The organism is Pseudoalteromonas sp. MMG013, from assembly GCF_018100885.1.
In the GTDB taxonomy this organism is placed as follows: Bacteria; Pseudomonadota; Gammaproteobacteria; order Enterobacterales; family Alteromonadaceae; genus Pseudoalteromonas; species Pseudoalteromonas aurantia.
Genome location: NZ_JAGJEE010000005.1, coordinates 115344 through 230686, shown reverse-complemented (window position 1 = coordinate 230686; position 115343 = coordinate 115344). Strand labels below are relative to the sequence as shown.

Below are 115343 nucleotides of genomic sequence, written 5' to 3'. Positions count from 1 at the left end.
AACACTGAACAGTTCAACGCTTTGTTTATACAATACTTGAAACTTAAATCGGCCAAATTACCAGAGCCAAAACCTGAGCTGCAACACAATAGCGATGTTGACGGCTTCTATATTTTAGCACCTAATAATATGGCTGAATTTGCATTTATCGATAAGCTGTTTAATTTTATTTGGGTTACTGCTTCTGAACAACATATGGTGATCAACTCATTGCAAAGCTCGCCAATACGCTTAAGTTATATTGGTAATAATTTATATCAACAAGCAGGCAGAACCCAAGCATCACACGTTGTTTATGCTAAGAATGACGATGAGTTCTTCATGAGTAATGGCTTAAAAACATTTAAAAAAGTGCCTGTAACAACCCTTTTACCTTATTGGGTAAGCATGGTTGTTGGAATATTTGGGTTGCTATTGTTTATTATTATTGGCTGCGTAAAGCTTTTTATGTCACATCCGCTAAAAAGGACTCATCTGGCGTTTATCAATGTATTACTGTTTTCAATCCCCGTGTATTTTTACCTCAACCAATCGTTTTTAGAGTTTGGTATGCTCAATATTGCCAGTATGTCACTGATCGTTGTATCAACCATTCTACCCATCACGTTGGGCTATAGTATGTTTCATCAGTTTGCAAAAATTAGACAAAACCGCTGGGAAGTAATTGAATTAATTGCCATCATCAGTGCATTACAATTTTGCCTGATAGTTATTTGGTGGGAACAATATCCGCTAATATTTTGGCGCTAGGCAGCATATTGCGAGTAATGACAAATACTCACTCTAATCAATGTTGCAATGAGTCAACCATATCTCTTATATAGTATATACAAACGAAGCCCTCTGTTGATACTGGTAACGACCATTCTCAATTGAGGGCTTTGCTATAGAAGTAATCAATTTCTTAATTTCAAAAAATCATATTTATCTATCCATTACCCCAGCTCAAACGTGGTAATACCGTAGATTTTATGATGTGCTATGTCAGGTAGCCCGTGTTGATACATACGAGATGTCGCAAACACCACGTCCATATTCTCATTTAATGCCAACTCAATCGCAAGAGGGTTATTTTCCGGTACATCTAAAATAATAATCTCACCGATAATATCCTGCTGTAACGCACCCAATAACTGTGTGGCCACCGCTTTCGAATCTGCAAACAATGGCCCTACTTTATACCCCTCAACACATTGTCGCCTTACTGCATACCCTCGAACTTGGCCATTTTCGATAACGCAGAGTGACTTGCCATTTTTTTGTTGTAACCACCCTTTTAAAAACGTGTCTCGCTTGGCTGGAAAACATTGATTATCATAAGTAATAACGGCATCGATATGCTGCACCGTCACATCTTGGAGGGTTGACGATACATCGTGGGCAGTCGCATACTTTTGAAACCGTTTATTTTGATAATAAGGCTGATACCCCACACGCTGATATATTTCAACGTTTTCTAACACCCCATCAATGCCGATATTCCGCTTACCACAGTACGCTAGTCTATGTTTGGTTAGAGCTAACCCATACTCTTTTCCACGATGTTCTGGTGCGACGATATAAAGCCCACAAAAAGCAAAATGCGCGTCATATCTGACCGCACTGCCAACTGCAACAATGTCACCCGCAAGCTCTGCTACAAAAAAACCCTCAGGGTCTGCTTGGTAAAATAATGTCGCATCCTCAAGCCCGGGGTTCCACCCTTCTGTGCGGGCCCACTCTATGGCCACTTTTAGTTCATGCGGCAACATGGTACGAATGACTAACTTTGACATACCCCTATGTTCCTTCTATTTCTAATACCATCGGCGGTTACCATAAATTATACGCCGACTAAACACTGTCTGTATGCAACCAACGTTAAACAATTTAGTGGGCCTCTCATCACTGTTTAAATTACCTAAAAAGCAAACAAAACCATCCCGTATTATGGTATATTTCGCCCACTTTTAAAAACAGGATGTCAGAAATTACCGTGAAACAGAAATTACTCATACTAGCAGGATGCTTAGCACTGAGCGCATGTGGTGGCTCATCAAATAACGACTCATCAAGCATTACTTCATCAAATAATACGTCATCAAATGGCGGAACCAGCACTCCACAAGTTCCCGCTAATACCGCCCCAACGTTAAGCGGTATATTCACCATTGATGCAAAAGCAAAATCACAATACGATCTCGTGTTAAACGCACAAGATAAAGAGAATGATCCACTCTCTATCAGTATCGAAAACCAACCTGACTGGCTGTCGTATACCCTAGAAAATAACCAAGTAAAACTCAGCGTATCGCCAGACTTTTTAGATATCGAGACCCACACATACCCCATCAGTGTATCAGATGGCAAAGCCTCAACCTCTTATGAGCTTACTGTTAATGTCCTCGATAATCCCCAAGCATGGGCACCTATTGATATTTCCGCGGCAGAACTCGCGGGTGCATGGGAAGATAAACAACAAAATTTTGGTTTGATTTTCAACTAAAAAGAACAAGGAATACTGATTGAAAACGGTGAATTAAGTCGACTCGAATACCAGAATGACGCCCTAGATAAACTGTGGGTGTATGAACATGGGTGTATATCCGACTGTAACCTTAAACGCTTTACGGGGTTACAACTCATCGCAAAAACGAGCGATAAACTCTATATCACACTCACTAATAAACATAATGAAAATCAAGCCTACATGCTTCATAAATCTTCATCTGTTTTGAATGGAAAAAAATATGCGCACAACTTGTACCCTGATATCACTTTATATCCAAATAGAACTATTGAGTTAACCAGCCTTCCAACTGACGAACAGCGCCTTACTACATTGCACATTCGCTCACATTTACCTAAACACACTCTTTCTAGTCACTCTATTCATAAGCATTACACTTTACACTACCTAAAAGGGGTTTATGATAAAGCTTCAGGAGAATTTACGCCAAGCAAAGTGGTCATCCCATACTCATTCCGATTTTTCAGTAATAGCTCTGAATTCGACGAGTTACACTTTACTTTGAACTATGACAAAATACGCATAGTTGGAAAAATACAAAATCACCTTATTATTCAATCTGATTATTCCTATCAACTCGGTACACAATCGGAGTACATTAATTTTGACCCGAATAAATACCAAAATCTACCTGAATTCTTGCGTCCTAAATCTGACCTAATGGCTTATCCCCTTACTGAACTAACTGAGGTGACTACTCCGCTAGAAGTCGGCAAAACATACACTGGAAAAATGGCGCCACCTCAACTAAATTGGGCATTAGGAGAATACAAATATGTTGGCGCAATAGAGTTCAGTATTATTGACGACAGCACAGGGACCGTGTTGATAGAGACTGCAGGTAAGTCAGTCAAAGAGCTTCGTACGTTTACCTACTCACAAAATGGCGCGGAGCTCAGTGTTTCATTCGATGACAATAGCTATAAATACGCGCGATATTCCATGCCATCCGGTGAAACCTTTTTGGTTGCACAACTTGCCGATGAAACAAGTGGTAAAACATATGACAATATTGGATATCAACATTATGAGGTAGACAAAACCATCACTTCAGCTGATTATCTTGGAACTTACCGACATATGAACAACGTTTATGCTGGGAAGATGTCCATAAGCCCCAACAAAGCAACCTACTCTTATCAAGGTCCCTATGAAGAAGAGCACGGCGATGTTTTTAAAATTCAAGCTGACGGTAGTTATTCATTTCTTAGCCGCTCTGTATGCCATTCGATTGAAGCCTATGATTTTGATACATGTAATACATCGTTAACTGAAGGTAACCTTTTAACTTCAGCTAAAAATATGAAGCTTCTAAAGAGAGAAAATAATATTTATACTTTTAAGTACAGTCACAGTTTTTTATATAACGAGCAAGTGTATGTTCATGAAGTTATTTATGTTCTTAATAAACTAGACTAGTTTGTTCATAACTATGTGGCTACCTTTAAAATTTAGGTAGCCATTTTTGTACTAAAATACGTTGCACTAAATCCTTTGTACTAAAATACGCTGTGCTAATGCTTTTCATCACACGAGGGCTATAAAGCCCAATTGCTCATTCACATACCCTGCGACCATGAATCTCCAAATATGCACTTAACCTCATGACACACATGCCATTCAGTGCTTTGACTCTCTCCTCATACGATCAACATAAGCATCTATTGTGCTCTTAGGCACTCTTGAAAACCTATACCTTTCGGTTTATGGTTAAAAAACACACTTTTGATGTAACCGTATGCTGAAAAGGTAACTATGAAACACGGAGCGAGTAAGGCCAGAGTATTTAGAAGCATCGGCATCTCATTATGGTTTTTAGGGGTCATCTACGCCGTGATGTCTTCTTTGCTGGTTGGTATCGCGATGACAGGTGGCGCCCTAGAAGACCTGAGTTTTGACGCCATTATAAGTACGCTTGAAGGTTATATTGCACACATATACTCTTTAGCAAACAGCCTATTCGCTCACCACTTTTGGCAAAGTGCGCTAGCCTTGATAGCCGCGGGCTATGGATTACTTTCTGTCTATCTTGGGCGGATCACAACCAATACAGTTACCCATGATTATTTCATGCACCCAAACCTACTTAAGCTACCTTGGCGACGTATTGGCTATAGCGACCGCGTCTCTTATATTATGGCTGAGCTCTCACAATTGGCTTACATCCGCTTTAGTGTCATTGATAACGAAGTCCAAGGCTTAACAGCACAAATAAACGCGGTGTTCGATAGCCACTTTAGTGTCAACCCACACGCTCACAATGTAAAAGCCCCACTTGAAAGTTTAGTGACTCAAAAGGAGCACGCGCTTATTGTGGGCGAAACATTACTAAAATCATCGTTGAAAAAAGCAGGGTTTACCTTAGAAGGCACATTTGACGGTACTTTTCATAGCGCAGGTGATGAACACACGATGGATTTTGCGAGTCAGCCACTTGGGGTATCACACCAACTGAGTGCACAAGGGTTTGTGTGTAAATACACACCTGCAGTGGGTAACAGCGATAATGAAAAACCCTATATTGTTGTGGTATTTAGAGGTTCAGAAACCCGTCTCGAAGATTGGCTTACCAATATCTACGCAACGCCCTTATCGCAAGAACAACAAGTGAGTAACGCACATCAAAGTGTTGGCAACAACTTCAGCGTTCATAGTGGCTTTTTCTGCTCATTTATGAGCGTCAAAGCACAAATAATAAACATACTCGAAAAATCACAAGGCAAGCCCTATGATCCGCTCGCCAATGATGTAACCCCGGTATTTTTTACCGGCCACTCACTTGGTGGTGCTTTGGCCTGCATAGCAACCAGAGAGCTCGCACCAGATAGTAATGGCGCATGTTATACCTATGGCGCACCAAAAGCGGCTGACTACAATTACTTTAACGAGCTCAAAACGCCGATTTATCGGGTGGTTAACTGCTCTGATATTGTGCCTAGACTGCCATCAAATTACGTTTTAAGCCTATTTTCATTATTACCGAAAGCCATGCGACTATTGCTTGAATGGAAAGAGGGGCGCAATAACTCTGGGCCACAAATAACCTTACGCACCATAGAAGAAAAGCTCGATGTGCTGTCACTGTATCGCCACACAGGTGACTTGCGCTACCTCACTGACATACCAGCTAAAAGTGATGGTCACCAAGCTGAATTAATTCCAAACCCATCACTTCATGACCGCATGACTTGGTTTTTCAGGCATGCCTTGGTGAATGTCGGCATGCCCATTAAGTTTCATTCTATGCAACTATACCGGAAAAAGTTGACCGCCATTGCGCGTAAACGCAATTAACCACACGACACATAACTGTACGCAAGAGAATAATCATCTGACAAAATGTACAACGAAGCCTGGTAAATGGTGATTGATATTCATGTTCAACATCAATCACCAAACAACCAGCTCAGCATATTGCAACGGCGACCCCATCCATACTCTGGGCTCAAATGCGCATTAGTCGAGTGTGTGTTTCATGTGACGTACTACAGGTTCTGGTGCCCCATCAGTGGCTTTATCTTCTTCTTCAGGAAGTTTAATAGCAGGGAGCTGCTCATCAAGCGGAATATCTTCCACTCTACGTAACGTATTGACTTGAATATGCGGCCATAATGTCGTGCCACCACTTGACCCAAACATAAACTCAAAATCCACTATTTGCTCGTATTGCAGTTGATCAATCACCTTTATCTTGCCATCTTTGCCCTTAACTTCGATTTCTTCTAGCCACATACGGTGCCGCATTCTAGCAACTCGGCAATAGCGTTCTATCATCACATTATTCACCGTTGCCCCTTGTACTCCGGTGTCATGTTGCGAATCTAGCTCAATCAAGTCGAATCTTTTAAATTTCAAATTTTTATTAGCATCAGTTAACAGCAGGTTAGGTTGCACGGTATAGGGGTATTTGGCACCAAATTGATCATAATTAAAAATACGCTGAAAATAAGCGCGAGCACTATTAACCCCTCCGCCCTCTTGATCTTCTCGTGGGAGAGCGGTCCACTTAGGTTTTTCACGCGATCCTGCGATTAAATCTCGCGCTGGATCCATTCCCATCGTTGGCGATATGGATAAATACTGCTGTTCCCACAGCGCACCAATGTCTGGTGCTATGCCCTCATCACTGCTTTGCGCTACCTGACCGGTTAAATGAATTGTCGTGCCATGGGGGATCACCCCAGAGCGAGAAATTGAGTGTGGCGGTACGAACTGTGGCCCTAACTCCCCAGCTCCCATTACGGGCTCGGCGGCATCGGCTTTCACCGATTCAGCGCTCGACCTATGCTTAAACATAGTCGGAGGGTTTTGATAAGGGCTATCTTCTTGCCAAGGCATAGTGTTATCACCTAGCCATAAATACATGCCATTTTCAAAGTGCTGCAAAGCATTGTCATTATCGATGATCGCGGTTTCATATTTTAGCGCACCATTAAACTGCTCGTTAGATCCCCCGCGGTTACGAACCGGCGCGTTAACCCGTGTGAACTTGAGTTGTTCTCGGTACTGTTGAGATTTAAAGTGGAAAACACCGAAAATCGTTTCTGAAGAAGTCCCTGGTGAAGGCATGCAGGTTGTGTGTAGGCCACTTGGCCCATCTTTCCAATTCACCCATGTGCCATGCAGCTTTGATAATATTCCGAACTGAGGCCCAGACGGTTGATTTTCTTGCCACTCTTTATATGGTTTAACAGAAGATACTTGTGGTTCCTTAGACATTTTACTCTCCCTAACTTTACAGTATTGAGGGGTTATATGACCCAGCCAATGTCCTTGCACATTAAAACAACCCCCTAAGTGCTTGGCATAAAAAGCTGGTGACGGTATAAGTACTAAAAAAAGATAGGCCAAAAAGCACCTCAAACCAATTACAACGCATTACATCCATGCAAACTAACATGCATTCACTAACGAAATAGGGAGGTGATGTATCGTATGAGAACAGTATTGAATATGCGATAGGCTAGTGCACTTGCTAATCAGCCAGTTATAGCACCATATGCTTACAGTGACGCCCATACCTTATATAAAGATCAGGTAATAATGAAAGGTGAACAGCATAGAATGTCGCTCACCCTTCCCTTTTATTTATACCTTTAAAACTGCTCTAATATTTATTGCGATAAACAAAGCAACTCAAGGCATATTTACGCAAATTTCATAATACCAAAGGTCAGCATATGGATGTGATACTTCAGCCCCGAATGTAAATACATTCCCCTGAGTATCCGTTACAGAGTTCGTCCCGATTGGTACATCCCCTTTGTTTACACCATCCCACATAAACCGATTTGAGCCATAACTGGTATTATGATAAACGAATGTTTGCCCTGAAAAACCGACATCATTGCGACCTTGGTTGTCTCCTGAAAAAGCACATTGCGGGGCTAACATGTGATTCTCGGGAACAAAACTAAAGTTATCAAACGTTGCGTTATAGCTTGAAGACTGAGTCGTCCCCCAAGTTAAAAACTCAAATACATCCCCTGTTTCTACAGCAACACTGGCAACAGAACCAGAGGCACTTCCCGCTGTAGATAAGTCATACGCAGTACCATTTATTACGTACCTAATAACATCGCCATATTGGCCTGCAGAATGGAGCGTCATATCCCAATCAAAATTAATATGTCCTTTCTCAGGTATTGTAATAGCCGCCGTCACACCGCCACCACCAAAGTTCACTGATGCCGTTAATGCTGCGGCCGTCATATTGGTTGTAGCCACACCCGATATGTTCCAGTTAGCTGGCGCGAAGACATCAACAAACCCGTTGATTACGCCGTTATCAAACGTGCCGCATTTATAGTGATATCGAATAGTATTACCTGTGGGTCTTTCTAACTTTAAATAACTCAGTACTTTATTGTTTGGGCAGCTCACATTATGCCTGTCTAAGTAAATCGTATTGCCCCCGCCATCTGCATTTTCAGGCGTAAAATAATCTTGTACATCCGTTAAACTTTTACTACCACATTTATAGTGATATTGAACCGTATTACCCGTTGGTCTTTCTAAATGTAAATATTGCAGCCCTTTGTTTTCACAATTGACTGTATGTCGATCCAAATAAATGATATTGCCCGCACCATCACTATTTTCAGGCGTATATGTGCTAGCTCCAGCTATGTCACCTGTTTCAGTACACGTATATGCATACGCTATTTGCGTCGTTGATGGTCTAAACAAGCGCAATGAACTTATTACATTGTTTGCACAATCTAACGCATGTCTATCTAAGTAGATAAGGTTACCTTGTCCATCATCATTTGCTGGGGTTGACATTGGATAATTCGCAGCTTGCGCAAGCGATGAAAATACGGTTACTAACATCATCGCTACCAACAAAAAGACACCTTTTGCTTGATATAGTCTTGTCCTCAGTGCGTGATAGATACAGAGGTAATTACTATCAATATATGCTTTCATGTCGCTCTTCCTTTACATTAATATTAAGTAAAAGAATTACACAGCTTAGGAAATGTGCGATTACAGCGCATTACAAGTGCACTTATTTACACGCTCGATAGGGCGCTATTTTAATGCTCAGTGTACTCTTTGTGATTCAATTTTTCGATGACATTACCTGAACAATAAAAGCGTCTTTAATTTTCAAATGCAATGACTTAGCACGCCCAATCACTCTGGCAAAGCCGCTGTATGAACCACGTTAAAGCGTTACCTTCTTGCCCTTTATTCCAAGCAATATATAAGTCTTGATTTGGCCGAGGGATCGCACACTGTTTTTGTACCAAAGTGCCCTCTTTTAAATAAGGTTCAGCTAAATGCAGTGGTAAAAACCCCACACCAATTCCCTGTAATTGAGCCATTAACTTTGCACTCATGCTGTTCACTCGAATCACTTGTTTACTGTTAAACCAACCACTGTCTCTTGCTGGGAGTACTTGCGAACTATCTGCAACCACAATCGAGGGATATTGCCTTAAATGTTCAACATCAATCACCTCGCTGACACTGGCTAGTGGGTGATGTGATGCAACGGCAAACACAAAATGCACCTGTGATATTTTATGCGTATTAAACAACCCTTTTGGCAGCTCTCCTGATGCACCAATGACAATATCAGCCCGTTTACTGTGCAAAGCATCCCAACCGCCCCCTAAGGCTTCTTCGCTCAAAGTTACATCAACGCTTTGTGGTAGCTGAGTGAATTCAGCCAATAACTCAAACAAAATATCTGGAGGGATCACCGTATCACGTGCAATCCGTAATTGTCGCTCCCACCCTGATGCTAACTGAGCAACTGCATCTACCATCTCATTTGTCGCTTGCAATATATTCCGACCATGCGCCAAAACCAACTTTCCTGCAGGAGTGAGTACCGCTCTTTGTTTTGAACGATCAAACAGCGGTGTGCCCATATCGTCTTCCAGTTTTTTAATCGTGTAAGTTAGCGCCGAAGGCACTTTATAAAGAGACTGGGCTGCCGCCGCAAAGCTCCCTTTTTTATCAATCGCGTCAAGCGCTTTAAGTGCCTCAATAGTAATAGCCTGATACATAATCACCTTCTTACAAATCAACATTCAATTTTTTTGAACTAACAATTCAAAACATTTCGATTTTTAACTGACACTACCATATCTATACTGGCTTTAAACAGCAACTTGGTGAATAAATCATGCTGTACTCTTTATTTAAAAAAATTGAGGATAATAGAATGAAAACATTACTCAGAACGTTAACTGCATCTCACTCAAGTTATGCATCATTCGCACTTCGATTGCCTGTGGGCGTTATTTTTATGGCGCATGGCGGACAAAAGCTATTCGGATGGTTTGGTGGCTACGGGCTAGATGGAACCGCAGGGTTTATGGCATCAATAGGTCTTGCGCCGGGCTTACTAATGGCACTTTTGGCTGGCTGTAGTGAATTCGTCGGCGGGTTATTCATCTTACTTGGTTTATTAACTCGTCCTGCGGCATCTGTACTCGCTATCACAATGCTCGTTGCCATCTTTGCTGTGCACTTGACCCATGGTCTATTTATGAGCAATAACGGTTATGAGTTTGCGCTCGCGTTACTCGCTGCCAGTGCTTCTTTGGTTATTTCTGGTAGCGGTAAACTCGCTTTAGACAATCATTTGGCGAATCGATTCGCTTAAGTGCCTATATTTATTACGTATTGAGAGGCGAGATAACATGTTAAGTGTCAGAAAATCACAAGATAGAGGAAACGCAAACTTTGGCTGGCTCAATAGCAAACATACCTTTTCATTTGGAAACTATTACGATCCAAACCATATGGGTTTCTCAGCACTGCGGGTGATCAATGATGATATCGTTCACCCAGGTGCAGGGTTTGATTCCCACGGTCACCGCGATATGGAGATCATCAGCTATATACTCGAAGGCGCTATAGAGCACAAAGACAGTGCTGGCAATATTCAAACGTTATCAGCAGGAGAGTTTCAATTAATGTCGGCGGGAAAAGGGATATACCACAGCGAGTACAACGCTTCAAAAACCCAGCCATTACGTTTTTTACAAATTTGGATAGCGCCAAATGTAACAGGGGATACACCACGCTATCAACAAAAAAACTTTGGTCGTGCATATGGCTTAAGCACCATTGCAAGCCCATCAGGAGAAAACCACACCCTACAAATTAAGCAAACGGCAAAGCTACATCAGTTGATTGTTAAACCAACTGACAGCTTCGATTTTCAAAAAACAATGGGCAACAATATTTATGTGCATATCATCGCAGGCACGGTACGAATAAATCATACCATGCTCTGTGAAGGCGATGGCGCAAAAATCACGGATGAAAACACACTGACATTCCATAACCAAAGTAATCGCGATACAACCGCATTAATCTTTGAGTTGCTGTAATAAAAAGTTGATCAAATCAGAACAGGAAAGAGGACAATATTATGGGTTTATTAGTTGATGGCATTTGGCATAACCGCTGGTATGACACAAATACAAGTAAAGGAAAGTTTGAGCGTGAAGAAGCACAGTTACGTAATTGGGTTACCCATGATGGTGAAGCTGGGCCATCGGGTAAAAATGGCTTTAAAGCTGAATCTGGTAGGTATCACTTATATGTTTCTCTGGCGTGTCCGTGGGCGCATCGCACACTCATTTTTAGGGCCTTAAAAGGCTTAACAGCACATATTTCTGTGTCAGTCGTTAGTCCAGATATGTTAGAAAATGGCTGGACCTTTGACACCTCAAAAAACAGCAGTGGTGATGAGTTATTTAACTTTGATTATATGCATCAGGTTTATACACACCATGCAGCACATTACAGTGGCCGAGTCACAGTGCCTGTATTATGGGATAAAAAACAAAAATGTATTGTTAGTAATGAGTCATCTGAAATCATACGCATGTTTAATACCGCATTTAACGATATAACTAACAATACACTTGATTTCTACCCTGAATCAAAAAGAGCAGCCATTGATGAAATGAATAACTTGGTTTATCACAGCATAAATAATGGTGTCTATAAAACGGGCTTTGCCACCACCCAAGATGCTTACCAAGTTGCCTACCACAATTTGTTTTCAGCATTAGATAAGGTCGAAACACAATTATCTCAGCAGCGCTACTTAACAGGTGATACTATCACCGAGGCTGACTGGCGCTTATTTACAACACTGATTAGATTTGATGCCGTATATTTTGGCCACTTTAAATGTAATCTACGTCAACTGGAGCAGTATCCACACATTGCAAACTACATTCGTGCGTTATATCAATATCCAGGAGTTGCTGACACGGTCGATTTTCATCATATAAAACGTCACTATTATTTCAGTCACACCATGATAAACCCGACACAAATAGTCCCGCTAGGGCCTGATATTGATTATACCACTGAGCATAATCGGGTTTAAAAGGTATCCGATGTCATCGGTATTTTTATATAAACGAATATTATGGCGTATAACCGCGGTGATTAAATCATGGCCTAACATGCTATAAGTGGCACCTACAGCCCCATATCTACAAAGTAATTAGGGCGCTGCAGGCGCCTATATTCAGCGCCCTATAAATTAACCTCATTGAATTGTACGTAAGTGTGTTTACAAAACATTTTCTATTCCAAAACCCTTACCTTAACCTGAGGTTAATTAATCTGCTCGTCGGTGATTTTCCCGCATCATTTTATCACCCCAACACACCAGAGTATCAATAAACGCTTTGAGTTTTGCGGGTTGCCCTTTTCGACTGGGGTAGACCAAATAAATGACAGAGTCCGTCAACGCAACGTGAGGGGCAATTTGTACTAACTCACCCGATGCTAACTTATCTCGCACCATGGTAATTGGCATAATAGCGAAACCCAAATTAGCTTGCATCGACTGAACAATGGCTGCAATTGAGTTGACCGTGAAACGTGCCTGCAGTGTATGCCAGCGGCCATCAACATACACTTGGTTAAATGACGTATCACTGCGCTCACCGGCATAACTTGCAATATAAGGTTGCTCACGCAACTGCTTTATATTGGCTGCATTGCCAAATTTAGCCACATGCTCAGCTGACGCAACAAAAATACGTTGAGACTGATAAATTTTCCTATAAATTAAACTCGAATCATCCACTTCACTAAAACTGGCTCTAATAGCAAGATCAAAGCCCTCTTTAATAAGATCAACATTCTGGGCGCCTTGTTGCATTTCAAGCGTGACTTTCGGGTGCTCTGATAAAAAAGGCACAACCACCATCGCAGCCATAACATCGGCAAAATTCTGAGGCACCGCAACCCGTAAATGACCCACAGCTTGCTGCTGCATATCACTAATGAGTGCTTCACCCAGCTCAAGTTGGCGCATTGCCTGTTGGCAAAACTGTAAATACTGCGCTCCTTCATCGGTTAATTTCACCGAACGCGTGGTTCTTTGCAACAACTTAACCCCTAAGCGGGCCTCTAATTGACTCACTTTGTTACTGACTGTGGACTTTTCAATACCCAACGATTCCGCGGCTTGAGTAAAACTTTGCAATTGTGCCACTTGGCAAAAAATACGGATTTGGTTTAAATCATTGTTCATATATAAAAACAGTCTTTTAAATTTTAGCCTGATTATCTATATAACAATATCAATTAAACTATCAATCTTAAACCATTTATTTTAAATTGGAGATGAACAATGACTTCTTATAGTTGGTCTTATAAATTGCTGCATTGGTTATCCGCCGTGCTTATTATCCTCATGTGCTTTGCATTAGTCGGCTTTAACCCACAAATGAGTGACGCTGACCGCAGTGTCATGCTGATAGGGCACTCTAGCATAGGTACTTTCATCACCTTGTTAATAATGATACGCCTTTTCAAGCGTTTCATTTTAAAACATAAGCAGCCAAAGCATGAGCAACCACCAACATTCGTAACCATCGCACAACTCACCCATTATGCTTTATACGCACTCATGGTGTTAGTACCGCTTACAGGTTACATCACGGCCAACTTCCATCAGTTGCCAGTACAACTTTTTGCCAGCATTGCGCTTAATGGCAGTCATGACACAAACTTATTTAATACCGCGCGTTTCGTCCATGCTTCTTGTGTTAAAGCGCTAATCGCATTGGTAATTTTGCATATTGCTGGCGTGCTTAGACATAAGTTTATTCTAAAGGACAACACGCTTTACAAAATGAGGCCTTGGTTTGCGAACAAGTAAAGAACGCTAAGCGCTCTGAATACTCAGCATCTGTCCGCGTATGATGCATTGCAATCATACGCGGATAGAATAAAGATGCTCGCCTTAAGATGAATAGCCAAATATCGCATTGGCTTGAATTGTGTGGCATGTCTCATTGGCGTTTTCGTTAACCCAGCAAACCGTATGCTTTGCGGCGGTCCCTGCAATGTCTAACCAGTGTTCTTGCGTAATATCTTTTGCCTGTACTCCATTGAGCTTTGTAATTAAATCTCCAACGTTAATAGCTAAATTCGCTGTTGGTAAATCTGGCATCACATAACGTACAACAAACTCGCCACTGCGGATCTTTCGTAATTCCAAACCAATTAAGTTATATCTCACTACAATTGGACGCTTCTGTTCCAAATAAAGTGTATCAGTATGATAATCAATGGTCGTTACAAAGTTCTTAAAAATTGCACTGCCAATCACCCACAAATCATCTTCATCTACATTAGGTACTAAGTTGGTTTTAACGCTCGGGATTTTAATCTTGCCTAATTGCAGCTCAGGCATAGCAAAACGTGTATGTATCATCTGGCCCGATAAGCCAAAATCTGACGCGGTTACCGTGGGCCCGACTTCTATCTTATTATTTTCAACATATAGCGCACTTAATTTAACGTAATGCCTAGACCCTGTATCAATAATAAAAGGTTCCGTGACCTTATGCTCATCACCAAAATCAGCCTGAGCATTAACACTGATTTTGCTTAAAAACCGGTTAAACGGCAGTGCTTGCGCTTTTACTGGTGCGACATAAGGTGTTGCTGATGCTAAGATGGTTTCGGTTTCTCGGTCAAATGTCCACGCAAAATGTTGCATTAAATCATGACCAATGACCCCATCTACCACAGCTTCATCTGCACGTAGATAGTACTTACTTTTTATAATAGGCACATACGCAATATTCACATCTTGAAAGCTAAACGACCCAAAATCAATGTGATCAATATGGCTTTTATGGGCTGAAGTCGCCCCATCATCGCCCCAACCACCAACAGCTAAGTTATCACCCATTGTTAAGTTCAGTGACTTAACCTTTTCAGTACTATCCAAAATAGTAAAGCTTGCACCTGTATCGAGTAAAAAAAGTAACTCTTTGCCATTCACTTTGGCATAAACATGAGGTTTATTGCCGATGTAACGTACCTTAAGCGCCGCTTTGCTTTGATTACCTAACCATGTAGGTGTAATGCCATTATTGGCCCATTTCATACTAACCGTATTCATTACGTCGCACCCTATAAGCGGTATCAACATAATAACAATAGTGCATATATAAAAATTCCGTTTCATTGCGCTTGCCTTTAGCTAAGTTAAATTTCAACACGAAAAGTTCAGCTTAATTGAAATACAAACCACAAAGCAAAATACAAATGTAAGCAAACTTAATATTTGTAACAACCGCATTATGGTAAACGCAATGCATAACCCGCCTAAAAGTATCAGCTTGTCTTAGATGCGCTTTTAAAGGGGGCTTTCAGATGAACAAATAAAATATAGCGGCCAACGTGCTGTGTAGTTCCTTCTACACAAACAATCGATTTCATAACGCACTTTATGATTGTGTGAGTGGCAGCGTCAAACTAAAACAAGCACCGCTCAATGCGTTTTCACTGCCCTGAGCCTCTTCAACTAAGATATGGCCTCGATGCAATTGAGCAATAGAATGGGCAATAGCAAGCCCTAACCCACACCCTCCTGAATCACGAGAACGACTGGGATCGAGTCTGGTGAATGGCTCAAATATTCGCTCACTTTTCCCCGGTGGAATGCCAATTCCATCGTCTTCGATATAAATTTTAACCTCATAATGTAAACGCAAAATTGTAACGTTACACTGAGCATGAGCGAAACGACCCGCATTACGAAGTATATTCACCAGTAATCGTTTTAGTAGATTGCTGTCGGCATCAAGAGTGATATTTTTACCACTATTTACAAACGTCACATGGGGATAAAACCCTGAAACAACCGCAATGGCATCGTCAATCAGTTCTGAAAGGTTAGTGGGCGTAAAGTGCAATAAAGCACTGCCATCTTTAAGCTTCGCGTAATATAGTAACTCTTTCACTAAGTCATCTAAGCCCTGCAAAGACTTATGAATGGTTGCCGTCAGCTCGGCTTTTTCACTTGGTTGAGCATCCTCTAACATATCAAGTGCAAACTGCATCCTTGCCATAGGACTGCGAAACTCATGCGCCACTCCATGCAATAAATCTCGCTGTAAATTGATCCGCTCTAGGGTTTGTGCCTGTGTTAAATATAAGTGCTGCTCAATTTCATCAATCTCACTCGTCACATCATTTTTTGCGTTGAAGGTGATCGGTAAGCGTTGGATTTGAGTCGATATCTGAACATACTTATTATTAATTCTCCATACAGTCAGCAGTGCAATCAATAAATTCAACCCCGCGGCGATTAACCACAGTAACCAGTCTGCCAGTCGTGTTAACGTATTTTCAAATACAATGGGGCCTAATACTAAAAGTTCTTCGCCCGCTATTCGATAATAAATACTTGCCGTTTCAACATCAATAAAACTGGAATTTACAGCCGTTTCACTCAATTGCGCCATCAAATAAACATCTTGATTAAACTCTGACAGAGTAGCTGTATAAGCCTCTATATCGAATTGGTTGTTAAGTTTTAATATTGCAAGATTAATATCTGATGTGGAAGTCATGATCCCCTGAACTTGCCGATTACCCTCTATGAGGTACGCACCATATTGATCAAATATGATGTTATCTAATGCATATACCAAATGCGTCTGAGTCAAACTTGCAACGATGATATTAAGTAAGATCACACTTAACATACCAATCAGTATGTGCTTCATATTAAAGAGCAAGGAGATAGCCTTTATTTCTTATTGTTTTAATAATGGTTGGCTGTTTTGGATCATCGCCTAATTTCTTGCGTAACCGCGATACCCGTAAATCAATAGAGCGATCCATAGCATCGTACTCTAGTTTAAATATTTTTTGATGTAACGCATCTCGAGAAATAATAGTACCAGCACAGTCGGCTAATACGATAAGTAGGTCAAATTCAGCACTAGATAAAACCACATTCTGCTCATCAAAAGTAACGCGACGACTTCGTGCATCTATTTTAAGCCTTTGATCACAAAGTGATTTTAATTCTTGAGTAACATCATTAAGGTTAGACTGACGCCGTAATTGTGCTCTAATATGAGCCAGTAGTACGCGTGGTTTTAGTGGCTTACATAAATAGTCATCTGCGCCAACTTCTAACCCGGTTACTTCATCAATGTCATCCACAAGCGCGGTCAGCATAATAATTGGGCCGGTGAAACGTGGGCGAATCGTTTTGCAAATACTCAGTCCATCTGTCCCTGGCAGCATAAGATCTAAGATGATCAAATCAGGTAAGAGTAATTCAACGCGTTCAGCAGCTCGGTTACCATCATTAATAACATCAACATGGTAGCCATTTTGTGTTAAAAACTGACTAATTAGATTCGTTAATTCAGCATCGTCATCAATGATTAAAATTCTGTGCACGTACAAATACCCCAATTTATTTAATTGACTGCTGAGCATAAAGCTTACCACTGGATAAAAATAAAAACAGTGGGTAAATATCTCTTACCCACTTTAGGTTACTGACTTAAATAACAATAAGGATAGAGTGCCAAATTGTATTCTCGGGCAAATTGATATTGTACAAGTTGCTGCTTTCTATCATCATTCTCTTTTAACGTATCCTTACTCTCACTGTGATATTTAACGCCACACTGAGCCTTAATTTTCTGACTATCCAAATGCTCATACCCCGGAATAACCAGCCGTCGGGTGCGCATCGCAAGTAAGCGCGTGTCATCACGAGCTTTGGCCTGCTCAATGGCATCTGCCAAAACACGTTCAGCTGCAGTCGTGTTATGTAATGCTGTATCAGGCTGCATAGCACAGCCTGTCAACATGATTATATGTAGGGCACCTATGGCTCTAATCATATTTCACCTTATAGTAACGCGTTGAGACACTTAACAGCATGATAAATATCAACCACAAAGACACACTGCCTGACGACGATTTTTTCCCTTCATTCTTACCCGTTTCCGTCTTTTTAGCTGGGCTGACTGTCACTGCAAGAGTCGCTGTGGCAGTCCAACCTTGTTCATCACTCACCGTATAAATAATGTGTTCAGTACCCGAAAAGCCTTTTTCTGGTGTATAGCTTAACTTGTTACTTTTAATACTCACCGTCGCCTTGCCTTTATAATCGATTAACGTCAATTTAAGGCTATCATTATCAACATCTGTGTCATTGCTAAGTACATCAATAGCAGAGTCTTGCTGGTCATGCTCCAAAGTACGCACATCATCTTGCGCGATTGGAGCATCATTCACGGCCTGTACTGTCGCCTTAAGCATATATACATCACTCGTTAATTGACCTCGTGTCGCGGTCACAGCAATATTAAGCTCTCCATTAAAATCTTGTTTTGGCGTGATACTATTGTTGTTGATGGTATAGTTTTCACCTGATGATAATGTCAATTTATCAATTGTTTGCGCTGTCGCGAACTGTATATCTGAGACCTTAAGTGTCAAGTTGCTATCTTCATTGAACTGTAGCGGACTTTGTCCTGTTATGTGTGGTTTAACTGGGGATACCGGCCCTGGATTAATGGTAAAATCCCCTTGGTTGACAGCAAAAAAGATATTGTCACTACACTTTATTAACACACGCGCTTTGGCACTTTGTTGACCTTGTAGGCTTACTTCATATTGGCCATTATTCTCTACTTGATTTGCGAGTGTTATAGGAAAAGACAACCCTGAATCTAAAGAGAGTAAAATATCAACATGTGCACATGAGACCGGTGCTTTGTCTGAATTAGCCGTATGCCACTGTACAAGTTGCGTATTTGATTGCCATTTCGAACTGCCATCAGGTGAAAGTACGCTAAACCCCTTGTCACCACCGACCACGGAAATTTTGACGGCATCGTCACTTACTCCACCTTTACCATCTCGTACAATTAGGCGAAAGTCTAAATCACGGGTTGATGTAGCATATGCTTCTCCATAGCTGAGATTGCCAGACAAAATATCCACCATTTTTGGCAACGTGCGACTCGCTGACTTTATCGGGCTAAACGCTCTAAAAAGTGGTCGTTTACCATCATCTTCACTGTCTTGTACTTTACTTGATGATGTTGCGCCCAAATTAAACTGTTGCCATGAGTAAGACAATGTATCTGTATTCGCATCTGTGGCACTGCCAGTTAATGTAAACGGTGTACGGGCAGGAATCGTATAATCACGACCAGCATTGACTACTGGTTTGTTGTTAGTCAGCTCAGTGTGTTTACCACATGATTTCCCCTCTTTCATTCGACTAAATGCATTCATTTGATCCAATGAATGAATATGGAAAAAGGGGTCTGAATTTGCCTGTAAATTTTGTTCGTCACAAATTCCCGCATAGCCCATAATGGTTGACGCACTGCCCGGTTCATAGGCACTATTGTCGGCTCTATTTCCTCCGCCACAGGCACCTAACGAGCCATTAAATGTATGATCAGCCCCCAATTGATGCCCGACTTCATGGGCCACATAATCAATATGAAACGCATCATTGGTCGGCGTCTCACTCCCTGTTAGCCCCTCAGCTTTTAAATCAGTGCAAACGACCTCAAAACCAGCGAGCCCCCCGCCACCAGTACTCACTAAATGACCAATGTCATAACTATCCACGCCAACCGCTGTATTGATAACTTCTGTCAATTTATCAATGTCTTCATCTGTATTATTAAAGGGGTCATTACTGGCATCGAGATAAATCAATTTATCATTGTCTGCAATCAGTTCAAACGTCATCGCTAAGTCACGATGATAAACATCATTAAGGCGATTCACCATGGTGACGATAGCCGCGAGTGTTTTCTCTTTGGTCCCACCATGAAATGCAGCATATTCTCCCGTTGTGGCAAAAGCAATGCGATATACGATGCTGGTGTTTGGCAACTCAGCCGGATTAAGAAGCGTATTTTTCGCCTGATATTGCCCCGGTTTCTTGCGTGGCACCGCACGTGTCATATGCGCTGCATCACTTTGCGCCCCCGCTGCACGGTAACTTCTATAAAGCCTTGCATCTGTGCCTTTTACCGGATCAATATAGACCCGTTCATTCTGAAAATTAAACACCCCATAAAACCCATTCGGGCTCATGTCGAAACGCCCTGTATTAGCAGGGTTATCAACTTGTACACCGTGAAATGTTTGTATTTGCGGGTATTTTTGAGAGAGTTCAGGCGCCATAACAACTGAAGGGGTTAGTTTGAAAGTAACCAGCTTACCAGACGGCAACGGTACAGCTACTTCGGTTTGCCCCTCAACAGCCAATCGACTTAGCAAAGCTGACGTACTTAACTGATGAGTACTTTGTGTCTCGCTGGTAGGTGTATTTTTTGCTTTATTAATGGGTTGCCATAACGGGTCGGCATGAACAGTGAGGCCAATAAATTGTGCCGCAACAATGGCGACGAGAGATTTTTTTATTGCGATTTTCATTGCGAGTGTCCTGTTGTGAGAGTGTTTATGCTCATAAAACACTCTATCTGGTTCGCAACCTGTATAGGGTATCCGTTTGTGGTTGATTTGTATCAAAGTGGATACAAATCTATTTCTATAGGGTTATTATAAAATAAAGATTAATATGCGTACGTAATATTTATTTTTAGCTTAATTACCATTCTCAACTTCATTAATAAATTATATAAAATAAAAAACACTTCTTAATATTCACATCAAACTTAGAAAAAGAGCTAACATAAATTAAACAAAATAATGCAGAAAAACAAAACTATGCAAGTTAAAATTAAAAAGTTGAATATTAAATAAGATGGAAATATAATAAAAAAACACAAAAGGACTTTAAAATGAAAAAAATCTAGCTTTATCTAGCTTAATATTACTTTCCACACCTTCCGCCTATGCCAAATTAGATATGACTGCGACCCCTCATGACAACGCACCAATTGTAAGTGAAAGTGGTGGTCGCGTATATTTCTCTAGCTCAATTGGAAACAATGAAGGTACTGTAAAAAATATAAAGTATTATGATTATATAACTTTTCCTAATGGGAAGATTTTATCTCGCTCATCTCCTAAGAAAGTATCATTACTACCCAATGAGAATTTTGAAAAGTCTACCGGCTATATTACTGTTCCTGAAAATTTTGGGTTGGGTATATATAAATATGTTTTATCTGCTTACGACGAAGACTCGGGTGAAATCAGCAATACACAATTTAGTTTTGCCAAGCAATCTTCCATCCCTAAGCATAAGTCATGCAATGATATTTTGCGATCTGGAACCAGTATTGATGATGGCACATATATAATTGATGTTGATGGTCCTGAAGGCCCTGCATATGAAATATCTGTATATTGCGATATGACAACGAATGGAGGTGGTTGGACGCTCTTTGCAAATGACAGACTGGCCACGCCACTCAATCCAACTCACACCGTAAACTATGATAATGCAGGAGTATTAGAGGATATTTATTGGCAAGCATTAAAGTCGGGAAGATCTTCATTAATGGTTGAAGAATATCGTAGCTTTAACTCCTCCCCAAGATATCAAAGCTTTATAAGTATAAGCAAAATAAGGAGCTCGTTAGCTGAATCTTTGGAACCTAAAAACAGCGCAAGTGTAAACTTGTTTGGTACTTCTTACAATGATAATGCGGCATTAATTCTCTCTAACAGCTCAGCTTTAGGAACTCACTCTAAAATATTTACAGGTATAGTTCCAGGTATAACATTTGACAGGTCCTATTACCCTACCTCTTCATATGGAAGAACGATAAGCCATATGCGCGTTTATATTCGCTAAAAACCATTAATAAGGCTTCATGTTAATATTGAAGCCTCATCATAAAACCATTAAAACCTACAAACAAAAAAACAGGAAAAATAAATATAGAAAATAATAAAACCTAACAAATTATTCCCAGAACAAAAAACCAAACCATAGAATAAAGATGAAATTATAAATAAAAATCCCCACCCTTACTTATTTTTAGCCTCTTAACTCAATATCATATTTGCCGCCATAATGACCAACAACCCCGCGAAAATCTTCTTTATTGTCGGCACAGGTAAATGATTCGTTGCTTTTGCGCCAAGAGGCGCAGTAAACCAAGACGTACACACGATTCCCAATAAAGCCGGTAAATAAACAAATCCTGCAAAGCCATCTTCCAATGAGAAGTGTGTGCTACCAGAACTGATATAACCTATCGAACCAAACAATGCGATAACAATCCCGCACACAGACGCACAGCCAATGGCCTTTTTCATATCCAGAGAAAAGAAGGTCAATAAAGGGACTAACAATGCGCCACCACCAATACCGATCATGGCAGATAGCCCACCGGTAATCGTGGTAAAAATGGTTAACATCCCTTTATTTGGTATTTTCCGCGTTTTAGCTGTGTCTTTTTTAGTGCTGCTTACAAACATTTTTACCGCAATGAGTACCACACTGACAGCAAAAATGATGCGAACAGCTTGCTCTGGTAGCAGCGCAGCCATAAAACCGCTGATCAGCGCGCCTAGCGCAACACCTGTCATGATCCAAGGCGCTAAATCCCAAGGGACATTCCCATTTTTATGATGTGCTATTGCAGAAGAAGTCGAGGTAAACAATATCGATGCCAATGACGTCGCGATTGCAACGATAACCACTTGCTCCGGTGGTAAAACCGCTAAGTAGAGCAAAATACTGCTCAGTATTGGTACAATAACCAGCCCCCCACCAATACCTAGCAACCCAGCAAGAAAGCCAACCCCGCTCCCGAGTATGGCACAATACACAATCAACAATATTAATTCACTCATTCCATTCATCTCTAATTATAGTTCAAGGGCAATCACGCAACATGACTGTGCTCTTTAGCGGCAAACTCAGTATGAGGCTGGTATCACAATTTACGAAACATGCGGCCAATCATAAACCTTTTCGTAAACTATCAGATTATCATCATGAAAATGATTCAAGACATAAACACCTCGACCAACACCATGTAAGCCAACTATGGCGCTTAAGTTTTATCCTCAGCTCACCACATCCATTTTGAGTATATCAATATATCTAAGGCCCGATTTAACATTTGATTATGATAACTCTTGAATTTTATTAATGTTTCATATGAAAAAAACACAATATGGATATCTAGCCATCTAAACACCCAGACTTTTGGGTGGTATTTTAATGTTTTAACACTCAGTTTCATGCGTATTCTGGATGACCTTTTTCGATTTAGTTGCACCTTGAATATGACTCATGTTGTATCTGAAATTAAACCATTTTTCTTCATGCATCTAAGCACGTATAAATAGTGCCATGCTCTTAACGCAAAGCAAGACAACCGTTGATGCTCAATAAGGCACATACGCTAAATAGAACACACGGTTTAAATTACTCGCTGATTAAATCAGATTGGTAGATTGGAAAGCACGACAAGAGCAATCAACTAATTCAGGTTTTATCTCAAAAATTGGATACCAGATTATCATGAACAAAGAATTTACATTTACGATTAAGAGCATAAGTCTCGACGAAAATTATCATCCTTCAGACAATACACGTATTACCACCAACTTTGCTAACTTAGCGAGAGGCAGCCACCGTCAAGCAAATTTACGAAATGCATTAAAAATGATTGATAATAGTTTCAATGCCTTAGCTAACTGGGATAATATCAAAGGAGACCGTTACTCTGTTGAACTAGAAATCGTTTCAGTAAACATGGATATTGAAGGCGGAGGTGAAACTTTTCCGTCAATTGAAATACTGAAAACGCACATCATTGATCACAAAACCAATAAGCGTATTGAAGGCATTGTCGGCAATAACTTTTCTTCATATGTGCGCGATTACGATTTTAGTGTATTGTTACAACAACATAATAAAGATCAGCCTCAATTTAGCATTCCTGACAATTTCGGCGAGCTACACGGCAAACTTTTTCAGTACTTTGTGAATTCACAAGTGTATAAACAAAATTTCAAAAAACTGCCCGTGATATGCCTCAGTGTGTCTGATAACAAAATCTATCAGCGTACAGAAAATCAACACCCGATTTTAGGCGTTGAATACCTGCCAAATGAATCATCTCTGACTGAGCAATACTTCAAAAAAATGGGTTTGCAGGTGCGTTACTTCATGCCGCCAAACAGTGTCGCCCCTTTGGCTTTCTTTTTCTTTGGTGACTTGCTGAATGATTACACCACGCTTGAACTGATTAGCACCATCAGCACCATGGAAACGTTCCAGAAAATCTATCGACCTGAAATCTATAACGCCAATGCGGTCGCTGGTACGTCTTACAAACCCAACTTAAAGAATTTGGACCATTCACTCACTCAAATAATTTATGACCGAGAAGAGCGCAGCAGATTGGCAAGTGAGCAAGGTAAATTTACTGAAGAACATTTCATCAAACCACACCAAAATGTGCTTGAGCAATGGTCTGCCAACTATGTGTAATTAATATACATAGTTGATATATGAAATAAGTACATGCAGCAGTTACGTGGCAATACTCTTGAAAGTAGCCACGTTCTATCATCAATAAAATATACGGCATCATTTAACATGAAAACATTACTACCGACTTCAACTGCGGGCAGTTTACCTAAACCTTTGTGGCTTGCAGAACCTGAAACATTATGGTCTCCTTGGAAATTGCAAGACAACGAGCTCATTGTTGGCAAACAAGATGCTTTGCGATTGTCATTACAAGATCAACAACACGCTGGGATAGATATTGTCAGTGATGGCGAGCAAACCCGTCAGCACTTTGTGACAACCTTTATTGAGCACCTCAACGGCGTAGATTTCGAAAAACGTGAAACCGTTAAAATACGCGATCGCTACGATGCGAGTGTGCCAACCGTTGTTGGCCCTGTTAGCCGCCAAAAATCCGTTTTTGTTGAAGATGCCAAATTTTTACGTCAGCAAACCAAGCAACCCATCAAGTGGGCATTGCCTGGCCCGATGACCATGATAGACACCTTGTATGATGCCCATTATAAAAGTCGCGAAAAGCTGGCATGGGAATTTGCAAAAATACTCAACCAAGAAGCCAAAGAGTTGGAAGCTGCAGGTGTCGATATTATTCAATTTGATGAACCCGCATTTAACGTATTTTTTGATGAAGTCAATGAATGGGGCATTGCCACATTAGAGCGCGCCATCGAAGGGTTAAAATGCGAAACAGCCGTGCACATTTGTTACGGCTATGGCATTAAAGCCAATACAGACTGGAAAAAAACACTTGGGTCTGAATGGCGTCAATATGAAGAAGCGTTTCCAAAACTACAAAAATCAAATATCGATATTATTTCATTGGAGTGTCACAATTCTCATGTGCCTATGGACTTGCTTGAACTCATTCGTGGCAAGAAAGTGATGGTCGGTGCGATTGATGTGGCCAGTAATACGATTGAAACACCAGAGGAAGTCGCAGATACACTCAGAAAAGCCCTGCAGTTTGTCGATGCCGATAAACTCTACCCATGTACAAACTGTGGTATGGCCCCTCTGTCGCATACCGTCGCGAGAGGAAAGCTGAACGCGTTAAGTGCTGGTGCCGAGATCATCAGAAAAGAGTTATCGGCTTAACGATACAACTTAGCAATACAACTTAACTAACCTCAGGTTTGGATAAGGGTTTTGGCATAAAAATGTTTTGAAAGCAAATTTACGTACAATCCAATGATGATATTTTGTTCAATATCAAGGCGCTTTTATGTAGTAATAGCGGGCTATTACAAATGAAAGCAATGCCGAGAGTGAGAAAAATAGCTTTATTGGGCAAATTCGCTTATCCAGAGCTGAGGTTACTTAACCTCAGGTTTGGATAAGGGTTTTGGAATAGAAAATGTTTTGAAAACACACTTACGTACAATCCAATGATGATATTTTGTTCAATATCAAGGCGCTTTTATGCAGTAATAGCGGGCTATTACAAATGAAAGCAACGCCGAGAGTGAGAAAAATAGCTTTATTGGGCAAATTCGCTAATCCAGAGCTGAGGTTACCAAATACCGCTAAACCCTGTTTTATATGTATTTCTTCAACAGGCTCAACGTGAAAAGCATGCGTTGGGCCTTATCAAGGCCATATAGCCGTCGTTATTCTATACACGCTAATCTGAAAGCTCATTCCCACTTCATTTTCGGCCCGTCAATATCAATAGCATCACCAGTAGCTCTAGATTAAACAATGATATACGCACTGCTCTAATAAGGCTTTTTAGCACATTGATGCCTTTATCTTCCTAGATACTTGAGCCTATAATAAGCGAAATTTTTCAACACAATCATTTCAATAGCAATACCGGTTGCATACCTTAAAAACTTTCTCCAATCACCAAAAAACAACAATTTAGTATTCAACACCTCATAAAGCACAAGCTAGAAACCAGCAATTGACAAGAAAAGGGACGGATATTACATTATTTCAAAAATCAAAGAGGAACATCGTGCTTAAAATTATTTTACTCAGTACGTTAACGTCTTTTGTACAGTTCATTATTTTTACGTTTTTTGACTATCTGGATACAGATAATGTCGATCTTCTCTATTCACTTAATACAAATATCTTTAAAATAACGGTGTGGTTTTTCGTTACAATCTATGCCCTGCGCTGGGTCACTCTAAACAAGCAAGCACCGTTTGTTCATAGGCAAAGTGCTCATCGCTTTAAAGTCATGCACACTTTGCAAGTGGCTGTTATCACATTTTTATTGGTTGGCGTTACCAAATATGAGCACGAGTTTGGTCAAACGCTGGCCTTTTCTTCATGGTCAGACTTGTTCTTGTGGCTGAGCGTAGAACCCCTGCCATTCGTCATCTGTTACTCTATTGCCGCTTGGTATGGTGCAAATACGCTTATACAAAAAGATAAAACTAAAGAATAAATCGCATAGCTTACGTTCTTAAGGGTGCTCAAAGCGGTGATCATATTATAACTAGTCGCTTTAGCCTTCATTAAAAGGAAAGCTTTCACTAAAAACTAAAGTAAAAACAACGCAAGACTAAGTGATGATAGTGTACCCGCTGATTTGTAGTATGACATCATACCACACACATAAAATATCGCGCCGGTGCACGCTTTTATACAGTAGCACTCTCACTCACGTATATACTATGAGCATGACCTTTGACATAATTTTTATCGGTAAACCTCCATTTAAATTAATTACTGTTTAGTTAACGCCTTCAATAACGCCCCTCTCAGAAGTGCCTAGAATAAACCAAGCATCCCTTACACCTACAAAGAAAAATCTCAAATTAACAGTTACCCCCTTATTTTATTCGAGAGATTATGGAGATTAAGTCTTCCATCAATATCGGTTTTTATTTCAACACCAGTAAAAGAACGGTTAACCAGAGTACAGCCACCTTATTACCTATAAAATCAACTTATACTAGATTATCACTTCCTAGCCCAGTTACAAAAAATATAATAAAAAATTAAAAATCAACATTTAAAATGGGAAATATACTCTCTATATTTTCAGTTTATGCACATTACCTAATTCAAAGTAATATGCTTTTATAGATGAGTCAAACCGACATTTAATAAGGATTATTATATGAAACTTTCAAAAATAGCTTTATCTATTATTCCATTCGCTTTGCTAACTCAAGCAAATGCAACTGAACATAACTTGCAAGTTGCCGGCGAGGTTTCACTGTTTTCACCACCTCAGATTATGATGCGACCCGCAATTGCTCAAAGCTCACTTGTACAAAACAAAAAACTTAGTAGAGCGGCTATTAATGCGCCGCCACAAGCCATCACTCCTGTCTGCCCAACACTCGCAACCGGTAACCAATACACTCTTAGCGGTGCGTCAGCTGGAGATGTAATATGCTATCACTTTGAAATTACGCAACGCAGCAAAACAACAGCTCTCCTCTTTGGTCAAACAGGCACTTCAAATATTGATTTGAGTATCATTAAACATAATGCTGATAATACCTTTACTGCACTCGGTCAAAGTACAAACACAGGAACTGATGATGAAGTCGTCGTTACGCTCACTGAGCCAGGGCACTACTATTGGTATATGGAAGTGGCTGAGTCAGATGGTTCGGCGTTTAACGTTGGTGCGAGTGTCACAACTCAGTTAGACAGCTATGAATTTAACGACACGGTAGCAACAGCAACACAATTATCGGCAGGACAAAATTTGATTCAAGGCAACATGGATAGTTTAAATGATATCGACTTGTATCAATTTACTGCTGTTAATGGCCAAAACTTGGCGCTTCGATTCTTAGACAGCAGTTCTGATGAATATATTTTTGAGATTTATAATGGTGGTTGGGTGCCTTTATCAGCCAACGCTATACATCCAATCTCAGGGCTGCAGCCAAACCAAGTAATTACTTTAAGAGTAAGAGCGAATACTGCATTACCGGTAAATAGTGCCAATCAATATACTTTATCTGTTCAATCTGTAGTGGCCTCATTTAGTAGCCATAGAGTATCCGGTGAAGCGAATGTTAATCGTATTCCATATTCATCACATAATGATCCATACCTAACCACTCAGGCTTATAGAAACCTTAACTGGGCTCTCACAATCAATGATTCAACGGGGGCACCTATTGAAAATGCAAAGGCGAAATTAGTACGGCTGACAACGGATGGTACTGAAGATTATACTGCAACATCGAATGCAAGTGGCCAAATATCCAGCAGCATTAGTTTAGGTACTTGTTCACCAAATAGGCATGGCTTAGAGCACACCGAATATAGCTTTGGGTATCGTAATACTTGGCGTTCAGATGTTGAAGTTGGCGCGTGGAGGATTGAAATAGAAACCAACCTAGATGCAGACAATAATGGTACGATGGATACAATAGGCATCGGTGGTGATAACGTACCCTGGGTTTTTCTTGGCCACATCTGCGATCAAGATTTAATTTCCAGCGTAAAATCATAATTATAAAGTACAAGTTTTGGTCTGCTATTACTTAGCCGACCATTACTCACATTCAGACATACCTATTTCAAATTACTTACAAAACCTCCAATGACCCCCTAGAATCACTGCGTTCACGACTATGTTCCAGCCGTTTATCACTATAAATGATTAAGATTTAAACCTAATAACACAGGTATCAAACCATCGACGGGAATATTTTTTATGCTCAATATTACGTATTGAACTTCGATAAAGTCAGCCGAGCCTATGACCGGCAAAGCATTTGCCAATAATAAGCAACATGTTCTCTTAATTCAGATTCAACCTTGAGTAGAATAAGTTATAAATCGGCGCTTTATTCTGCATATGTCGCTTGTGCTTTAGCACTCAATTGCGCCCCCATATTATCGATAAAACCAAACAGGTTTAAGTTTTCACCAATACTATAATTCGACTGTTCAAAAGATTTTTGTTCTTCCATCAATGAACGCATATCAACGAGATCGGAAAAATTCTTCTCATTAACATCATATTTGCCCCAATACTGACTTGTGGCATTCTTACTGGGCCCTCGCTCAAGTTCAGTAAACTTTAAAAAACTATCTTTTACCTCATTAGCAAATTGAACTAGTGTTTTATTCGCGTTCAGTTTTTCTTCAAGATAAGACACCTCGTCCTCACTTAATTGCCCTGAGACCGCAATAGCGCCACTTTCATTAACCGAAAATCCCCAATCTTTCTCTGCTAACTGCGGGGCGTCACTCGCTAGTTCATGCATAAACTGATTGTATTGATCAGCAAGCTTATCCGCAGCTTTAAACATATCACCATTGAAATATAACTGAGAATAGGCCTCATTCAGCCTTGCACTGGTTTGCTCCGGCTCTTCAATAAGCGTTTGCGCTTTCCCAACTATAACTGGGCGGCGATAAGTAGAGGGTGGTTGCTGGTCGTTTTCTTTATGATACACATCAGCAATCGGTAAGGGTTTATTCGACTCAACATCATTCACAAGCCGCGCTTTACTATCGGCCGTTAAAGTATTAACTATAGGAATAGCTGCAGTATTTACTTTCATAAAAAAATATCCTTTTCTTAGTGAGCTTACTTAGCAATCGGCAGGTTATAATAAAAGTTTAGTTCAATCTATAAATTACATAAAATAAACATTTAAGTTAGCTTTACAGCTTGACACGCAACTATCGAAACTAACCCAAAAACAACAACAATCGATATTATGTAATTGACACACTCCCTCGTCTGACCTTTATCGAAAACATACACATACTAATTGAAGTTTCTCAATATGCCGTTACCAGCCAATATAAAGCCTGCAACACTGTCCGATTGGTGAATTGATAAATAAAATCGACTAACGATTCTTAACTTTTCTTTATTGCCTCTTTCTGTTTCCTGATTTACAACATTTTAATTTCACGCTTAGAGAAAATACGTCTTGGTTCGCCAATTTATAATAATTTTTGGCGGCGTGTTAATACCTCCACCTTAAATATATCTCTAATCAAGTACGATATATTGACCTAAAATAGCTTCCAATTTCTAACCCCACAAGGTTGCACAATTAAATAAAAGTTACACCTAAGCAGCAACACATCGAGTCGTTTAATTTCTAAAAATCATTCAAAAAATAGTAAGTAAACTCCCCCAAACATATTGCCCTCTTAAAGTACTCACTTTTTAAATGATGCACCAGATCACATCAAACATACTTGTTCAAAACAGATCTGCTTTCTTTTAGTTCAATAAATTGCGATAGGCTGATGGGCTACATCCTGCTACCTTTTTAAATGCGGTATTAAATGTCGATTTAGAGTTAAAGCCCACATCTAAGGCAATATTAGTCACGAGTTTCCCCTTATCTTTCAATTCAGCTTTTGCTTCTTCAACGCGAAAACCATTCACGAATTGGAAAAAATTAGTCTGTAAAAGCTGAGAAAGAGTTTCTGATATATGGTTTTCGGTTTCAGCAATCGATTCTGAGAGCTTCTTTAAAGATAAATCATTGTGCAAAAACAACTTATCTTCTTTCATCGACAGCTCAAGTTTTGACGCAACCCGTTGCATTTTTTCATCGCTGAGTAACGCCGTTCTGCCTTGATTCGCACGCGGTAAGCCTTTATCTGCGCTATGCAGACTCCTTTGACCCAAGGCCTTTTGCACAAAAATAGCCAGTGCAATCACTTCAAAAATAGGCAATACAATACCTGAGCCAAACCAATGCCACCCCAGCGCGCCTAAAGCAAACTCAACAGCATACATAAACCAGACAGCGCCCCAAATAAGCAATACCGTGCTAAACCACCCCACAGCTCGTTGCTCAATGTCAGAAAAGCGTTCCATCAATTGCTGGCAATGCCTATTGTGAAGATTAAACGCCATTGCTAAAAATAAAGCCGTAAATGCGATAAAAACAAAACTTAAATTTCAAAGATTTACAAAAACAGTGCGTGACGCGATAAATAGAAAACCTAGGCCAATCGGAAATGTATGATATCGAGGTATTCAGCCAAGTTACTTCGTAACTTGGCTCAGCTGTAGAACGAATCGCTAAAAACGAGCCACTTAATACTAACGAACCTCAGCTCTGGATAAGCGAATTTGCCCGATAAAGCGACTTTTCTCACTCTCAGCGTTGCTTTCATTTGTAATAGCCTGCTATTACTGCATAAAGGCGCCTTGATATTGAACAAAATATCATCATTGAATTGTACGTAAGTTTGTTTTCAAGACATTTTCTATTCCAAAACCCTTATCCAAACCTGAGGTTAACTATGTTTCATCGTAATGAGGTTTTTAGCTACCTTTTTCCACTCCACCAGTTCATTGAACGGCATGGGTTTGGCGTAAACATAGCCCTGTATTTTATAGACGCCGTGCTTGGCCAAATATTCCACTTGCTCATTCGTTTCAACCCCTTCGGCAATGGTCTTTTTAGAAGAAGCCTCAGCAAACGCAATAATTGACGAGAGTACCGAGCTTTTCATATCATCGGTGCCAATCACATCAACAAACATTTTGTCGATTTTAATCGTGGAAATTCCCAATTCTTGTACGTACGAAAATCCACCATAACCAGTCCCCGCGTCATCAAGTTTAAGCTCAATACCCATCTCGTAGAATTTAGATAAAGTCACTTTAGCTTGCTGTAAGTCTTCAATTTTTCTGCGCTCCGTGATCTCCAACGATAAATTGTTAAAACTCCAGCTATCATCTGTTTTTAAAGATAAAATATAATCATATAAATCATTACTATAAAGATGTTCAGGCACTATATTCACACTCATAAACTTATCAGTGTCAGCCCAGTTCAACTTTTTAATATCACGCACAACTCGGTAAAGTAACTGCTCGGTAATTGGAATGATAAGGCCAGAATCTTCTGCAAATGGAATAAACTGATAAGGCGGAATAACCGTGCCATCTTCTTTTACCCAGCGTACTAAAACCTCGCAGCCCACTATTTTTCCCGACTTAGAGTGTAAAATAGGCTGGTAATATGGCTTAAACTCATGCGCTTGCAGTCCCTGCTTTATCAAAGCTTCCATAGTTTGATTCTGACTTAACAACCATTGCATAGCAAAAACCAGTAATAACCCTAAAGTTGCACCAATGCCTAAACTAATCGCACCACTCCAATGCTCTACAGGCGATAAATAGTTTTTCGACACCGACAGTGACAAAGAAAATGGATATTTATCTGAATAAATAAAAGAAGACAAAGCCAAGTCGTTTGTTTGACTATCAATATCACTCACCAAAATATCGAGGTTATTCAATTGAACTTTTAATACAGCACACTCATCACAAAATGCCCGAGGGATATGAATAGGCTCTATATCGGCAATGAGTTTGTAATTAGGAGCTGTATTAATCACAGCAAGGTCATGAGTATGGGTAATATTATTTAACTCAGAGCCAATAAACACGTTATCTTTCAGAGTATGCCAAGAGTCTTCTTCGCTTTGTTCAACCGCCCTGCCATGACTTGAACATTGTTTGCCACTTTGTGTATGAATCTCAAATAAGCGCACATGCGGACTTGTAAATGCCGCCCGCTGCATTTTCGTAATATCAGATGCTGAACAATCAAAAGTGAGATCTCGCATAAACTGCTCATTCATGTCAATCGCTTCTCCCACATGCGTTTCGAGTTTTTCTAGCAAGAACTCCAACTCAGAATCAATCGCATGCTTAACGTAAAAACTCGCAATGTGGTGATGAAAAGTTAAGGTAATAGTAATACACGTTAACAATAATAAAGCTGACGCCCATGGACGTTGAAATTTCATAAAACTACCTGCTGTTACATTATGATGTGCTTTTAGGAGGTTACATCATATGGTTGTCTAGAATATGAAGGAGGTCAACATTTAAAGGCGGCAGTTGCAATAAAAACAAGGCTGACACCTTTCATTTTTTCTATAGCGGCGCTTAAAAAAAATGAAAACCGTTGCTGCTAACGATCGTCCTTAAAACGCTAAAGTTCAATGATGCAAGAAACCGCATCAATCATATAAATCTCACCACTTCTATAGGTTTAACTACAATAAATAGTACCCTTGATCCAATTAAGGTCATTTAACCGTGACAATGAGAAACAAATTATTTGTGCTTTCTATTACACTCTTCAGCTTTAACGTTACGACCAGCGCTGAATCAATCAGAGTCGTGACAGAGCACTTCCCGCCTTTTCAAATCAGTGAGCAAAACAAACCTGTTAAAGGTGTGGCAGTACGACTAGTGAAAAAAATAATGGCTGAAGTCAACTTTAATGCGCCCATTGAAGTATACCCTTGGGCAAGGGCTTACAAGGTCGCATTAGAGCAACCGAACGTGCTTATATTCTCCATTGCAAGAACAAAAGATCGTGAGAAACTTTTCCATTGGATAGGTTCGATAAGCCCCCTTAAAGGGCATATATGGACACTGAAAGAGCATTCACATGTCAAAATTAACACCATTGACGATGCCAACCAATACTCAATCGCTGTAACCCGAGAAGACAGTACCCACCACTATTTAAAGCAAAATAACTTAGACAAAAATTTGGATCTATACCTAACAACGACCAACAAACAAAACATAGAAATGTTGTTTTCTAAAAGAATAGATTTAATTATCGCCACTGATGCAATGATCAAAACTCACCTAGAAAGCTCTGACCTTCAGTACGAATTATTAAAGAAAGTGTTTACTTTTAATCCAAATGAATTCCAACTTTATATCGCCATGAGTAAAAGCACTTCTCCTCTGTTAGTTCAGCGCTTTAAAGCCGCTTTTGAAAAAATACAAAACCACGTAGATATCAATAAATAGATAAGGCCAACCATGTTGACCTCTTTCATTGATTTTTACTCTGACACGTTTAATGAGCAAACACGGGAACTATGGTTTTTAAAGCATATGGCATGATCTTATCTTCTCTGTCATGACCTTTAATCACCACAATTAAATCAAGCTCTGCAATGGTGATGATGTATTGGCCCCCACCACCCCAAGCAAAATTGGCATTATAGCTTTTGCCTTTAACAGGTATATCCATTTGATAAATATAATACCCATACTGATAAGCTTTTGGGATCCACGCTTCAGCAGGTTGTACAATACCTCGGGTCCCCTTGTTTAAGTAGGCCATTGAAATAAGCTGCTCGCCCTGCCACTTACCTTTGTTGGCAAGCAAAGCGCCCCATTTAAGCATATCGCGCGACGTTAAACTCACACGCCAACCCGCTTCGGGCAAGCCACTGATGGCATTTTGCCAACGATAGTTGGTGATCCCCAGTTTATCCAACAACTCCTTTTTAATGAAACTCTGCGCAGTACCTGGCACCACAGCATCCAGTACTTGCATCACCAAGGTCGGATTAAAATTACCATATGAATAACGCTGAGACTCAGAATTAATAGGGGTACTGTGTTCAAGTAACGCTTGAACTTGCCCTTGACCTTTTAATTTGGCGGGCGTCCCCTCCAATACCTTCACTTGCTCGTCACTCACACGAATACCACCACGCATGGTGAGCGCTTTATGCAGGGTGATTTTTTCTGCCCCTGCAACGAGCTTAGTCGTATCTAGGTCTTTCAAAAAACTGACAAGCGGCTTGTCTAAGTCAGCCATGCTTAAATAGCCTAATTGAATTGCACGGCCTAGTGCCAAGCTGGTATAAGTTTTTGCTGCCGATGCCTGCCCTGCTGCCAAATTTACACGACCTCGTCGGTAGTAAGATTCAAACACCAGCTTACCTTTGTGACTAATTAACAAGCCGTCATAAAGACCGTATTTACCTTGCGCTATTTCTTCGGCTAACTTAATAATATTCTTTTTAGCCACTCTGTCCCCCAATTGCCCAACAGAAATACCCTCTTTTCTATCTTTTGGTGCCGCAGAAATATAGGCCTGCTTAAGATAAGGCAAATCCCAAAATGACAGTGATTTTTCCGCATTGGTTACCTCTGGTGCCACGCGACTTTCTGCCTTGGCGGTAGATATAAAAATACCATTACTCGCAACGCTGAGTAATGTCGTCATAACCAAGATTTTAATTGTTAGTTTACTGGCCATTCTATTTCCCTTTTTATTTACTGATACGTTGTTAATTGAACTTATTCAGTACGTTTGCCACTTGCCCCTGCTGTTGCCTATGGTCTACTAAGTAATACCTCACAAGAAACGGTTAATTCCATCTCTATTCCAGTTCAATCTAAAAATAAATATTTAATGATGAAATCAAAAAACATAATCTAACAGCCAGTTGAAAAATACTTGAGGTTGTAGTGACTTTTTACTGATGTCTCAAATGGAAAAATAAAACAATTAAAATTAACAACTTAAAAGCAACCACTTTAAATGCAAAACTGATTTATCTAATACCTAACATGATCAGAACGACAAAAAGTGTTTATTTATAACATCCTTATTTTTTTTATTTCTTCAGCCGTAATGCCCAGTGATTCTAGAAATCTTTGATGTTGCGTAGGTTTCATAGCCTCAAAACTGTGATGCCATGCGGCCATATCTTTGTCATCAAACCCAAGTGACACCATGATTTCTACCCAACGCGCTTTTGACACCACTTGCTCGTTTAACATGTCAGGTTCTTGAAGCATAACAACAATTGCTTGTTGTTGTTTTCTTAGTTTATCTATCTCCGCATCAATGTTTTTGAATTGATTTTTAAGTAGCTGAGGCTGCGCCTGCTCCCCCCCTTCCTCTAACAATGGCCTGATCTCAGCAACCGGTATACCAAAAGCACGATAAGCCACGATGCTTTTTAAACGCGTAAGTTCGTTATCACCATACCCCCGATAACCATTTTCAGTCCGGCATTTGGGCCTCAATAACCCCATTCGCTCATAATATAAAATGGTTGTTCGTGACACATTGCACTCTCTCGCTAATGCTGTGATTGTTAGCATAACGCCTCCTATTTATAGTTAACCTCAGCTGTGGATAAGCGAATTTGCCCAATAAAGCTATTTTTCTCACCCTCGACGTTGCTTTCATTTGTAATAGCCCGCTATTACTGCATAAAAGCGCCTTGGTATTGAACTAAATATCATCATTGCATTGTACGTAAGTTTGTTTTCAAAACATTCTCTATTCCAAAACCCTTATCCAAGCCTGAGGTTAGCGAGTAAGCTTAAAGTAGCGTAAATTATAAACATTCAATGGGTTTTATATCGGGCTCCATAACCTGTACTTTTGCCCGCTCACTGAATAAAACTTCCGGCGTGAAATATTGACGCAATACACCTGGCGTATCCAACACAATATCTTGATTATTCGCTATCACGCTTTGCCAAGATTTGTCATTGCAAGCCTCTAAACGAGTTGCTATTAGTGTCACCACTGCATTTGTCATTGTTATATTGAACTTACCTTTTGCACCCAAACTTTCGGCATACGCTTTTATACCATGACAGACTCGGTTTCTTGCTGTTACAAAGTCATACATACATAAGTAAATACAGGTTACCCGAATATGGCCTATATGGTTGAAATATACAGGTGCCAACGTTTGGCATTCAAATTGTTCTATAAATGCTTTATCATCTAAGCTTGCTTGTTCAATCATCATTTACCACCAACTCATTTCAAAAATTAACCGTCTCAAAAAACGAATAACCGATGATAAAGGCGATACCCGTAGACACGTCAACTGCGCGTTGTTTAAAACTCAAAAATAAGCGACAACTGCGCAAGCTATTATTGATTTTCAGCTTCAACAACAATCAAATCAAAAGTATAGGGGGCACTACGTCGGGCCATTCATTTATTTTCCCTATAATTGGCACGCTTTATTGCGTCGCTTTCGCATGTCAATTAGAGTGTGCTTAACGCCTGTTTTGCTTTATTGCTCAGCGCTTCTTTTCCCTGGCTTTTATAAAAATGATGTAACCTTTGCCAAGCTTGTTTGTGTTTCGGCATTTGTAGGGTAATACGCTCAAGTGCACGTATTGATAGTTGGGGGTAGGTCGCATCATGCTGCATGACAAACGCCATAATCAAAGCATGGTCGTCAATAGTAAAGTGATTGATGGCATCAGCTAATTGTTGTAACGCCACTTTTTGTACTTTAGCGTTATTCATCTTTACGGCAAGTTTACTCAGTTTATGCCAAGCAAAAGGTGAATAAGGATAAAGCTTGCTAAGTTGCTGCCAAGTGAATTGAGCTAACTCCAGTTTTCCTTGTGCTAAGAAGCGTTCACCCCATTGATTGATAAAATAATGCCTGAACCGCGGACTACCCGCTCGCCAAAGTTCAAATGCTAAAGGGAGCTGTTCTTGAGCCATTTTACTTTGCGCCATTTCACTATAAAAACTTTGGAGATCTGCCTTTTCGGCAGAGAGCGTATATTGACGACGAATCGAAATAAAACGCTCTGATAGTTCGGCTTTACTTAAGTTTAACTGACTCAAATAATCAACCACCGCATAATCTTTATAACGATAACGCAAGCCATCACTCAAGGCGACAGGGAGGATTGATTGATGCGAGTGCTCAGCAATAATCTGTTGTTTAAATACGGTGCCATCTAAATTTTTCGTATTGAAGAATTGCGTGTCAGCCAAATGTCCTTGCTCTTGGAACAGTGTAACCTTTGCTTTTTTATCATCTAATTTAGCTAGGCTATTAGCGATATTTTGCACATAAGATACATCAGGGAAAACGGCTGAGATTGCATAGAGTTGATCATAATGACTTTGTAAATTTACACTATTGCTCAGCAAGTATGCGCCACCATATGAATAGGCAAACAGATGGCGTTCTCTGGTTTTATATTTTTGACTGATAAAATCTGGTAACTCTGAAGTAATAAATTGGGTAAGCTGTTCCGCTTGGTTAAATAGTAGTGAATACCAACTGTCATGGTTTATCAACACTATGATAGTATTTGGGATCTGGTTATACCCTTCTAGTTGGCGAATTCGATGCAGCACATCATCAGAGAAATCACCTGCATAAAAGTCATGGGTGTTGAGTACATAAATTATCGGATAGCGTTTTGTATTCGAAAACTCTGTTGGCAAACTTACCTGTACGGTTTGCGATTGCTTGAGTGCAAGAGAAGAGATTTTATACTCAATTAAACTTTCAGCATGAGCGCTGTAACTACCTATCAAAACGATAATGCTCAACAGTGGTAACAATAATTTATGCACAAGGGTTTACTCTTTTCTTTTTGGTATTTTCACATTAAATGTTTAGATAGAAATTACTAGCGATAAAGCTGATTTCTCGTTGATTTCTCCCTGATTTTTACTAATTGCAAACACTCAAATTGGGGAAAGTGGTGCTTTTTCAGCAATAATTCTAGCGCCAAGTTCATATGCAATGAAATACCTATCACATTAGCAAAACAAGCTTATTTCGCTTATCGCTTCATTTTTTAATTATTCATAACAAAAGCTTACATGCTTTGATAATTCTTATGCAGCGGCGTCATGTAATGCCATGAAATATCCATATTTCAACTTTACTGCTACATTCATTTCCTCAGCTGAAGCTTTTCAGCATGATGAGTGAGCCCTGTTGAACATTTTTAACCGGTGCTTTTTATATGCCGTAGTTAATATATCTAAAGGATATAAATATGAACTATTCTCTTCACCCTTCCGTTGGCGTCGCCAGATTAGGCAATAGCGAAGGTCAATTCTATTTAGCACCCGAACAAATTGGTGGTTTGCCCTTTGAAGCCGATGAATGGGGCAACAAAATCGATAGCCCAGTACATCAATTTAAGGATCAGGAAGGACGGATCCGCAGACAAGGCCAGCCATTTAAAATTATTGATGAAGACAATAACGAGCTCACTTTAGCAAGTGATAATGTCAAAGCGATCACATGGACTGTGCACATTGCGAATAAAAAGGCGGCTTGGTACGAATTTAATGAGTTGCAAGGTAATCTGTTATTTGGTGAAGAGAACAGCTACAGTAATCGAGGTACACCATGGCGCAACGCCAGTGAAACCAACCGTCGCAGTTTAATTATTGACCCTGGACCAAGAACAATCACAGGGCCCAATGCCAAAGCCATTTTTGATGACGTGAGCGCCTCCAACAATTACCCAGTCAGCTTTCCCCCAAAACCTTGTCAAGGGACTGAAATTAAGTCTTTGGGTAATATAATCACCGACAACGAAGGACGTTTAATTGTCATCGGAGGCTACGGTAATGCCGGTGGTAATGAACCCCTTGAGTCGTACGGTGGAGCTGACTCTTGGCATGATGATATTGCTGATGGCACAGTTTATTGCACCATCACTTTTAACGATGGCCAAGAGTTAAAGTTATCAGCATGGGTTATAGTCGGCTCTCCTGATTTTGCCCCAGAAATCGTTAATATTTCCAACTTAAGCGACACCATGTTCGACGTGGCTATCCGTGAACAAAACCTATGTGCTGAAATGTATAGCAATGGCGAATTTCAACCGTCATATCAAGCTAATTACTATCGTGATATTGAGCCAATAATACAGCGAATTAGTCGCTATCAATGGGTATCAAACGTACAATCTATGTCGGCATTCGTCTCTAATATTTTTGATTTCAAAGACAACTCCGAAGAAAATCAAGCCAACAGGTCTGCCTATTTCAACTATTTTAGAAAACCGGTCAACCCTGCTACTGTGCAACAAACACCGCCAATTGAGCAAACCAATCAACAGCTGTTTGAACATGGGATTGAAGGTCACCTGCCATTAATGCCGGTTAACTCAGGTAGCAATTCGGTCAGTAATGCCGAAGATAATATTGTCGATAAGTTTCTCACCTTAACTCAGACGCAATATTTCTTATTAAGCCAATGGGCCAGTGGGAATTTCTCAAATGAAAAACCACTGCCAACCACGTCAGCACAAGATAGTTTTGGTGTATTTCATGCTGACCAAGGCAGTGTTGGTAATTGTGTCGGCTTGCCAATGTGCCCAGGTATCGAAGTAACTTGGAGCATGCAGAACCCCGTGATTTACGCCGCACCGTATGTCATTAAAGATCAAAGTATAGGGAGTGGTTTCCCTAATGGTTTAGACCCAGAGCGTGATGAGTGTGAAGGTGGCGGGTGCCAACCTGGTGATTTAACCAAACGCATGGCTTGTCCATGGCAGGCTGACTTTTTCAACTGTACCATTCAAAATGTGAATTTCACTGACCCAACAGTCAATAAAGTGAATGAAGGTACGGCTGAAGAGCCAAGTATGGTCCCTCTTGCGCCAACTTATTACAGTTACTGGTGGCCACCTCAAAGTCCGTGGGACGTATTGACCAATCAAGTGGACGATCAGTCAGCCACCCACTTGCCTGCTGGTCAACAAGTAAACTATGCCCGTGGCATTAACAGTTTTGTACAAATGGTAGAGCATTGGCCTGCGCTTGGGTTTATTCGTAATCAAAATGCGAGCGAACCCAACTTTCCATTTTTTACTGAAAGTGAACGTAATCACCAATTGTTTGCTTATAAGGACGTGCCAGTTTCAGACATTACTGGTAACCCACAAGATAATGGCACTGATATCCCTGTTTTTTACATCCCTGATGATGTTAAAAGCCACCTTTCTTCAGGCTGCTCAAAAGCAAAAGCCTTACTTAAAGGTATGGAAGAAAAAATGTCTGCTCCCATCACAGCCAAACCGGCTGGTAGAGCAGTACCTCGCAGTGGTACTCGTACAAGACGGTAATATAAAATGATACATGCACACGAATGTGATGTGCTGGTTGTTGGCGCTGGTCCCGCAGGGGCCAGCACCGCATTAAACTTGCTTAATCACACCAAATTATCCGTTACATTAGTCGAAAGCTCGGATTTACAAAGGCTGCGAGTAGGAGAGAGCGTCTCAGAGAGCATTTTTTCAATATTGGACTATTTACGCCTGCCAAAGTCTCATTTTGGCACCAGCTGTTTTACGCCAACCCAAGGTAATAGTGCTTTTTGGGGCAGCGATAAATCCGCTAATCGGCATGCTATTTTTGCACCAGACAGAGCAACTTTTCAGATTAACCGCGAGGTATTTGACTTAACCCTCCTTGAAACCGTGCTGAATCGTGGTGGCACTGTATTTCCTCGAACTAAACACAAAGCGGTCACTCAATTGCAAGATGGTCGTTATGTGGTTGAAGTGAATCATCCAGAGCATGGAAAGTTTACAATAACGTGCAATTATCTGGTGGATGCTTCAGGACGAAATTCATCATTAAGTAAATCATTAGGTGCGTCTGTTACACAACACGATAGACTCACTGGCGTTGGGGCTTTTTATAAATCTGACTCGACCTCATTTGAACAAATTCAGCTTATCGAAAGTGACGAGTATGGTTGGTGGTATAGTGCCGCATTGTCCGATCAGATGGTTGTCGTTACCTACTTTAGCGACTTTGAATTAATCTCAAAAATGAAGTTAAATCGTCAATCACAGTGGCAACAGCACCTCAAACACAGCAAATATATGTCAAAAAGAGTCGAGGGGGCACATTTTATTGATGATAACCTTTGGATCAGACCCGCCGGTACGCACTTTAATCAATTTAGTCACATAAAAAACTATTTACCTGTAGGAGATGCCGCATGCGCATTTGACCCTATTTCCTCTATGGGTCTGGGTTTTGCCATGACCTCGGGATGCCAAGTAGCAACCATCATCGGCAACGCAACAAGCCCTACTAATTTTAATGAAAATAGTCATATATATCAGCAAGATTTAGCCCGGCAATTTGAGGAATATTTAGGTTTAAAGCAGCACTTTTATCACAAAGAGCAACGCTGGAATGACGCCCCCTTTTGGGCGAAACGCCAGCAGCACGTGCACCAAGTGGCGTAGTCTGCATCCACATTTCACGACCAAAAAGCGGCTATCATTAGCCGCTCAAAAGAGATCAAAAATCAAAATACATGAAGCTGAAGTATTCGGCCCCTACTAGCGCCTTTTTATATTTTTTCACATTGGCGCGTATCAACAGATATTTTAGTTATATGTTTACCATCGGAGTCAACATAAGCGTAATTCACCTCCGTGTTATTTTGTACGAATGAAGCCATATCTGGTTTAGTACACACCGTATTAAAGATCTTTTTCGTCATCAAATCCCTAAACGCTTGAACATTGATTTCATTTACCGATGAAGTAACTATCGTATAATTGTATGTAAACGTGTTCATAAAAGCGAATGTAGAGTCAATCCTTGTCTCTGCATCTAACATCATAGGCAAACTACTATTTATTTGATTTGCAGCAAGCTTTAGTTCTTCTGGCCAACCCCCACCATTTGATGTAGAACTACATGCTGATAAAGTTGTGGCTAATATAATTGATGTAAATAATTTAAGTTTCATAATCTCTTAAAAAGCATGCTATTGAGTAAGTTATCAAAGGCAATTGTTGCGTTTCGTATACCCAATAAACACGATCAAAAGCATGCATATGGCATTAGTACCGATTTTTTCGGAAAGAATACTCTATTTAAGCTATATCAACAATATCTGCCATTTATATTTTATAAAAAATAAAAATGAAAGACTTCTGACCTGTTAGTTCTACCCCATTTTAAACGCGCCTTTTTATTCTTAAATTTACTATTTTTCTAGTTGCTTTAAAACATCCACAACAGCACTAAAAACGCGTTTATTGGCAAGTCCAATATTTTGATTTACTACCGAACCGTATGCGCCAAAACGTGCGACCACAAGTTGTTTAGAAGGGATAATAATCACATACTGACCACGATGACCTCGAAGAGATACGGTATCTTTTGGCAATTTAGGTAGCCAAAACTGCAAATCATTAAGCCAAAGCTGTGCACCGTAATGTTTTGATACACCGGGTGACATCATAACCTCTGTAAGCCAAGATTCAGGCACGACCTGTTGATCACCCCAACGACCTTGATTGATAAATAACTCACCAATTTTTAGCCAATCATGAATGGTCAAAAACATACGAGCGCCACCTCGAAAGTTACCTGCTTCGTCAAACTCTACGACGGCATTATTGATCCCTAAAGGTTTAAATAGGTGTGATTGGTATAGATCATTCACCGTTTGAAAGCTTCCTCCTGAGGCTGCTTTTATTGCTGAACTAAGCAATTGCGTGGTCCCCGTCGCATATTCAAACCGACTGCCTGGCGTATACTCTTTCCCTAATGCCGATACATATTCAACTGAGTTACCATGGTAATACCACATCGGTGCCAAATCTTCATAACCATGAATGTCTGGCGTTTCGGCCCATTTGACGCCTGAACTCATATTAAGCAGGTTCTTAATGGTCATGCCATGCTGGCCAAAAGACACCGTTTGGTTGAGCGCTAACTTACCTTGATCTATCAAAACGCCGGTCATTAATGCGGTGAGCGTTTTAGCCATTGACCAACTCAGTACTCGGGTGTCGCCATGATGGTGGTCATCATATTGCTCTGCGACCAACTTTCCTTTGTGCATTACGGCAACGGCAAATGTGTTATCACTCCACGCGTAATCATATTGATTCGTCTTAAAAAACTTATCTAGCGTAAGATTTGAATTAACCGCCTTATCAATCGGCGCACTCGGTGAAGCTTCTGGCGTATTCACATGGGCGGTTTGTGCCCGTAATTGCTCTTTTGTTAAATCAAATAACAAAGTACACCCAAAGCCCTCTCTATAAACGGATGTTCGCGTTATTATTTCATTATCAATCTCTGCTGAAAGAGTAACCACATGATTACTAGTATCGACGTGTATTTGGGTGTCATCTGGTAAGGTTGCCAATGCTTCCAGGATCACCCGGCTTTTTATAAAATCGACGGGCTCATCCGAGATAAAGTGTCGCGAGCATAATTGGTTTGCACTGTATCCTAGTAATACTTGTGGGTCCGAATTGCAGCCACTGAGTAGCGCTACACATAACCCCCCGGTTAATAAACCTGTTTTATTGTTCATAATGGTCCTGTTTTAGTTTGTTGCTTTATTAAACAAGACGAAACTATCGACAATAAATTAGGGCAGCTAAAAGCGCTTAACATCAAAAGGGTCAGAATATCAAAAGGGTCAGAATATCAAAAGGGTCAGAATATCAAAAGGGTCAGAATATCAAAAGGGTCAGAGTTGTTGATAGCCAACTTATTGGCTACCACCTTTTAATCTCAAGGTCATCACACGTGATAATTTGCTCAGGTATGAGGCAATAAAAAAGGCGTGCATCTGTTTGTCGCACACCTTTAATCCATAAACTCCATTGATAATATTAACACGCACTTTATGCCGCACACTGTAAACTCAGCCCCATACCACTCGTTTGGTAAAAATACAGCTTAAAATTGGCCTGTTAATATTAATGAAAACCTAGGCGCACGTTCATTATCACGCCGCTCTTGTCTTAAAAAATCACTGTCAGTAAACAATGCTGTATGACGTGCTTTATTTACTGTGTACCTATCACTCAGTAAATTGTCACCTTTTAAACGCAGTTTTAGGTTCTTCGTCATTTGGTAATCAATAAAGGCATTTGCTGTGATTTTGGTGTCAACATTACCTTGGTAATCATAGTAATAAAATTCATAACGGCTCTTATCTTCAAGCGTTAAACTTAACGATAGCCCAGGTAAAATGTCATTTTGGTTGAGCTTTACACGCCATTCATTTTTACTCACTCTTTCAATCGGCCCTCGCTCCCCAGTAAAAGGGTGTACCACGTCACTCTCTCGCCATGTATAGTTGGCACTGACCAAGGTATTATTTAGTCCAAGCGCTTCTAACCCAAAATTTGTTTCTAATTTAACGCCGTACTCTTTAGCCCTGTCAATGTTGCCGTCACCCGATCGCTTCGCTAATAACACCTCATTAATTAAATCACTGACTTTATGATAATAAGGCGTGACGGTAAAACTACCATTGGTGTTTTGCCACTGCTTTTCAAAAGCGAATGAAAGCTCATCACGTACTTCGGGTTTTAAATCTGGGTTCGCTTCTTCTAATCGAGATTCATAGCTGTCAAACCAGGGCACAAAGTCTTTCAGTTCAAGCTGACTCACCGTTCGTTGATAATTAAAACGCATTTGATAAATCTCATTTAAATCATACCTTAGGTTCAAACGTGGCTTAAGGTAATTAAACGTGCGAGAAGTATCACTTTGTGCGTTGTGTAATGTGTCGCTCACTAACAGTAAGTCAGTCGCAACGTCTATGGTGGAGCGCTCATATATCAATGATGATTGCAGGTTAAGCGCAGCAGACATTGCAAAATTATAATTACTAAAGGCTTCGTAACGGGTTTCTTTAATATCATTCAACTCCGTAGAGCGGTAAGTAACGCCTGATTGACGAATAAACTGTAAATCTTCATTGAGTTCATTTATCGCGACTTCAAAACCCGAATCAAAAGTATGACGTGTATTCAATTTATAGCGCCAATTGGTACGTAAGACATTTTCCTTTGAGGTATATATGCGCGGCAATGTGTAGTCAGGAAGCAGTATATTGCCGCCTTTAGATACACTGTGCCAAATTTTATCGTCTGAGTCCGCTCGATTACTGATGAACAGTAATTTTAATTGATGATCATCATTATACTCATGGCTGATATCTCCACTAATTTCCCATTTATCTCTGGCCCAATCATAAACTAAGGCCTTATGCTCTTGTGTGTTCTTCACTAAGTATTCACCGTCATTGCTGATGGTTGCGTCGACTTTAATTTTTTCGTAAATACCATTGAGCTGCATTGAGGTTTTATCAGAGTATACATATTCTAATTTGGCTGATAACTGACTTGTTGTGTAGATGTTGTCACGCACCCGAGTATTTGTTTGTGTATGAACTTGATCAACAGAGGTAAAATACTCACTTGAACTTATTTCTGTAGGATTCACTGAGTGGCTCATACCCAGTCTATATTTAAAATTGTCGATACTTGCGCTATACGTCAATGACCCCCTTGAATAGGGTTTAATATCAGCCGTTTTGACTGTCCCCAATGTCCATAAAATAGAGGGTTCTATGTCTTTTTTAAGAACCACATTAATCACTAACCCGTTACTTTGTACATCTAAATCAGACCGAGTACCACGGATCAGTTCAATATAATCAACGTCCTGTGCTTGAATACTATCCAACTCTTTAGCAAGGCTATTCTCTTTTCCCGACATTCGCTTACTATTTATTAAAATTTGCTCACCCGCAGAACCAAAACCGCGATTTTCTGACGTGTCGTTCAGTGCGTTTAAAAGACTATTTGCACCCGGCGTATTTTCTAAAATATCGTATAATGTTTGCGGGTCTAACGCCATAAAAGTACGAGCCTCATATCTGTCGATATTGGCTACAGATTCATTTGCAGCGCTGACGTTTGAAAAACCAATCAAAGTACAAGAACCGCCCATTAAAACACAACTTAAAATTGCTTGGCGTAGAGCCGATCGCTTAAATAATAGAGGAGGTTGAATATCACTGTTTATCATTGTTAGTACCCTGTCATTAAGTTCAGGGCATCTTAGCCAGTAAACCGCGCGTCAAGTAGGCACAAAAAGTAAAAACAACGCTATAAAACTTTTACAAAACTTTGCATTTTAGCTATTAACAATAATGATATAGTCTCCATAAGTAAGCCAAAGAATTGAAAAATAATATGAATATAAAACCCTCTCTGCTTATTATCGAAGACGAGCCAAGTATACTGCGTGGTCTTACCGATCTTTTTGTATTTCATGGGTTTGACGTTAAAAGTGAAATGGATGGTAGAAAAGGGCTCTCTCGCGCTTTAGCACAGAAGTACAGTTGCATTATTTTAGATGTGATGCTGCCATCGATGAATGGTTTTGAAATATGCAATGCAATCAGGCAACACTCTCAGGTACAACCTGTTTTAATGTTAACTGCAAAAAATGCTGAAGAAGATATCATTAACGGCCTGACGTTAGGCGCTGATGATTATTTAGCTAAACCATTTTCTACATCCGAGTTAGTATTAAGAGTCACAGCATTAATAAGGCGCTCTGGATTATCTGGTAATGACCATACTCTCGCCATTGGTAAACATGTGCGTATTTGTACGCAAAAACTAACAGGGTGCTCATATGAGCAAGAGATGCGCTATACCCGCCGAGAAGTCAGTATTTTGATTTACTTAAACCAGCAAAAATCCCCTGTATCACGCGATGAATTATTAAGAGAAGTGTGGGGATATAAATCAACTGAACATATCGATACGCGCACAGTGGATATACATATCGCTAAAATACGTAAAAAAATTGAAAGCGACCCTAAAATCCCTGAGCATTTAGTGACGCTAAGAGGCGAAGGGTATCAGCTATTTAGCTGTCAGTCATAATATGAAACACCTCCTCTCAAATACCCGTTTATTAAGTTATCCGCAGCGCGTAAGTAGGCTTCGCTACCTTACTGGTCTTTTTTTGCTTCTATTATTAGCCCCTATCAGCGTCGTACTTTACAAAGGATATCATCAATTTGAAAAAGATCTTTTAACCGAATATCAAAGTAAAACAGCAAAGATAACGTCACAACTAAATCTCAAATTATTTAAACGCGTCGTATTTGATAATGCCTTAAACACACGCACCTTTGATTATTATCAGCATATTTACAACCCTGATAACAAACAAGTGAGTCGAATTAGGTCTCCGCTTTCAAACCCTGAATATAATGCGCGCTATGTCGGCCTCATCGGTTACTTTCAACTAGATAAAAATGGGCAATTCAATAGCCCAGTTTGGCCTAACATCGTCAATGGTGCCAAAGGGTTAAAAGTAGAAGAGCATGATGGGCTTGAGTCGAAAACACGAAAAATCCTCGCTTTAAAGCTCTATCAAGTAACATCCAAGTCAACCGAGTTAAAAGCCCTCATTGAAAACAACTTATCGGCTAACAATGAGAAGTTTCTTTTATTATCCGATGTACCAGGATACCTTGTTTTTTATCGTATTGTATTCGTGAATGATGTCAAAAAATTACAAGGCTACGTCATCGACGTAAATGCCTATTTAAACAACCAAATTGAACGGATACTCAAAACCGTGCAATTTAAAAGTACGATCACAGTCACCGTACAGCCTGAACAAACGAGTTCGGATAAAACTTATTTTATTTATGACAGCAAACCCCATGGTCAAGCCGTCATCACCCAAACCAAATTGCTACACGCACCATTAAATCAATTGACCATCAATAGCCACGAACTACGGTGGCCTTTTAAAAGTTATCAGCTCACATATTCAACGGCAAAACTCACGCTCCCTTCTGCGGCGATATATAGCCTTGGATTAATGGCGTTGTTACTGTGTGGTATTATACTGGGCAGTTTTGGCTTTTATCGTTTGGGTATCAAACAGCTTAAGCTCGCAGAGCAACGTCTCAACTTTGTGTCTTCGGTAAGCCATGAACTCAAGACACCATTAACATCCATTCGCATGTATTCTGAAATGCTAAAATCAGGGATGGTGCCCTCAGAAGAATACAAATCTGAGTATTACGAATTCATCCACAGTGAGAGTGAACGCTTATCTCGTTTAATTGACAACATACTGCAGCTTTCAAAACTCAACCAACCACAACACAGTGTGAATGCACACTATACCAAGCTCAGTATTTTAACGGATATCATCCAGTCAAAAGTATCGTCGTTATTGCTAAACAGCCATTTTCAGCTAAACATTTCAAGTGACTTCGAAAAACCAGAAGGTGTACTTTTACTCATTGACTTAGATGCATTTTCACAGGTTGTGATCAACATCACTGATAACGCAGTAAAGTTTTTTGATAGTGACACTATCGAAGATGAACAACGCAAAAAAGTCGATTTCAACTTTACAGCAAACGCTAAAGATAAAGACTATATCGTGATGGAAATTCGTGATTATGGTAATGGTATTAGTGCGGAACAAGAAAGTAAAATCTTTGAATTATTTTATCGCGGAGGCAGTGAATTAACACGCTCAACCCAAGGTACAGGGATAGGGCTTGCGCTGGTCAACGAGCTTGTATTAGCACAACAAGGCACCATTGAAGTAGATCGCATGTCGCCGGGCCTATCGATGAAAATACGCTTTAAATGCAAGTTCCAATAGCTGATGAGTTAAAAGTACATTGTGATACGACCTAAATGAGTTACGTACTCAGCTCTACATAGAGCAAAAGGCATTGCGACTATAACCGCAATTAGCGCAACGACTGCGGTTAAAGCATCGAAGGGGGTAATCAGAGCGGGGCTTAACTTCGCCCCTCTCGACAAGAAAAATGATTTAATACCTAAACTGACACCACTACTTTTCCCATTGCTTGACCGCTTGCAAGTCGAGTATGTGCCTTACCGACATCTTCTAAACTAAAATATTGTTCATCAACAATAGGGGTTAATTTACCGGCATCTACAACCTCTGCAATTTTAGCCAAAATCTCACCGTGGCGTTCACGTTTGTGATTATAAAGCATTGGGATCAGCATAAAGACAACATGTAAAGATAACCCTTTAAAATGCGCTGTCGTCAGGTCTATTTCGGCCATAGACACAGTCGTAGCAACTTGCCCATTTAATGCAGCTGCTTCAAATGAATTAAGCAGATTCGCGCCGCCAATAGAGTCATACACTACATCAAAGCCTGCACCATCAGTATACGTAGCAACATAATCAGTCACTGATTCGGTTTTATAATTAATGGCCGTCCCCCCCAACTTTTTAATGAGTTCAGACTGAGCATGGCCACTGCAAGTAGCATAAACTTCACCACCAAAATAGCGCGCCAATTGTAACGCTATATGGCCTACGCCGCCAGCTCCACCATGCACCAGTACTTTCTGATTTTGGCTAACGCCAGCACGTATAAGTCCTTCAAACGCGGTAATGCCGACTAACGGTATAGCGGCCGCTTCACGCATTGAAATTGTTTTAGGCTTGTGAGCAATTAGCTTTGTATCAGCAAGCATATACTCCGCTAACGCTCCTTGTAAGTCTGCTAAGCCACCAGCACAACCATATACTTCATCACCAACAGAGAAACCTGTTACACCTGCTCCGACAGATTCCACGACACCAGCAAAGTCCATCCCTAATACGCCAGGTAATGAAGGTGATAAGGGGGCTAAATCCTCCCCCATTTGGCGGATCATTGTATCAACCGTATTCACACTCGTTGCGGCCACTTTTATTACCACGTGCCCAGCTGTCGCTTCTGGTTTTATTAATTCAGACGCTGTAAATACTTCAGTACCGCCAAACGCGTTAATTGTCATTGCTTTCATTATTATTTCCCCTGTATTGGATTGGGTAAAGTATATTTACAAAACACATTCTTGATAATACACTCATAAAATTAATCAGTTTTTACTTTTTATTAATAATGAGTGACGACAATGAATAATGAACACTTAAGGCTTTTTGTGAGAATAGCGGTGACTCACAACATCAGTATGGCGGGCAGCGAGCTGGGGTTATCTGCACCTGTTGCAAGTATGCATATCAATAAACTTGAAGAAGCGTTAGGGGTAAAGCTGATACATAGAACCACCCGAAAAGTGTCTTTAACAGAAGAAGGCCGTGAGTTTTTACCTCATGCTGAAGCAGTATTGAATGCCGTTGATAGTGCGAAAGCGTCTGTTGGTGCAGGCAGTTTCACCCCTCAGGGTACCATCAGAGTTGCAGCGCCATCATCCTTTGCACGAATGCATATAGTCCCTGCATTAAATGGTTTTGTAAAACAATATCCAGAGTTAAAAATTGATTTACGCCAAAGTGATAGCATCGTTGATATGGTGGAAGGCGGTTTTGATATTGCCATCAGAAATGCGTCATTGAATGACTCGACCTTAGTCGCACGAAAGCTCACACGCGATCATCGAATTGTGTGTGCATCCCCGGATTATATTAAAGAATATGGTGAACCCAGCACACCTCAAGATCTACTAAATCATCAGTGTATTAACTTTATAGGGATTGACAGCTGGCTTTTTAATACACCTGACGGACTCAAAAAAATCAAACCCAAAGGCGCAATACGCATTGATAATGGTGAATCAACCAGAGATGCTTGTATGAACGGCGCAGGCTTAACTTTATGCTCTATTTGGTGCGCTTATAAAGCACTTAAAACAGGAGAGCTTGTGCAAGTCTTAAAAGAGTATCCAGTAGAGTCTGACACCGCTATTTGGGCTGTGTACCCAAGTTCACGCTTGTTGGCCCCTAAAGTCCGAGCATTTATTGATTACTTTAAAGCATATTATGGTGACATACCTTACTGGGAAGCGTGAAAGCCTAAAAAGCAGACCTCAGTAAAAAAGTCTGCTTTTCATCACAACCAATCAGGTTTTACTGTCAAGATGCAGCCGCTTAATTGTGTCTTTATGTGCTGGAAGTTCGTTTATCAATGAATGGTTCTCTCCTAACATAGTAACGCCTTAATGACATAAGATTGAACACAAAGCAGCCTAGTTAACGTGAATTGACGTAACATGTGCAATCATTACCGCATACTCAGATTAGCAAACGGGTTTGTCGCCGATAATGCCATTTTTGATGAAAAGGCTTTATAAAAATAATGACATAAAGATAGTGCGCTCTATGCCATTATTGTCGTCGCCCCTAGAGCGCTGGATTTTTTGCTGTCCACGCTTTATCTAGCGCCATTAAGTTTTCGTTATGATCTAACTTCATCAATTCCTCTAAATGTTCATGATGCTTTTGATATAACACGATGTACTTTTCTTCTTCGCATCGCAGTTTGTATAGCTCCGGCATCATTTCAACGTCTTTCTTATAAAAAATTTGCTTAAAACGATGTACTTCATATGGGTCAACACCAAGCTGTTTCATCGCTGCTTGCCCCATATTTAAAGCCGTGCCTAATGTCTCGCGATAGATATGTTCAATATCTAAGTCCATAAATTCAAATGCGGCTTCTCGATCATGGGCGTTCACGACTATTTTTAACTGCGGATAATGTTTTTTTGCCAGCGCAACAAGTTGTTTTGCAGACTCGGTATCACCTAATGTAATCACCAGTAACTCTGCCGTGGCAGCCCCTGCCGACTCCAACAAATCAAGCCTTGTGGCATCACCATAATATACCTCAAAGCCTAACTTTCTCAGAAGGCTGACATTATTAGCATCATGATCAAGGATGACAGGCTTTATACCCGCTGATATTAAAAACCTTCCTATATCAGTCCCTAAGCGACCAAATCCAGCCAATATAACTTTATGATCCCCTTTTTCAATAACGTCTTTCGTTGCTTCTACTGGCTTCTGATTTGGTTTGTGAGACATTTTTTCATGAATAACAAACATAACAGGCGCCAAAAACATAGAAATAGCCACCGCTGAAATCAAAGGTTCAATAACCTCAATGGATAACACACCACTTGTTTTAGTCAGTTGAAACAACACAAAGGCAAATTCGCCTCCTTGTGCCAATGCAATAGCAAACAGCGGCCGCTCTTGTTTACTAATTTTAAATACAACACTCACGAGTAATAATACCAATCCTTTTATGGCCATTAACCCACAAGTTAAACCCAGTATTAATAAAAAACTGTCACTGATCAGTGTAAAGTTAAGACTCGCACCAATTGAAATGAAGAATATACCCAATAATAAGCCCTTAAATGGCTCAATGTCGCTTTCTAATTCATGGCGAAACTCACTATCCGCAAGTACCACCCCTGCCAAAAATGCACCTAGTGCGGGTGATAACCCGACCGTCATCATCAGAAGTGACGTCCCTATAACCAGTCCTAACGCCGCAGCGACGAAGATTTCTCTTACACCCGTGTTAGCAATGGTTCTAAAAATTGGTCGACAGGCAAACTTACCCGCCATAAGCACGAATACAATAGCCGAAATAGTCACCAATATTTGTATGTAATTAGGTAGTGTACTGATATCAAATAGCACCGAATCATGGTGAGCACCACCAGATATCGTGAGCGTGGCAAGCAAAGGGAGAATGGCTAGCATGGGGATTACGGCCAAATCTTGAAATAACAACACCGCAAATACCGACTGACCAGCCTCAGTTTTCATTTTGCCTTTCTCTTGCAAGGTTTGCAGTACAATCGCTGTTGAAGACAATGATAAAATAAGTCCTATGGCGAGTGCTTGTTGCCAAGGTAGAAAAACAACAGCGACACCCCAAATGAACACGCTGCTGATCAGCACCTGTGCCCCACCAAACCCTAAAATCGGTGTTCGAAGCTGCCATAACAGCGAGGGTTTGAGTTCAAGCCCAACCAAAAATAACATCATTACCACACCAAACTCAGTGAAGTGCATGATTGCTTCAACATCATGAATTAACGCAGCACCAAAAGGCCCAATGACAATACCCGCCATCAGATAGCCCAGCACAGAGCCAAGTCCGAGCTTCTTTGCAATCGGCACTGATATGGCCGCGGCCACCAAAAAGATAAACAACTGCAGTAAAAACGCTTCCATACTATTCGCTCCGACTAACTGAATGGTTGTTATTCAAAACCTCTTGCTGTGTTAGCACCTCTAAATCGAGTAACGAATCTCGTAAAGCAATGAGTGTGCGCTTATACTCTGCTGAATAACTATGTATTTCTTCTGGTTCTAAGCCCTGATGCACACCAGTCACCACAAAAGGTGGCAACCAAGTTAAGCGGCATAATTTGGCGGTTGCTCTATAGGGTGCTGTAAGCTCTTTTAAAGTGAATTCGTTGTAACCGCCTTTTTGATAGGTACTCGCATCGCCACCGGTGGTGATCGCCTGAAAAAACACTTTACCTGCCAATGCTTTTCCTTCATTGCCATATGCCCATCCATGCTCCAGCACCAAGTCTAACCACTCTTTCATAATTGCGGGTGTTGAATACCAATAAAAAGGGTGTTGGAAAATAATAATGTCATGCGCTTCACATAAGCCTTGCTCTCGTTTTATATCGATCATGAAATCTGGATAGTTGGCATACAGGTCATTCACCGTTACATGCTCAATGTTTTCAACTGCATTGCGCAATGCGATATTAATATTTGACCGCGACTTTGCAGGATGAGCAAAATTTATCAGAATTTTCTTCATGGCTCTTCTTTCCTCTCAACGTACACCTATTTGCGAGTTGCGGTTATTTTTAACCCAATGAATGGATAATACGCTCAATTGTTTGTGTAATTTTAGTTATTTTAGTTGAGTTAAGCGCATCTTGATGAGGCGATGTAAACTGGCCCACGTCATTATCGTAATAAAGCCCAGACGCATCAGAGAACTCTTCCGATAACGCCGCTTTCACCAATATATCGGCGCCTATTTGCAAGTTTCCGCCCGTCACACCATACGCTTGTTCAACCATTTTACTGCCTAAAAAAGACTTCGGATTAATTGCGACAATGACAGGGCCACTTTCTCCAAGCGACATGGCTAACTGACGCGTCCACATAGTCAAAGCCAGTTTACTTTTCGCGTAAACAGCACTATCTGATAATGAACTTGGTGTGCATAACTCCTCAGCAAAAAGAGAGGACTGCGCCGCTGAGGATACATTAATGACACGCCCAGTGTTATCAAGCAGTGCCAAAAGAGCGTGTGTCAGGATGTAAGGTGCAATGGTATTCACCATAAAACGAACGTCAAGCCCATCGGGAGACACTTTTTCAGGGACAATAAACACCCCCGCATTATTAATCACCGTATCGAGCCTTTGATGTTCTTGTTTTATTTTAACAACAAGCGCTTGCACATCACGTATACTCGATAAATCAGCTTGATACGTAAAAATATCTTCTGCTTTAGTCAATTCACTCAGTCGCTTTGTTGCATCTGCAAGCTTTGAACAACTGCGACCATGCAGCAATACCCTATGCCCCAACTTCACAAGTGACTTAGCTGTTGCTAAACCAATCCCGTCGGTAGAGCCTGTTATTAGAATTGTTTTTTTCATCATCGAATTCCTCAAGTGCATTACTTATCAATCTGTAATTAATAAATATAGGGGCTCATCGCCCCTATATTTTAATTAACCTCTACCCACTAATCTAAGAATACTCTCCTCACCTGATCGGTATCGCCATATTCTTTGATAGCGTCAATTTTTCCGTCAGAAATCGTGAATAAATAGTGATAAAGGTTATTGTAATCGCGACCATTTTTTAGCTTAGCTGAAGATTCGACTTCGACCGCAACGCGCCCATCTGCAATCGTCCACGCCGTGGGGGTCATATTTAAACGGCCTGCAACTTGTGCTCGAACACTTTGCATCAGTTCAGTAATTCCCGCTTTATCCATTTCTCCAGAGACTGGCAAACCACCTTGCTGTCCCATCATTTTCCAAACAACTTGGTCATCAAGCAGTGCCAGTAAGCCTTCAATGTCTGAGTTAACAAATCGCATAAAAAAGTCACTAACCAGCTGCAGGTGAGTCTGTCTATGCATTATTTTATGTCCTGAACATTCATCACTAACTCGTTCCAGTTACGCTGGTTTTCCATGTCATGCTCCAATCCTTGTTCATCAGCTATGCTAAAACGCTTAACCGCAGGGGTTTTACTGGTGGCTTGGTAAAGCCAGTATGCTTCTGCTTTTAGCGCTTCATCAATGGGTTTATCAATAGACTCATACACCGCTTGTTTACAAGCATTGATAGATTCAGCAGGAAATTTAGCGATACGTTTCGCAAGCGTATCAACATATTCACCAATTTGATCTGGCTCAAGTGCTTTATTGATGGTGCCATAAGCTTCTGCCTCATCAGCATCAAAATCACGGGCGCTTAAAATAATCTCTAATGCGCGACCCAAGCCAGTTTGACGTGCCATGCGTGATGCACCACCTCCACATGGCAAAATACCCATGCCCACTTCCATCTGCATAAATTTAAACTTGCCACGTGCGGCAAAACGCATATCTAATGCAAGCGCTAATTCATGACCACCACCGCGAGCAAAACCTTCAAGCTTAGCAATGGTTGCTTGAGGGACTTTACTGATCCGCTCACACACAGACTGTAAATCTAAAAGCGCCACTTCGTCGCGAGATACGGCCTCAGTCGACATATCCTTTAATAATTCAGTATCATAATGACAAACCCACACTTCAGGGTTAGCTGATTGAAAAACCACGACTTTGGTATTGCGGTCACGCTCTAATCGCATTGCCAAACTATTTAAGTCTGCAAGCATTTCCTGACCTTGTACATTGACAGTACCAAAGTCGAAAGTCACCGTAAGAACGCCGTCTCGTTGTTGTGTTTTAAATGTCTGAAAACCTGAATACTTCATAATATACTCTCCAACCAATCTATTGTTTTAAGAGCTTAGTATCGTTATGTTTACTCAAGCTCACGTAGGGGGAAGTGTGCAATTTGCAGTGATAAGCTCACTCTCAATTTGCTATAAGCCATACTAGAACACTTGCATTTACTTGATAATGCCAGTAATTAAACAATCAGTTTTAATATTTATTAAATAATAAAATCTAGATAACCTCAGGTTTGGATAAGGGTTTTGGAATAGAAAGTGTTTTGAAAACACACTTACGTACAGTCCAATGATGATATTTTGTTCAATATCAAGGCGCTTTTATGCAGTAATAGCAGGCTATTACAAATAAAAGCAACGCCGAGAGTGAGAAAAATAGCTTTATTGGGCAAATTCGCTTATCCAGAGCTGAGGTTAGATAAAACCCAATAGCTAACCCGAACGAGACACTGCTGCCAACCAATAAAGGGCTACTGAGGAGGTGGCTGTTGATAATCAAAAAGCACAAATACACGCGTCACTGAACAGTGGGTCCTGAACTACGTCTGCAAGGTGACATGGTACCGCTGTGATTGTGCAAAGCTTCAGACCTAAGTTAGAAAAAAATTAATAATGGAGCTGTTTTTATAAACAAACTCTGATTTACATCAGGAGGGCCAAAATCAGGACTAGAACATCACCAACAATATACGCTAAAATGTTGTTTAATATAACTTTAATCAGAAATTCAATTACAAAGGAACGGTATGAACAAATATTATCTTATATTCGCTATGACAAGCACTTTTAGCTATGCAACCCCTCAATATATTGACCTCAAAGAAGATACGTCACTAAATGGGCAACTAGACCCATCATACACACTATCAAGTTCTGAACTATTGCGTATGCAAGGTGACTTCATACTCAAATCTGACAGTGAAGTGTCAAAAGGACAATATCAACATAATGATAATGTGATCGAGTTCACATCAACAAATGGGAATACCAAAAAACATTACCTCGGAAAACGCGTGATTGATGGGCTTTATAAAGGGACTTGGTACAGTAACGCTCTTGAGTCTGGCGACTTTGAACTTGCACTGCAATCGAATACTGGGTTGCATGGGCAATCATGTGACGACGTAAAAATTAAAGACCCATCTTCTCAATCTGGTATTCATGCTATTGAACTGACCGTTGATGGTAATCCAACGACAGCCAATGTGTATTGCAACATGGATATAGATCAAGGTGGCTGGACGCTCGTAAACACCCGAGAGAAGAATGGCCGCGAGTCGCATGCCCGTACTCAAGAACTAACGGATCCTAATGTTCAAAAAAACCATTATATTGATGCGGCAACGTGGCAAGCGCTCAAAACAAACGCAACACAGATCATGGTCACCGACGGCAATAATGACAATTATGTTGTGTTTGACTTTACACAGTTAGATACAGCTAATTGTCAGGTTTTAGTTGACGATCTTGTAAATACGCCTGTATTTCATGCTGAACCAGGGTGCACCTATAAAGGCTCTGACTATACCTATTTGAGTAACCCAAGTAACGGGATTTACTTCACAACCGTGTCAATTTACAATTTAGACTTTAAGCCTTCGAACCGCAATGGTAACTATGGCACGCTAAGCAGTGGCAAAATGTATTACGCTCCATTGAATATACAAATTTACATCCGATAAAAACTCAACGAGCTAAAACAAAAACCGTGGTTTTAGCCAAAAAAGGTTGTCATTATTTGCCAACCTTTTTATGTCCACTGTTAATTAATTTACAAATCTCTCATTATTGCTTATTGCCAACAAGTACTGCTCGTAAAGCAAAGTCAGCTTATGCACTGACGCGCAATTTAATGCGTTTACTTTGTTTAAAAATGTAGCGCGTTGATAAACACTTTCATACAGAAACCAACCATAAATTCGCTATATGATAAGCGTATTAAAACGACATATTAAGGACGTTTCGTATGACCACATGCCTATTTCGAATCAGAACAAACTTTGTTGTACCAACACTGTTAATTGCACTACTGAGTGCATGTGGTGGCAGCAACGAAAAAGCCATTGAAATTAAACCCGCCAAGATGGACCAAACAATTGAGCAGTATGCCATAGAGCAAAACTTTAGTGGCGCGATACTGATCGTTGAAAATGAACAGGTATTATTCAGTAAAGGCTTTAATAAAGTTAACCGAAACGATACAAAACTGATTGATGCAGATACCGTTTTCAGGCTAGCTTCAATCTCTAAACAGTTCACTGCTACGGGCATTATGATATTACAGGAGCAAGGGTTACTTAGTATTCAAGATACTCTTAATGTGTACCTACCTGATTTCCCCAACGGGGATAAAATACGTATTAAGCATCTACTGCAACACAGCGCAGGGCTAGCTAATTTTACTGCGCTAAGTACGTTTAAAGATATTAAAAACACACCGCATACTCCTGAGCAACTAATCGCCTTATTTAAAGACAGAGCACTTGAATTTAACTCTGGCTCCCAATATAAATACTCAAATTCAGGTTATATTGTATTGGGGCACTTAATTGAAAAGGTCAGTGGCATGACCTATCAAGACTTTATAAACACAGAGATATTCCATCCCTTGGAAATGGCACAAAGTGGCTATGGTAAAGATGAGTTAGGACAGAATAATATTGCTCAAGGCTACCTCCCAAGTGGTGCAAATATAACAAAATTGAGCATGACCGTACCCTTCGCCGCAGGCGCATTGGTTTCAAGTGCTAACGATTTACACAAGTGGGATCAATCATTCTACAACAACACATTACTGAACGAAGCAAGCCAAAAATCCATGTTCACTCCAGAGCTCGGCAGCGCTGGTCTTGGTTGGTTTATTACCCAATCTAATGGCGAATTACGATACGTACATTCTGGCGGAATAGACGGGTTTAGTACCTATATCGCCCGCTACCCAGAAAGTAAAAAACTCATTGTGGTGTTATCCAATGTACAAAACTTCCCCGCAGCAAAATTTAGTAACCAACTCAATAAAATAATCACGAACGATTAAACAACACAAGCAAAAGGGTCAGAGCTTGACCCCTTTGGTTCTTAAGTAATAGCTATTCCAAAGTTACCTTCATTGCCATACCTGTGCGTTGCCCGACAACACTAATGAATCGATAGCCCTGAGCAGGATTATTCACACTCACCAGCTCGGTATTATTATCGCTAAAGCCACGTTGATCGTAGTTACTTATTGTCGCCCAAGTTGAGGCTTTATAATAAACATCACCATCACCTGTGCCATGATCGGTTTCAATTGTTAATGTTGAAATACCAGCCGGCACATAGATGAAATAGTATTGAATATCCGCATCACGACTGCCATTAGGTAAACAAATCGTATTACCGCTGGTTAAACTGGACCCGGTTGTTGGCCCCGCCGTTGCGCATGCATTGTCAATTCTCCCCCCTGTCGGGCTTCCAGTTATTGTAACGGTTGCTGCATCTGACGCAATTGCACCTTGATTATCAGTCACAGTTAATGTTGCGGTATAGGTACCTGCTGTTGTGTAGCTATAGCTTGGATTGGCACTTGAGCTAGGTGTACTACCGTCACCAAAATCCCACCTGTAAGAAACGATATTGCCATCTGAGTCAAAGGAGTCAGCACTACTGAAGTTAATTGCTGCATTAGTTACTGCGCTATAAGGGCCGTTAGCTTCTGCGACAGGTGCTGAATTAGATGACCCCGAACCAGTGCGAATATGAATATAACTGGTGTTATTTTGTTCATCCCACTCTGATACTTGATTGGCATTGTCAATGATCACCCCAAGGTAGTAATTGGTATTTGGTTGTAAATTGTTTGGAATGACGATGCTCTTTTTAACCTCGTCTGGCACCCTGCGCGACACAGACACTGTGTCGGTTGTAATTAACGTATCAGTATTTGTAATGGTTGCATTAGTAGAAATATAATAGCCAAGCTGAACATTTTGAGCATGGCTACCGCTGTTTTCTAAAGTCAGCTCCATTTGAACTTGCTGGCCAAGTTCAACGTTATGGCGCATTTCACAGTAATCTCTGGTGCAGCTAGACTCAACTTTAGTTGAACTTAATTCAGTGCCAGTGCTGTCGAGTAATCGATTACGGCCATGTGAACTGTATTCCCCTGATGACCCAGTTCGCCGCCAAGCCGATACCGAAACATCTTGTCGAGTCGAGCTACCATACAGCGTGATTAAACCATTCGCGGCGTCTTCACCTACATATGATCTTAATGAATTTTCTCCGCTCGTATGCACATGCGTGTAATCTGTTCCCATAATATTATAGTAGCGATTTTCATGAGCAAGCCCGAGTGTATGACCTATTTCATGTATCGCGGTGGTTTCGAATAATCGACGTTCTAGACCATAGCCGCGATAAGATGTTTTTTCATCCATCTTGTCATTGTAACCACCGTTAGGAATATTGTTGTGAAAAACAATGTCAGTTTCAACCGTGTTACCACAGCTATTTGTTATGGTATATGCCACAGCGGAAGTCCCTGTACTCCACCAAATTTCACTTTCACCATTATTGGTTCCAACACTGTTATCGTCGTCAGTTCGTACATAAATAGTAAAGTTGGCAGGCGTATCATTCACTCGATTCATTGCTTGTTGAAATGACGTTTTCCATTTTGCAAAAGCGCCTGCAAATCCCGTTGGATTAGCGTTAAAAGTCATACTACTTTGATTCCGCCACTTTTTATTCACGTTACAAGCGGGATCTATTAAAAACTTATGTGCCGAGGCACTGCTACTTACTAGAGTAAGGACAAATGCAGTCGTGAGTCTGGTTTTAAATTTATTACCTTTCATGTGTATTTCTCATAGTTGTTTAATGGCTATAAACGCATGGTTATTGTTGAGTGTAAGGTGAGCTAACAGTCAGTACTGGATTACCCTTATTTCGTTTCACTTGCGCTTCTTCCCATTTGTCATGCCGACTACCATGAGATATGTTTTTCTTTACTAATGCTTCACTTGGAGCAACTAGCTCCACAGGTGCTTTACTTGCTTGTGTTAAGCCTATATATGCTTTAAAAGTGATGTTTTTATCAACGTTTTTTACAGTATTACGTTTAAATGAATCCCCTCTTTGAGATAGCACCTGCTTATCTATATTTCTCAGTTTTGTAATGAAATTACCAATATTTGACGTAGTGTTAGCTTGCCTATTATCTCGATTTTTTAGCCCATTCGCTGACATATAATCAACACTGCCATGCTCATCTACGATCACCGCTTGACCATTGGCCGCTATAACGTTCCCTTGTTCAAGTAAAAAACGCCCTAGTTCACACTGCACAAAATCACAGCCTGTATCAGTGCTTTGCTGCACTAATAATATAGACTGTTCACCGAGTTTAATTTGAGGGGAGTTTGAGGCAGATAAAATATTACCATTTGCAAAGGTACCACCAACAAACTTTAAAGTGATGGTACTTTCAAAATATTGCCCGCTAATCACTTCTTCAATATCATAGGTGACAAAAGTGTAGGGGATGCCTTCTACAGACAGACCTTCAGTTATTTCAGTGGATGTTCCTCTAAAAATAAGCTCAGAATCTGCCACTAAAGTTTCAATTACTTTATTATGTCCATTGTTACTCACAAACGTGCCAGCAAGCGCTGAAGTCGTGGTTATCAGCAACGGTATTATTAGAATACTACATCGGGTTAGATTGACTATGTTCATTATTATCTTCCTTATGTGATGATGAGTCTCGGCAATGCTACCTAACATTTTTCAGTCGTTTTAATGTTCAACATTAAATGCAGAGAGAATTTCCAGTTTGCTTGTAGGCTGAATAGCACCAAGCAACATTAAATATTGTATACAATATTTACTTTTCCAATCTTTAAGTTGCATTTTTTATACGTATTAGTTACAAGTAAGTTAAATTTTGTATTGGCTGTTTTTTGAATACACGCTATGTAAAATAACCTCAGCTCTGGATAAGCGAATTTGCCCAATAAAGCTATTTTTCTCACTCTCGCGTTGCTTTCATTTGTAATAGCCCGCTATGACTGCATAAAAGCGCCTTGATATTGAACAAAATATCATCATTGGATTGTAAGTAATGTAATGAAATGAGATCACGAAAAAATAGCGTAACCAAAACTACTTTTCTCGCCAATGCTATGAATATTGCCGTTTTATTGATGATGGCGGCCACCTTGCAACTTTGGCCATATGGATGGTGCGCTCAAAGAAGCACAGTATGAGGTCATCAGAGATACTGTAAATTTAATTGCGGCGATCTCGTAGCCTCTTCATCAGTATTTTAGCGTTCAATTGTAGTCCTTTGATTTAATTTAATATTTATGAGTTTATTCCTTTTTTATTGACTAGCTGCCTTCCTTTAATTTTCTATCAAAGCAAGTGACGCAGCTTCATGACAGCCTTACTACTGCAATGGCCGCTGCAATTTACCGTTTTTCAATAATGCCTGATACACAGCTTCGAGAGGCTCAGGTATTCCCTCGTGGTATTCTGGTTTTTCTTCCAATAATTTGATGAGTTCCTCTTCAGCACCTTGTTGATCATTATTTCCCAGCTTTATGATGATTTTGGCAAACTCTGGTAATGGTTCACTTAACGCTATACCGTAAAGTGCCGATGAAGCAGGTTTTATGGTCTGCCCTCTATGCTCTGGCACTGCGCGTTCAACGGTCATGCCAGTTACCACAATACTTTCAACTTGTGGCTGATCTGTCATTTCTAATTGAGGCCCACTTGCTGCTATGTTTTGCGTTGTCTCATGTGCAATAACCGGCTCGTCACTGAACACCTTACGCCTTGCTTTATTTATTGTTAATTCAGCTTCATTTACCACGGTATGCGCTTGGGTTATCCCATTGATATCAGCCGATTCAATAGACACGAAAACCGGGTCTTGGTCATACTGCCAAGGTGCCAACACGACCACAGCGACCATCGCTGCTGCTATGCCAGAATACGGCCACCAGCGGTTGGTTTTTGTGTTGACTGGCTTTTCATCTACTTTAACTTCCTGTGCAGCACGTGCCAGAATGACTTCATCTAATTGTCTAGGAGGCAAATCATCAGTATTATGTTGATACAGCTTGATGATGTCGTCATCGTTAAATTGCTTGCTCATATTTCTCGCTCGCCTCCTACTTCTGTGGCTCCCACTTTACGCTGCAAACAGTCTCGCAACTGTGACATAGCATAGCGCAGTCGAGTTTTTACGGTTTCTGGCTTTGCCCCTACAATTTCGCACACTTGACTGGGATCAAACCCTGCTTCATGGCGCAGTAAAAAGGCTTCTCGCTGCTGAGGCATCAACAATTCAACACAGTGTTTGATAGCCTGTTGTAAAAAATCATTATGCACTGAACCTTCTTGCTTACCTTGGTGAAAGGCAAGTATCCCCTCATGTTGTTCATCACTCACGAGCGTTAAATGCTCACCTCTGACGTGGTTTTTTCTGTGTTCATCAATCAATAAGTTGTGTGCAATACGATACAGCCATGTAGTGAACTTGGCTTCAACCGTGTAGTTATTACGGTTGTCTATCACCCTCACCCATACTTCTTGAAACAACTCTTGCGCTTTATTATGCTGCTTAGAGCCTAATTGACGACATATATAACGATACATCGGCCCTTTATGGCGCGCATAAAGCTCAGCAAAGGCAGTGTCATTACCTTTGCCATATTCGAGCATTAACGTTTCATCCATGTTTGCGTGTTGTTGAGCTATTTGTGTCATACATTAAAGGTTAAGCTGAATTAAAGTGCACTGGCAAGTTCAACCAAGTTAACAAACTCTCCGCGATAGTTAAATGGGTCATGGCCTCTGTTCGCTCGTGCGATACGCGCGATGTCGTGATAACCCATACTTCCTAAATATTGACTATGTTTCAACTTTTGTGCAAATGCCGCAACCGATGTTGCAAATTTAAAATCTGAACTTGCGCTATTAAACTCTGGTAACACCTGATTTTTATCCACAACTAAGCTTATTAGCTGACTTTTATCATCACCCGGTAGCTTGTAGCGTATTTTTAGCTGTAATAATTCGTCGTTGCTATTTACCATTTTCAGCTGTTGATAACGTAAGTCGTCAACCTGTCCTTTGTTACCCACTAAGGTAACTTCGTACAGTGCAGTGACCGTATGGCCTGCTCCGATTTCGCCCGCATCGACCTTATCATTATTAAAATCTTCATCTTTAAGTAAGCGATTTTGATAGCCAATCAGGCGATATTCTTTCACTTGTGCCGGATTAAATTCAAGCTGAATTTTTACGTCGTTAGCAATACTTTGTAAGGTGCCACTCATCTGTCTTAATAAGACTTTTTGTGCTTCGTGTAGGGTATCAATGTAAGCATGATTACCATTGCCAATATTGGCCAATTGCTCCATCATCGCATCATTATAATTGCCGCGACCAAACCCAAGGGTAGTCAATGAAATGCCCTGCTGGCGCTGTTCAGCTATTAGCTCCTTTAATGCATCAATACTGGTCATACCAACATTAAAGTCACCATCGGTGGCTAAAATCACTCTATTTACGCCGCCTTTGATAAATGCCTTTTTCGCCTCTTGATACGCCATTTTAATACCACTTTCGCCATAAGTTCCCCCGCCTGCTTTAAGCGCTTTTAATGCATTAACAATTGTTTGCTGTTCTTTGCCTTTAGTTGGACTTAACACCACTTGTACGTTACCCGCGTAGGTTACCAAACTTACCGTATCGCGCGCGGATAACTGCTGTACCATCATGGTTAAGCTTTGTACCAGCAATGGCAATTTATTTTCTTCATGCATTGAGCCCGATACATCCACCAAAAAGACTAAATTTGACGGCTTTCTCTCACTCATAGGTAAGTCATAACCTTGCAGGCCAATGCGCACAATATGACGACCATCACGCCAAGGTGCTGGCGCAATTTCTGTGTAGGTTGCAAAAGGCTGTGATACGTCTTCCGGCACACTGTAGTTATAATCAAAGTAATTTATAAATGCCTCTTCACGCACCGCATCTTTAGGTGGTAATTTACCCATGCTCAAATAACTACGAATATTGGCGTAACTGCCCGAATCAACATCAACAGAAAAAGTCGAAAGTGGGGTAGTGACTGCCTGAAATACCCCATTACTATCGGTGGGTAGATAGGTTTCACGATTCTCAAAGTAAGGTCGATGATCTATTGCTGGTGGGTGCGGTGCGACCCTTCCTCTCATCGAGTGCAGTGCCATTTTATGCACTGGCTGACTCAGCTTCATGTATTCAACTTCAGTGCTGCTTTCTTGCACTGCACCAAGCGCGTTTTCTGCCACCATAACTTTTTTAACGGCTTCAAGATCAGAGGCTCGCTCTTGTTGTGCCTGTTGACTTGCTTTATCTATTTCTTGTTCATGCTTAATTTCTTTATGAGAACACCCCACCATGAGCAGCATGCTAATGGTTAAAGCTATAAAGGTTTTGTTTGTGTTCATAATCAATCTCTTTTTTAGAAGGTTTACAGCTATAAACGAGCGACTATGCATTTGGGGGTGAAATTTAAACCGTTTTTTGTCAATGGGGGCTGAGTCTACACAAACTCCATACAACTCCCTCTACTATAAAATGCAAGTGAAGCACAAAAAAAGACGTGTATATTCATCTAAGGAAGATCAACCCACTAAAGTAATCGGCCGTCTTTTTGCCAAAGGTAAGTTTGCAGCTTAAGCATGACAGACCTAAAAATAAATTAAATATAAGCGGCGCTGACTCAGTGCCGCTTATATTGTGCGTTTGTTAAATTAAGTTTTTAATGGTTATTCATTGTGTGTTTCACTATTTGAAAATTGATATTCCTTTACTGGTTGTGTGCCAAGTAAGTGCTCTACAAAATAATCCCAGCGCTTTCTAATAAAATAATCACTATTATTTAAAAAATGATCTTGATTTGGATAAATCATCAAATCAAAGTCTTTGTTTGCTTTGATCAACTGATTCACTAATTGCATCGTTGCAGCAGGGTTAACATTTTCATCTAATTCGCCATGTGCAAGGAGTAACTTACCTTTTAATTTGGCAACACTTTGTGGGTTTAGGTTTGTTTGTTGATCCCAGTGTTCAGCAACAGGGTAACCTAACCATGTTTCATTCCAGCCTGTTTTATCCACTCTAAAGTCATGATTGCCTGAAGCGGCAACCCCCACTTTAAAAAAGTCAGCGTGTCTAAACATGGCCTGAGCTGTATCATAACCACCGGCCGAAAAACCAAATATCCCGACTCTATTTACATCTAAATATGCATGTTGCTTAGCGAGTGCTTTGATTGCGTAAACATGATCATCTACGCCAGCGGCTAGATTTTGATAAGCAGCTAAGTGAAAGTTACGATCTCGCTTACTGGTACCTCTGCCATCCATTTTTATGACAATAAAACCTAATTCCGCTAAAGATTGTGCATGCTGATAATATGTCCAAAACGATTTAGGCGTAAAGAAACCATGAGGGCCGGTATACGTTGCATCAATGATAGGGTAACGTTTATTGGCATCAAAATTACTTGGTTTATACATTAAGCCATAGAGTTGAGTTTGTTGATCATCAGCGAGTATTTTAAAGGCTTGGGGTGCACGCCAGCCTGAAGCGAGCAATTCACTGATATCAGGCGAGCCTATGGAAGCGACGACTTTGCCATCTATGGTACTACGTACCGTATTGTTAGGAACTGTTTTATGGTCAGAGGCAATATCAACAAAATAATTAAAGTCTGGAGAAAGTCGCGTACTGTGCTCTAGTGGCTCAGGTGTTAATAACGTTTGTTCAGATCCATCTAACTGTACTTTGTATAAATGCCGTAAATACGGATCTCTATCTTTAAATTCACCTGAGGCTTCAAAATATAAAGTGCGCGACTCTTCATCTATACCTCTATTAATACGAACGTAACAATCACATTGCGTGATTTTATTTTTTAGTCGACCATTGCTAAGGTCATACAAGTAATACTGTTGCTTACCTGAGCGTTGACTACTCCAGATCACCTCGTTTGAATTTGGTAATATCTGTACATGTTGTGCCCAAGGGTCTATAAATTGTGCGGATTTTTCTTCAACGATTAATCTTACTTGCTGATTGTCAGGGTTATATTCATGTAGACTAATGCGTTTTTTCGCTCTCGCTTGATCCATGAAATAAAAGCGATTGTTATCTTCCCACCATCCCCAAATCGGTCCACCATAATAGGTTTGCTGTAGTTTAGGCGTATCAACTAAAGTGGCTTTTTTAGTCGCAATATCAATTGAGTAAATATCACCTAATGGGACATGTTTATCACCCGCCAATGGATAATAATAGCTATAGAGTTTGGGTCTTAATCCTTGCTCATGGCTAGATTGCACTAAATGTAGCTTGCCAACTTGTCTGCGATCTAATCTATGTGTGATAACAGTGCGGCTGTCTGGCGCCCAAAATACACTAAGTTGCTGCTTTACATTGCTAGCATCTTTATTGATGTACTGTTTTGGGTTCATATTGTGCACAGCATAAGGGTAACCTTCGCTGCCATCAAAAGTTAACTGGGTTACTTTATTTGTTTCATGTTCAGTTAAATACAAGTTCCATTGTTTTACCTTTAAAGAATATAAACCGTTTGGTGAACTGTATTCAGGTTGCGTAGGGCTTACTTGTGCAGCAAGTTTATTACACTGACTCATTTTTAAGTCGCATTGATATTCGTGGTTCTGATTGATTAGCTTTAAACGACCATTGCTTAAATCTAGCGCTTGTATCTCTATTGAAAAAGGTTGGTTTGGATCATGGTTAATACTGGCTTTGAGTTTTTCATGATCAAATAATGGGGCAACCAAAGCAGAAGCCGGCTGTACTTTAACGTAATTTTTATTTCCTGATTTATCTTCTTCGCTGTACCAAAAATCACTTGTTTGATTGATCCACTGTGGTTCAACAGCTAAATTACGCACTTTAGTTGCTACATTTTTAGGTAAAAACTTTTCAGCCCTTTTATAATCTGCCTGAGTTACCATTACAGCTTGATTCTTTGTCGTTATTGAACAAGCAGTTAACGATAGGCAAGTTATCAATAACCCCACTTTTTTAAACATTTTTATCTCCACTTCATATTCTTTATTCTCCCCACTATAATTGATTGCATAAAGTATACAATTTATTTGTTATTTCCTTGATTGGAGAGCACAAGGTCACAGGGTCAGGTCTTGCATTGTGCAACCCTTACAAGGTCACAGGGTCAGGTCTTGCATTGTGCAACCCTTACTACAACACCAACAAACAACCCCTTCCATCACGCCTTAACATAAGCTATTGACGAGCTCGCAAGCGAGATTGTGTATCGACAAGCCCCTCCTCATTAAACATAAAATTATGCTTAATTAATTTGCAGGTAACTGTTGAGACCCAGAAAGTCATAACACGAGTTGTTTATGGATCCTGACCTTCGTCAGGAAGACGGCACTAAAGCTGACAACTCTCCCCCTTTGGTTTCTATGATAGGAATTGAACTTCTTTCGTTGAAAATAGCTTTCATTCATATAAAGTTATATATTTTTTAACAACTCTGAGCCCTTTTGGTTTAGACAACTCTGACTTTTTTGCTTTAGTCGTAGCTTGCTATTTTGACATGAGGCTCATTTTCACCCCCTTGTTGGTTAGTAGCTCGAGTACGAAGCGTTATTCCATACAAAAAATTGACACCCTATGAGGTATTCACGCCAAGTATCGGTAGCCAATCATTTTTTATGCTCTACTTTCAATACCTAGGCACATCACATAAACACGTTTATTAATTTGGTTTGAAAAATGCATAGTGATTTAAAATTCACTTAAGTATGCAAACCAAAATGAATAACAGCGAAAATACAGTGTATGTGTTGAGCGGGTACGCGCAATGTTCGACCACAAAAAACGACAAGTACACACTCGGTAATAAACACTCTATCGGCCTATTAACAACCGATGAAAATTACCAAGATAACATCAAACAGCTTAAAACTTTTATTAAAGGTTTAGGGTGGGAGTCCATTACGTTTTGCATGGTTGAAAAGGTCGACGATATAAACACCTTATCAAATGACGTTTTAATCTCTAGTTTTATTCGCGCCAAGGAAAACGGTCAATCTTTAGTGGTGAATGATCACCCTATCACGGTACATTAAACAGCATGAGCTTATAAAACAGACAGTAAGCCCGTTTGTTTTAAAAACTCAATCCGCGTAGTTTCGTACCTGCCAATGGGGCCTATGTTGCTGATAACCATACAACCTGTTGACTTTCTTCCATCGTCGCGAGGTGCTAGTAAAGCACGTATGCTAGCTAGTACTTCAACTTACTGAGATCAACAGCATCATTATTTAATAAGGGATCAACGACGCTGATCCCTTTGATTCTGACTCTTTAATTTGAGGTGCAATTTTATTTCAGGATAAGAATCGCTAACCCTGAGTTAAACGTTAAAAACCTAACGTAAACGCGGGTATACCTCTGGGATCACGACTTCATTTAGCGCTATCATTTGATAGTAAGCCTCTATTTCCTCTTCAGTAAAATCCCCTAACTGTATTTCGACATACATCTCATAACCATGCGACTTTTGCGCGCTTGGCACCGCCCCCAATTGATAGATATAATCTAAATAGTGTATTGGGTCTACATCAGATCCCAATAATGCGTCTTCTAGAATGACAGGGGTAATATCTGCTTCAATTAACTTATAGACCGCATCATACAAACCTAACTGAGAAACCACGCCTGAGATAACCGCTTGCGTCTTGCCTGCGGCTTTTATATCTGCAATCACAGGGTCAATTGTTTTATAGCTCACAACATTGGCATTTTTGCGATATTTAGATGTGTAAGCCTTACCCTTTTTGTTCACATGAAAACTCGGCATATAGCTAAATAAAAACTGCTGTTCTAGCCCTAAAAATGTAAACCTAGGCGCTGTTGCCGGTTTATTATCATGTTCGGCCTTAGCCAAACTTGTGTCATCCATATTAAAATTTATCATCGCAATTTTATGACGGTCGCCTTGATAAAGCTCATCTCGCGTGCCAACGGCATAGCGCGGGCTATAAATCAATTTGTCCTTGGCTTCCATCGATTCAATAATTTCACTGGCCTTTGCCAACTTAACGCCTGCTTGCTGTAAACGTTTGAAAGTGGGTCGTTCATAAATTTCAGTAGAAAAGGTCGCGTCACTCGCCAAATATACATCAAAGCCCATTTTCTTGAGCCCTAAAACGGTTTGCATAACGCACACATCGGTTTCTGCCCCCGCAACAACCACTCGAGAGACCCCAGCATCAGACCACGCCTTCATTGCTGCATGTATGTCAGCTTCTAATGTTGAATTAAACGTTTGTTTAAAGTAGCTTTGGGTGTTTTCATCAAGTGCTTGCTCAATACGCGTTATATAAGGCGTATAATCTAAACCCAAATCGGTTTCGAACGCTTCGTAAGTAATGGTTGTTGGCATATTTAATTCATTAGCTTTTTGCGCCAATTGTGCAATACGGTCAATGCTAGAATGCAATTGAGGATCGACATTTTGTGCTGGTATTTCATATTGCGGATAGAAAACCTTGACCCAAAAGTCATCGCTATCCATGACATATCCTTGCTGAGCATCAATAATGAGCAACCCCGTATTTTCGGCACTCAAATGAACCTGTTCACTCTTTTTCGTTTCTGACGCAAATTGTAACCTGTCATCAATGTTACACGCAGACAGTCCAAACGCCAATGACAACACTAATAGAGACTTTTTCATAAATCACCTGTTTAATTATCCTTATTTCAAAGTAAATACATGACCAAATTTCAAACAATTAACGATAGTCAAACGTTTGGTTAACAAAGTCAAGCGAGGATAGTTCAAGCAGTTTTTGTCTGTAATTGACCATAAAAGAATGCAATTAAAAGAGGGTAATCAGGGGCAGGTCTTACCTCGTGCTATCGCCCGATGAGCCATTTGATGTTCACGCTCCAAGACATAACAATAATACAGCGCCCATCCAACTGAACTTTTAGCCCCGTCAGTTGCGATTGTTGTCCAACGTGTACTGCTTCAGTATGGTTAGCATATTGCTTGGAATGACGGCTTTTTGCCCTGTGTTCATATTAAACATCACCACACTCGCATACCCGGTTGTGCATATTGCTTGCTGTGATTCACTAAACGCCTCGTAGCGCATAGTAAAGCGGTCTGCTTTGATGTCAGTAATATATGAACCAATATGCAACGTATCAGGAAAAGTCACTGGCCGTTTGTATTGCGCGTAAGTATCACGCAGAACTGGGCTATGGCTGGGTTCTGATAATATAGACAGTAAGCCCGTTTGTTTTAAAAAATCAATTCGCGCGGTTTCAAAATAGCGAAAATACGACACATTATTCACATGCCCTAACGCATCCATTTCTCCCCACACCACATTCACTTTTGTATTAATTGCGAACTTTTCGAAAAACTCCTGCATGACGCTGCCTCAAAATTATGATTATTTATTTTGAGAGTAACAACTCATCGTACCAGCAACAAGGGTAATACGATCCCTAAATGAAAAAAAGATAGCTTACCAGCATCAAAGGGGTCAGAGTGGCCAGCATCAAAGGGGTCAGAGTGGCCAGCATCAAAGGGGTCAGAGTGGCTGATTTTTCTCTTTTGACTTTAAGAACGCTCCTGATTTTCTATCTCCTCCTTTTGGCAATGGTGATGACCTCCTACCCGAAATTTCCTCAACTTGTTGTTTAAATTTATCATTGCCAAGTACCCACATTTTATCTGTGGCTGTTTTTATTTCCTCAAGCGTATATGGCGGAATGTCTCTTTCAAATAATGAGCGATATTGCGCTTGTCTCTGCTCTGGGCGAGTACCTAACTGCGCATATAAGTCATGTTCAGTAATAAGCTCGATGACCTTCCCTACAGCATTATGCTGATAGCTAGACCAAGTATACTCAGCAGGGTGCTGAACCATACCTGCTCTCACTGGGTTTAGTTCAATATAACGACTCACCACTAAAAAGTAGTTATCACTATCAACCAATGTGGATTTGAAGCGCCCCTCCCAGAGCGTACCTGTGCGTTTATAAGCTTGGTTGAAATACCTTACGTAATAACGCCCAAGCGACTGCATAAGCTTGCTTAAGCCATCTGATGAAGTGGGTGTAGCTAATAAATGTACATGATTAGTCATCAGTACATATGCATGAACTTTAACCTCGTACTCTTTGGCGTAGTACTTTAGCTTTTCTAAATAAACAACATAGTCATCTGCTTCAACAAAAGTCACTTGCCGATTGTTACCGCGTTGAACAATATGCTGCGGGATATTGGGAAGATTTAATCGAGGGAGGCGTGCCATAACTTAAACTAGTCCATTAGTTTTTCATTACATCAGTGTAGCCCATCAAACACAAGTGAAGCCTAAATCAACGACTCTGACCCCATTGGTTTTTGGACCCCATTGGTTTTTGTGGTTTTTGTGGTTTTTGGGTTTTTGGGTTTTTGACGACTCTGACCCCATTGGTTTTTGTGGGTTTTTGGGTTTTTGTAATAATTGGCATCAAGGTGAATCTTAAAAAGGGCAGAAGCAACCTTTTTTGGTTGCTTAGTCAATCTCTCTTAGTTATGAAATGTGAGCCCCCACATAAGAACGCGACCATTTGTTGTCAAATCTTCAGTCCCTGTCGCTGAAACTCTTACTTTTCGTGTTGTTACTTCCTGAGGGAGTGAGAAAGCTTGCTTTTGCCAGTGCCTGCTTTGTGTTATCGGAGAGAAATTAAAACTACCGGCGTTGATCCACTCACCATTAGACCAAATATCAATGTCAAATGTTGTTAGGCGAGTTTTTTGTCCATTGTTGAACGAACCTAACCTGAAGTTCTGTAACGTGAACTCTTTAACAAAAGTGAGCTCAAAAGACATTGGAAACTGTAAACCACCATTGTCTGATTGAACATAAATTCCTTTCTTATAATCCACTTGCTCAAAAGGCAATGGGTCTAACCCATATCTATTATTCAAAAAATCTGAATTTATAGCATTGTAGGTATCATAAACCCCACCCGAAAAAGTGTCATCTGCACTAAATTTCATCACATCAGAGGCTGTTGGCAACTCATTAGATGCAGCCGTACCTCGCAAATTGAAGTCGCCTCGTTCACCGTTTTCACCAAACCAGACTCCCGTCCAATTATTACTATGGACGCTTCCTGAAAACCATTTTAGCTCTCCGTTGTCATCCAATTTAAAAAAGAATCGACGTTCGCTGCCAGAGCCAGCATGCAAATCATTTAGCTGCTCAATATTACCAACAATAACGTCATTGCTCTGTGACGTCCCCGACAAAACAGCACCTCGCTGTAACAATTTGATATCCATAGTTTGAGCTTGCTCGACCACACCGTTCAGTGTTTGATCATACTCAATAAGATGGGCTTCCGGTGTTACACTGAAAGCGCAGAATGAAGACCCTAGAGTCATCGCTAATGCAAGATTTTTCATAGTCTGTCCTTTTAACATTTAGATTGCTTAAGACTGTTACTGTGCTGTATTCACTGATAGAAAAATAAGCGAGTATTATAATAATAACTGCTCTCCCAGTGCTAGTTAGATTCCACTTCATTTTTAAAGTTGTAGCATGCACCGGTAAATAGAAAACATTACTTTAAAAACAAAGGGGTAACAAGAATTTTTAATAGAAAAAACTATATCAATAGGACCAAAGTTAATGATCATGCATCTATTAAACCTGGTCCTATTACTCATCAAGCTTTTCCCTATATCCTGTAGATTTCCTGTCACCTCCACGAGGTAATGGCGTATATTGAAGTAACGAACATAATAACGCCCCAAAGACTGCATCAATTTACTTACCCCTCCAGCAGTTGTTGGCGTCACAAGTAAGTGAACATGGTTCGTCATCAATACATACGCATGCACTTTAACGGCATAGTCATTTGCATAGTGTTTTAGCTTATCTAAATAAACTGTATAGTCGCTGTTTTCAACAAAGATTACTTGGCAATTATTGGCCGCGCTGAATAACATGTTGTGGGATATTCGGTAGATTTAGTCGAGATAATCTCGCCATTTCACCACTAGTCCTTTAGTGTTTTGATGTTTAATTATAGCTTAGTAAATCTAAAAAAATCGACGACTCTGACCCCTTTGGTTGTAACCTCTTTGGTTACAGCTAATACAACTTAAATTCACACTTGCCCCCCTTGTGTGTCAATTTAAGCTTGCGACAAACTGTGTCAATTTCTACTTGAACATCACATAAAGCAAGCTACAGTTAATTCTGTGCACACTGATGTGCCACTTAATCTTCAATTTATAAGGAAATACCATGAAGAAATTACTTTCAACTGTCGTTGTTACCTCGCTTAGTGTAAGCAGCACCCTTCTTAGTTCGTTTTGTTCTGCCAGTGATATGATTGCTGTCTGTAACGCATGTTCTGAACAACAAATGCAAAATCGCGCAATCCAATATGCTCCCAATGGCGGTCAAGTACATATTATTGATATACATAATAATAAAGTGAGTGCTTATCAGACCGAGCGTGAGGAAGGCTTAGTCATGTATTGGGCTATTCCAGTCAAGGAGTCTATTAAAGCAGGTGTTACACATGTTCGACGTGCCAAAAATACGATTGAAGACTTAGCTCAAGGTAGCGTAAACATAGAGCATCTACGGCCATTTTTAGGGCCATATTCAGATATTAATACGGCTCACACCGTTGCCAAGTATACTGAGCAAAAAGCAGCTATTCAAAGCGCTCTTAACGATTACTTTACAGGTAATATTGCAGGTGCCATTACGTCTGCATCAGTCAGTTTGGGCACCGCGATAGTCAATCAAGCACTGACGGTTAATCTCGCGGTTAATGTGAAATTTCCGAGTGATGGCACCACGTATTCGTTCATGTTTAAAGGAATAATTAAGAACTTAAATGGTGATGTGTCCGTTATGTTTGAACCCATTATTAACTCTGGACGAGATAAAGGGATCCGTTTAAGTGAATCACGGAGCTACACTGGCTATAGAGCCAGCGGCGCAAACGATGCACTGCAGCGTATCATCAACCACATGATCGCATCAGGAATCAACGTAACTCTTGGCGGCAACCCACTCCCAACAGGCACAGTCACCATCACCGATGTTGTATGTAGCAATGAACCAGGCAAAGGATGTAATGCGACAGAATAAAATCGGTATGAACTTCACTCGATAACGTAAGTAGTCAGTTAAGCTGGCTACTTACTCATAGTATATCAAGGGGTCAGTATCAACAGGGTCAGAGTCGTTGATATTCCAACTATAGCAAACACATCTTAAAGACTCCTCCATCACGCCTGAAAATAAACAATTGATGAGTAATACACTCGCATAAATGCGAACTAAGCCATGCTGGCACATGGATGTGCTTTCATGGCGTTTACGTTCACATCAATTATTTATTTGAAGATCAGCGTGATGGTGGGGCACTGGGTGAGTCCAAAGAGGGGCCAGCGGCCGCCCCTCTTTGGTTGCTGTCGCCAACGCGACAAAGGGTTAATTTAGAGGTAATAGTTGATGACCAAAAAGTGCTGATACAAGTGGTTTATGGATCCTGACCTTCGTCAGGAAGACGATATTAATACAAGTACTCCTAAGAATGGATCCTGACCTGCGTCAGGAGGACAAAGTTAACAATGCTGTAAAACTAGCTACTACCTATATTCTAGCCACGACCACTGCGCGTACAGATAACACCACTCCCCCTTCTATCACACCTGAAAATGAGTAATTGATGAATAATACGCTCGCATGGATGTGAGCCAAGCCATGATTTCGCCAAGGATGGCGAATACATGGCGTTTACGTTCACATCAATTATTTATTTGAAGATCAGCGTGATGGTGGGGCGCTGGGTGTGTCCAGAGAGGGGCCCGCGGCCGTACCTCTTTAGTTGCTATCGCCAACGCGACAAAGGGTTAATTTTCAAGTGACTGTTGATAACCATAAATACTGATACAAGTTGTTTATGGATCCTGACCTTCGTCAGGAAGAGAAAGTTAACAAAACTAGCTATCGCCTATACTCTAACCACTATCACCGCGCTTACAGATAACACCACTCCCCCTTCTATCACGCCTGAAAATAAGCAATTGATGAGTAATGAGCTCGCATGGCGGGATTTTGTTCCCGACAAATCCCAAGTACCTAAATCCCTATAGGCAATGCGCTTCAAGCCATGCTGGCACCTGGATGTGCTTTCATGGCGTTTACGTTCACATCAATTGTTTATTTGAAGATCAGCGTGATGGTGGGGCGCTGGGTGTGTCCAGAGAGGGGCCAGCGGCCGACCCTCTTTGGTTGCTGTCGCCAACGCGACAAAGTGTTAATTTAGAGGTAATAGTTGATGACCAAAAAGTGCTGATACAAGTGGTTTATGGATCCTGACCTTCGTCAGGAAGACGATATTGATACAAGTACCACTTAGAATGGATCCTAACCTGCGTCAGGAAGACGCAATTAAAATACCTGCTTCTATTTAACAAGCCACAAAAAAGCCGCTTTGATCACTCAAGGCGGCTTTTGAAATCTAGGTTGAGATTAGGCATAAAGCCCAACCTACACCACTCAATTACTCTGCATATGTCTCAATTGGTGGACATGAACAAATTAAGTTACGGTCACCTAATACGTCATCAATACGTGTAACTGTTGGCCAGAATTTGTCTTTTGCCACACTTGGTACAGGGAATGCAGCGTAGAAACGGTCATACGCTCGGTTCCACTCATTGCCTAGTACGTCAGCTTGGGTGTGTGGTGCAAATACCAATGGGTTGTTTTCGATAGACCATTCACCGGAGGTGATTCTGTCTACTTCGCCCTTAATAGAAACCATGGCTTCAATGAAGCGGTCGATTTCTACTTTAGATTCAGACTCAGTAGGCTCAATCATCAATGTGCCCGCTACTGGGAACGACATAGTCGGTGAATGGAAACCATAATCTTGTAAACGCTTAGCGATATCCATTTCAGTGATACCTGACGTTTCTTTGATTGGGCGTAAATCAACAATACATTCGTGTGCAACACGGTTGTTTTGACCACGGTACAAAATTGGGTAATGCTCACTTAGCTTTTCAGTTAAGTAATTGGCATTCACAATCGCCATTTCAGTTGCTTGCTTTAAGCCTTCTGAGCCCATCATCGTGATGTATGCCCATGAAATAGGCAGAATAGCGGCTGAACCGTAAGGTGCTGCTGATACTGCGCCATTGCCTTCAGTCGTGCCTGGTACATTAATCACGCTGTGATTAGGCATAAACTCTGCAAGGTGTGATTTAACCCCAATTGGGCCAACACCTGGGCCACCGCCACCGTGTGGAATACAGAATGTTTTGTGCAGGTTAAGGTGCGATACGTCAGACCCAATTGAACCTGGGCTGGTAATACCCACCTGTGCGTTCATATTCGCGCCATCCATGTATACTTGGCCGCCGTGCTCATGCACGATGTTGCATACTTCTTTGATGCTTTGCTCGTAAACACCGTGCGTAGACGGGTAAGTTACCATGATACATGATAGGTTTTCAGCTACGTCAGCGGCTTTCGCGCGTAGGTCGTCCATATCAATGTTACCAAGCGAGTCACACGCAACAACCACCACTTTCATGCTGGCCATTTGTGCTGATGCTGGGTTAGTACCATGTGCTGAACTTGGAATTAAGCAGATGTTACGGTGCCCTTCGCCACGTGACTCATGGTATTTACGAATTGCGATAAGACCCGCATATTCACCTTGTGCACCAGAGTTTGGCTGTAATGATACTGCGTCGTATCCGGTGATGTTTACCAGCCACTCGTTAAGCTCGTTGATCATCACTTGGTAACCTTGCGCTTGATCAAGCGGGCAGAATGGGTGCATTTCTGCAAATTCAGGCCACGTTACTGGGATCATCTCCGCTGTCGCATTCAGTTTCATAGTACATGAACCTAATGAGATCATAGAGTGGTTAAGCGCTAAATCTTTATTTTCAAGACGCTTAATATAACGCAGCATTTCAGTCTCGCTGTGGTACGAGTTGAAGTTCGGGTGCGTTAAAATTTCGTCGTCGCGTTCTAGGCTTGCTGGAATACCAGTGATGCCATCAGTAGCAACCTGAGTATCAAGTGCGTCTACATCAAGGCCATGGCCTGCACCTAGAATAATATCAAACAACTGTGCTACGTCGGCACGGGTGGTTGTTTCGTTCACTGATACTGAGTATTCACCGGCATGGTTAGTTGCAAAGTTTACCTCAGCTGAAATTGCACGTGCTACTACCGCGTCTTTATCTGCGCTTACCACTGTTAGCGTGTCAAACCATGTGTCATGCTTCAGTGCAACGCCTTTTGCTTTAAGGCCAGTTGCCAAAATGCTGGCAAAACGGTTAGTACGCTGCGCAATGGTTTTTAGCCCTTGTGGACCATGGTACACCGCATAAAATGCTGCCATGTTGGCTAGCAATACCTGCGCTGTACAAATGTTTGAATTGGCTTTTTCACGACGAATATGCTGTTCACGTGTTTGCATTGCCATACGCAGTGCATCGTTACCTAAACGGTCTTTTGATACACCAATAATACGACCTGGTAATGAACGCTTGTACTTATCGCGTGTTGCGAAAAATGCAGCATGTGGACCACCGTAGCCCATTGGTACACCAAAACGCTGTGCTGAACCCAGTACCACGTCTGCACCCAGTTTACCTGGAGCTTTTAGTAGCATTAAGCTCATGATGTCTGCGGCAACACAGGCAATCGCTTTTTTGTCTTGTACTTGTGCGATAAGTGCTTGTACGTCTACCACTTCACCCGTTGTGCTTGGGTATTGGAATAAAGCACCAAAAATTTCATGGTTTACCGCGTCTGTCGCTGGGCCAACGATGATGTCAAAGCCAAACTGTTCTGCACGAGTTGTGACCACGTCAATGGTTTGCGTGTGAACATCTTCGGCAATAAAGAATGCATTGGCTTTTTTCGCTTTAGACACGCGTTTTGCCAGTGCCATCGCCTCTGCTGCTGCCGTTGACTCATCAAGCAATGAGGCTGATGCTAAGTCTAAGCCGGTAATATCAATGGTAAGAGTCTGGAAGTTAAGTAATGATTCTAAACGACCTTGGGCAATCTCTGGCTGATAAGGTGTATATGCCGTGTACCAACCTGGGTTTTCAAGTACATTACGTAAAATCACGTTTGGTACATGTGTTGGGTGGTAACCCTGACCAATGTACGACTTGAATACTTTATTTTGGCTTGCAACCGATTTTAAGTAGCTCAGCGTTTCAACTTCAGTACGGCTATCGCCAACTGTTAAACCTTGCTCTAAACGGATAGCCGCAGGGACGGTTTGACCGATCAGCTCTTCAACACTCGATACTTCTAGAGCAGCTAGCATATCGCTAACTTGCGCTGGGCTAGGCCCAATATGGCGGCGAATAAAATCTTGCTTTTGCTCTAACTGTTCAAGAGATTTGGCGTTTGACATTAGTCCAGATTCCTATGATCCAAAAATATAAATAGTATTTACTGCAATAAACCAACGGGGTTTATATTTGGTTTACGCTAAACAATTTAAAACACCCCACTTTAAAGGGTATTGGCCTAATTAAAGTGTGTGTTTGAAAACAATAAAAGCCCCAGTTAGGGGCTTTTAAAAACTCACGCGAAGATTAGTCTTCGTCAATTGAGTTTGCGTAACCTTCCGCGTCTAACAGGTTACCAAGTTCAGCTTCATCAGATGCTTTAACGCGGAATAACCAACCGTCGCCAAACGCATCGTTGTTTACTGTTTCAGGTGCATCTTCAAGGTCTTCGTTAATAGCAACGACTTCACCTGTGATTGGTGCGTAGATGTCTGATGCCGCTTTTACCGACTCAGCGACTGCACAATCTTCACCCGCATCAACTTCATCACCAACTTCTGGTAATTCTACGAATACCATGTCGCCTAAAAGCTCTTGAGCGTGCTCAGTGATACCTACAGTATAAGTACCATCACCTTCAGCGCGAACCCACTCGTGTGAAGACGCGTACTTTAACTCGCTAGGAATATTGCTCATTTTTTGTTCCTTTGGTTCGGTTTTTTTAGGCGGCGCACCGCCCTATTATAATATTAAATAATTGACTTGCCGTTACGTACGAAGCTTGGCTTCACTACTTTAACGTCAACTAACTTTTTGCGCATTTCAACCTGTGCTGTCTCACCAGTAGAGCGAGGTACACGTGCTAAAGCAACACTAAAACCTAATGTCGGAGAGAATGTACCAGAAGTAATCACCCCTTCGCCACCTTCTACGATAACTTTAGAGCCACCACGTAATACACCTTTGCTCTCTAACACTAAACCAACTAGCTTATCAGTGCTCTTATCTGCACGTTGCTGTTCAACTACTTTACGGCCAATAAAGTCACGCTCAGCAGGTTCCCAAGCGATAGTCCATGCCATGTTTGCAGCCAATGGTGACACTGTGTCATCCATGTCTAAACCGTACAAGTTCATGCCCGCTTCTAAACGTAGCGTATCACGTGCCCCTAAGCCAGCAGGAGCAACACCTGCATCTAATAATTTTTGCCAAAGGTCAGCCGCGCCGTCATTGTGTACCACAATTTCGTACCCTGCTTCACCCGTATAACCGGTTGTCGCAATAAATAGTTCATCTGCCTGCACACCAAAAAACGGCTTCATACCTTCTACAGCCGCGTTTTGATCTGCATTTAAAATCTCAGCCGTTTTTGCTTTCGCGTTCGGACCTTGTACTGCAATCATTGCGTACTCTGGGCGCTCTGTCACTTCAACAGCATACCCTGCTGATACAGTCGCGATGTGTGCCAAGTCTTTTTCACGCGTTGCTGAGTTTACAACTAAACGATAATCTGTTTCTGTGAAGAAATAAATAATAAGGTCATCAATAACACCACCTTGCTCGTTAAGCATTCCGGTATAAAGAGCTTTACCCGGAACAGTTAACTTCGCCACATCATTGGCAACAAGTTTACGCAAAAATGCTTTTGCGTCGTCGCCTTTTACGTCAACAATGGTCATGTGAGATACGTCAAACATACCTGCATCGGTACGTACTGCGTTATGCTCTTCAATTTGAGAACCATAGTTGATTGGCATCTCCCACCCGTGGAAATCTACCATTTTTGCGCCAGCTTCAATGTGCTTAGCATGTAGTACTGTTTTAGAAGTCATATCATTCCTTCACTTTATTTGTGTACTTGTTGTGTATAAACAACCAGTATTGCCTCATATTGAGGTGGGGTTAATTCAATAGCAACAAGGGCCGAAGAATACGCTCCTAGCCCTTGTCATTTAATCTGGGTGTTAGTTTAGGTGAAAGCCTTGTTCACGCAACACGCCTTGCCATTTATCCAATGTGGACTGTAAAGCAATCAATTGATACTGCTGCTGGTCATTCTCAAGTAATGAAGTGACAAACACCTCACCACTTTGCCTGCCATAACAGACTTGTTTATCTGATAAACGCAGACCCGGTGTTAGCTCAAAACTAGTTACTAACGTGTCAAAAGCATGCTGGCCGCTTAACGTATTGATACTTAAATCATCGCGTACCACCAGCTCAATATCGTAATCATGGTCATGCTGCTTTATTAATGCTTTAAATGATGCAATCGCATCAGTATTTACCACTAAGCGATACGCGGTTTCGCTAAAATAATAAACGGCAAAATACTCACCACTGACTAATTGACCTTTGACGCCCAATCCTGGGGCAATCAATTTGTTTAAATTCAGCCCTAGCACTTGGCTTAAAAATGGCGTGGTTTCAAAACCACTAAAGTCCAATACTACTAGGCTATGTGTAGCAACCATGCTGTTGTCTACCGGCGCAGTACCTTGTCGATGTTTAGCAAACATAGTAGGAGCAAAAGTCATTGCTACACCCTAAATAAATTTTCATTAACTGCGAGTATATGGGTGCAGATAAGCAACAACAAATTGTAATTTTTTATCAACTGATAAATAATACTTATATAAACAGCTAGATTAAATTGTATTTATTAATATGAAGAACTTATCGATTGATGGTCTGCGCACGCTTGTAACGGTAGTGGAAGTGGGTGGCTTTGCGAAAGCAGGTGAACGCCTAGGGTTATCTCAACCGGCGGTTTCACTGCAAATTAAGCGCCTTGAAGATATGCTCAATTGTAAACTGTTTAAAAAACAAGGCCAACGTCAGGTGCTCAATCAATATGGCGAGTTATTACTGCCCCTTGCCAAGCAAATGCTGCAGCACAACGATGCTATTTTACAGCAGTTCACTTCTGAGAGCGTAACAGGCAAAGTACGCTTAGGTATTCCCAGCGAATTTGCGGCACGCATACTGCCTTCTATTATTGGCGACTTTGTAGCTTTGTATCCCGATGTCTCTCTAGAAGTAAAATCGCGCTTGAGTAAACATTTACTTTCCGTCTCTCGTCAAGATCAGTTCGACCTGGTATTGGCTCTAAATGAACAAACGGGGTCTGAACAATTCCCCGTTTTCATGCAAGATCAATTAGTATGGGTCGGCGATTTATCTTTAATCAAAGATACAAACCAAGTGGTCACATTGGTAACGGCACCAGAAGGTTGCATTTATCGCCGCAGAGCCATTGAAGCGCTGCAGCAAGCAGGACTAAAACATCGTATCATTTACAGCAATGCCGATCTAACTGGGCTAATTGCAGCCTTAAAAGAAGGGTTAGGGGTGACGGTACTCGCTAAAAGTACTGTCCCCAGCGACCTGAGCTACCAAGCCAATACCAAACATTTACCTGAATTGGGAGATATTGATATTTGTTTAGTGAAAAACTCGGCAGAGTCAGTTCACGCTGTTGATAAGTTAGCCGAATTTATTGCGCTACGATTAAGTTAACTGTGTTCCATTATTAGTTCTGAGTCAATGGATCCTGAATCAAGTTCAGGACGACGATAAAGTTAAAATTCAGGACGACGATAAAGTACAGTTCAGGGCATAGGTAATATTGAAGTTCGCAACGACGATAAAGTACAGTCCAGGGCAGCGATAACATTGAGCTTCAGGCCAACGATACTGTTTCTCTATATCGTCTTTCTGATTCTATATCATCTTTCTGACTCTATATCGTCTTTCTGACGTAGGTCAGAATCCATGCTCAACTTATTACAGCACAACAGCGAATCGACCCTGAAACCAGTTCAGGGCGACGATACTGTTTCACTATATCATCTTTCCGACTCTATATCGTCTTTCTGACGTAGGTCAGAATCCATGCTCAACTGATTACAGCGCAACAGCGAATAGACCCTGAAACCAGTTCAGGGCGACGATAAAGTACAGTCCAGGGCAGCGATAACATTGAGCTTCAGGCCAACGATATTGTTTCTCTATATCGTCTTTCTGATTCTATATCATCTTTCTGACTCTATATCGTCTTTCTGACGTAGGTCAGAATCCATGCTCAACTTATTTACAGCGCAACAGCGAATAGACCCTGAAACCAATTCAGGGCAACGATAAAGTAAAAATTAAGAACCGCGGTAATATTGAACTTTTCAACGACGATAAAGTACAGTCCAGGGCAGCGATAACATTGAGCATCAGGCCAACGATACTGTTCCACTATATCGCCTTTCTGATTCTATATCGTCTTTCTGATTCTATATCGTCTTTCTGACATAGGTCAGAATCCATATGCAACTAAGAATGTTCTCGCTCGCCCTATTTGCCCACAGCTTCCTTCGCAAACAATGTTTTTATCGGTCCCAAATTATCCACTAGGCTTAGGCCCACTCCACGTAATAATTTTTTAACCGGATGCCCGCCTTCAAATAACTCTTTTAAGCCTTGCATCATGGCAATGTGTTTTTGCGCATCGAGCTTACGACTTCGCTCATACTCACGAAGTGTGCGCATGGACGCAAACTCCCCATCTTGAGTTAAACACGTAATTAATGAAGCCGCATCTTTAAGCCCTAAGTTCATCCCTAACCCAGCCAACGGGTGAATAGTATGTGCTGCATCCCCCATCAATACAACTTTGCCACTAAGCCATTGCTGAGCATAGCGCATTTTTAGTGGGAAAACGGCTCTATCGTCTGCCACTTCGCACAAGCCACATTGGCTATCTATTGCTACATTTAGTGCTTTATTAAATTCAGTAGCAGGTAACGCCATTAAGCGCTTAGCCTCATCAGGTGAGGTCGACCATACAATAGAATGATGATATGCATCATTTAAGGGTAAAAATGCCAACGGTCCAGTATCTAAAAATATTTGCCGTGCCGTGGCATTATGCGGTTGTTGCGTTTTAACCGTTGCCACAATCGCATTGTGGTCATAATCCCAAAACGTCAATGGCATTTTAAACTGGGTTCGTATCGCCGAATTTGCTCCATCTGCAGCGACCAGTAATTTGGCCATCACCGGCATCCCCGACTCCAACGTGATCAATACATCACTGTCGGTTTGGTGAATTGCTTGATAACGGGTCTCAAAACATAAGGTGGCACTAGGTTGTTGCTGTAAAGCCACAAATAGCCCAAAACGGATTGCGTCATTTTCAATAATATGACCAAGCTCAGGTAAATCTAATTCTGCGCTATTAAATGTAATTTTTCCGAAGCTGTCTTGATCCCGAACATCCATATGGGTGTAAGGCATCGCGCGCATTGCACTAATACTTTGCCATACACCCAGAGACTCAAATAAAGTTTGACTCGCAAGGCTTATTGCGCTCACTCGGTTTGCAAAACTATCAGCCAAAGACTGTGGCTCACAACCACTATCTATCACTATGACACTGATATTTTTTTTCGCTAACCCCAAAGCCAGAGTTAACCCTACGGCACCGCCACCAACAATACAAACTTGCGCTTGTTGCATTACTTGTTTCCTTTTCTCACATGACCCATTAATTGCTTCGCCAACGGGCTTTTTAAGCGTGTAGACAATGCCATCGCCAGCAATCCACAGTTGCGGCCCAGCGCAACCAATCGCGAACTATTTGAAAATAATCTAACGAGTCCATCAGTTAATGCCATCACATGATCAATATCCGCGAGCCGGCTTTGCTCAAATTCATGCGTAAATGCAAATTCTCCCATCGCCTCTCTAGGGTACTTTTCGATTAACGATACGAGCGATTGAATATCACGTACACCAAGGTTAAACCCCTGCCCTGCAATTGGATGAATTGCATGTGCAGCATTCCCTATCACCACAGCGCGGTGATGAACGACACGGTCAACTTTGCCCAGCACAAGTGGGTACTGAGCTCTTTCGCCTACTTGGGTAAAAATACCAGCACGGAAACCAAATGCACTTTGTAGTGCCTCTATAAACTGCGTATCTGTCATAGTTTGATATTCGTGCAGCTGATCACGGTGCATACACCACACTAATGAGTAGCGATCTTTACTCATAGGTAACAACGCCATCGGGCCATGTTCAGTAAAACGCTCAAATGCCTGACCATCATGCCCACCAGCCACTTCAACATTCGCAATTAATGCGCCTTGTTCATACGCCTTACTCGTAAACCCTAACTGCAACTTATCCCGTGTTGGCGACTTAGCGCCATCAGCTAACACCAGCAACTTGCCACTCAATAAATCACCCGTTGTGAGCGTCACTATCACATGGTCTATTTTCTGCTCCAACTGGGCCACATTGGCTGGACAAAACATACCAATATCTGCACTTTGCAGCTGCCGATGTAATTCATTACCATACGGGTTGACTTCCACCACATACCCTAGCGCATCACAGTTATAATGTTGATGATCTATATCAGCTTTTCCAAAGTGGCCCCGATCAGACACATGGACTTGATGTATGGCTTGTGCAAATGACCACTGTGGATTAAATAACCCAAGCCGCTTTAAATACGATACAGACTGCTCTGCCAATGCAATACTGCGATCGTCAAAGCTAGGATGTGTTTGCCCTTGAGGTTCAAAGGCTTCAATAACACCAATGTGATATGTGGGGCATTGTTTTTTGATTGCCAAGGCAGCGGTTGCACCAGCCATACCGCCCCCTACAATTAATACATCAAACTGTTGCAACCGATTCTCCTACTGTTGCATTAGCGCTTCTATCTCTGCAATGGTTTTTGGGACACCCGCAGTTAAGTTTTCAAAACCATCATGAGTGATAAGCAAATCATCTTCAATTCGTATGCCAATACCTTGAAACTGCGAGGGAACTTGTGCATCTTCATCAAAATACAAACCAGGTTCAATCGTCAACACCATACCTGGCTCAAATGGTCTGTCAGCTTCATCTAATTTATATTCACCAACATCATGCACATCTAAGCCTAACCAATGACCCAAACCATGCATATAAAACGCTTTACAAGCTTGCTTGTCTAGGAGTGTATCTAAATCGCCCGCTAAAATACCGAGGTCGATCAAACCTTGCGTCATTACTGTCATTGCCGCATGATTCGCTTTCACTAAAGTACTACCCGGCTTTACTTGCTTAAATGCCGCTTCTTGAGAAGCCAATACAAGCTCATACAGTGCTTTTTGCGGTTCGCTGAACTGACCCGATACCGGAAAGGTACGTGTAATGTCAGCAGCATAGCCTTCAAGCTCACACCCTGAATCGATTAAAACGAGGTCACCATTGTGCAACTGATCGCTATTTTCAGTGTAATGCAAAATATTGGCGTTGTTTCCAGAACCCACAATCGTGCCATACGCTGGGTGGCGTGCACCATTCATTGCATAATGATGATGTATTTCAGCTTCAAGCTGGTATTCAGTCGCATCAGCACTTGCAAAACGCATTGCCCGCTTATGCGCATCACAACTTATGTGTGCCGCTTGGCGCATTACGGCAATTTCTGCGTCTGATTTAAACAATCGCATTTCATGCAAAATAGGGCGAATGTCTTTGATAATTTCAGGTGCTCGATAGCCTTTTTTAGGCGCGCCTCTGAGCGTATTCATAATTGACCAGATTTTATCGTCAAATGCCGGGTATGTACCTTGTCCGTAATACAGAATACGATTGCCATTCACCAAGCTTAAAAGCGTATCGTCTAAATCACTTAATGGAAACGTATCATCTACTAATAAATCTTGCTTAGCACGCTCAAAACCCAGTCTGCGGCCGTGCCAAATTTCAGCAACTTTATCTTTATTACGGCAAAACAAACTGCTTTTCCCTTTACCCTTGCTATCTTTACTCAGCACGAGAACAGCATCCGGTTCATTGAAGCCTGTTAAGTAGAAAAAATCACTGTCTTGTCGAAATGCGTATTCGGTATCTCTACTGCGTGTTAGCTCTACTGCAGCAGGGATAACCGCAACTGAACCAGTATCCAATTCAGCAAGCACCCGAGTACGGCGCTCTAAAAATTCATGTGTTGTGATCATCAGTGTAGCGTCTTTGAAGTTGTGCCAGCTTCTGGCTCTTTGCCCATTTCAGCAAAACACAGTAATGCCGAAACCCGAATGTATTCGATAATTTCATGCAGTGCTTGTTGATCTTCTTCACTGTCATCGAAATGCGTATCAAGCTTGGTGATCTCAGTAAAGTCGCTGATCACTTCTTTTACATCAGCCGACAACTTACCATAATCTTTTTGCTTTAAACCAAATCCGAGTAAAAAACCTGACACCCAGCCTACCAAGGCATTGGCTTGGTCGAGCAATGACTCATCTTCGCTTGGTAAGAACAGGTCAAACTGAAACTCGCTTTCATTAAAGTGCTCAATAACATGCTTATACATTTCAGCAAAAAACTGCTTCAGTTCTTCATTGAAGTTTTGACCTTCATTAAACACATCACTGAGTAAGCCCAAATATTCTTTTGCTTCAATATTAAGGCCGCAAGCTAATAAACCACTGATGGCACCATGTACTTCAGCAGGGGCTACATAAATGTCGTTTTTTTCTAGCACCAATTGGGCTTGGGTATAATCTTTTAATTCGCTCATCAGTATTTCTTACACTCACAATTTAGTTTGTTAATGCTACCACTCGAAGTATAGCAACTCCAAGCAATTGTATGTGCTAGGTTAAAAATCAAACGTGTCGTTTAGTAAACTAGCAATGCAGCATAAATTAGCAGCAAACAGTGAAGTATTTTGCATTTTAGGTTTCTACTGACGCAGATGTTTTATATACTGAATAGGTTCCCTAGCTCGTTGGACAGCCGATTAAGTCCCTGAGCCGATAAACTTTATTTAGGGACGTAGTTTGCTTACTATTGTGCAAGCTCGGCATGTACCGAGAAGCCTACGGTAGGCTGTTGCGTTCCGCCTTGAACCTTAGGGTTCGAGGGCTGACATCAGCATCCGCGTCGCTGGGGCACACCATTTTCAATACCTTCTTCGCTTATTTTAAACCGCATAACGCGATAAATAACGTATGCATTTGCCAATGCAATCGACTTTCAATACATCGCCCTTAACGCGACGTCAAATACCGCGTAACAGCTTGAATTTATATCTCAAACCACATCAAAAATAAGCATAAAATATAGCAACTAGATAAAATAGTTACTCAATTAGCCTCACACTAACACGTTTTCTTGTGAAAAGTGCAGCATTGGCTTACGATTAGGCTAACGTGCATTAAGAATGGCTACTCATGCAGCTCAACCATACGGATATATTTGTAAAGCAATGAAAACAAGTAAGTTAAGTATTAAGTTGTTATGGTACATCACCCCCTTGGTGATCTTGCCTTTGTTGTTTCTTGGTGGATTTACACTCACAAATGTGACGAGCTCAACACAAAAACAAGCCAAACTTACCGTGAGTCGCTTTGTTGAACAACAACAACAAAAAATGTTCAATTACATTGAAATATACCAATCTACAACAAAGCTTTTGTCTAACTCTCCGGTTTTGATGGATTTTCTTAACCAAACCAATGTAGATACAGTTTCCAATACCTCTAAACTCAGCGCATTAGTGGACGTATTTGCCAGCTACAGTGAAGCCTACCCAGACATTTTAAGTATTAATTTGGTGGGGCCAAAAGGAAATAGTAAAGCGTATCACGCAAATAACTTGAGCCAAGCGCCAGTAAGCTACCCTTTTTTCAGTCAAGTCATTAATAACAATCTCAGACAACAACAATTTATGGTAGCAACAGCCAAAGGCACCACACACCTCTACTTTGTGCAGCGCATATATGGTGTAAATTTACAATTAAAACAACCGAATCAACAAGGTTATATTATTGTTCGCGTTGACCCATCTATTATCAATTCAAGTATTTTTGAATCGGCTTATGACAATACCTTAAACTTACTCGTGACTGATGGCGGTGAAATTCTTTTCAGCTCAGACAAACAACTATTCAGCAACTACTTGTCACCTGATGAAATTGAACAAATACATGAAGTCGCCGATAAAGGCACGCTCAACGCTATAAATTTAGAAAGTATCGATAATGTTGAACGTATGCTCTATGCCGTGCAACTCAGCGGGGGGTATTACTATTTATCCACGATACCGAAATCTTTACTCTACCATTCAGGTAAAGCCATTAGCTTAATTACAGCGCTGATTGTTATTCTGTCAGTCATTATATTACCCATTCTCATTTTTATCGTGGTGCGTAATTTACTCCTCAACCCCATTGAATTATTAGGTGAAGCAAGTCATCGTGTGGGCGATGGCGATTTGTCAGTTTACCTACCAACACAAGGTAATGATGAGGTTGGCACCTTGTTCCACGACTTTAATCATATGGTGAAACAAATCAGAGATTTCCAAGGTGAGTTGGAAGAATATAAACATCACCTAGAAGAAAAAGTCGACAACCGTACCCGCGCATTAGAAGAAATGAACAAACAGCTTGGTGGTGCGATTACACAAGCCAAACAGGCCAATGAACTTAAGAGCCGATTTTTAGCCAATATGAGTCATGAGATCCGAACGCCTTTGACGGCCATCATGGGCTTTACTGAGCAACTTTTACACAACCCAGATGCGAAAGGTACTCGTCACCACTTAGATACCGTGTTACGAAACTCAAAACATCTATTAGAACTCATAAACAATATCCTAGACTTATCCAAAATTGAGGCTGAAAAACTCGCTGTTGAACAAAATGCGCTGGAATTACAACCTTTACTCGAAGATATTGATTCCATTATGGCACCTATGGCGCAAGAGAAGTTATTGTCATTCTCTATTGATTACCAATTCCCGTTACCTAAAGTAATGCACAGCGATATTACCAGGCTCAAGCAAATCCTCTTAAACATCGCAACCAATGCCGTGAAGTTTACTGAGTTTGGCGGCATAAAGATCACAGTGTCCTTTAATGAAACTCTGCAGCAATTTCAATTTGTTGTCGAAGACACCGGCATTGGTATGTCTCAAGCTGAAATCAATCGTGTATTTAAGCCTTTTGAGCAAGCCGATAGCACAACCACTCGGCGCTTTGGTGGTACTGGCTTGGGGTTATGTATTTCCAAAAATTTAGCTCAGCTGTTGGGTGGCGACGTTGAGGTGCACAGTGAGCAAGGTGTTGGTAGCCGATTTACAATCCATATTGCAGGTAATTATCAATGTAGCGACTATGAACTGACCTATGAGCTATCTAAGTCGATACCTGAGCAAGACATTTCTCAAGAGCTATCTAATACTCACATAGATGCCCATATTTTACTTGCTGAAGATAATCCAGATAACCAAGTATTAGTGACGCTCCTCTTACAAGCTTGGGGGATCACGCCCGATATTGCCAAAAATGGGGCTGAAGCGGTAGAAAAAGCACTCGTCAATGACTACAACCTGATTTTAATGGACATGCAAATGCCGGTTATGGGCGGGCTTGAAGCCACTGAAATGCTCAGACATGCCGCCTACGATGGGCCTATTATTGCGCTCACTGCGAATGTAATGAAACAAGACGTTGATACTTACCTCGCGGCAGGTTGTAATGAAACGCTCGGTAAGCCTATTGATAAAACAGAGTTAGGTGCTGTACTTCTCGAACACCTTCAACTTGAAGATGCCAGCCAGTCTCAATGGGATTCTTTATTACAAAGTGAAAAGTTCATGCAGATCAGTCAAAACTACATTGCAAAGCTACCTGAGTACTTAACCCAACTTGAGTCTTATTATGACAATCAAGAATGGGAGTCTCTCAGAGCCCTTTCCCACAGTTTAAAGGGTAGCGCTGGTTGCTTTGGTTTTATGAATATTCACAGTGCTGCTGATGACTTAGAGCAAAGCTTACGGACAAACAATCAAGCGCAATGGCAATATGCGTTACTCAACTTAACTGAAGCCATTAAATACACACTGAAAAACCAACAATCACTTAAAGTCGCCAATTGAACTTAATATGCCTATATGTGCTATTCGGATGCACATACAGGCTTTAATTATCCCATCGTAAAGCTGAGGGTTAGTGCCATGAGTATTGCGTCTTCTTTACCTTGTGTGCTCGGGTAATAATCCTTACGTATCCCCACTTCGGTAAACCCTGCTTGAGTATATAAACCAATTGCAGCAACATTCGATGCGCGTACTTCTAAAAATACATTCTCGGCTGACATTGTTTCACTGCGTGCCACAAAGTCATTAAGCAACGCTTTTGCTAACCCTCGACCTTGATATGCCGGTGTAATACAAATATCCATTAAGGTATTATCGGGCCCAGCACGCTCGCCAATGTAAAAGCCAGCCAATTTTTCATCACAATACAGTGCACCGTTAAAATAACGGCCCGCCAAACAAGTTTGCATGGTATTTTCAGACCAAGGGAACCCGTGACAAGCACGCTCTATGGTCATCAACTCATTGAGTGTTAGCGTTGCCAACATATCGTGCTTAATTTCAGTATTCACTTAGTAGTTTCCATAATTGACGCTTTTGCTGCGAGTTCAGCTGTGCATTGGGAAGCAAAAGGTGCTTTTCGGTTATGCCAACATCAGCACCTTGGTAAATGACGCTCAAATCAATTAAGGAGTCGACCAATTGTATATCACTCAACAGTTGAGGATTGAGCGTCAATACGGTCTGCGTATTCGAGCAGGTGCCAGTATGATCCGCTTGTTTTAATCTTAAAGGCATAATTTCTAGAACTTCAGCATGCAATGGGTGCATAAAAACCTGCGAATATATAAAACTGAATGTGACTTTAGGGTATAAAATATGAAGTAAAAAAGGAAGTGGCAGGGGCGGCAGGACTCGAACCCGCAACCATCGGTTTTGGAGACCGCTGTTCTACCAATTGGAACTACGCCCCTGCAATGACGACGAATTATAGAGATGTTTTATAAAAGGTAAAGCGTTATTTCATGAATTACGCTTTAACTGCTTCTTAAATAAACAAAAAGGCGAATATTTAACATATTCGCCTTTAATATTAGCAAACTAAGTCACTAGGGGCTGTTGATCTTTGCTGTTCTATTTTTGTTCTCTTTGAGCGTGCTTTTATCGCGGCGCTTAATATGTGGCCTAGTAATCTAAGCGAATATTAAGCAACAAAGAGAAAGGGAGGCTCAAAAGAACCGGTAGGCAGCGCTTGATTGGCTTTTCTACTATGTTATCGGCTGACTCACATGGAATAACCATGCTACGCAGCCTCTGCCTTGTATAAAATCCAATCAAACTGCTGCAAAAATGAACCTGAAAGATCAACAGCCCCTAATATGTGGTTATTCCCACTCGATAGTTGCCGGTGGTTTACCTGAAATATCGTAAACAACACGCGAGATTCCATCAATCTCGTTGATAATACGGTTAGAAACTAACCCTAAGAAGTCATAAGGTAAGTGTGACCAACGCGCGGTCATGAAATCAATGGTTTCAACACAGCGTAATGATACAACCCAATCATACTTACGTGCATCACCCATCACACCCACAGACTTCACTGGTAGGAATACTGTAAATGCTTGAGACACCTTATGGTAAAGGTCGGCTTTATGTAGTTCTTCAATAAAGATAGCATCTGCACGACGCAATAAATCACAATACTCTTTCTTAATTTCACCAAGTACACGTACACCAAGACCAGGTCCTGGGAATGGGTGACGATAAAGCATATCGTAAGGTAAGCCGAGCTCTAAACCAATCTTACGTACTTCATCTTTGAACAATTCACGTAATGGTTCAACCAGCCCCATTTCCATATCATCTGGCAGGCCGCCAACATTGTGATGTGATTTGATCACATGTGCTTTACCTGTAGCAGATGCGGCAGACTCAATCACATCAGGGTAGATAGTCCCTTGTGCAAGCCATTTAGCATTAACCAGTTTCTTCGACTCTTCGTCAAAGATATCAATAAAAGTATGGCCAATCGCTTTACGTTTTTCTTCAGGGTCTGATAAGCCTTCAAGGTCTTTCAAAAATTGGGCTTCAGCATCTACTTTGATGATGTTCAAACCAAACTTGTCACCAAACATATCCATGACTTGCTGACCTTCGTTTAAACGAAGCAAACCGTTATCAACAAATACACAAGTCAGTTTATCACCAATTGCACGGTTAATGAGCATCGCAACTACGGATGAATCAACCCCACCAGATAAGCCAAGGATAACTTCGTCATCCCCTACTTTTTCTTTAATACGCGCAATCGCGTCGTCAATAATTTGTGCTGGCGTCCATAACTTCTCACAACCACAAATGTCGATTGCAAAACGCTCTAATAAACGCAAGCCTTGCTGGGTGTGTGTCACTTCAGGGTGGAACTGCACGCCATAGAAGCGCTTTTCTTCCCACGACATCGCAGCATGAGGGCACGTATCTGTACGTGCTGTCGTCGTAAATGTGTCAGGAATTGAGATTACTTTATCGCCGTGGCTCATCCACACATCTAAAAAGTCAGTGCCGTCTTCAATGTGATCTTGAATTTGATCAAATAACTTACAGTCACCCACTTTCTCAACACGGGCATAACCAAACTCTTTTTTGTCAGAGCTTTCAACTAAGCCACCCAACTGCATCGCCATTGTTTGCATGCCGTAACATACGCCTAATACTGGCACGCCAGCGTTAAATACGTACTCAGGTGCTCTTGGGCTATCATCTTCAGTAGTCGACTCTGGGCCACCCGATAAAATAATACCTTGCGGATTAAATTCACGGATCTGCTCTTCGGTCACGTCCCAAGCCCATAGCTCACAATAAACACCGATCTCACGAATACGACGCGCAATTAGCTGCGTGTACTGTGAACCGAAGTCTAAAATCAAAATGCGGGAATCATGGATGTCTTTGCTCATTGATAATCTCGTAGTTAGGAAACGACTCACACCAACCGAAATAAACTACTCTGAGTTAACTTCGCTATATTGGTATCAATTTAGTAAAGCACAAAAACGAACTTTACTTAAAATTAAGAAGGGCTAGCATATGCTAGCCCATTTAAACACGCTGAATTTCAGTGTGTTAGCCCATTCTATAGTTAGGCGCTTCTTTGGTGATCTGCACATCATGTACATGCGATTCACCCATACCAGCAGATGTAACACGCACAAACTGTGGTTTAGTATTTAGTTCAAAAATATCAGCACATCCGGTTAGGCCCATAGCACTGCGAATACCACCAACTTGTTGGTGAATAATAGTCGCAATAGGTCCTTTGTAAGCAACACGACCTTCAATGCCTTCTGGTACTAACTTTTCAGCTTGCTTTGAGTTTTGGAAGTAACGGTCTGACGACCCTTCTTTTTGATTCATTGCACCCAATGAACCCATGCCACGGTACGATTTGTAATAACGGCCTTGATACAACTCAACTTCTCCTGGAGACTCTTCAGTACCCGCGAGCATTGAACCCACCATGACGCATGACGCACCTGCAACCAATGCTTTAACAACATCACCTGAGAAACGAATACCGCCATCAGCAATAACAGGAATATCGCGACCTTTAAGACCTTCAACTGCATCAGAAATAGCAGTGATCTGTGGCACACCACAGCCAGTTACGATACGTGTTGTACAAATTGATCCTGGGCCAATACCCACTTTAACCGCGTCAACGCCTGCATCAGCAAGGGCAATCGCACCTTCAGCTGTTGCAACGTTACCTGCAACGATTTGTAAATCAGGGAATGCAGTACGCGTTTCTTTAACACGGTCAAGTACACCTTGTGAGTGACCATGAGAAGTATCAATAAGCAATACATCAACACCTGCATCAACCAATGCTGCAATGCGTTCATCAGTACCCGCACCAACACCTACAGCAGCACCAACACGAAGACGACCTCGCTCATCTTTACATGCATTCGGCTTTTCTTGGGCTTTTTGATAATCCTTAACCGTGATCATGCCTTTAAGCTTAAATGCATCATCAACAACCAAAATCTTTTCGATTCGGTGCTCATGCATTAAACCAAGAATTTCTTCACGAGATGCGCCCTCTTTAACTGTCACTAACTTGTCTTTTTTCGTCATTACAGTCGAGACTGGCTGTTCAAGTTTTGTTTCGAAACGCATATCGCGGCTCGTTACAATCCCTTCAAGCTGATTGTCGGCACCAGTTACAGGAAAACCTGAAAAGCCTTTTTCTTCAGCAAGTAGCAATGCGTCTTCAATGGTTAAATCTGAGGTCACCGTTACTGGAAAAGAAACAATCCCCGCTTCGTACGTTTTTACTTTACGTACGTTACGAGCTTGCTCTTCAATTGTCATATTCTTATGAATAAAACCAATACCACCTTCTTGCGCTAACGCAATCGCTAAACGCGCTTCGGTAACGGTATCCATAGAAGCAGATACAAGCGGTAAGTTCAATTCAATACCACGCGTTAAACGCGTCGATAGATTTGCGGTATGAGGTAAAACAGTAGAGTGTGCTGGAACTAATAGCACATCATCGAAGGTTAGGGCTTCTTTGGCAATTCTTAGCATGTTTGCGGTTTCTCTCACGTGGAACTGAGTATAAGGAATTGCGTGCAAATTTTATCAGCGTTCCCCATGCGAGTAAATAAATATTATCAAAAAATATGATAAAGTACTCCGCAATGGCACTTGGAGAAACTAAATTGAGCTATCAATCGCGCAGTACTATACCCCAACATGTTTATACCGTTTCTAGATTAAACAAAGAGATCCGAGCTATTTTAGAGCAAGGTTTTGCTCAAATTCAGCTTACTGGAGAAATTTCTAATTTTGTTGCCCCTGCGTCAGGTCATTGGTATTTTTCACTCAAAGATGAAAAAGCGCAAGTCAAAGCCGCAATGTGGCGCGGTAATAATCGCCAATGCAGCTATCGCCCCGTCAATGGTTCACAAGTGACATTACGCGCGCGTATCTCGGTTTATGAGCCAAGAGGTGATTACCAAGTCATCGTCGAACATATGGAGGCAGCGGGTGAAGGCCTGCTGAAACAACAGTATGATGCACTCAAGTTAAAGCTCGCAGCAGAAGGGCTATTTGGTAGTGTCCATAAAAAGCCTTTGCCTGCAAAAATCAATAAAATAGGAGTCATCACTTCTGCCACAGGCGCTGCAATTAAAGATATTTTATCCGTGCTACAGCGTAGAGCCCCACAATTAGAAGTGGTTATTTATCCCTCACAAGTACAAGGCAAAGACGCACATTATCAATTAATAGAAAAGCTTCAACTTGCTAATCAACGTAACGAAGTCGATGTCATAATCATAGGTCGTGGTGGTGGTTCACTCGAAGATCTATGGTGCTTTAACGAAGAGCTATTAGCACGTGCCGTATTTGCCAGCACGTTGCCTGTGATTAGTGCGGTTGGCCATGAAATAGATACCACTATTTCAGATTACACGGCTGATTTACGAGCCGCAACGCCCTCTGCAGCTGCTGAATTAGTCAGTCCAGACCAAGAGGTTTTACTCGCTGAGGTTCAAAGTTATAAAAACCAGCTGAGTAAAGCTGCAAACAACCATATTGCACATGCAAAACAGCATGTACAAGTACTATCTCAACGACTACGATTGCAACACCCAAAAAACCAATTAATGCAGCAATCTCAGCGTGTTGATGAGCTTTCAATGCGTTTGCAGCGTGCTTTTAATCAACGTCAACACACCCTCATAAACCGTATGAATTTGCTAGAGCAAAAATTAGAACATCAACACCCTAAAGCGCACATTAACATTGCAAAGCAGCGCCTAAGTCAATTACAACAACAATTACACCGGTTACAACAACGCAAGCAAACTGAACAACAAAGCCAATTGGCTTTACTCGCTGCAAGGTTAGACAGTGTTAGCCCGTTAAGTGTACTAGCGCGAGGATATAGCATTACAAAAACAAATAAAACAGTCATAAAATCGATTGCTCAGCTCCAAAATGGCCAAGCTATAACGACACAATTTAATGACGGGATGGTACATTCTCAAATAACTAAAATCACAGCGAATTCAAAGTAGCTTTATCTAAGTACTCGCCATTTTTATCTTGCTTGGTAGGAAAAGGTGTTGTCAGGGACAAGGTATGTTCGAAACCATGCCCTAGTGGCTAGGGGCTGTTGATCTTTGCTGTTCTATTTTTGTTCTCTTTGAGCATGCTTTTATCGCGGCGCTTAATATGTGGCCTAGTAATCTAAGCGAATATTAAGCAACAAAGAGAAAGGGGTGCTAAAAAGAACCTGAAAGATCAACAGCCCCTAATATAATTTAGCGGTAAAATAAGTTACAGCATCGCACTCGTATAAGAGTCGTTCACTGACTGAGGTTGATCTTCTAAGAAGTTTTGATTCATGCTTTCTGCTGGACATGGACAACTCGGCTTGCCCACCACTTTCGCAGGGATCCCCACAACCGTTGTATGTGGTTTTACGGGGTTTAGTACCACTGAACCCGCACCAATTCGAGCTCCTTCCCCTACTTCAATGTTACCAAGCACTTTTGCTCCCGCTCCAATTAATACACCGGCACGTATTTTTGGATGTCGATCGCCTTGTTCATTACCTGTACCACCTAAAGTGACTGACTGCAAAATAGAAACGTTATCTTCTATGATGGCAGTTTCCCCTATGACTATACCAGTCGCATGATCAAACATAATGCCATGACCGACTTTACAAGCAGGATGGATGTCAACACCAAATACTTCGGAGGTACGGCTTTGAACAAACCTAGCCAGCTCTTTTCTGTTTTGTCGCCATAAACAGTGGGCAAGTCGATGTGCTTGTATCGCATGAAAACCTTTCAGATTCAAAATTACTGTTAAGTAACTATCGGCAGCAGGGTCTCGATCTTTAACAGCTTTTATATCATGTGCCACATGAGTCAACATTTTGTCACAATCAACAAAGGCTTGGTCAAATAACTCTCTAATGGTAAATGCAGACACCACCCCATCTGCAAGTTTATTGGCCACAATAAAACTTAATGCAGAGCCCAAACATTCATGATTAAGCACACTAGAGTAAACATGGCTGGCGAGCAAAGGCTCTACATTGACTAATTCTTTAGCCTCTTTTTGAAGTTGTTGCCAAATTTCATGACGCATAAGGAAACCTAAATATGGAGGTAGTATTCGCTGATTCTAACGGCTAAACATAGGATATGTTACTGCTATTCAAAACCTTCTCGGTATTAGTTATAACAAACTGCTCTTTGTAGAGCAATCATATCAGCGCTTTGGTCATGATGAAGTCACAAATGGATGGTATAAATATGCGCACCTTTATATTAAGTTCAACATGTTAGGTTAATTTATATTTAACATAGGGCAACTCATGGCACAAACAAGCAAACCCAATGGCACTGGCGTTGTGAGAATCATCAATGCCACTCGTTGTTCGATAGAGGGGTTAATTGCTGCATATCAAGAAGAAGCCGCATTTAGACAAGAGCTTTATTTAATACTGATATTATTCCCCAGCTCATTTTTTCTGGCTAAAAGTATCACACATTGGGCATTACTCATTAGTGTATTGCTATTGGTGTTGATTGTTGAATTACTGAATTCGGCAATCGAAGCCCTCACTGACAGAGTCAGTAAGTCCCACCACGTATTATCGGGCAGGGCAAAAGATATGGGGTCTGCCGCAGTTACACTTACGTTAGTGATTGTTGCGTTCGTCTGGGGAAGCGCTGCCGTTGATTATTTTACCTAGTTAACCTCAGGTTTGGATAAGGGTTTTGGAATAGGAAATATTTTGAAAACAAACTTACGTACATTCAAATGATGATATTTTGTTCAATATCAAGGCGCTTTTATGCAGTAATAGCGGGCTATTACAAATGAAAGCAACGCCGAGAGTGAAAAAAAATAGCTTTATTGGGCAAATTCGCTGATCCAGAGCTGAGGTTAGTCATTAATCAGAAAAGCCGCGATATACTCGCGGCCTTATTACTTACTTCAATAATGATAAAGTCGTTTACTCAAAGAGTCGTTTCACATCTTGCACATCAATATTTGCTGCTGGAATTGATAACTGATAGCTCTCAATGTGCTTATCTTCATTAATTAAAGTATCAGGTTTATCTGAATTATACTTCATAGGAGATACTTGCTCAGACGCCAAACGTTGTTGCATGTCTTTACCATCCCCTGTGATGAATACGTAATGCATATTCTCTGTTTGTAGTGTCTCTTTAATCACCCGGTTTACGTCATCTACTGTTAAAGTGGCCAATTGCTTGCGCACATACTCAACGAAGTTCCCAGTATTATAATACTCCCCGTCTAGGGCATACCCTAATTGGCGACTTTGGCTCGCAACAAGTTGCGGTACAAAATTACTCAAAAAGTTACGCGTCGCATTAAAATCTTTGTCACTCATACCATTGGCAATCAGTTTATCTAACTCAAATTTTGCAACGCGTGTTGCGAAGTGTGCATCATTATTTGAGCGTAATGGACGTAACCAGATTTGAAATATTTGCTCCGAACGCCCTAAGTTCGCATCAGGTTTTGTCTGGAACATGCCGCGTGGGAAATACTCAATATAAGAGTAATCCCCATAGTTCATGCCACGGGTTTGGCGAATACGCTTATACAAGAAACTGTTTGAACTACGGTGCTCACCAAAGTATGAGCGAACTAACCACAAAGCAGTCCAATCTTTAGAGCTACGAATTGTATCTATTGGAAAGCCAAAAGATACCGCCGTTGACTTTGCACTTTTCTCTACAATTGTTGCATGGCGACCGCTTAATACTGGCGCATCTGGCACCATTAAACGCGCTTCTTCCCCTTTAGGTAATTTAGCTAAATCTCGTAACATCTGTGCTTTAACTGTATTTGAAAGCGCACCAGTAACCCCAACATTGAGTTTTGCTTGGGTAAACTCTCTCTGATAGAACGCTTTCACATCTGCAAGTGTTAATGCCTCTAGATCTGACAAATCACCGAAGTTGTAACTTTCATATGGATGACCTTGATACAGTTTGTGATAAAGCACTTCTTTTCCAAGCTCTTCATCATTAGATGATTTTAACCCAGATTTAATCCCATCGATAAGCTCTTTCTTTAGACGTTTAAAATCATCCTCTCGAAAACCAGGCTCTAACAACTGTGCGCTAATTAAATCATACCATTGCTGCGCATTGTCTTTATGAACACGGCCATGCAATGAAATCATTTCTTTATCAATTTGATACCCAAAGCTACCTGCGATTGGATATAACGCAGCTTGAATTTCTTTGTAAGATTTAGTTTGTGAACCCCCATTGGCGATCATGGCAGCCGTTAGTGCTGCAACACCTTTTTTACCGGCAGGATCCGCAGCTGCACCGGTATAAAACAGTAAATTCACATCAACAAGCGGAGAGCTATTGGTTTTATCCAACACCTTGAAGTGCTGCTCCACTGGCTGTTTAGCTTGATTAACAAGCACTGAAAGTGGTTTCTCTTCTTCGAAGCCTGATACTTTATCTAAATCTGACATTGTCACCGTTGTACGGTTAGTGTCTACAAAATACTTATTCGCAACGGCCCTAATATCTGTCGAGGTGACCGAATCTGCTGATGAGTAAAGTTGATTTATCACTTCAGGGTCTCGCTTAAAATGCATATATCTGGCAAGCGTTGAAGCAATGGCCTGCGATGAATCTAAGCCATTAATAAAGCTATATTTACGGTTTGATTTTAGTGCGGCTAGTTTATCTTCGTCCACTAGCTCAGTGCGCGCTTCGGCGTACGTACGATTAACGGCATCTCTAACTCGTGCTAAGTCTTGCTCTTTCTCAACTTTAACAAACACATGCAATAATCCTGGATCTTTAGTCTCAGGGTTATACGGAAACATTTGACTGGCGATTTGTTTATCAACCACGAGCTCTTGATAAAGTGCTGAGTTCTCACCAAAATACAGCTCAGAGATCAAATCCAATGCCGCTCGGTCTTTCTTTTCTGGTAACCATGGCGCGCCTTTATAAGAAACCAATAACCAATGTCCAGGCATACCTTCGAACTGCTCATGCACGTACTTTGCTTCAGTTTGCTTTGGTTCAACCGGTACCTCAGCCTTGAAGTCACCTTTTTTCCAGTTCCCCCAATGTTGCTTCACTGCATTCATTGTTTCTTGTGGGTCAACATCGCCCACAATGATCATTGACACATATTCAGGTTTATAAAAGCGCTCAAAGAATGTCTGTCCGTAGGCCATTTGATCAGGCATCGCTTCAATGTCTTCGAAAAACCCCATAGTCGTGTGTTTATAGGTATGTGTATCAAAGGCTTCTTTACGTACTGCCGACAATAACTTGCGAACCGGATTTGCATTGTTCTTTAAGTATTCACCTTTTACAGTCAATGCTTCAGTACGAAATTGCTCTTCTGTATAGGATAAATTTTGGAAAATATCTGCTTCAATTTCAAGTACTTTATTCAAGTGCTCTTTTGAAAAGCTGAGGTAATAGTTCGTATAATCATTGGTTGTATATGCTCGATTGTCTACACCCGAATTTTTCAATATATCTGAATACACATCTTGCGGATATTTTTCAGATCCTTTAAACATCATATGCTCAAAGAAATGGGCAAAACCGGTTTTACCCGCTTCTACTTCATCACGAGATCCCACTGATACGGGGATCTGCAATGAAACAACGTCTGGATAATCCGTTTTCACAATCATCACCCGCAAGCCATTATCTAATTCTTCAATGACATATTCTTGCGAAAATACTTTGTTACTTACCGCTGCACTCTCTGTTGTAACGACATTTTGTTTACTGTTATTACTTATACACCCAGTTAGTGCGAGTGTTACCGCCAAACTCGTTGCCAATAATTTAAATTTCATATGTGTTCCTTGCTCTCAATTTTTATAATTAGCGCTATTAGCTAACTCAACAGAGCAATTATGCCGTAAATCCTCCCGACTTTTACCGGAACTCGACAGATAAATGTAAAAAAATATGTCGATAAATTACAGCAGCATGGCTTAGCTCATGAAAATAATTCATGTTTATTGAATAAGTTTCAACAAATAAATCTATCTAGACGTCTAAATGGCTGCTATATTTACACTATCAAAATGACCTAGGCTGGAATGAGGATTATGGCTTTATCACTGCAAGAGAAAATACAAGACCCTAAACAAGGCGTGTACCTTATAGGTACAACACCACCAAAAATTGGGACTGATAGAGCGCAATTGGAAACCATCGCCAGTAAATTACTCGGTAGATTACACGAAATCGAATATGATGGGGTTGTCATCTACGATATTCAAGATGAAAGCAGCCGTACGCAAGCGCCTAGACCATTCCCATTTAAAAATACCGTAGATCCATGTGAATATAGCCAATTAATTAAAACACTTTCTCATCTTGATGTGATCACATATAAAAGTGTTGCACAGCGTGATGCATCCGAATTTAAAAACTGGTTAACCAACAGCAAAGATAAATTTGATCTCAATAACCTCGTACTTGTTGGCAGTCCATCCTCTACTGGCAACATCAAGTTAAGCTTACCGGATGCTTATAAAGCACTTTCAGAGCATCAAGAGTCATTCTTCTTAGGTGGTGTAACCATCGCTGAACGCCATGCAAATAAAAAAAATGAGCAACAGCGATTAATCGAGAAAACGGCTCAAGGGTGTAAATTTTTCATATCTCAAGCCGTATATAATGCTCAAGCCACAATCGACTTAATCACCAGCTATGTCCGTACATGTAAGCAGCAAGGGATCACACCACAACGTATTATTTTAACATTCACTCCCTGTGGTGGACAAAAAACGCTAGAGTTTATGGAGTGGTTAGGGATCTCTGTGCCAGAGGCGACAAAATGGCGCATGCTAGACTCAGCAAGTCCTTTGAGTGAATCCATACGTATTTGCCGAGAAAATCTAGATTTAATCTTGCAAAGCTGTGCACACTTAGATATTCCATTAGGGTTAAATATTGAAAGTTTAACTAACCGTAAAGAAGAAATCGATGCATCTATAAACTTATACCGATTACTCAAAGCGACCATGGAATTAAACTTAGCTGAAAAGCAAATTGCATAATCATAAAAATTCAAATATAGAGTCGTTATTAGACCTTACGCCGTGCCGTTTTTGCTTGATACATCGACTTATCAGCTTGGGCAATTAATTGCTCTAAATCAATGAACTTTTCATCGGTTACGGCACTACCATAACTAAACGTTACTTTGGGCAATGCATTACGCGTCAATAGTAATTCAAACTGGTCTTCTAGCCGTTTCATTAATTCAGAAATCCATTCACCATTTGGTCCTTGCACAAACATCAAAAACTCATCGCCACCTAGCCTACCAGCAAGATCATCATCTCGACTGACGCTTGTTATCGCTTGTGCAATACTACTCAGTACTTTATCGCCTGTGGTATGTCCGTATAGATCATTTACTGCTTTAAAATCATCTAAGTCGATAAAAATACAATAAAAAAACAACGCCATTTTTAGCGCAATATCACGTTTATGTTCAGCCAAAGTAACAACTGCACGACGATTATAAATATTGGTAAGTGGGTCTAGCATCGCAATCGTGCGCATTTTACTAAAGCGGTGCATCAATATAAGGTCATCTTCGAGCATATCTCGCAGATGCTCAATCAACTCAACCATACTGATATCATATGATGTGATTTTAAAGTCCATCACACACAGCGTACCGAATGCGCTACCGTCAGGCCAATGAATAGGAACCCCTAAGTATGACTCAAAACCATCCTCGCTCACTTCAGGGTTAGAGTCCCACTCTGGGTTAATACTCGCATTACGCTCGTACAGTGCCGCATTTTCCGCCACCACTTTTTTACAGAAAATATTGGTTTCAAGGGGGATTACCCCACCAACAGAATAAGGGTTGTCGCTGTTTTTATTTGCAACCAGTACCGAAAAGCCCGCTTCCTGTGCCTGTACAATAAAACCAGCCGGTGCATTAAAAACTCTGGCCATTAAATCAATGGTTTTTTGCCACTTTGCCAATGTTTCTTGAGATTTTGTTTGCTGTAATAGCTCAGGATCTGTGGTCATTCGACAACCTCTTAACTGTCTATACGATTTACTCTAGCACCTGTTAAGCATAACAATAAAACCCATATACTGTCGCACCAAAAATAACATTATCACAATAATTATCGGCGACGGCGGTGCACGCTCTTTCCTAAAATATGCTTTTTATCTCTTTGCTTTCGTGATTTGGCTGAGTTCTTTCGATTATCTTTAGGCTCTTTTGTTAAATCAGGTTCATAGCCTTGCAACCATTGCGGCGTTAAACGCTCACCAAGCAGTACTTCCAACTCTTCTAATAGCCATTGTTCATCAATACTCACTAAAGACAAAGCGGTACCTGCTTTCCCCGCACGGCCCGTGCGCCCGATACGATGAATATAATCTTCGGCTACAAATGGTAATTGCGCATTAATAACATAATTTAAATCAATGATATCAATACCACGAGCCGCAACATCCGTTGCAACCAACACACGTGTTTTTCCAGATTTAAACTGCGCGAGTGCTTTGTCTCGCGCGCCTTGCGATTTATCACCATGAATTGCCAATGTCGCTAACCCATCTTTATTGAGCTCTTTCGCATATTCATCAGCCATATTTTTCGTTCTGGTAAAAATAAGCACTTGTTGCCAGTTATTTTTCCCTATCAAATGCGACATCAATTCTCGCTTGCGATCATCATCCACAGCATAAAACAACTGTTCTACTTTTTCCGCTGCGCTATTATCAGGGTCAACCCCAACTCGCTGCGGCTTTGTCAGCCATTGAGCCGCCAGCTTTTGTACTTGATCGTCTAACGTCGCTGAGAAAAGTAAAGTTTGCCTATCTCCTGATAAATGACGCATGATACGTTTTATTTCACCAATAAACCCCATATCGAGCATGCGATCAGCTTCATCAAATACTAAGTGAGAAACACATGCTAACTTCAATGTCCCTTTTAATAAGTGATCAAGGAGACGCCCTGGTGTGGCCACCACAATATCAACTCCTGCCCTTAGCGCTTTTTCTTGAGGGCTGATATTTGCCCCCCCGTAAATACACGCAACTTTTATGCCCGTATGTTGGGCATACGCTTGAGTATTATTCGCAACTTGCTGTGCTAACTCTCGGGTAGGTGCTAGTACCAAAGCACGAACTTGTCCACTATGCTCAGGTACTTGCAATAATTGATGTAAAATTGGCAATATAAAAGCGGCCGTTTTCCCCGTGCCTGTCTGAGCCGTCGCCAAAAGATCTCGTCCAGCTAAAATCTCAGGAATGCTTTGTTGTTGTATCGGCGTCGGAGTGGAAAAATTAAGCGTGTTTAACGCCTGATTAAGTTCAGGGGCTAATTGCAGAGATTGAAATGACATGGTGGCTACTCACAGACAAATAAAGTGGCCGAAGTATAACAAATGCGCGCCATAGATGCGCGCATCTCACATTGCTATCGCTTAGTTACAATGTTGCTTTTCTATTGTTGTAATAGGCAATTAAGTCATCTACAGTCTCTTGACAGTATGCCCTAATCCCAGATACCAACATATGCTTTTCACCTCGGCCTACAAGCTTTCCACCATTAAGTAGCTTGAAACGCAAAATAATCTTACCGCGCTTGCCTTCATAGCTAAACTCAGGCGTATCAGACTCCAGTTCAACAGATTCTAAATTTGTATCATTCAAATGAATCGCCATTGATTCGTAAATCACCATGGGGCGAGCAGGATTGATCATGACATTTTGCTGTGCCATGAGCGGGATAATTACATGCGGAAAGGCTGTTCCAGAAAACTCGACATACTTTTTCGTTAAACTCTCAATAAGACTCGGACAAAGATTAGCATCCCCATCACGTTTAACTGACATCATTACTTTGTCATTTGAGGTGATATCAAATTCTTCATTACCTTGCGGAAAATTTAATTGAGATGTTTCATCAACCATACCTAAAAATGAAAAGTGCATATTGTCGCTGATACCATAACGCTGCAATACTAACGCAAAGAGTAAATCACCAGGTACGCAAAACTTTTTAGCATCAACATCATGAAGAGGATTAAAATCATCTGCGATTTGTTTTGCAAATTGACTACCTTGCTCACGGGTGATCACCACGTGCTCGCCTTGTTCTTGGTAAAAACGACTTAACATATATTCTTTCTTTATCAGCTATAAAACCGCGCTATGTTATCAGAATATTTACAAAAAGAGGTCGAATCTGTTGAAATTTAAACATAAAAAAAGCCACAAACGGTAAATGTGGCTTTTTATAGACGTAATTCAAAGAATTAGATTATGAGTTGGGGTAATCCCTATAAGCTTTTTCTAGCTTTTTAGCTTGCTTTTTCGAGACACCAATATGTGCAAGCGCCACACGCAAACGTGCGCGGGATAGATCGGAACCTAAGATTTCCATTGCATCTAACACCGACGTAGACGACGCTTTCCCCGTCACAGCAACAAAAATTGGTTCTAAAAACTCTTTAATTTTGAGTTCATGGAAAGTTGATACTGATTTAGCAATGGCAAAGATTTCACTTTTTTCCCAGTTACGTAGCCCTTCGAGTTCCCAGATAAAAAATTGTAGAGCTTGACGTACAGTCTCTTCCTCAGCTTTACCTGCGGTCAATAATGCAGGGTCATACTCAGGAATACCGCCAACAAAGTGACCCGCTAAATCAACCAAGTCTGATAGCGTATTTATACGTGCTTTTGCTTCAGGCAAAATACGCGCGAGTGTTTGACTATTAAACTTCCAGTCAACAAAGCGCTGGATAAGCTGTTCGTCAGTCAAATTTTCACGGATCCAAAGACCATTTAGCCAGCTTAGCTTATCGACATCAAATACCGGACCGCCCAATGAGACTCGCTTCATATCAAAGTGCTCTATCATTTCTGCTAGCGTGAACTTTTCACGCTCATCAGGCATAGACCACCCCATTCGACCAAGATAGTTCAGTACAGCCTCAGGTAAAAAGCCCATCTCTTTATAATAATTGATAGAGGTTGGGTTCTTTCGTTTGGAAAGCTTCGATTTATCTGGGTTACGTAGTAGTGGTAGGTGGCCTAATACCGGCGCTTCCCAACCAAAGTCTTCATAAAGCTTTAGCAATTTAGGAGCGGAGTTAATCCATTCTTCACCACGGAAAATATGACTGATCTGCATATGATGGTCATCGACCACGTTCGCCAAGAAATAAGTTGGGAAACCATCCGCTTTTAATAGCACTTGCATGTCGACATTTTCCCACGGGATCTCTATCTCATCGCGCAAGTAGTCATTAAACTTAAACGTGCCTTCAGCTGGGATCTTCATACGAATAACGTAAGGTATACCAGCTTCTAGGTTTGCTTTAATTTGCTCTTCGCTTAAGAGTAAACCACGTCCATCGTATTTTGGACGTAAGCCCTCAGCCATTTGCTCTTCTCGCATTTGGTCTAGCTCTTCAGCCGTTGCAAAACAATAGAAAGCTTTCCCCGCTTCAACTAGCTGGTGTGCATATTTTTTATATATGTCACTACGTTCTGACTGGCGGTAAGGGCCAAACTCACCACCAACATCGGGACCATGATCCCACTCAAGGCCCAACCAACGTAAGCTATCCATAATTGCGAGTTCTGACTCTGAAGTGCTTCGCACCTGGTCTGTGTCTTCAATACGTAATACAAACTCACCACCTTGCTGTTTAGCAAAACAGTAATTAAACAGTGCAATATAAGCGGTGCCTAAATGCGGATCACCTGTCGGTGACGGGGCTACACGAGTACGGATAGTCATGTGGATTCTCTTAAATATCAGACGATAAAATATGGGTTGATATGCTAGCATATCAACCCATATTCTCAAATTTTCTCATTGTTCATTGAACGGCAAATTATGCAGCGTTATCGAGCTTTTGTAGATAGCTGACAATATCACTTGATTCATATAACCAAGTTACTTTGTTATCTTGTTCAATACGTAGACAAGGCACTTTAACTTTGCCGCCTTGCTCTGCTAGTTCTTGGCGATATTGTGCATTACCTTTGGCATCACGAGTTTCTATTTTTAGCCCTTCTCGTTTAATCGCTCGACGCACTTTTACGCAAAACGGGCAAGCTTTAAACTCATACAGCTTAAACTGTGCCGTTTGTGTATCCAGTGCCAATTGCTGTTCTGATGGGCGCTTTTTACTGCTAGGTGTAAAAATAAAATCAAGTAGTAAGATTATGCGCCCGAGTAACCAACGTACAAATTTCATGTTTATTCCCGTGTCTAAATTATAGGGCAATCATATCACAAGCTAAAACAATTCAATATCGCTATGGATTGGTTCTAAGGGCACTATGTTTAAATCATCAAAAAAGGTCATTTTATTACGACCATGTTGTTTGGAATAATATAACGCTTGATCAGCTTGGTGGACTGCCTCTGATGTTTGTCCAATATTAACCAAAGCAACAAAACCGCCACTGACCGTAATCGAACCCACTTGTGGGAAACGAGCTGCTTCAATCAACATCCGAATCCGCTCTAACCCGTTAAATGCAGTGGTCGGACATTGGCTCGGAAACAAGACAGCGAATTCTTCCCCACCATAACGAAATACATAATCTTCAGCTCTAAAACTACTTTTTAATAATTGCGCCACCAGCAAAATAACTTCATCGCCAATAACATGACCAAATGTATCATTTACGCCTTTAAAGTTATCAATATCAAGCATCGCTAAGTACCAGCGACGTTCAGCATAACCTTGACGCATCGCAGCATGGTTATCACGAGCGACAACACTTAAAACCTTTTCTTCAAAAGTCTGTCTATTCAATAACTGAGACAGGGGGTCAATACACGCATAATGCAGCGTAGACAATTGTTTTACAAATACATTAAGTAGGTGCGCTATTAAAGATTCGAGGGGAGAGATTAATTCATCTTCTATCAGTTCAATAACCAAAAAGCCCAGTATATTATTTTCGAATTTAGCCGGAAAAATACATTTCCTATGGTAATAATGTACTTCTACACTGGGTTTTAGCTTCTCTAACCGCTTTACCTGAGATTCAATATCAACCTCAGTAAGCGTTTCTTCTAAATAAGTAAAAACTGTATTTGGTATTTTTTGTGGTGTAAATTGCTTACAAAAAAGTAATGCGTAAGCGTGATTACCTTGAGTAAGGTGCTCAAGAATTTTGTCAAAACACGCATCAAGTGCACATTCGCTTTTTTGATCCAATAAGCGAGCGGTTAACTCATGGCCACACTGAGTCGCTATCGTCATTTTAAGCCTCTCAAATACCCTTGAGATTATAGCTTAGTCTACCCTATACATTTTATGCAGTGACTATACACATTCAAGTAGCACCATATCGTCCCTATGAAGCACTACATGTGATGATTTACAGCCCAGCTCATCCTCTATTTCTGAGCTGTGACACCCCTTAATGATACTCAACTCGCTGTCTGAAAAACTGCACAGCCCTTTTGCAATGACGTGACCATGCTGATTCTTAACCATCACCAAATCACCTCGCTTAAACTCACCTTGTGTCGAAATGATTCCTTTAGCTAACAAACTCGCTCCACTGTCAATTAAAGCCTCGCATGCACCTAGGTCAATAATCAATGCACCGCTTGACTTTGGTGCCGACAAGAGCCATTTCTTTCTGCCTTCGACCGGCGCATCGAAACGCACAAAAGTCGTGCTTGGTGCATCATTTTTCATTACTTTAGTAATAATATCGGCTTCGCTACCTTTCGCTATCACCGTTTCAATCCCAGCTCTTTGTGCAATATCCGCAGCTTGAAGTTTCGTCGCCATACCACCAGTGCCTTGATTGCTCCCCCCGCCTCCAGCTAAAGCGCGCAACTTATCGTCCACTTTGCGCACTTCTGCAATTAACTTTGCATCTGGATCATTCCTCGGGTCTGCGGTAAACAGCCCCACTTGATCGGTTAGTAACATTAATTTATTTGCATTGGCCAGTATCGCTACCATCGCCGACAAATTGTCGTTATCTCCCACCGTTATTTCCCGCGTAGAAACCGCATCATTTTCATTAATGATTGGCACGACATTATGATGTAATAATTCATTCAAGGTATCTCGAGCCGTTAAATAGCGTGCTCTATGCTCTACGTCCGCCCGAGTAAGTAACATTTGTGCAACAGGTATGTTGTATAAAGAAAAAAGCGTTTGCCAAGTGTAAATGAGCTGGCCTTGCCCGATGGCAGCTAACATTTGTTTCTCTTTTAATGAGCTGCCACAAGGTTTTGGTAACTGAGCACGACCCGCCGCTACCGCCCCGCTCGATACAAGGATCACTTGATAGCCTTGGCGTTTAAGTTGTACACACTGCCGCACAAGTTCGACCATACGCGGCTTATTTAAGGTTTTCTCACCTGCCGTCAGTACACTTGTGCCCAATTTAATTACAACTATCTCACTTTTCATGCTTCCTCCTGCTCAACAAGCCATCATTTATAACAAAGAGGAAAAACTGTACAAGTAAATTTTGCTCATGTTACTTTTGAGCAGTTGTTAATAATTGCATAAAACCACCATTTTTCGTGCGATTACACGCAGATTGTATACAATCACCAATATAGTCGCGCTAACCTCCCTAAAATGGTATATTTGTTTCTAGAACAGTGATTTATTTAGTTATATTTTATACTAAAATATTTTATGCTTGCGAGTCGGTGAAAATGATTTATCAAATGATCCATATCAAGCCTTGTAACAAAAAGATACGTCATAGTACGCCCCAAGTCTCGGAGGTTTTTTAATGAAGAAACACTCAAAACATAAGGAGCTAATTATGCTCCCATTATTGTTCGTTGCTATTTTGCTTTGCATTGGCGGTCATTTTATTCTGCAACCAAGCTATCAGGACAGTTCCATCGCTGAATATAGCTTAGCAGCACTCCCTTTCATCCTATTTGCTATTGTTATTATTGCAATAAAAATGGCAATTAAAGCTGAACAAAAAGACCCGTAAATTACAAAATATGATACCCAAACCAATCTGGCGTCAGCGGCTTATTTTTACCGCTGGGTGTTAATTTAATGAAATATTTTTCATCTAATAAATCTATTGCAAAACAATCGTCCACATCATGTAAGTTATCTTTATGGAGGTGACTTGCTCCCACTAATAATTGTGCATAAGCTTGATTTTTTGCCTCTTGAACACTCCTCGCAATAAACAAAGCAAAATCATGCTGCTCAGCAAGATCCGTGGGGTGATACCCTCCCATATTAACAAAGTACAGCTTTTCAGACTGCGAGGTATGCTCGGTTACCAAATTCACTTCATAGCCATTGATGTGCGTAATTTCAGTATAGCTATCAATATGTACCGCATTTTTATCCCCAACCCATTGCGCTTTCAGTTTCGGGTAACATTGTTCAATGTTTTCACCGATAACAAACCGTACATCATGCATTTCAATATGGCACCCGGTAACTCGCCCCCCTAAATACACCATAAACAACTTCATACTACGCCTCCAAAAAATGCAGTGTGATTTTACACTGCATTTTGTCGATAATACATGACTGCGTTATAGCTGCTTTTTCAAGTAACTAATACCCTGAATAAGCTGATTGTCCTCTTGATTTTCGATAGATTTGGCCGTTCGTGGTGCGTACATATCAGGTAAAACACCGACACCAATTAATGCTTCGCCATTTGTTTGCCTTGCCGACATTCCCGTATAAATATATGAAATACCACCTTGTTGATACCCGCCAAACTTATGAGAATACACAATATCACCATTAATTCCGGCTGTAGGCACACCTAAAATTGGTATATTGGCATCTTGTAAAAACATCAGTGCATGCTCATTCTGACTGATACTTGAACGTGATGATAACGCGACCAAAGGGATATTGACACCTGCACCTTCAGGCGTAATTGTCTGGCGAAAAGTATAATCAAACTTCTTGGTCTGATCTGGCATCATTTGATATCTAAAATCAAGAGTCCCCGATTTTGCCTCGGTAGAGAGTAACCAAGCGAATAGCTGCTTCCAACCCTGAAAACTTGTTGGATAATGGCGGAAGTCAATCACAATGGCCGAAGCCTTTTCAAGAAGGCGCTTCACATCAGGTAAATTATTTACCGTCACATTGTATGCCATTAACTGTGCAACACCATTCTCATGATATCTTACCAACTCACTGTAATGCGGCACGACACCTTGTCCTTTATATGGACCCGTCACTTTATAGTGAACGGTCGCACTGGTTACACCGTACTCTTCACCAGACGATTTTCTAAACACCATATTCACTAAACGTGAATCTGTGTACCGAGTGAGTAGATTCAGCGATTGCTCTTTTTCTGTCAGGCCCGCTTTTAATGTACGGCCTTTGTAATAATCTAACCAATAGTCAATTGTTTGACCGTCTATACTGATCAGTTCATCACCTAGCTCAACTTGTAAGGATAGGAAATCAGTCCGATTAACCACCAACGCCTTTTCATCAATGTAAGACAAGGTAAATGGTAACTTATAGTGTTTAAAAGGTACTATTTCTTCGGGATAATTTATCCATACATGATTGTCACCTAATAAAGAAAACTGCTCATTCACTTTATACTCGAACTCATTTCTAGCACCAATACATGCATTAAACAGAGGTAAATGAGTTTGTGACCAATTTACATCAACATGCGCAAAGTACGGCCAAAAATGTTGAATTTCTGCCCACATAGAGCTCACTGCAGCCATACATGTTTCAGTACCCGTCATATTCGTTACTAAGTTATAAGGATTTCCTGCTTGATATGCCGTCCCTAATAACGCGCTATCAATGGGTAAATATAACGGGATATAAATATCTTGACCTTGGTAGGTTGAAGCAAAGTATGTTTGCTGTGTGAAATAAGGGAATTGAGTAAGCTCTTGAAAAGTGCCGGTTGTTAAATCTCTAAAATAAATATGATTAGTACTCGCCCCACTTTGAATCCAAACATTCACACTCTCATCATTCTCAACACTCGGAAGGTGTATCACATTGCGCTGAACATAAGGTGCAATTGCTTGGATCAACTCTATCCCTTTATCTACTCGCTGCTCGCTTGGCGTGTCACGCAAGACTTTGAAGCTATCACGTAAAAAACTATCCCAGTCAGAATTTGCGACAGCGTTACTCGGATAGAAATACCTAACTTGTTGTGCTAATTCTGAAAAAGCACGTAACTCAGGAACAATCTCTTCATAACCTTGTTCATTTTGCAACAGATGATTTGCTGAAACACTGGGCGTTATAATTGACATAATTGCCAACGCTAAACTTGTACGGGCATACTTTTTATATTTTTCCATTTTAACTGTCCTTATTTATTGTATTACCGGTTCCTATATCTACTACATATTGGTCGATTTATGCAAGTGATCAGCGACGTTTAAAAACTTGCAAGAATGCAATCAATTGAGCCATAAGAAAAATTACGTTAAGGTGGATAAAATAATAAATCACTCATAGGCAAGTGAATGATAAAAAGTTTATTTCTAAGCATAAGTATACTTGGCGCTTCATCCTTTGCATTTGCGCAAACAACCCTTATTCACAACATACAAGGCTATACGCCAACCAATGCGGGTGCCCTCGCACAATTTAGCGTGCTGGTGTTTAAAGATGGGAAAGTCGTTAAAACAGGCAATGATCTTACGTTAAAACAATTCCCCCAAGCGACACGAATTGATGGCCAAGGCAAAACCCTTCTGCCTGGATTAATCGATGCCCATGGTCATATTATAGGGCTTGGTAACAACTTACTTCGATTAGATATTAGGGGAAGTCGCTCGATTAAAGAAGTCGGAGAAAAGCTCGTAAGCTATGCCAATAAAAACCCAGAAGGTTGGCTTATTGGTCGCGGCTGGGATCAAACTTTATGGCCTAGTGGCAAGTTTCCTACCGCTGCGCAGTTAGATAAATATATATCAAACAGACCTGTGGTGTTAACCCGAGTTGACGGGCATGCAATTTGGGCCAATTCACGAGCGATGAAACTGGCTAAAATAGAAGCTCATACCCAAACACCAAAAGGTGGCGAG

Annotated in this window: 91 protein-coding genes, 1 tRNA gene and 1 other RNA gene (2 of these 93 cut by a window edge); 31 read left to right on the top strand and 62 right to left on the bottom strand. The window is 40.9% G+C overall.

Features of this window, described 5'->3' with window-relative positions; all coding sequences use genetic code 11:
* Window positions 1-750 carry the final stretch of a serine hydrolase domain-containing protein gene (locus J8L98_RS07675; protein WP_210995947.1) on the top strand. The gene continues 1074 nt to the left of window position 1, outside the view, so only the last 750 of its 1824 coding nucleotides appear in the window; the start codon falls outside the window, past its left edge; its stop codon occupies window positions 748-750.
* A 185-nt stretch (window positions 751-935) separates the two neighbouring features.
* On the opposite strand, the gene J8L98_RS07670 is transcribed toward J8L98_RS07675, so the two are convergent.
* Window positions 936-1775 (bottom strand): GNAT family N-acetyltransferase, encoded by an 840-nt coding sequence (locus J8L98_RS07670; RefSeq protein WP_210995946.1) that lies wholly within the window; start codon window positions 1773-1775, stop codon window positions 936-938.
* A gap of 200 nt (window positions 1776-1975) precedes the next feature.
* Between J8L98_RS07670 and J8L98_RS07665 the strand changes: the two genes are divergently transcribed.
* The 3 genes from J8L98_RS07665 (at window position 1976) to J8L98_RS07655 (ending at window position 5803) form a co-directional block, all read left to right on the top strand.
* Complete coding sequence (locus J8L98_RS07665; RefSeq protein WP_210995945.1) at window positions 1976-2485, top strand: hypothetical protein; 510 nt, start codon at window positions 1976-1978, stop codon at window positions 2483-2485.
* 204 nt (window positions 2486-2689) lie between these two features.
* Window positions 2690-3928 (top strand): hypothetical protein, encoded by a 1239-nt coding sequence (locus tag J8L98_RS07660; protein ID WP_210995944.1) that lies wholly within the window; start codon window positions 2690-2692, stop codon window positions 3926-3928.
* Between the two features lie 336 nt (window positions 3929-4264).
* Window positions 4265-5803 (top strand): lipase family protein, encoded by a 1539-nt coding sequence (locus J8L98_RS07655; protein WP_210995943.1) that lies wholly within the window; start codon window positions 4265-4267, stop codon window positions 5801-5803.
* A gap of 162 nt (window positions 5804-5965) precedes the next feature.
* Here the strand turns inward: J8L98_RS07655 and J8L98_RS07650 are convergent, their stop codons facing one another.
* From J8L98_RS07650 to J8L98_RS07640, 3 genes are all read right to left on the bottom strand, one after another.
* On the bottom strand, window positions 5966-7228 hold the full coding sequence (locus J8L98_RS07650) for a peroxidase, FMP-type (RefSeq protein WP_210995942.1): 1263 nt from the start codon (window positions 7226-7228) through the stop codon (window positions 5966-5968).
* A gap of 417 nt (window positions 7229-7645) precedes the next feature.
* Complete coding sequence (locus J8L98_RS07645; protein ID WP_210995941.1) at window positions 7646-8938, bottom strand: hypothetical protein; 1293 nt, start codon at window positions 8936-8938, stop codon at window positions 7646-7648.
* Window positions 8939-9135: 197 nt separating this feature from the next.
* Window positions 9136-10029: a LysR family transcriptional regulator gene (locus tag J8L98_RS07640; protein ID WP_210995940.1), complete on the bottom strand. Its 894-nt coding sequence runs from the start codon at window positions 10027-10029 to the stop codon at window positions 9136-9138.
* A gap of 158 nt (window positions 10030-10187) precedes the next feature.
* Between J8L98_RS07640 and J8L98_RS07635 the strand changes: the two genes are divergently transcribed.
* The 3 genes from J8L98_RS07635 to J8L98_RS07625 are packed head-to-tail and all read left to right on the top strand — an operon-like array spanning window position 10188 to window position 12377.
* Entirely contained in the window at window positions 10188-10631 is a 444-nt protein-coding gene (locus J8L98_RS07635) for a DoxX family protein (protein ID WP_192506444.1), read from the top strand.
* A gap of 37 nt (window positions 10632-10668) precedes the next feature.
* Complete coding sequence (locus tag J8L98_RS07630; protein WP_210995939.1) at window positions 10669-11364, top strand: pirin family protein; 696 nt, start codon at window positions 10669-10671, stop codon at window positions 11362-11364.
* A gap of 41 nt (window positions 11365-11405) precedes the next feature.
* Window positions 11406-12377, top strand: coding sequence for a glutathione S-transferase family protein (locus tag J8L98_RS07625; protein WP_210995938.1), 972 nt, complete (start codon window positions 11406-11408; stop codon window positions 12375-12377).
* Between the two features lie 237 nt (window positions 12378-12614).
* On the opposite strand, the gene J8L98_RS07620 is transcribed toward J8L98_RS07625, so the two are convergent.
* Window positions 12615-13538, bottom strand: a complete 924-nt coding sequence (locus tag J8L98_RS07620) for a LysR family transcriptional regulator (RefSeq protein WP_210995937.1) — start codon at window positions 13536-13538, stop codon at window positions 12615-12617.
* Window positions 13539-13637: 99 nt separating this feature from the next.
* On the opposite strand from J8L98_RS07620, the gene J8L98_RS07615 reads away from it, so the two are divergent.
* A complete protein-coding gene (locus J8L98_RS07615) occupies window positions 13638-14168 on the top strand; it encodes a cytochrome b/b6 domain-containing protein (RefSeq protein WP_210995936.1) in 531 nt (176 codons plus the stop codon).
* An 84-nt stretch (window positions 14169-14252) separates the two neighbouring features.
* Here the strand turns inward: J8L98_RS07615 and J8L98_RS07610 are convergent, their stop codons facing one another.
* The 5 genes from J8L98_RS07610 to J8L98_RS07590 form a co-directional block, all read right to left on the bottom strand.
* A complete protein-coding gene (locus tag J8L98_RS07610) occupies window positions 14253-15422 on the bottom strand; it encodes an aspartyl protease family protein (RefSeq protein ID WP_210995935.1) in 1170 nt (389 codons plus the stop codon).
* A 328-nt stretch (window positions 15423-15750) separates the two neighbouring features.
* Window positions 15751-17034 carry an ATP-binding protein gene (locus J8L98_RS07605; RefSeq protein WP_210995934.1) on the bottom strand — a complete coding sequence of 428 codons (1284 nt, stop codon included), beginning with the start codon at window positions 17032-17034 and terminating at the stop codon, window positions 15751-15753.
* Window position 17035: 1 nt separating this feature from the next.
* Entirely contained in the window at window positions 17036-17722 is a 687-nt protein-coding gene (locus tag J8L98_RS07600; RefSeq protein WP_348771893.1) for a response regulator, read from the bottom strand.
* A 98-nt stretch (window positions 17723-17820) separates the two neighbouring features.
* Window positions 17821-18174: a hypothetical protein gene (locus tag J8L98_RS07595; protein WP_210995932.1), complete on the bottom strand. Its 354-nt coding sequence runs from the start codon at window positions 18172-18174 to the stop codon at window positions 17821-17823.
* Window positions 18167-20740 (bottom strand): reprolysin-like metallopeptidase, encoded by a 2574-nt coding sequence (locus tag J8L98_RS07590; protein ID WP_210995931.1) that lies wholly within the window; start codon window positions 20738-20740, stop codon window positions 18167-18169. The genes J8L98_RS07595 and J8L98_RS07590 overlap by 8 nt, the downstream gene beginning before the upstream one ends.
* A 436-nt stretch (window positions 20741-21176) precedes the next feature.
* On the opposite strand from J8L98_RS07590, the gene J8L98_RS07585 reads away from it, so the two are divergent.
* Window positions 21177-22070 (top strand): fibrinogen-like YCDxxxxGGGW domain-containing protein, encoded by an 894-nt coding sequence (locus J8L98_RS07585; protein ID WP_210995930.1) that lies wholly within the window; start codon window positions 21177-21179, stop codon window positions 22068-22070.
* 194 nt (window positions 22071-22264) lie between these two features.
* Here J8L98_RS07585 and J8L98_RS07580 read toward each other — a convergent pair whose 3' ends face one another.
* A complete protein-coding gene (locus J8L98_RS07580) occupies window positions 22265-23077 on the bottom strand; it encodes a sulfite exporter TauE/SafE family protein (RefSeq protein ID WP_210995929.1) in 813 nt (270 codons plus the stop codon).
* A 676-nt stretch (window positions 23078-23753) separates the two neighbouring features.
* Between J8L98_RS07580 and J8L98_RS07575 the strand changes: the two genes are divergently transcribed.
* From J8L98_RS07575 to J8L98_RS07560, 4 genes are all read left to right on the top strand, one after another.
* Window positions 23754-24728, top strand: a complete 975-nt coding sequence (locus J8L98_RS07575; protein ID WP_210995928.1) for a DUF1852 domain-containing protein — start codon at window positions 23754-23756, stop codon at window positions 24726-24728.
* A gap of 108 nt (window positions 24729-24836) precedes the next feature.
* Window positions 24837-25865, top strand: coding sequence for a methionine synthase (locus tag J8L98_RS07570; protein ID WP_192506430.1), 1029 nt, complete (start codon window positions 24837-24839; stop codon window positions 25863-25865).
* Window positions 25866-26727: 862 nt separating this feature from the next.
* Entirely contained in the window at window positions 26728-27165 is a 438-nt protein-coding gene (locus J8L98_RS07565; RefSeq protein ID WP_210995927.1) for a hypothetical protein, read from the top strand.
* 678 nt (window positions 27166-27843) lie between these two features.
* Window positions 27844-29202, top strand: coding sequence for a hypothetical protein (locus J8L98_RS07560; RefSeq protein ID WP_210995926.1), 1359 nt, complete (start codon window positions 27844-27846; stop codon window positions 29200-29202).
* Window positions 29203-29539: 337 nt separating this feature from the next.
* On the opposite strand, the gene J8L98_RS07555 is transcribed toward J8L98_RS07560, so the two are convergent.
* From J8L98_RS07555 to J8L98_RS07545, 3 genes are all read right to left on the bottom strand, one after another.
* The gene (locus tag J8L98_RS07555) at window positions 29540-30262 is read right to left on the bottom strand and encodes a hypothetical protein (protein ID WP_210995925.1); all 723 of its coding nucleotides are present in this window, start codon (window positions 30260-30262) and stop codon (window positions 29540-29542) included.
* Between the two features lie 677 nt (window positions 30263-30939).
* On the bottom strand, window positions 30940-31584 hold the full coding sequence (locus J8L98_RS07550) for an AraC family transcriptional regulator (RefSeq protein WP_247682466.1): 645 nt from the start codon (window positions 31582-31584) through the stop codon (window positions 30940-30942).
* Window positions 31585-31970: 386 nt separating this feature from the next.
* Window positions 31971-33494: an EAL domain-containing protein gene (locus J8L98_RS07545; protein WP_210995924.1), complete on the bottom strand. Its 1524-nt coding sequence runs from the start codon at window positions 33492-33494 to the stop codon at window positions 31971-31973.
* A gap of 301 nt (window positions 33495-33795) precedes the next feature.
* Here J8L98_RS07545 and J8L98_RS07540 point away from each other — a divergent pair, with 301 nt between their 5' ends.
* Window positions 33796-34521: a transporter substrate-binding domain-containing protein gene (locus J8L98_RS07540; RefSeq protein ID WP_247682473.1), complete on the top strand. Its 726-nt coding sequence runs from the start codon at window positions 33796-33798 to the stop codon at window positions 34519-34521.
* Window positions 34522-34570: 49 nt separating this feature from the next.
* On the opposite strand, the gene J8L98_RS07535 is transcribed toward J8L98_RS07540, so the two are convergent.
* From J8L98_RS07535 to J8L98_RS07520, 4 genes are all read right to left on the bottom strand, one after another.
* The gene (locus J8L98_RS07535; protein WP_210995922.1) at window positions 34571-35767 is read right to left on the bottom strand and encodes a serine hydrolase; all 1197 of its coding nucleotides are present in this window, start codon (window positions 35765-35767) and stop codon (window positions 34571-34573) included.
* Between the two features lie 341 nt (window positions 35768-36108).
* Window positions 36109-36621 (bottom strand): MerR family transcriptional regulator, encoded by a 513-nt coding sequence (locus J8L98_RS07530; protein ID WP_210995921.1) that lies wholly within the window; start codon window positions 36619-36621, stop codon window positions 36109-36111.
* A 239-nt stretch (window positions 36622-36860) separates the two neighbouring features.
* Window positions 36861-37283, bottom strand: coding sequence for a hypothetical protein (locus J8L98_RS07525; protein ID WP_210995920.1), 423 nt, complete (start codon window positions 37281-37283; stop codon window positions 36861-36863).
* A 245-nt stretch (window positions 37284-37528) separates the two neighbouring features.
* Window positions 37529-38869, bottom strand: coding sequence for an alpha/beta hydrolase-fold protein (locus J8L98_RS07520; protein ID WP_210995919.1), 1341 nt, complete (start codon window positions 38867-38869; stop codon window positions 37529-37531).
* Between the two features lie 431 nt (window positions 38870-39300).
* Here J8L98_RS07520 and lodA point away from each other — a divergent pair, with 431 nt between their 5' ends.
* Together lodA and lodB are read left to right on the top strand one after the other, a co-directional pair.
* Window positions 39301-41385 (top strand): CTQ-dependent lysine 6-oxidase LodA, encoded by a 2085-nt coding sequence (lodA, locus tag J8L98_RS07515; RefSeq protein WP_210995918.1) that lies wholly within the window; start codon window positions 39301-39303, stop codon window positions 41383-41385.
* Between the two features lie 6 nt (window positions 41386-41391).
* Window positions 41392-42522 (top strand): lysine-epsilon-oxidase maturase LodB, encoded by a 1131-nt coding sequence (gene lodB, locus J8L98_RS07510; protein WP_210995917.1) that lies wholly within the window; start codon window positions 41392-41394, stop codon window positions 42520-42522.
* A gap of 107 nt (window positions 42523-42629) precedes the next feature.
* Here the strand turns inward: lodB and J8L98_RS07505 are convergent, their stop codons facing one another.
* From J8L98_RS07505 to J8L98_RS07495, 3 genes are all read right to left on the bottom strand, one after another.
* Window positions 42630-43034 carry a hypothetical protein gene (locus J8L98_RS07505; protein WP_210995916.1) on the bottom strand — a complete coding sequence of 135 codons (405 nt, stop codon included), beginning with the start codon at window positions 43032-43034 and terminating at the stop codon, window positions 42630-42632.
* Window positions 43035-43274: 240 nt separating this feature from the next.
* Window positions 43275-44618: a serine hydrolase gene (locus J8L98_RS07500; RefSeq protein ID WP_210995915.1), complete on the bottom strand. Its 1344-nt coding sequence runs from the start codon at window positions 44616-44618 to the stop codon at window positions 43275-43277.
* Window positions 44619-44989: 371 nt separating this feature from the next.
* Window positions 44990-47134: a TonB-dependent receptor gene (locus tag J8L98_RS07495; RefSeq protein WP_210995914.1), complete on the bottom strand. Its 2145-nt coding sequence runs from the start codon at window positions 47132-47134 to the stop codon at window positions 44990-44992.
* 167 nt (window positions 47135-47301) lie between these two features.
* Between J8L98_RS07495 and J8L98_RS07490 the strand changes: the two genes are divergently transcribed.
* Both J8L98_RS07490 and J8L98_RS07485 read left to right on the top strand, forming a co-directional pair.
* Window positions 47302-48003, top strand: coding sequence for a response regulator transcription factor (locus tag J8L98_RS07490; RefSeq protein ID WP_210995913.1), 702 nt, complete (start codon window positions 47302-47304; stop codon window positions 48001-48003).
* Between the two features lie 82 nt (window positions 48004-48085).
* On the top strand, window positions 48086-49756 hold the full coding sequence (locus J8L98_RS07485) for a HAMP domain-containing sensor histidine kinase (protein WP_210995912.1): 1671 nt from the start codon (window positions 48086-48088) through the stop codon (window positions 49754-49756).
* A 181-nt stretch (window positions 49757-49937) separates the two neighbouring features.
* Here J8L98_RS07485 and J8L98_RS07480 read toward each other — a convergent pair whose 3' ends face one another.
* Window positions 49938-50927 (bottom strand): zinc-dependent alcohol dehydrogenase family protein, encoded by a 990-nt coding sequence (locus tag J8L98_RS07480; RefSeq protein ID WP_210995911.1) that lies wholly within the window; start codon window positions 50925-50927, stop codon window positions 49938-49940.
* A 111-nt stretch (window positions 50928-51038) separates the two neighbouring features.
* Between J8L98_RS07480 and J8L98_RS07475 the strand changes: the two genes are divergently transcribed.
* The gene (locus J8L98_RS07475; protein ID WP_210995910.1) at window positions 51039-51932 is read left to right on the top strand and encodes a LysR family transcriptional regulator; all 894 of its coding nucleotides are present in this window, start codon (window positions 51039-51041) and stop codon (window positions 51930-51932) included.
* Window positions 51933-52263: 331 nt separating this feature from the next.
* On the opposite strand, the gene J8L98_RS07470 is transcribed toward J8L98_RS07475, so the two are convergent.
* The 5 genes from J8L98_RS07470 to J8L98_RS07450 all read right to left on the bottom strand — a co-directional run bounded on the left by J8L98_RS07470 (window position 52264) and on the right by J8L98_RS07450 (window position 56913).
* Window positions 52264-54114 carry a monovalent cation:proton antiporter-2 (CPA2) family protein gene (locus tag J8L98_RS07470; RefSeq protein ID WP_210995909.1) on the bottom strand — a complete coding sequence of 617 codons (1851 nt, stop codon included), beginning with the start codon at window positions 54112-54114 and terminating at the stop codon, window positions 52264-52266.
* A 1-nt stretch (window position 54115) separates the two neighbouring features.
* Window positions 54116-54721, bottom strand: a complete 606-nt coding sequence (locus J8L98_RS07465) for an NAD(P)H-dependent oxidoreductase (protein WP_210995908.1) — start codon at window positions 54719-54721, stop codon at window positions 54116-54118.
* Between the two features lie 49 nt (window positions 54722-54770).
* On the bottom strand, window positions 54771-55577 hold the full coding sequence (locus J8L98_RS07460; protein ID WP_210995992.1) for an SDR family NAD(P)-dependent oxidoreductase: 807 nt from the start codon (window positions 55575-55577) through the stop codon (window positions 54771-54773).
* A gap of 89 nt (window positions 55578-55666) precedes the next feature.
* Window positions 55667-56068 carry a nuclear transport factor 2 family protein gene (locus J8L98_RS07455; RefSeq protein ID WP_210995907.1) on the bottom strand — a complete coding sequence of 134 codons (402 nt, stop codon included), beginning with the start codon at window positions 56066-56068 and terminating at the stop codon, window positions 55667-55669.
* Window positions 56068-56913: an enoyl-CoA hydratase/isomerase family protein gene (locus J8L98_RS07450; protein WP_192506409.1), complete on the bottom strand. Its 846-nt coding sequence runs from the start codon at window positions 56911-56913 to the stop codon at window positions 56068-56070. The genes J8L98_RS07455 and J8L98_RS07450 overlap by 1 nt, the downstream gene beginning before the upstream one ends.
* 725 nt (window positions 56914-57638) lie before the next feature.
* Here J8L98_RS07450 and J8L98_RS07445 point away from each other — a divergent pair.
* Both J8L98_RS07445 and J8L98_RS07440 read left to right on the top strand, forming a co-directional pair.
* Window positions 57639-58574, top strand: a complete 936-nt coding sequence (locus tag J8L98_RS07445) for a fibrinogen-like YCDxxxxGGGW domain-containing protein (protein WP_210995906.1) — start codon at window positions 57639-57641, stop codon at window positions 58572-58574.
* Window positions 58575-58858: 284 nt separating this feature from the next.
* The gene (locus J8L98_RS07440) at window positions 58859-59929 is read left to right on the top strand and encodes a serine hydrolase domain-containing protein (RefSeq protein WP_210995905.1); all 1071 of its coding nucleotides are present in this window, start codon (window positions 58859-58861) and stop codon (window positions 59927-59929) included.
* Between the two features lie 52 nt (window positions 59930-59981).
* On the opposite strand, the gene J8L98_RS25040 is transcribed toward J8L98_RS07440, so the two are convergent.
* From J8L98_RS25040 to J8L98_RS07410, 6 genes are all read right to left on the bottom strand, one after another.
* Complete coding sequence (locus J8L98_RS25040; RefSeq protein WP_210995904.1) at window positions 59982-61730, bottom strand: PKD domain-containing protein; 1749 nt, start codon at window positions 61728-61730, stop codon at window positions 59982-59984.
* A 40-nt stretch (window positions 61731-61770) separates the two neighbouring features.
* On the bottom strand, window positions 61771-62610 hold the full coding sequence (locus tag J8L98_RS07430; protein WP_210995903.1) for a hypothetical protein: 840 nt from the start codon (window positions 62608-62610) through the stop codon (window positions 61771-61773).
* Window positions 62611-63322: 712 nt separating this feature from the next.
* Window positions 63323-64036: a hypothetical protein gene (locus J8L98_RS07425; RefSeq protein WP_210995902.1), complete on the bottom strand. Its 714-nt coding sequence runs from the start codon at window positions 64034-64036 to the stop codon at window positions 63323-63325.
* Complete coding sequence (locus J8L98_RS07420; protein WP_210995901.1) at window positions 64033-64650, bottom strand: sigma-70 family RNA polymerase sigma factor; 618 nt, start codon at window positions 64648-64650, stop codon at window positions 64033-64035. Before J8L98_RS07420 ends, J8L98_RS07425 begins: the two co-directional genes overlap by 4 nt.
* 20 nt (window positions 64651-64670) lie before the next feature.
* Window positions 64671-66383, bottom strand: a complete 1713-nt coding sequence (locus tag J8L98_RS07415; RefSeq protein ID WP_210995900.1) for a VWA domain-containing protein — start codon at window positions 66381-66383, stop codon at window positions 64671-64673.
* A 321-nt stretch (window positions 66384-66704) separates the two neighbouring features.
* Window positions 66705-69005 (bottom strand): DPP IV N-terminal domain-containing protein, encoded by a 2301-nt coding sequence (locus J8L98_RS07410; RefSeq protein WP_210995899.1) that lies wholly within the window; start codon window positions 69003-69005, stop codon window positions 66705-66707.
* Between the two features lie 753 nt (window positions 69006-69758).
* Here J8L98_RS07410 and J8L98_RS07405 point away from each other — a divergent pair.
* Entirely contained in the window at window positions 69759-70073 is a 315-nt protein-coding gene (locus J8L98_RS07405) for a hypothetical protein (protein ID WP_210995898.1), read from the top strand.
* Window positions 70074-70375: 302 nt separating this feature from the next.
* Here the strand turns inward: J8L98_RS07405 and J8L98_RS07400 are convergent, their stop codons facing one another.
* From J8L98_RS07400 to J8L98_RS24815, 5 genes are all read right to left on the bottom strand, one after another.
* Window positions 70376-71686 carry an isochorismatase family protein gene (locus J8L98_RS07400; RefSeq protein WP_210995897.1) on the bottom strand — a complete coding sequence of 437 codons (1311 nt, stop codon included), beginning with the start codon at window positions 71684-71686 and terminating at the stop codon, window positions 70376-70378.
* Between the two features lie 265 nt (window positions 71687-71951).
* Window positions 71952-72392, bottom strand: coding sequence for a thioesterase family protein (locus J8L98_RS07395; RefSeq protein ID WP_210995896.1), 441 nt, complete (start codon window positions 72390-72392; stop codon window positions 71952-71954).
* A 162-nt stretch (window positions 72393-72554) separates the two neighbouring features.
* Window positions 72555-73280: a transposase gene (locus J8L98_RS07390; RefSeq protein WP_210995895.1), complete on the bottom strand. Its 726-nt coding sequence runs from the start codon at window positions 73278-73280 to the stop codon at window positions 72555-72557.
* Window positions 73281-73540: 260 nt separating this feature from the next.
* Window positions 73541-74422, bottom strand: coding sequence for a hypothetical protein (locus J8L98_RS07385; protein WP_210995894.1), 882 nt, complete (start codon window positions 74420-74422; stop codon window positions 73541-73543).
* 123 nt (window positions 74423-74545) lie between these two features.
* Window positions 74546-74968 (bottom strand): transposase, encoded by a 423-nt coding sequence (locus tag J8L98_RS24815; RefSeq protein WP_247682465.1) that lies wholly within the window; start codon window positions 74966-74968, stop codon window positions 74546-74548.
* Window positions 74969-75269: 301 nt separating this feature from the next.
* Here J8L98_RS24815 and J8L98_RS07375 point away from each other — a divergent pair, with 301 nt between their 5' ends.
* A complete protein-coding gene (locus tag J8L98_RS07375) occupies window positions 75270-76130 on the top strand; it encodes a hypothetical protein (RefSeq protein ID WP_210995893.1) in 861 nt (286 codons plus the stop codon).
* A gap of 1420 nt (window positions 76131-77550) precedes the next feature.
* Here J8L98_RS07375 and gcvP read toward each other — a convergent pair.
* The 4 genes from gcvP to J8L98_RS07355 form a co-directional block, all read right to left on the bottom strand.
* Entirely contained in the window at window positions 77551-80442 is a 2892-nt protein-coding gene (gcvP, locus tag J8L98_RS07370; RefSeq protein WP_210995892.1) for an aminomethyl-transferring glycine dehydrogenase, read from the bottom strand.
* A 184-nt stretch (window positions 80443-80626) separates the two neighbouring features.
* Window positions 80627-81016: a glycine cleavage system protein GcvH gene (gcvH, locus tag J8L98_RS07365; RefSeq protein WP_210995891.1), complete on the bottom strand. Its 390-nt coding sequence runs from the start codon at window positions 81014-81016 to the stop codon at window positions 80627-80629.
* 53 nt (window positions 81017-81069) lie between these two features.
* Complete coding sequence (gene gcvT / locus J8L98_RS07360; protein WP_210995890.1) at window positions 81070-82152, bottom strand: glycine cleavage system aminomethyltransferase GcvT; 1083 nt, start codon at window positions 82150-82152, stop codon at window positions 81070-81072.
* 132 nt (window positions 82153-82284) lie between these two features.
* Complete coding sequence (locus J8L98_RS07355; protein ID WP_210995889.1) at window positions 82285-82857, bottom strand: hypothetical protein; 573 nt, start codon at window positions 82855-82857, stop codon at window positions 82285-82287.
* Between the two features lie 130 nt (window positions 82858-82987).
* Here J8L98_RS07355 and J8L98_RS07350 point away from each other — a divergent pair, with 130 nt between their 5' ends.
* The gene (locus J8L98_RS07350) at window positions 82988-83839 is read left to right on the top strand and encodes a LysR family transcriptional regulator (protein WP_210995888.1); all 852 of its coding nucleotides are present in this window, start codon (window positions 82988-82990) and stop codon (window positions 83837-83839) included.
* A gap of 825 nt (window positions 83840-84664) precedes the next feature.
* Here J8L98_RS07350 and J8L98_RS07345 read toward each other — a convergent pair.
* The 4 genes from J8L98_RS07345 to J8L98_RS07330 are packed head-to-tail and all read right to left on the bottom strand — an operon-like array spanning window position 84665 to window position 88895.
* Window positions 84665-85828 (bottom strand): FAD-dependent monooxygenase, encoded by a 1164-nt coding sequence (locus J8L98_RS07345; protein ID WP_210995887.1) that lies wholly within the window; start codon window positions 85826-85828, stop codon window positions 84665-84667.
* On the bottom strand, window positions 85828-87012 hold the full coding sequence (gene ubiH, locus J8L98_RS07340; RefSeq protein ID WP_210995886.1) for a 2-octaprenyl-6-methoxyphenyl hydroxylase: 1185 nt from the start codon (window positions 87010-87012) through the stop codon (window positions 85828-85830). The genes J8L98_RS07345 and ubiH overlap by 1 nt, the downstream gene beginning before the upstream one ends.
* A gap of 9 nt (window positions 87013-87021) precedes the next feature.
* A complete protein-coding gene (gene pepP / locus J8L98_RS07335) occupies window positions 87022-88332 on the bottom strand; it encodes a Xaa-Pro aminopeptidase (RefSeq protein WP_210995885.1) in 1311 nt (436 codons plus the stop codon).
* Window positions 88332-88895: a UPF0149 family protein gene (locus tag J8L98_RS07330; RefSeq protein ID WP_210995884.1), complete on the bottom strand. Its 564-nt coding sequence runs from the start codon at window positions 88893-88895 to the stop codon at window positions 88332-88334. Before J8L98_RS07330 ends, pepP begins: the two co-directional genes overlap by 1 nt.
* 196 nt (window positions 88896-89091) lie before the next feature.
* On the opposite strand from J8L98_RS07330, the gene ssrS reads away from it, so the two are divergent.
* Both ssrS and J8L98_RS07320 read left to right on the top strand, forming a co-directional pair.
* A non-coding RNA gene (gene ssrS, locus J8L98_RS07325) (6S RNA) lies at window positions 89092-89274 on the top strand.
* A 311-nt stretch (window positions 89275-89585) separates the two neighbouring features.
* Window positions 89586-92261 (top strand): ATP-binding protein, encoded by a 2676-nt coding sequence (locus tag J8L98_RS07320; RefSeq protein ID WP_210995991.1) that lies wholly within the window; start codon window positions 89586-89588, stop codon window positions 92259-92261.
* A gap of 47 nt (window positions 92262-92308) precedes the next feature.
* Here the strand turns inward: J8L98_RS07320 and rimI are convergent, their stop codons facing one another.
* The 5 genes from rimI to guaB all read right to left on the bottom strand — a co-directional run bounded on the left by rimI (window position 92309) and on the right by guaB (window position 96797).
* Window positions 92309-92749 (bottom strand): ribosomal protein S18-alanine N-acetyltransferase, encoded by a 441-nt coding sequence (gene rimI, locus J8L98_RS07315; RefSeq protein WP_210995990.1) that lies wholly within the window; start codon window positions 92747-92749, stop codon window positions 92309-92311.
* Between the two features lie 13 nt (window positions 92750-92762).
* On the bottom strand, window positions 92763-93032 hold the full coding sequence (locus J8L98_RS07310; protein WP_210995883.1) for a hypothetical protein: 270 nt from the start codon (window positions 93030-93032) through the stop codon (window positions 92763-92765).
* Between the two features lie 66 nt (window positions 93033-93098).
* Window positions 93099-93175, bottom strand: a tRNA-Trp gene (locus J8L98_RS07305).
* A 411-nt stretch (window positions 93176-93586) separates the two neighbouring features.
* Complete coding sequence (guaA, locus tag J8L98_RS07300) at window positions 93587-95161, bottom strand: glutamine-hydrolyzing GMP synthase (RefSeq protein ID WP_192506383.1); 1575 nt, start codon at window positions 95159-95161, stop codon at window positions 93587-93589.
* A 166-nt stretch (window positions 95162-95327) separates the two neighbouring features.
* A complete protein-coding gene (gene guaB, locus J8L98_RS07295) occupies window positions 95328-96797 on the bottom strand; it encodes an IMP dehydrogenase (protein ID WP_210995882.1) in 1470 nt (489 codons plus the stop codon).
* 113 nt (window positions 96798-96910) lie between these two features.
* On the opposite strand from guaB, the gene xseA reads away from it, so the two are divergent.
* Window positions 96911-98293: an exodeoxyribonuclease VII large subunit gene (gene xseA / locus J8L98_RS07290; RefSeq protein WP_210995881.1), complete on the top strand. Its 1383-nt coding sequence runs from the start codon at window positions 96911-96913 to the stop codon at window positions 98291-98293.
* Window positions 98294-98555: 262 nt separating this feature from the next.
* Here the strand turns inward: xseA and cysE are convergent, their stop codons facing one another.
* Window positions 98556-99377: a serine O-acetyltransferase gene (cysE, locus tag J8L98_RS07285; RefSeq protein ID WP_210995880.1), complete on the bottom strand. Its 822-nt coding sequence runs from the start codon at window positions 99375-99377 to the stop codon at window positions 98556-98558.
* Window positions 99378-99606: 229 nt separating this feature from the next.
* On the opposite strand from cysE, the gene J8L98_RS07280 reads away from it, so the two are divergent.
* Entirely contained in the window at window positions 99607-99987 is a 381-nt protein-coding gene (locus tag J8L98_RS07280) for a diacylglycerol kinase (RefSeq protein ID WP_210995879.1), read from the top strand.
* 264 nt (window positions 99988-100251) lie between these two features.
* On the opposite strand, the gene J8L98_RS07275 is transcribed toward J8L98_RS07280, so the two are convergent.
* The gene (locus J8L98_RS07275) at window positions 100252-103122 is read right to left on the bottom strand and encodes a pitrilysin family protein (RefSeq protein ID WP_210995878.1); all 2871 of its coding nucleotides are present in this window, start codon (window positions 103120-103122) and stop codon (window positions 100252-100254) included.
* Window positions 103123-103380: 258 nt separating this feature from the next.
* Here J8L98_RS07275 and J8L98_RS07270 point away from each other — a divergent pair, with 258 nt between their 5' ends.
* On the top strand, window positions 103381-104337 hold the full coding sequence (locus J8L98_RS07270) for a hypothetical protein (protein ID WP_192506377.1): 957 nt from the start codon (window positions 103381-103383) through the stop codon (window positions 104335-104337).
* 28 nt (window positions 104338-104365) lie between these two features.
* Here J8L98_RS07270 and J8L98_RS07265 read toward each other — a convergent pair whose 3' ends face one another.
* From J8L98_RS07265 to proB, 7 genes are all read right to left on the bottom strand, one after another.
* The gene (locus J8L98_RS07265) at window positions 104366-105331 is read right to left on the bottom strand and encodes a sensor domain-containing diguanylate cyclase (RefSeq protein WP_210995877.1); all 966 of its coding nucleotides are present in this window, start codon (window positions 105329-105331) and stop codon (window positions 104366-104368) included.
* A gap of 101 nt (window positions 105332-105432) precedes the next feature.
* A complete protein-coding gene (locus tag J8L98_RS07260; RefSeq protein WP_210995876.1) occupies window positions 105433-106665 on the bottom strand; it encodes a DEAD/DEAH box helicase in 1233 nt (410 codons plus the stop codon).
* 85 nt (window positions 106666-106750) lie between these two features.
* Entirely contained in the window at window positions 106751-107443 is a 693-nt protein-coding gene (locus J8L98_RS07255) for a DUF3581 family protein (protein ID WP_210995875.1), read from the bottom strand.
* A gap of 142 nt (window positions 107444-107585) precedes the next feature.
* Complete coding sequence (gene gltX / locus J8L98_RS07250) at window positions 107586-109070, bottom strand: glutamate--tRNA ligase (protein ID WP_210995874.1); 1485 nt, start codon at window positions 109068-109070, stop codon at window positions 107586-107588.
* Window positions 109071-109167: 97 nt separating this feature from the next.
* Complete coding sequence (locus J8L98_RS07245; RefSeq protein WP_192506372.1) at window positions 109168-109533, bottom strand: glutathione S-transferase N-terminal domain-containing protein; 366 nt, start codon at window positions 109531-109533, stop codon at window positions 109168-109170.
* Between the two features lie 42 nt (window positions 109534-109575).
* On the bottom strand, window positions 109576-110553 hold the full coding sequence (locus J8L98_RS07240; protein ID WP_210995873.1) for a GGDEF domain-containing protein: 978 nt from the start codon (window positions 110551-110553) through the stop codon (window positions 109576-109578).
* Between the two features lie 63 nt (window positions 110554-110616).
* Window positions 110617-111726 carry a glutamate 5-kinase gene (gene proB / locus J8L98_RS07235; protein ID WP_210995872.1) on the bottom strand — a complete coding sequence of 370 codons (1110 nt, stop codon included), beginning with the start codon at window positions 111724-111726 and terminating at the stop codon, window positions 110617-110619.
* Window positions 111727-112060: 334 nt separating this feature from the next.
* On the opposite strand from proB, the gene J8L98_RS07230 reads away from it, so the two are divergent.
* Entirely contained in the window at window positions 112061-112273 is a 213-nt protein-coding gene (locus J8L98_RS07230; RefSeq protein ID WP_210995871.1) for a hypothetical protein, read from the top strand.
* Between the two features lies 1 nt (window position 112274).
* On the opposite strand, the gene J8L98_RS07225 is transcribed toward J8L98_RS07230, so the two are convergent.
* Complete coding sequence (locus J8L98_RS07225; protein WP_210995870.1) at window positions 112275-112775, bottom strand: DUF1543 domain-containing protein; 501 nt, start codon at window positions 112773-112775, stop codon at window positions 112275-112277.
* A gap of 63 nt (window positions 112776-112838) precedes the next feature.
* Window positions 112839-114611, bottom strand: a complete 1773-nt coding sequence (locus J8L98_RS07220) for a hypothetical protein (protein WP_210995869.1) — start codon at window positions 114609-114611, stop codon at window positions 112839-112841.
* A gap of 168 nt (window positions 114612-114779) precedes the next feature.
* Between J8L98_RS07220 and J8L98_RS07215 the strand changes: the two genes are divergently transcribed.
* A protein-coding gene (locus J8L98_RS07215; RefSeq protein WP_210995868.1) for an amidohydrolase crosses the window boundary here: on the top strand, window positions 114780-115343 show its beginning. The gene runs 1083 nt beyond the window's last position; the window shows 564 of its 1647 coding nt (coding positions 1-564); it begins with the start codon at window positions 114780-114782; its stop codon lies beyond the right edge, outside the window.

Coding starts and splice junctions, on each gene's coding strand:
- J8L98_RS07670 (WP_210995946.1), bottom strand. CDS start 1,775: ATGTCAAAGTTAGTCATTCGTACCATGTTGCCGCATGAACTAAAAGTG.
- J8L98_RS07660 (WP_210995944.1), top strand. CDS start 2,690: ATGCTTCATAAATCTTCATCTGTTTTGAATGGAAAAAAATATGCGCAC.
- J8L98_RS07655 (WP_210995943.1), top strand. CDS start 4,265: ATGAAACACGGAGCGAGTAAGGCCAGAGTATTTAGAAGCATCGGCATC.
- J8L98_RS07650 (WP_210995942.1), bottom strand. CDS start 7,228: ATGTCTAAGGAACCACAAGTATCTTCTGTTAAACCATATAAAGAGTGG.
- J8L98_RS07645 (WP_210995941.1), bottom strand. CDS start 8,938: ATGAAAGCATATATTGATAGTAATTACCTCTGTATCTATCACGCACTG.
- J8L98_RS07640 (WP_210995940.1), bottom strand. CDS start 10,029: ATGTATCAGGCTATTACTATTGAGGCACTTAAAGCGCTTGACGCGATT.
- J8L98_RS07635 (WP_192506444.1), top strand. CDS start 10,188: ATGAAAACATTACTCAGAACGTTAACTGCATCTCACTCAAGTTATGCA.
- J8L98_RS07630 (WP_210995939.1), top strand. CDS start 10,669: ATGTTAAGTGTCAGAAAATCACAAGATAGAGGAAACGCAAACTTTGGC.
- J8L98_RS07625 (WP_210995938.1), top strand. CDS start 11,406: ATGGGTTTATTAGTTGATGGCATTTGGCATAACCGCTGGTATGACACA.
- J8L98_RS07620 (WP_210995937.1), bottom strand. CDS start 13,538: ATGAACAATGATTTAAACCAAATCCGTATTTTTTGCCAAGTGGCACAA.
- J8L98_RS07615 (WP_210995936.1), top strand. CDS start 13,638: ATGACTTCTTATAGTTGGTCTTATAAATTGCTGCATTGGTTATCCGCC.
- J8L98_RS07610 (WP_210995935.1), bottom strand. CDS start 15,422: ATGAATACGGTTAGTATGAAATGGGCCAATAATGGCATTACACCTACA.
- J8L98_RS07605 (WP_210995934.1), bottom strand. CDS start 17,034: ATGAAGCACATACTGATTGGTATGTTAAGTGTGATCTTACTTAATATC.
- J8L98_RS07595 (WP_210995932.1), bottom strand. CDS start 18,174: ATGATTAGAGCCATAGGTGCCCTACATATAATCATGTTGACAGGCTGT.
- J8L98_RS07590 (WP_210995931.1), bottom strand. CDS start 20,740: ATGAAAATCGCAATAAAAAAATCTCTCGTCGCCATTGTTGCGGCACAA.
- J8L98_RS07585 (WP_210995930.1), top strand. CDS start 21,177: ATGACTGCGACCCCTCATGACAACGCACCAATTGTAAGTGAAAGTGGT.
- J8L98_RS07580 (WP_210995929.1), bottom strand. CDS start 23,077: ATGAGTGAATTAATATTGTTGATTGTGTATTGTGCCATACTCGGGAGC.
- J8L98_RS07575 (WP_210995928.1), top strand. CDS start 23,754: ATGAACAAAGAATTTACATTTACGATTAAGAGCATAAGTCTCGACGAA.
- J8L98_RS07570 (WP_192506430.1), top strand. CDS start 24,837: ATGAAAACATTACTACCGACTTCAACTGCGGGCAGTTTACCTAAACCT.
- J8L98_RS07560 (WP_210995926.1), top strand. CDS start 27,844: ATGAAACTTTCAAAAATAGCTTTATCTATTATTCCATTCGCTTTGCTA.
- J8L98_RS07555 (WP_210995925.1), bottom strand. CDS start 30,262: ATGAAAGTAAATACTGCAGCTATTCCTATAGTTAATACTTTAACGGCC.
- J8L98_RS07550 (WP_247682466.1), bottom strand. CDS start 31,584: ATGGCGTTTAATCTTCACAATAGGCATTGCCAGCAATTGATGGAACGC.
- J8L98_RS07545 (WP_210995924.1), bottom strand. CDS start 33,494: ATGAAATTTCAACGTCCATGGGCGTCAGCTTTATTATTGTTAACGTGT.
- J8L98_RS07540 (WP_247682473.1), top strand. CDS start 33,796: ATGAGAAACAAATTATTTGTGCTTTCTATTACACTCTTCAGCTTTAAC.
- J8L98_RS07535 (WP_210995922.1), bottom strand. CDS start 35,767: ATGGCCAGTAAACTAACAATTAAAATCTTGGTTATGACGACATTACTC.
- J8L98_RS07530 (WP_210995921.1), bottom strand. CDS start 36,621: ATGCTAACAATCACAGCATTAGCGAGAGAGTGCAATGTGTCACGAACA.
- J8L98_RS07525 (WP_210995920.1), bottom strand. CDS start 37,283: ATGATGATTGAACAAGCAAGCTTAGATGATAAAGCATTTATAGAACAA.
- lodA (WP_210995918.1), top strand. CDS start 39,301: ATGAACTATTCTCTTCACCCTTCCGTTGGCGTCGCCAGATTAGGCAAT.
- lodB (WP_210995917.1), top strand. CDS start 41,392: ATGATACATGCACACGAATGTGATGTGCTGGTTGTTGGCGCTGGTCCC.
- J8L98_RS07505 (WP_210995916.1), bottom strand. CDS start 43,034: ATGAAACTTAAATTATTTACATCAATTATATTAGCCACAACTTTATCA.
- J8L98_RS07500 (WP_210995915.1), bottom strand. CDS start 44,618: ATGAACAATAAAACAGGTTTATTAACCGGGGGGTTATGTGTAGCGCTA.
- J8L98_RS07495 (WP_210995914.1), bottom strand. CDS start 47,134: ATGATAAACAGTGATATTCAACCTCCTCTATTATTTAAGCGATCGGCT.
- J8L98_RS07490 (WP_210995913.1), top strand. CDS start 47,302: ATGAATATAAAACCCTCTCTGCTTATTATCGAAGACGAGCCAAGTATA.
- J8L98_RS07480 (WP_210995911.1), bottom strand. CDS start 50,927: ATGAAAGCAATGACAATTAACGCGTTTGGCGGTACTGAAGTATTTACA.
- J8L98_RS07475 (WP_210995910.1), top strand. CDS start 51,039: ATGAATAATGAACACTTAAGGCTTTTTGTGAGAATAGCGGTGACTCAC.
- J8L98_RS07470 (WP_210995909.1), bottom strand. CDS start 54,114: ATGGAAGCGTTTTTACTGCAGTTGTTTATCTTTTTGGTGGCCGCGGCC.
- J8L98_RS07465 (WP_210995908.1), bottom strand. CDS start 54,721: ATGAAGAAAATTCTGATAAATTTTGCTCATCCTGCAAAGTCGCGGTCA.
- J8L98_RS07460 (WP_210995992.1), bottom strand. CDS start 55,577: ATGAAAAAAACAATTCTAATAACAGGCTCTACCGACGGGATTGGTTTA.
- J8L98_RS07455 (WP_210995907.1), bottom strand. CDS start 56,068: ATGCATAGACAGACTCACCTGCAGCTGGTTAGTGACTTTTTTATGCGA.
- J8L98_RS07450 (WP_192506409.1), bottom strand. CDS start 56,913: ATGAAGTATTCAGGTTTTCAGACATTTAAAACACAACAACGAGACGGC.
- J8L98_RS07445 (WP_210995906.1), top strand. CDS start 57,639: ATGAACAAATATTATCTTATATTCGCTATGACAAGCACTTTTAGCTAT.
- J8L98_RS07440 (WP_210995905.1), top strand. CDS start 58,859: ATGACCACATGCCTATTTCGAATCAGAACAAACTTTGTTGTACCAACA.
- J8L98_RS25040 (WP_210995904.1), bottom strand. CDS start 61,730: ATGAAAGGTAATAAATTTAAAACCAGACTCACGACTGCATTTGTCCTT.
- J8L98_RS07430 (WP_210995903.1), bottom strand. CDS start 62,610: ATGAACATAGTCAATCTAACCCGATGTAGTATTCTAATAATACCGTTG.
- J8L98_RS07425 (WP_210995902.1), bottom strand. CDS start 64,036: ATGAGCAAGCAATTTAACGATGACGACATCATCAAGCTGTATCAACAT.
- J8L98_RS07420 (WP_210995901.1), bottom strand. CDS start 64,650: ATGACACAAATAGCTCAACAACACGCAAACATGGATGAAACGTTAATG.
- J8L98_RS07415 (WP_210995900.1), bottom strand. CDS start 66,383: ATGAACACAAACAAAACCTTTATAGCTTTAACCATTAGCATGCTGCTC.
- J8L98_RS07410 (WP_210995899.1), bottom strand. CDS start 69,005: ATGTTTAAAAAAGTGGGGTTATTGATAACTTGCCTATCGTTAACTGCT.
- J8L98_RS07405 (WP_210995898.1), top strand. CDS start 69,759: ATGAATAACAGCGAAAATACAGTGTATGTGTTGAGCGGGTACGCGCAA.
- J8L98_RS07400 (WP_210995897.1), bottom strand. CDS start 71,686: ATGAAAAAGTCTCTATTAGTGTTGTCATTGGCGTTTGGACTGTCTGCG.
- J8L98_RS07395 (WP_210995896.1), bottom strand. CDS start 72,392: ATGCAGGAGTTTTTCGAAAAGTTCGCAATTAATACAAAAGTGAATGTG.
- J8L98_RS07390 (WP_210995895.1), bottom strand. CDS start 73,280: ATGGCACGCCTCCCTCGATTAAATCTTCCCAATATCCCGCAGCATATT.
- J8L98_RS07385 (WP_210995894.1), bottom strand. CDS start 74,422: ATGAAAAATCTTGCATTAGCGATGACTCTAGGGTCTTCATTCTGCGCT.
- J8L98_RS24815 (WP_247682465.1), bottom strand. CDS start 74,968: ATGTTATTCAGCGCGGCCAATAATTGCCAAGTAATCTTTGTTGAAAAC.
- J8L98_RS07375 (WP_210995893.1), top strand. CDS start 75,270: ATGAAGAAATTACTTTCAACTGTCGTTGTTACCTCGCTTAGTGTAAGC.
- gcvP (WP_210995892.1), bottom strand. CDS start 80,442: ATGTCAAACGCCAAATCTCTTGAACAGTTAGAGCAAAAGCAAGATTTT.
- gcvH (WP_210995891.1), bottom strand. CDS start 81,016: ATGAGCAATATTCCTAGCGAGTTAAAGTACGCGTCTTCACACGAGTGG.
- gcvT (WP_210995890.1), bottom strand. CDS start 82,152: ATGACTTCTAAAACAGTACTACATGCTAAGCACATTGAAGCTGGCGCA.
- J8L98_RS07355 (WP_210995889.1), bottom strand. CDS start 82,857: ATGACTTTTGCTCCTACTATGTTTGCTAAACATCGACAAGGTACTGCG.
- J8L98_RS07350 (WP_210995888.1), top strand. CDS start 82,988: ATGAAGAACTTATCGATTGATGGTCTGCGCACGCTTGTAACGGTAGTG.
- J8L98_RS07345 (WP_210995887.1), bottom strand. CDS start 85,828: ATGCAACAAGCGCAAGTTTGTATTGTTGGTGGCGGTGCCGTAGGGTTA.
- pepP (WP_210995885.1), bottom strand. CDS start 88,332: ATGATCACAACACATGAATTTTTAGAGCGCCGTACTCGGGTGCTTGCT.
- J8L98_RS07330 (WP_210995884.1), bottom strand. CDS start 88,895: ATGAGCGAATTAAAAGATTATACCCAAGCCCAATTGGTGCTAGAAAAA.
- J8L98_RS07320 (WP_210995991.1), top strand. CDS start 89,586: ATGAAAACAAGTAAGTTAAGTATTAAGTTGTTATGGTACATCACCCCC.
- rimI (WP_210995990.1), bottom strand. CDS start 92,749: ATGTTGGCAACGCTAACACTCAATGAGTTGATGACCATAGAGCGTGCT.
- J8L98_RS07310 (WP_210995883.1), bottom strand. CDS start 93,032: ATGCACCCATTGCATGCTGAAGTTCTAGAAATTATGCCTTTAAGATTA.
- guaA (WP_192506383.1), bottom strand. CDS start 95,161: ATGAGCAAAGACATCCATGATTCCCGCATTTTGATTTTAGACTTCGGT.
- guaB (WP_210995882.1), bottom strand. CDS start 96,797: ATGCTAAGAATTGCCAAAGAAGCCCTAACCTTCGATGATGTGCTATTA.
- xseA (WP_210995881.1), top strand. CDS start 96,911: ATGGCACTTGGAGAAACTAAATTGAGCTATCAATCGCGCAGTACTATA.
- cysE (WP_210995880.1), bottom strand. CDS start 99,377: ATGCGTCATGAAATTTGGCAACAACTTCAAAAAGAGGCTAAAGAATTA.
- J8L98_RS07280 (WP_210995879.1), top strand. CDS start 99,607: ATGGCACAAACAAGCAAACCCAATGGCACTGGCGTTGTGAGAATCATC.
- J8L98_RS07275 (WP_210995878.1), bottom strand. CDS start 103,122: ATGAAATTTAAATTATTGGCAACGAGTTTGGCGGTAACACTCGCACTA.
- J8L98_RS07270 (WP_192506377.1), top strand. CDS start 103,381: ATGGCTTTATCACTGCAAGAGAAAATACAAGACCCTAAACAAGGCGTG.
- J8L98_RS07265 (WP_210995877.1), bottom strand. CDS start 105,331: ATGACCACAGATCCTGAGCTATTACAGCAAACAAAATCTCAAGAAACA.
- J8L98_RS07260 (WP_210995876.1), bottom strand. CDS start 106,665: ATGTCATTTCAATCTCTGCAATTAGCCCCTGAACTTAATCAGGCGTTA.
- J8L98_RS07255 (WP_210995875.1), bottom strand. CDS start 107,443: ATGTTAAGTCGTTTTTACCAAGAACAAGGCGAGCACGTGGTGATCACC.
- gltX (WP_210995874.1), bottom strand. CDS start 109,070: ATGACTATCCGTACTCGTGTAGCCCCGTCACCGACAGGTGATCCGCAT.
- J8L98_RS07245 (WP_192506372.1), bottom strand. CDS start 109,533: ATGAAATTTGTACGTTGGTTACTCGGGCGCATAATCTTACTACTTGAT.
- J8L98_RS07240 (WP_210995873.1), bottom strand. CDS start 110,553: ATGACGATAGCGACTCAGTGTGGCCATGAGTTAACCGCTCGCTTATTG.
- proB (WP_210995872.1), bottom strand. CDS start 111,726: ATGAAAAGTGAGATAGTTGTAATTAAATTGGGCACAAGTGTACTGACG.
- J8L98_RS07230 (WP_210995871.1), top strand. CDS start 112,061: ATGAAGAAACACTCAAAACATAAGGAGCTAATTATGCTCCCATTATTG.
- J8L98_RS07225 (WP_210995870.1), bottom strand. CDS start 112,775: ATGAAGTTGTTTATGGTGTATTTAGGGGGGCGAGTTACCGGGTGCCAT.
- J8L98_RS07220 (WP_210995869.1), bottom strand. CDS start 114,611: ATGGAAAAATATAAAAAGTATGCCCGTACAAGTTTAGCGTTGGCAATT.